General features: G+C 59.3%; 102 protein-coding genes and 2 pseudogenes (2 of these 104 only partly in view). 56 read left to right on the top strand and 48 right to left on the bottom strand.

Features of this window, described 5'->3' with window-relative positions; all coding sequences use genetic code 11:
* The 4 genes from ACF0H7_RS08460 to ACF0H7_RS08445 all read right to left on the bottom strand — a co-directional run.
* Positions 1-1,816, bottom strand: the 5' portion of a protein-coding gene (locus ACF0H7_RS08460; RefSeq protein ID WP_397452310.1) for an acyltransferase family protein. It extends 236 nt beyond the left edge of the window; 1,816 of the gene's 2,052 nt are visible here — the first part of the coding sequence; the start codon lies at positions 1,814-1,816; its stop codon lies off the left edge, out of view.
* Between the two features lie 947 nt (positions 1,817-2,763).
* Entirely contained in the window at positions 2,764-2,994 is a 231-nt protein-coding gene (locus tag ACF0H7_RS08455) for a hypothetical protein (protein ID WP_397452309.1), read from the bottom strand.
* Positions 2,995-3,008: 14 nt separating this feature from the next.
* The gene (locus ACF0H7_RS08450) at positions 3,009-3,413 is read right to left on the bottom strand and encodes a hypothetical protein (protein ID WP_397452308.1); all 405 of its coding nucleotides are present in this window, start codon (positions 3,411-3,413) and stop codon (positions 3,009-3,011) included.
* Between the two features lie 283 nt (positions 3,414-3,696).
* Complete coding sequence (locus ACF0H7_RS08445) at positions 3,697-4,635, bottom strand: LysR substrate-binding domain-containing protein (RefSeq protein WP_397452307.1); 939 nt, start codon at positions 4,633-4,635, stop codon at positions 3,697-3,699.
* 193 nt (positions 4,636-4,828) lie between these two features.
* Between ACF0H7_RS08445 and ACF0H7_RS08440 the strand changes: the two genes are divergently transcribed.
* Entirely contained in the window at positions 4,829-5,731 is a 903-nt protein-coding gene (locus ACF0H7_RS08440) for a LysR family transcriptional regulator (RefSeq protein WP_397452306.1), read from the top strand.
* Here the strand turns inward: ACF0H7_RS08440 and ACF0H7_RS08435 are convergent.
* The 3 genes from ACF0H7_RS08435 to ACF0H7_RS08425 are packed head-to-tail and all read right to left on the bottom strand — an operon-like array spanning position 5,648 to position 8,971.
* Entirely contained in the window at positions 5,648-6,730 is a 1,083-nt protein-coding gene (locus ACF0H7_RS08435) for a carbon-nitrogen hydrolase family protein (protein ID WP_397452305.1), read from the bottom strand. The genes ACF0H7_RS08440 and ACF0H7_RS08435 overlap by 84 nt on opposite strands.
* A 58-nt stretch (positions 6,731-6,788) precedes the next feature.
* A complete protein-coding gene (locus ACF0H7_RS08430) occupies positions 6,789-8,651 on the bottom strand; it encodes a cation acetate symporter (RefSeq protein WP_397452304.1) in 1,863 nt (620 codons plus the stop codon).
* Positions 8,651-8,971: a DUF485 domain-containing protein gene (locus ACF0H7_RS08425; protein WP_397452303.1), complete on the bottom strand. Its 321-nt coding sequence runs from the start codon at positions 8,969-8,971 to the stop codon at positions 8,651-8,653. The genes ACF0H7_RS08430 and ACF0H7_RS08425 overlap by 1 nt, the downstream gene beginning before the upstream one ends.
* Before the next feature lie 405 nt (positions 8,972-9,376).
* On the opposite strand from ACF0H7_RS08425, the gene leuC reads away from it, so the two are divergent.
* On the top strand, positions 9,377-10,804 hold the full coding sequence (gene leuC / locus ACF0H7_RS08420) for a 3-isopropylmalate dehydratase large subunit (protein ID WP_397452302.1): 1,428 nt from the start codon (positions 9,377-9,379) through the stop codon (positions 10,802-10,804).
* On the top strand, positions 10,801-11,415 hold the full coding sequence (gene leuD / locus ACF0H7_RS08415) for a 3-isopropylmalate dehydratase small subunit (RefSeq protein WP_397453861.1): 615 nt from the start codon (positions 10,801-10,803) through the stop codon (positions 11,413-11,415). Before leuC ends, leuD begins: the two co-directional genes overlap by 4 nt.
* 3 nt (positions 11,416-11,418) lie before the next feature.
* On the opposite strand, the gene ACF0H7_RS08410 is transcribed toward leuD, so the two are convergent.
* A complete protein-coding gene (locus tag ACF0H7_RS08410) occupies positions 11,419-12,333 on the bottom strand; it encodes a LysR substrate-binding domain-containing protein (protein WP_397452301.1) in 915 nt (304 codons plus the stop codon).
* 215 nt (positions 12,334-12,548) lie between these two features.
* Between ACF0H7_RS08410 and ssuD the strand changes: the two genes are divergently transcribed.
* From ssuD to ACF0H7_RS08395, 3 genes are all read left to right on the top strand, one after another.
* Positions 12,549-13,694 carry an FMNH2-dependent alkanesulfonate monooxygenase gene (gene ssuD, locus ACF0H7_RS08405; RefSeq protein WP_397452300.1) on the top strand — a complete coding sequence of 382 codons (1,146 nt, stop codon included), beginning with the start codon at positions 12,549-12,551 and terminating at the stop codon, positions 13,692-13,694.
* A 4-nt stretch (positions 13,695-13,698) separates the two neighbouring features.
* The gene (locus tag ACF0H7_RS08400) at positions 13,699-14,799 is read left to right on the top strand and encodes a sigma-54 interaction domain-containing protein (protein ID WP_397452299.1); all 1,101 of its coding nucleotides are present in this window, start codon (positions 13,699-13,701) and stop codon (positions 14,797-14,799) included.
* Positions 14,800-15,067: 268 nt separating this feature from the next.
* Entirely contained in the window at positions 15,068-15,502 is a 435-nt protein-coding gene (locus ACF0H7_RS08395) for a hypothetical protein (protein ID WP_397452298.1), read from the top strand.
* 98 nt (positions 15,503-15,600) lie between these two features.
* Here the strand turns inward: ACF0H7_RS08395 and ACF0H7_RS08390 are convergent, their stop codons facing one another.
* Entirely contained in the window at positions 15,601-17,034 is a 1,434-nt protein-coding gene (locus tag ACF0H7_RS08390) for an FAD/NAD(P)-binding protein (protein WP_397452297.1), read from the bottom strand.
* A 30-nt stretch (positions 17,035-17,064) separates the two neighbouring features.
* The gene (locus tag ACF0H7_RS08385) at positions 17,065-17,628 is read right to left on the bottom strand and encodes a helix-turn-helix domain-containing protein (RefSeq protein WP_397452296.1); all 564 of its coding nucleotides are present in this window, start codon (positions 17,626-17,628) and stop codon (positions 17,065-17,067) included.
* Positions 17,629-17,733: 105 nt separating this feature from the next.
* On the opposite strand from ACF0H7_RS08385, the gene ACF0H7_RS08380 reads away from it, so the two are divergent.
* The 7 genes from ACF0H7_RS08380 to ACF0H7_RS08350 all read left to right on the top strand — a co-directional run bounded on the left by ACF0H7_RS08380 (position 17,734) and on the right by ACF0H7_RS08350 (position 24,972).
* Positions 17,734-18,651 (top strand): DMT family transporter, encoded by a 918-nt coding sequence (locus ACF0H7_RS08380; RefSeq protein ID WP_397452295.1) that lies wholly within the window; start codon positions 17,734-17,736, stop codon positions 18,649-18,651.
* A gap of 221 nt (positions 18,652-18,872) precedes the next feature.
* Positions 18,873-21,797 (top strand): monovalent cation/H+ antiporter subunit A, encoded by a 2,925-nt coding sequence (locus tag ACF0H7_RS08375; protein WP_397452294.1) that lies wholly within the window; start codon positions 18,873-18,875, stop codon positions 21,795-21,797.
* Positions 21,797-22,141: a Na+/H+ antiporter subunit C gene (locus tag ACF0H7_RS08370; protein ID WP_397452293.1), complete on the top strand. Its 345-nt coding sequence runs from the start codon at positions 21,797-21,799 to the stop codon at positions 22,139-22,141. Before ACF0H7_RS08375 ends, ACF0H7_RS08370 begins: the two co-directional genes overlap by 1 nt.
* Positions 22,142-22,164: 23 nt before the next feature.
* Entirely contained in the window at positions 22,165-23,838 is a 1,674-nt protein-coding gene (locus ACF0H7_RS08365) for a monovalent cation/H+ antiporter subunit D (RefSeq protein WP_397453860.1), read from the top strand.
* On the top strand, positions 23,835-24,323 hold the full coding sequence (locus ACF0H7_RS08360) for a Na+/H+ antiporter subunit E (RefSeq protein ID WP_397452292.1): 489 nt from the start codon (positions 23,835-23,837) through the stop codon (positions 24,321-24,323). The genes ACF0H7_RS08365 and ACF0H7_RS08360 overlap by 4 nt, the downstream gene beginning before the upstream one ends.
* The gene (locus tag ACF0H7_RS08355; protein ID WP_397452291.1) at positions 24,320-24,598 is read left to right on the top strand and encodes a K+/H+ antiporter subunit F; all 279 of its coding nucleotides are present in this window, start codon (positions 24,320-24,322) and stop codon (positions 24,596-24,598) included. Before ACF0H7_RS08360 ends, ACF0H7_RS08355 begins: the two co-directional genes overlap by 4 nt.
* Positions 24,595-24,972, top strand: coding sequence for a Na+/H+ antiporter subunit G (locus tag ACF0H7_RS08350; RefSeq protein WP_397452290.1), 378 nt, complete (start codon positions 24,595-24,597; stop codon positions 24,970-24,972). Before ACF0H7_RS08355 ends, ACF0H7_RS08350 begins: the two co-directional genes overlap by 4 nt.
* Here the strand turns inward: ACF0H7_RS08350 and ACF0H7_RS08345 are convergent, their stop codons facing one another.
* The gene (locus ACF0H7_RS08345; protein WP_397452289.1) at positions 24,973-25,443 is read right to left on the bottom strand and encodes a hypothetical protein; all 471 of its coding nucleotides are present in this window, start codon (positions 25,441-25,443) and stop codon (positions 24,973-24,975) included.
* A gap of 537 nt (positions 25,444-25,980) precedes the next feature.
* On the opposite strand from ACF0H7_RS08345, the gene ACF0H7_RS08340 reads away from it, so the two are divergent.
* Together ACF0H7_RS08340 and ACF0H7_RS08335 are read left to right on the top strand one after the other, a co-directional pair.
* Positions 25,981-26,211, top strand: coding sequence for a hypothetical protein (locus ACF0H7_RS08340; RefSeq protein WP_397452288.1), 231 nt, complete (start codon positions 25,981-25,983; stop codon positions 26,209-26,211).
* 140 nt (positions 26,212-26,351) lie between these two features.
* A complete protein-coding gene (locus tag ACF0H7_RS08335; RefSeq protein ID WP_397452287.1) occupies positions 26,352-26,588 on the top strand; it encodes a DUF2789 domain-containing protein in 237 nt (78 codons plus the stop codon).
* Here ACF0H7_RS08335 and ACF0H7_RS08330 read toward each other — a convergent pair.
* The 5 genes from ACF0H7_RS08330 to ACF0H7_RS08310 form a co-directional block, all read right to left on the bottom strand.
* Positions 26,585-28,066 carry a T6SS phospholipase effector Tle1-like catalytic domain-containing protein gene (locus ACF0H7_RS08330; RefSeq protein ID WP_397452286.1) on the bottom strand — a complete coding sequence of 494 codons (1,482 nt, stop codon included), beginning with the start codon at positions 28,064-28,066 and terminating at the stop codon, positions 26,585-26,587. The genes ACF0H7_RS08335 and ACF0H7_RS08330 overlap by 4 nt on opposite strands.
* A gap of 318 nt (positions 28,067-28,384) precedes the next feature.
* On the bottom strand, positions 28,385-29,620 hold the full coding sequence (locus ACF0H7_RS08325) for a methyl-accepting chemotaxis protein (protein WP_397453859.1): 1,236 nt from the start codon (positions 29,618-29,620) through the stop codon (positions 28,385-28,387).
* 628 nt (positions 29,621-30,248) lie between these two features.
* The gene (locus ACF0H7_RS08320; protein WP_397452285.1) at positions 30,249-30,653 is read right to left on the bottom strand and encodes a TraR/DksA family transcriptional regulator; all 405 of its coding nucleotides are present in this window, start codon (positions 30,651-30,653) and stop codon (positions 30,249-30,251) included.
* A 313-nt stretch (positions 30,654-30,966) separates the two neighbouring features.
* A complete protein-coding gene (locus tag ACF0H7_RS08315) occupies positions 30,967-31,986 on the bottom strand; it encodes a Gfo/Idh/MocA family oxidoreductase (RefSeq protein WP_397452284.1) in 1,020 nt (339 codons plus the stop codon).
* 251 nt (positions 31,987-32,237) lie between these two features.
* Entirely contained in the window at positions 32,238-33,155 is a 918-nt protein-coding gene (locus ACF0H7_RS08310; protein WP_397452283.1) for a DUF72 domain-containing protein, read from the bottom strand.
* 233 nt (positions 33,156-33,388) lie between these two features.
* Between ACF0H7_RS08310 and ACF0H7_RS08305 the strand changes: the two genes are divergently transcribed.
* Together ACF0H7_RS08305 and ACF0H7_RS08300 are read left to right on the top strand one after the other, a co-directional pair.
* A complete protein-coding gene (locus tag ACF0H7_RS08305) occupies positions 33,389-33,544 on the top strand; it encodes a general stress protein (RefSeq protein ID WP_397452282.1) in 156 nt (51 codons plus the stop codon).
* Between the two features lie 83 nt (positions 33,545-33,627).
* On the top strand, positions 33,628-34,134 hold the full coding sequence (locus ACF0H7_RS08300; RefSeq protein ID WP_397452281.1) for a DUF4142 domain-containing protein: 507 nt from the start codon (positions 33,628-33,630) through the stop codon (positions 34,132-34,134).
* A 28-nt stretch (positions 34,135-34,162) separates the two neighbouring features.
* On the opposite strand, the gene ACF0H7_RS08295 is transcribed toward ACF0H7_RS08300, so the two are convergent.
* The 8 genes from ACF0H7_RS08295 to ACF0H7_RS08260 form a co-directional block, all read right to left on the bottom strand.
* The gene (locus ACF0H7_RS08295; RefSeq protein WP_397452280.1) at positions 34,163-34,804 is read right to left on the bottom strand and encodes a CGNR zinc finger domain-containing protein; all 642 of its coding nucleotides are present in this window, start codon (positions 34,802-34,804) and stop codon (positions 34,163-34,165) included.
* Positions 34,805-34,947: 143 nt separating this feature from the next.
* On the bottom strand, positions 34,948-36,156 hold the full coding sequence (locus ACF0H7_RS08290) for a nitrate/nitrite transporter (RefSeq protein WP_397452279.1): 1,209 nt from the start codon (positions 36,154-36,156) through the stop codon (positions 34,948-34,950).
* 32 nt (positions 36,157-36,188) lie between these two features.
* Positions 36,189-36,989: a class I SAM-dependent methyltransferase gene (locus ACF0H7_RS08285; RefSeq protein WP_397452278.1), complete on the bottom strand. Its 801-nt coding sequence runs from the start codon at positions 36,987-36,989 to the stop codon at positions 36,189-36,191.
* Positions 36,990-37,034: 45 nt separating this feature from the next.
* Positions 37,035-38,189 (bottom strand): hypothetical protein, encoded by a 1,155-nt coding sequence (locus ACF0H7_RS08280; protein WP_397452277.1) that lies wholly within the window; start codon positions 38,187-38,189, stop codon positions 37,035-37,037.
* A gap of 29 nt (positions 38,190-38,218) precedes the next feature.
* Positions 38,219-38,944 (bottom strand): SDR family NAD(P)-dependent oxidoreductase, encoded by a 726-nt coding sequence (locus tag ACF0H7_RS08275; protein WP_397452276.1) that lies wholly within the window; start codon positions 38,942-38,944, stop codon positions 38,219-38,221.
* Positions 38,937-39,683, bottom strand: a complete 747-nt coding sequence (locus ACF0H7_RS08270) for a sulfotransferase family protein (RefSeq protein ID WP_397452275.1) — start codon at positions 39,681-39,683, stop codon at positions 38,937-38,939. Before ACF0H7_RS08270 ends, ACF0H7_RS08275 begins: the two co-directional genes overlap by 8 nt.
* Positions 39,680-40,927 (bottom strand): transaldolase family protein, encoded by a 1,248-nt coding sequence (locus tag ACF0H7_RS08265; RefSeq protein ID WP_397452274.1) that lies wholly within the window; start codon positions 40,925-40,927, stop codon positions 39,680-39,682. Before ACF0H7_RS08265 ends, ACF0H7_RS08270 begins: the two co-directional genes overlap by 4 nt.
* Before the next feature lie 29 nt (positions 40,928-40,956).
* A complete protein-coding gene (locus ACF0H7_RS08260) occupies positions 40,957-41,679 on the bottom strand; it encodes an HAD family hydrolase (RefSeq protein WP_397452273.1) in 723 nt (240 codons plus the stop codon).
* A gap of 357 nt (positions 41,680-42,036) precedes the next feature.
* On the opposite strand from ACF0H7_RS08260, the gene ACF0H7_RS08255 reads away from it, so the two are divergent.
* From ACF0H7_RS08255 to efeO (ACF0H7_RS08235), 5 genes are all read left to right on the top strand, one after another.
* On the top strand, positions 42,037-42,579 hold the full coding sequence (locus tag ACF0H7_RS08255) for a cytochrome b (RefSeq protein WP_397452272.1): 543 nt from the start codon (positions 42,037-42,039) through the stop codon (positions 42,577-42,579).
* Positions 42,580-42,864: 285 nt separating this feature from the next.
* Positions 42,865-43,728, top strand: a complete 864-nt coding sequence (gene efeU, locus ACF0H7_RS08250) for an iron uptake transporter permease EfeU (RefSeq protein ID WP_397452271.1) — start codon at positions 42,865-42,867, stop codon at positions 43,726-43,728.
* A gap of 8 nt (positions 43,729-43,736) precedes the next feature.
* Positions 43,737-44,942 (top strand): iron uptake system protein EfeO, encoded by a 1,206-nt coding sequence (efeO, locus tag ACF0H7_RS08245; RefSeq protein WP_397452270.1) that lies wholly within the window; start codon positions 43,737-43,739, stop codon positions 44,940-44,942.
* 21 nt (positions 44,943-44,963) lie between these two features.
* Positions 44,964-46,265, top strand: coding sequence for an iron uptake transporter deferrochelatase/peroxidase subunit (efeB, locus tag ACF0H7_RS08240; RefSeq protein ID WP_397452269.1), 1,302 nt, complete (start codon positions 44,964-44,966; stop codon positions 46,263-46,265).
* 30 nt (positions 46,266-46,295) lie between these two features.
* Entirely contained in the window at positions 46,296-47,114 is an 819-nt protein-coding gene (efeO, locus tag ACF0H7_RS08235; protein ID WP_397452268.1) for an iron uptake system protein EfeO, read from the top strand.
* Positions 47,115-47,268: 154 nt separating this feature from the next.
* Here efeO (ACF0H7_RS08235) and ACF0H7_RS08230 read toward each other — a convergent pair whose 3' ends face one another.
* From ACF0H7_RS08230 to ACF0H7_RS08220, 3 genes are all read right to left on the bottom strand, one after another.
* Positions 47,269-48,039, bottom strand: coding sequence for a molybdopterin-dependent oxidoreductase (locus ACF0H7_RS08230; RefSeq protein WP_397452267.1), 771 nt, complete (start codon positions 48,037-48,039; stop codon positions 47,269-47,271).
* A complete protein-coding gene (locus ACF0H7_RS08225) occupies positions 48,032-48,640 on the bottom strand; it encodes a cytochrome b/b6 domain-containing protein (RefSeq protein WP_397452266.1) in 609 nt (202 codons plus the stop codon). The genes ACF0H7_RS08230 and ACF0H7_RS08225 overlap by 8 nt, the downstream gene beginning before the upstream one ends.
* A 125-nt stretch (positions 48,641-48,765) precedes the next feature.
* Positions 48,766-49,368, bottom strand: coding sequence for a hypothetical protein (locus ACF0H7_RS08220; protein ID WP_397452265.1), 603 nt, complete (start codon positions 49,366-49,368; stop codon positions 48,766-48,768).
* Between the two features lie 229 nt (positions 49,369-49,597).
* Here ACF0H7_RS08220 and ACF0H7_RS08215 point away from each other — a divergent pair, with 229 nt between their 5' ends.
* The gene (locus ACF0H7_RS08215) at positions 49,598-50,290 is read left to right on the top strand and encodes a heavy metal response regulator transcription factor (RefSeq protein WP_397452264.1); all 693 of its coding nucleotides are present in this window, start codon (positions 49,598-49,600) and stop codon (positions 50,288-50,290) included.
* The gene (locus ACF0H7_RS08210) at positions 50,266-51,654 is read left to right on the top strand and encodes a heavy metal sensor histidine kinase (RefSeq protein WP_397452263.1); all 1,389 of its coding nucleotides are present in this window, start codon (positions 50,266-50,268) and stop codon (positions 51,652-51,654) included. The genes ACF0H7_RS08215 and ACF0H7_RS08210 overlap by 25 nt, the downstream gene beginning before the upstream one ends.
* Positions 51,655-51,778: 124 nt before the next feature.
* On the opposite strand, the gene ACF0H7_RS08205 is transcribed toward ACF0H7_RS08210, so the two are convergent.
* Entirely contained in the window at positions 51,779-52,351 is a 573-nt protein-coding gene (locus tag ACF0H7_RS08205) for a YbhB/YbcL family Raf kinase inhibitor-like protein (protein WP_397452262.1), read from the bottom strand.
* Positions 52,352-52,536: 185 nt separating this feature from the next.
* Between ACF0H7_RS08205 and ACF0H7_RS08200 the strand changes: the two genes are divergently transcribed.
* From ACF0H7_RS08200 to ACF0H7_RS08155, 10 genes and pseudogenes are all read left to right on the top strand, one after another.
* Complete coding sequence (locus ACF0H7_RS08200) at positions 52,537-52,989, top strand: MarR family winged helix-turn-helix transcriptional regulator (RefSeq protein WP_397452261.1); 453 nt, start codon at positions 52,537-52,539, stop codon at positions 52,987-52,989.
* On the top strand, positions 52,986-55,070 hold the full coding sequence (locus tag ACF0H7_RS08195; RefSeq protein WP_397452260.1) for an FUSC family protein: 2,085 nt from the start codon (positions 52,986-52,988) through the stop codon (positions 55,068-55,070). The genes ACF0H7_RS08200 and ACF0H7_RS08195 overlap by 4 nt, the downstream gene beginning before the upstream one ends.
* On the top strand, positions 55,067-55,276 hold the full coding sequence (locus tag ACF0H7_RS08190; RefSeq protein ID WP_397452259.1) for a DUF1656 domain-containing protein: 210 nt from the start codon (positions 55,067-55,069) through the stop codon (positions 55,274-55,276). The genes ACF0H7_RS08195 and ACF0H7_RS08190 overlap by 4 nt, the downstream gene beginning before the upstream one ends.
* Positions 55,273-56,178, top strand: a complete 906-nt coding sequence (locus ACF0H7_RS08185) for an efflux RND transporter periplasmic adaptor subunit (protein WP_397452258.1) — start codon at positions 55,273-55,275, stop codon at positions 56,176-56,178. Before ACF0H7_RS08190 ends, ACF0H7_RS08185 begins: the two co-directional genes overlap by 4 nt.
* Positions 56,175-57,623: an efflux transporter outer membrane subunit gene (locus ACF0H7_RS08180; RefSeq protein WP_397452257.1), complete on the top strand. Its 1,449-nt coding sequence runs from the start codon at positions 56,175-56,177 to the stop codon at positions 57,621-57,623. The genes ACF0H7_RS08185 and ACF0H7_RS08180 overlap by 4 nt, the downstream gene beginning before the upstream one ends.
* A gap of 259 nt (positions 57,624-57,882) precedes the next feature.
* Positions 57,883-58,704, top strand: coding sequence for an aldo/keto reductase (locus tag ACF0H7_RS08175; protein ID WP_397452256.1), 822 nt, complete (start codon positions 57,883-57,885; stop codon positions 58,702-58,704).
* 178 nt (positions 58,705-58,882) lie between these two features.
* Positions 58,883-59,623: pseudogene (locus ACF0H7_RS08170) on the top strand (HAMP domain-containing protein); the annotation flags it as partial.
* A 171-nt stretch (positions 59,624-59,794) separates the two neighbouring features.
* Complete coding sequence (locus tag ACF0H7_RS08165) at positions 59,795-60,508, top strand: methyl-accepting chemotaxis protein (RefSeq protein WP_397453858.1); 714 nt, start codon at positions 59,795-59,797, stop codon at positions 60,506-60,508.
* A gap of 190 nt (positions 60,509-60,698) precedes the next feature.
* Positions 60,699-61,718 carry a transporter gene (locus tag ACF0H7_RS08160; protein ID WP_397452255.1) on the top strand — a complete coding sequence of 340 codons (1,020 nt, stop codon included), beginning with the start codon at positions 60,699-60,701 and terminating at the stop codon, positions 61,716-61,718.
* A 270-nt stretch (positions 61,719-61,988) separates the two neighbouring features.
* On the top strand, positions 61,989-63,542 hold the full coding sequence (locus ACF0H7_RS08155) for an inorganic phosphate transporter (protein WP_397453857.1): 1,554 nt from the start codon (positions 61,989-61,991) through the stop codon (positions 63,540-63,542).
* Here the strand turns inward: ACF0H7_RS08155 and ACF0H7_RS08150 are convergent.
* Positions 63,526-64,701: an HlyD family secretion protein gene (locus ACF0H7_RS08150; protein ID WP_397452254.1), complete on the bottom strand. Its 1,176-nt coding sequence runs from the start codon at positions 64,699-64,701 to the stop codon at positions 63,526-63,528. The genes ACF0H7_RS08155 and ACF0H7_RS08150 overlap by 17 nt on opposite strands.
* Complete coding sequence (locus ACF0H7_RS08145; RefSeq protein ID WP_397452253.1) at positions 64,698-66,356, bottom strand: MFS transporter; 1,659 nt, start codon at positions 66,354-66,356, stop codon at positions 64,698-64,700. Before ACF0H7_RS08145 ends, ACF0H7_RS08150 begins: the two co-directional genes overlap by 4 nt.
* 239 nt (positions 66,357-66,595) lie before the next feature.
* On the opposite strand from ACF0H7_RS08145, the gene ACF0H7_RS08140 reads away from it, so the two are divergent.
* Entirely contained in the window at positions 66,596-67,177 is a 582-nt protein-coding gene (locus tag ACF0H7_RS08140) for a TetR family transcriptional regulator C-terminal domain-containing protein (protein WP_397452252.1), read from the top strand.
* 7 nt (positions 67,178-67,184) lie between these two features.
* Here the strand turns inward: ACF0H7_RS08140 and ACF0H7_RS08135 are convergent, their stop codons facing one another.
* From ACF0H7_RS08135 to ACF0H7_RS08125, 3 genes are all read right to left on the bottom strand, one after another.
* The gene (locus ACF0H7_RS08135; protein ID WP_397452251.1) at positions 67,185-68,090 is read right to left on the bottom strand and encodes a LysR family transcriptional regulator; all 906 of its coding nucleotides are present in this window, start codon (positions 68,088-68,090) and stop codon (positions 67,185-67,187) included.
* Positions 68,090-69,010, bottom strand: coding sequence for a LysR family transcriptional regulator (locus ACF0H7_RS08130; RefSeq protein WP_397452250.1), 921 nt, complete (start codon positions 69,008-69,010; stop codon positions 68,090-68,092). The genes ACF0H7_RS08135 and ACF0H7_RS08130 overlap by 1 nt, the downstream gene beginning before the upstream one ends.
* A gap of 128 nt (positions 69,011-69,138) precedes the next feature.
* On the bottom strand, positions 69,139-69,684 hold the full coding sequence (locus tag ACF0H7_RS08125) for an isochorismatase family protein (protein WP_397452249.1): 546 nt from the start codon (positions 69,682-69,684) through the stop codon (positions 69,139-69,141).
* Positions 69,685-69,920: 236 nt separating this feature from the next.
* On the opposite strand from ACF0H7_RS08125, the gene ACF0H7_RS08120 reads away from it, so the two are divergent.
* Positions 69,921-72,116, top strand: a complete 2,196-nt coding sequence (locus ACF0H7_RS08120) for a heavy metal translocating P-type ATPase (protein WP_397452248.1) — start codon at positions 69,921-69,923, stop codon at positions 72,114-72,116.
* 267 nt (positions 72,117-72,383) lie between these two features.
* Positions 72,384-72,482, top strand: a pseudogene (locus ACF0H7_RS08115) (SDR family oxidoreductase); the annotation flags it as partial.
* 31 nt (positions 72,483-72,513) lie between these two features.
* Here the strand turns inward: ACF0H7_RS08115 and ACF0H7_RS08110 are convergent.
* Together ACF0H7_RS08110 and cynR are read right to left on the bottom strand one after the other, a co-directional pair.
* On the bottom strand, positions 72,514-74,577 hold the full coding sequence (locus ACF0H7_RS08110; protein WP_397452247.1) for a pyridoxamine 5'-phosphate oxidase family protein: 2,064 nt from the start codon (positions 74,575-74,577) through the stop codon (positions 72,514-72,516).
* Between the two features lie 213 nt (positions 74,578-74,790).
* Complete coding sequence (gene cynR / locus ACF0H7_RS08105) at positions 74,791-75,675, bottom strand: transcriptional regulator CynR (RefSeq protein WP_397452246.1); 885 nt, start codon at positions 75,673-75,675, stop codon at positions 74,791-74,793.
* Between the two features lie 149 nt (positions 75,676-75,824).
* Here cynR and cynS point away from each other — a divergent pair, with 149 nt between their 5' ends.
* Complete coding sequence (gene cynS / locus ACF0H7_RS08100) at positions 75,825-76,295, top strand: cyanase (RefSeq protein WP_397452245.1); 471 nt, start codon at positions 75,825-75,827, stop codon at positions 76,293-76,295.
* A 233-nt stretch (positions 76,296-76,528) separates the two neighbouring features.
* Positions 76,529-76,780 carry a glutaredoxin 3 gene (gene grxC, locus ACF0H7_RS08095; protein ID WP_397452244.1) on the top strand — a complete coding sequence of 84 codons (252 nt, stop codon included), beginning with the start codon at positions 76,529-76,531 and terminating at the stop codon, positions 76,778-76,780.
* 533 nt (positions 76,781-77,313) lie between these two features.
* Here the strand turns inward: grxC and ACF0H7_RS08090 are convergent.
* Both ACF0H7_RS08090 and ACF0H7_RS08085 read right to left on the bottom strand, forming a co-directional pair.
* Positions 77,314-79,377 carry a pyridoxamine 5'-phosphate oxidase family protein gene (locus ACF0H7_RS08090; protein ID WP_397452243.1) on the bottom strand — a complete coding sequence of 688 codons (2,064 nt, stop codon included), beginning with the start codon at positions 79,375-79,377 and terminating at the stop codon, positions 77,314-77,316.
* A gap of 102 nt (positions 79,378-79,479) precedes the next feature.
* Positions 79,480-80,109 (bottom strand): glutathione S-transferase family protein, encoded by a 630-nt coding sequence (locus ACF0H7_RS08085; RefSeq protein WP_397453856.1) that lies wholly within the window; start codon positions 80,107-80,109, stop codon positions 79,480-79,482.
* A 301-nt stretch (positions 80,110-80,410) separates the two neighbouring features.
* Here ACF0H7_RS08085 and ACF0H7_RS08080 point away from each other — a divergent pair, with 301 nt between their 5' ends.
* Positions 80,411-80,773 carry a DUF427 domain-containing protein gene (locus ACF0H7_RS08080; RefSeq protein WP_397452242.1) on the top strand — a complete coding sequence of 121 codons (363 nt, stop codon included), beginning with the start codon at positions 80,411-80,413 and terminating at the stop codon, positions 80,771-80,773.
* Positions 80,774-80,937: 164 nt separating this feature from the next.
* Positions 80,938-83,085 carry an ergothioneine biosynthesis protein EgtB gene (gene egtB / locus ACF0H7_RS08075; RefSeq protein ID WP_397452241.1) on the top strand — a complete coding sequence of 716 codons (2,148 nt, stop codon included), beginning with the start codon at positions 80,938-80,940 and terminating at the stop codon, positions 83,083-83,085.
* A 114-nt stretch (positions 83,086-83,199) separates the two neighbouring features.
* On the opposite strand, the gene ACF0H7_RS08070 is transcribed toward egtB, so the two are convergent.
* From ACF0H7_RS08070 to ACF0H7_RS08060, 3 genes are all read right to left on the bottom strand, one after another.
* Entirely contained in the window at positions 83,200-84,057 is an 858-nt protein-coding gene (locus ACF0H7_RS08070; RefSeq protein WP_397452240.1) for an aldo/keto reductase, read from the bottom strand.
* Positions 84,058-84,092: 35 nt separating this feature from the next.
* Complete coding sequence (locus ACF0H7_RS08065) at positions 84,093-84,230, bottom strand: hypothetical protein (RefSeq protein ID WP_397452239.1); 138 nt, start codon at positions 84,228-84,230, stop codon at positions 84,093-84,095.
* Between the two features lie 102 nt (positions 84,231-84,332).
* Positions 84,333-85,550 (bottom strand): MFS transporter, encoded by a 1,218-nt coding sequence (locus ACF0H7_RS08060; protein ID WP_397452238.1) that lies wholly within the window; start codon positions 85,548-85,550, stop codon positions 84,333-84,335.
* Between the two features lie 127 nt (positions 85,551-85,677).
* Here ACF0H7_RS08060 and ACF0H7_RS08055 point away from each other — a divergent pair, with 127 nt between their 5' ends.
* Positions 85,678-86,577 carry a LysR family transcriptional regulator gene (locus tag ACF0H7_RS08055; protein ID WP_397452237.1) on the top strand — a complete coding sequence of 300 codons (900 nt, stop codon included), beginning with the start codon at positions 85,678-85,680 and terminating at the stop codon, positions 86,575-86,577.
* A gap of 33 nt (positions 86,578-86,610) precedes the next feature.
* Positions 86,611-87,192 (top strand): TetR/AcrR family transcriptional regulator, encoded by a 582-nt coding sequence (locus ACF0H7_RS08050; protein WP_397452236.1) that lies wholly within the window; start codon positions 86,611-86,613, stop codon positions 87,190-87,192.
* Positions 87,193-87,212: 20 nt separating this feature from the next.
* On the opposite strand, the gene ACF0H7_RS08045 is transcribed toward ACF0H7_RS08050, so the two are convergent.
* Positions 87,213-88,226: a helix-turn-helix domain-containing protein gene (locus ACF0H7_RS08045; protein ID WP_397452235.1), complete on the bottom strand. Its 1,014-nt coding sequence runs from the start codon at positions 88,224-88,226 to the stop codon at positions 87,213-87,215.
* Between the two features lie 295 nt (positions 88,227-88,521).
* On the opposite strand from ACF0H7_RS08045, the gene antA reads away from it, so the two are divergent.
* The 5 genes from antA (at position 88,522) to ACF0H7_RS08020 (ending at position 93,941) form a co-directional block, all read left to right on the top strand.
* Positions 88,522-89,910, top strand: a complete 1,389-nt coding sequence (gene antA / locus ACF0H7_RS08040) for an anthranilate 1,2-dioxygenase large subunit (RefSeq protein WP_397452234.1) — start codon at positions 88,522-88,524, stop codon at positions 89,908-89,910.
* A 2-nt stretch (positions 89,911-89,912) separates the two neighbouring features.
* Positions 89,913-90,404, top strand: coding sequence for an anthranilate 1,2-dioxygenase small subunit (antB, locus tag ACF0H7_RS08035; RefSeq protein ID WP_397452233.1), 492 nt, complete (start codon positions 89,913-89,915; stop codon positions 90,402-90,404).
* Positions 90,405-90,422: 18 nt separating this feature from the next.
* A complete protein-coding gene (gene antC / locus ACF0H7_RS08030) occupies positions 90,423-91,448 on the top strand; it encodes an anthranilate 1,2-dioxygenase electron transfer component AntC (protein WP_397452232.1) in 1,026 nt (341 codons plus the stop codon).
* Positions 91,449-91,682: 234 nt separating this feature from the next.
* The gene (locus tag ACF0H7_RS08025) at positions 91,683-92,786 is read left to right on the top strand and encodes an enoyl-CoA hydratase/isomerase family protein (RefSeq protein ID WP_397452231.1); all 1,104 of its coding nucleotides are present in this window, start codon (positions 91,683-91,685) and stop codon (positions 92,784-92,786) included.
* Positions 92,787-92,789: 3 nt separating this feature from the next.
* Positions 92,790-93,941 (top strand): acyl-CoA dehydrogenase family protein, encoded by a 1,152-nt coding sequence (locus ACF0H7_RS08020; RefSeq protein WP_397452230.1) that lies wholly within the window; start codon positions 92,790-92,792, stop codon positions 93,939-93,941.
* Positions 93,942-94,000: 59 nt separating this feature from the next.
* Here the strand turns inward: ACF0H7_RS08020 and ACF0H7_RS08015 are convergent, their stop codons facing one another.
* Both ACF0H7_RS08015 and ACF0H7_RS08010 read right to left on the bottom strand, forming a co-directional pair.
* Positions 94,001-99,292, bottom strand: coding sequence for a hypothetical protein (locus ACF0H7_RS08015; protein WP_397452229.1), 5,292 nt, complete (start codon positions 99,290-99,292; stop codon positions 94,001-94,003).
* Between the two features lie 158 nt (positions 99,293-99,450).
* Positions 99,451-100,014, bottom strand: a complete 564-nt coding sequence (locus ACF0H7_RS08010; RefSeq protein ID WP_397452228.1) for an NADPH-dependent FMN reductase — start codon at positions 100,012-100,014, stop codon at positions 99,451-99,453.
* Between the two features lie 272 nt (positions 100,015-100,286).
* On the opposite strand from ACF0H7_RS08010, the gene ACF0H7_RS08005 reads away from it, so the two are divergent.
* Entirely contained in the window at positions 100,287-100,499 is a 213-nt protein-coding gene (locus ACF0H7_RS08005) for a hypothetical protein (protein WP_397452227.1), read from the top strand.
* An 88-nt stretch (positions 100,500-100,587) separates the two neighbouring features.
* Here ACF0H7_RS08005 and ACF0H7_RS08000 read toward each other — a convergent pair whose 3' ends face one another.
* The 5 genes from ACF0H7_RS08000 to ACF0H7_RS07980 all read right to left on the bottom strand — a co-directional run bounded on the left by ACF0H7_RS08000 (position 100,588) and on the right by ACF0H7_RS07980 (position 104,596).
* Positions 100,588-101,163 carry a GNAT family N-acetyltransferase gene (locus tag ACF0H7_RS08000; protein ID WP_397452226.1) on the bottom strand — a complete coding sequence of 192 codons (576 nt, stop codon included), beginning with the start codon at positions 101,161-101,163 and terminating at the stop codon, positions 100,588-100,590.
* A gap of 27 nt (positions 101,164-101,190) precedes the next feature.
* On the bottom strand, positions 101,191-101,949 hold the full coding sequence (gene dnaQ, locus ACF0H7_RS07995; RefSeq protein WP_397452225.1) for a DNA polymerase III subunit epsilon: 759 nt from the start codon (positions 101,947-101,949) through the stop codon (positions 101,191-101,193).
* 117 nt (positions 101,950-102,066) lie between these two features.
* Positions 102,067-103,083, bottom strand: a complete 1,017-nt coding sequence (locus tag ACF0H7_RS07990; RefSeq protein ID WP_397452224.1) for a zinc-dependent alcohol dehydrogenase family protein — start codon at positions 103,081-103,083, stop codon at positions 102,067-102,069.
* Positions 103,084-103,326: 243 nt separating this feature from the next.
* Complete coding sequence (gene rnhA / locus ACF0H7_RS07985; protein ID WP_397452223.1) at positions 103,327-103,779, bottom strand: ribonuclease HI; 453 nt, start codon at positions 103,777-103,779, stop codon at positions 103,327-103,329.
* Between the two features lie 58 nt (positions 103,780-103,837).
* The gene (locus ACF0H7_RS07980) at positions 103,838-104,596 is read right to left on the bottom strand and encodes a class I SAM-dependent methyltransferase (protein ID WP_397452222.1); all 759 of its coding nucleotides are present in this window, start codon (positions 104,594-104,596) and stop codon (positions 103,838-103,840) included.
* An 84-nt stretch (positions 104,597-104,680) separates the two neighbouring features.
* On the opposite strand from ACF0H7_RS07980, the gene gloB reads away from it, so the two are divergent.
* From gloB to ACF0H7_RS07945, 7 genes are all read left to right on the top strand, one after another.
* Positions 104,681-105,460, top strand: a complete 780-nt coding sequence (gene gloB / locus ACF0H7_RS07975; protein WP_397452221.1) for a hydroxyacylglutathione hydrolase — start codon at positions 104,681-104,683, stop codon at positions 105,458-105,460.
* 99 nt (positions 105,461-105,559) lie between these two features.
* Positions 105,560-107,164 (top strand): LysM peptidoglycan-binding domain-containing protein, encoded by a 1,605-nt coding sequence (locus tag ACF0H7_RS07970; protein WP_397452220.1) that lies wholly within the window; start codon positions 105,560-105,562, stop codon positions 107,162-107,164.
* Positions 107,165-107,299: 135 nt separating this feature from the next.
* On the top strand, positions 107,300-109,129 hold the full coding sequence (locus ACF0H7_RS07965) for an extracellular solute-binding protein (RefSeq protein ID WP_397452219.1): 1,830 nt from the start codon (positions 107,300-107,302) through the stop codon (positions 109,127-109,129).
* The gene (locus ACF0H7_RS07960; protein WP_397452218.1) at positions 109,126-110,997 is read left to right on the top strand and encodes an extracellular solute-binding protein; all 1,872 of its coding nucleotides are present in this window, start codon (positions 109,126-109,128) and stop codon (positions 110,995-110,997) included. Before ACF0H7_RS07965 ends, ACF0H7_RS07960 begins: the two co-directional genes overlap by 4 nt.
* 1 nt (position 110,998) lies before the next feature.
* The gene (locus tag ACF0H7_RS07955) at positions 110,999-112,072 is read left to right on the top strand and encodes a microcin C ABC transporter permease YejB (RefSeq protein WP_397452217.1); all 1,074 of its coding nucleotides are present in this window, start codon (positions 110,999-111,001) and stop codon (positions 112,070-112,072) included.
* A 1-nt stretch (position 112,073) separates the two neighbouring features.
* Positions 112,074-113,093 carry an ABC transporter permease gene (locus ACF0H7_RS07950; protein WP_397452216.1) on the top strand — a complete coding sequence of 340 codons (1,020 nt, stop codon included), beginning with the start codon at positions 112,074-112,076 and terminating at the stop codon, positions 113,091-113,093.
* A gap of 1 nt (position 113,094) precedes the next feature.
* Positions 113,095-114,237, top strand: partial view of an ABC transporter ATP-binding protein gene (locus ACF0H7_RS07945; RefSeq protein WP_397452215.1) — the 5' portion only. 468 nt of this gene lie beyond the right edge of the window; the window shows 1,143 of its 1,611 coding nt (coding positions 1-1,143); it begins with the start codon at positions 113,095-113,097; its stop codon lies off the right edge, out of view.

Here is a 114,237-nt window from a genome sequence, read left to right as displayed (position 1 = left end):
GATCGTGAGCCTGATCCTGAATACTCCAGACAAAGGCATTGCGCGCTCGATAGTCTTCACGGCTGAGGGTGAAATCATGCTGCTTGCCCAACAGCATTTGCTTGCCCACTGCTTCCGGCATTTCAATCTTCATTTCCGGGATCGGGCGCACCAGATAGAGCGGGCGATTTTTGGCGATGGCACACGCACTTTCAACATACAGCCGACCGAACTCCTTTAACGACTCAGGCGTCGCTGCGTCGACAGGCGTATCGGTAAAAGCCTGCGGTTTGCGCTTTTCGGTTTGATCGTCACCGTTATAACCCAGCGGATACATCGACGTCCGATTGATTTCAATCACCGGCACTTGGCTCATTTCGGTGTCCAGCGTTTTCGCTAGTTGCTCTTTCATACGGTTGCAAGGATCGTCCTCACCCTGGTCGGCGTGCTCTCTTTCAGTGATGCCGATAACCGGCAAACAGGCGGGTGCTGCTTGAAAATAAACACCCTGTTCCTGCGACGGCAACTCGCCTTGGGCGACGGTGACCAACACTGCCGCATGACTGTCGCCGATGACCATCAGCTCGATGTCCTTCCCGCCGTAGACACAGGGAGCACCTTTCGCCAGGCGCTCGCCATTGCGCGAGTTGTTACCCACCAACGCGCGCTGTTCCATCTCGAGGAATTGCGCAGGCATGCGTGCCGTCAAACCACCCTTGTTGATCACAACTTGCGCCATGCCCCCCGTGACGATGAGCAATCCCGTCAGGCAAGCGACAGCACGAAAGAGGCTCAACCGCTTTAACCCGAACCGCAATGGCTGCTCAACAAAACGATAAGACAGTTCGCTCATCAACAGAGCCAGCAGAATCGCGGCGGTTATCCACAGACTACTGTTCTGCTGATAGCAATAAAATAACGCGGCCACCAGCGGCCAGTGCCACAGGTACAGCGAGTAGGAGCGCGTCCCCAACCATTCAGTAAGCCGGTTGTGACTCCACCAGGAACTATCGCTCTTGGCCGCCAACACCATGGCTGCGCCGAGGGTCGGGAGCAGTGCCAAATAACCAGGCCAGGCCTGAGACGGGTCCAGACAAAATACCGACGCGACAATCAATAACAGGCCGGCGTATTCAAGGGTCTTTCGAACGCCTTGGGAGAGCTTAAGCTCTGCTCCGACCAGAAAACACAGACCACCGAGCAGCATCTCCCAACTGCGTGCCTGCAGCAGATAAAATGCTTTTTGCGGTGCTGCGTGGGTTAGTTTTACGCAAATAATGAACGAAACAACCAACGCAATCAGGTGCGCCACTGTCATCGCCTTCTTGCCAGGAAACACCTTCCAGACAGCGACCAATACCAAGGGCAGCGCCAGGTAAAATTGCCATTCGACCGACAGCGACCAAGTATGCAGCAGCCATTTACCATGACTCGCGCTGTCAAAGTATCCGGACTCTTTCAGATATCCAATATTGGAAATAAAGAACAAGGACTGACGAACATGCCTGCCGAGCATTTTATAATCGGACGGTGCAAGAAAAAACCAACCCAACACCAGCAACACCACGGCAACGAATACCAGCGCAGGAATAATGCGCTGCGCACGGGCCCAGTAAAATGACAAAACTGAAAAGTTACCCTGCTGCAAACCGTTGGCAATAATGCCCGACATCAAAAAGCCGGAAATGACAAAAAACACATCGACGCCGACGAACCCGCCCGTCACCCCGCCCACATTAAAGTGATAAAGCACCACCGCCGTGACCGCCAAGGCTCTCAGGCCATTGATATCCAGGCGAAATCCACTATTTCCTGCACCCAATTTTCCAATACTCATTGCACTCTGGATTTTCGTCCAGCTCCTTATGACGTCCATCGTTAAATAGCGCGAGCGATACACTCACAGCGACGCGATGCCTGATGTTCAAACCAATGAAGGTCTAGCCTTTGACGGGCGGCGTTATTTTCGACCGGCTGAAGGGTGTTTAAATGAAATTTGAAATATCCGAGGGAACGGTCAGGGCAGGCATTAACGCGACCTGTGAGTCCGGCCACACTCGCTGCACACGGGCCGGGAAGCCGTCCATAGATAGCATTTCAACATCAAATTGCCGGCATCATAGGTTGGCAGCTTTGTGACGTCAATTAAATTACAACAACCCATTTCACAGTGTGAATGTGTCTAGGACGGTGGTTTGGGTGAGAGTGAGGGTAAGCTGACGTTCCCTGCTCCACCACGGGTCAAAGCCCCGATGGTAATCAGGGATTGTCCCGGTTTTTTTGGCCTGATTCGGCACGTCGAGCTGCTTCAATACCAAATCGCCACCAGTGGTAATTTGACATAAATGTGGCGTCAATTTATTTGCGACGAGATGGTTTTTGCAGAGGGAATGAGTGGGTTGTCGTTATGAGTCCGCGAGAGGGGGCAATAAGTAGTGGTTCTCCATTACTGAAAACTGGGGCTGTCTTCCAATGTTCGTACTGACACCTATCCCAAACGAGCGTACCGCTGATCACGCTTCCGTTTTTGCGACATTGCTTTCACACCACGTTCACCTGAATGCGCCCAATCTCTTAGCACTCCTCGTTGATCTGCTTCTAGATGAACCCTAGGCCCGCCGCTGAGCGGGCTTTTTTTTGCCTGTTGATTAGGGGGGCGATCTTCACCTCGCCCTCGCCGCCTTTAATCAAAAACCGGGGTCTGTCCCTGAGTAATCCCCACAAATCTACCCCAACCCAGCCTGCCCCACTCGAGATCGGTGTACGAAGGAAAAAGGAGGGGGGTTACTGGTTTTTTATTACTTCGATATAGAGTTCTTCTGCGCCGACAAACGCAATAAATTGCCGCTGTTCCAGCCGTGAGAGCTGCGCCAGGACATAACCGCTGCCGGCGATTTCCTCACTCGGAAACAGCAAATTGAACCGCTCTTTCGACCAGCGTGTCATCCCCTCGTCGAAGAAGCGTTGCAGCCCTTGGAGCGCGACCTCCCACGCGTGCTTATTGCCTGCGCCCATCAATCACCTCGTCGTCAATGTGTCAAAAACTCAAACCGGACATCTTTGATCACCTGATATTTGCCCCACTGAAAGTTACACACGCGGGCCACTTCGGCGTTGTTCTGACTGATCGGCACACACCCGCCCTTGATCGCCACGCTGGCCCCGCCCTGGTTCGACAATGGGTATTCCACGGCTGGGCCGACAGGAAGGTGGTGCATCAGGTTGATGTCTTCGGCGAAGTCGTCGGTCAGGCTGAAGATTTGCTGGCCGTCGACGCTCAGGCGGTAGATATCGTGCTGGAAGGGGTCACCGGGGAACAGGCACATTTGCGCCGTGTGGCCCTCGACCTTTTGTTCCTGGCATTTGGTGGCGGCGCTGGCGCACGCGGCGGGGGCGAGGCTGAGCAAGACTGCGGCCAGTACGTTTCTGGACATCCGTTGGGTTCCCTGACGGCACGATTAATATCAATATGACATCACATGGTAGATTGACGTTTTTGTGGCGTCAATTTTTATACACGGAGGATTTATTTCGCGTGCGACTCCGCGTTCTCCACCACGCTGGCTCACAGGGATTTGTGGTAGGACAAAAATCCACGGTTGGCCCCCATTTTGTAGGAGCTGCCGAAGGCTGCGATAAGGTCGGAACGACCTTCGCGATGGGTATTGTTCGCAGCCTGCGGCAGCTCCTACAGGATTTTTGCCTTGACGCAATATTTCAGTCCCACCCAAACCCATCAACAAACCGCGCCTTGAGGTAGCCGACAAACGCACTGACGGCGCGCGGCACGTGGGCGGAGTACGGGCGAATCATGTTGATCTCTTCGGGAAACGCGCCGGTCAATCTCCACTTGGGCAACACCTGGACCAGTCGCCCGTCCCTGAGCCCGGCCTGGGCGCTGAAGTCGGGTAGCAGGGCGATGCCAAGGTGGGTCAAGGCGGCGTCGCGCAAGGCTTCGCTGTTGTTGGTGGCAAAAGTGCCCGTGATCGGGATGGTCAGCCGTTCAGTCTGTTTGCGCGCTGGCTTTTCGAAGGTCCAGGCCGGGGCGTCGGCGCCGCGCGGGTAGTACAGGCAGTTGTGGCCGGCGAGGTCTTCCGGACGCTTGGGATTGCCGAAGCGCTCGAGGTATTCGCGGGTGGCCACCAGCACTGAGTGGGTGGCGCAGAGTTTCCAGGCGACGTGGGTGTCGGGCACTTGATGGCTGTGACGGACCGCCAGGTCGTAGCCTTCACTGGTAATCGAGCTGATGTGGTCGGAGACGTCCAGTTGCACGCGCACTTCCGGGAATTCTGCCAGGAAGCCGGCCAGATGCGGCACCAGTTGTTGTCGGGCAAACGCCACCGGGGCGGTCAGACGCAGCAGGCCTCGGGCGACGCCGGCCGAGTCGCGCACGTCGGAGAAGCTGCGGGCGATGTGTTCGTAGGCGCTGCGCACTTCGCGCACCAGGGCTTGCCCGGCATCGGTCAGGCGCACGCTGCGGGTAGTGCGCTGGACCAGGCTCAGGCCAGTGGCTTTTTCCAGCTCGACAATGCGCTGACTGACCGCCGATTTGCTGACCCCCAGGCGCATCGCCGCCGCCGTGTAGGTGCCCTGCTCTTCCAGAATCGACAACCAGTGCACGTGGGTCCAGAGCCCTTCGATCTCGGCTTTTTGCATGATTGATTGTTCACTATTCAAAACAATGAGTTCGATTCTTGCACCCAGTCACGCACAAAGCAAAGGCCCGGGTATCTATGTGTGCGACCGCTTCCCGGTCGATCGCAGCCTTCGACAGCTCCTACAGATTTTGTGTATGCCCTGATGCCTTCATGGCATCCTCTGCACTCGACAAAAGATCGGAAAACACGGCATGCAACTCGAGCAATTGAACTGGGATGACCTGCGGATTTTCCTCGCGGTGGCACGCGCCGGGAATCTGGCCAAGGCGGCGAAGAAGCTGCGGGTCGATCAGTCCACGGTCAGCCGGCGCATTGCGCAACTGGAATACAGCCTGGGCGCCAGCCTGTTCGAGCGCAGTCACGCCGGTCTCAGCCTTAACAGCTTCGGCCAGCACTTGCTGCAATCCGCCGAAGACATGGACAACGGCTTTGCCTCGCTGACCGCCGCCCTCGACCAACAGAACAGTGCCCCTCATGGGCCTGTGCGAATCGGCACCATGGAGGGCATTGCCTCGCTGTACCTGAGCAGTCGCCTGGTGGATTTCAATCGAAGCTTTCCGGGCATCAGCGTCGAGCTGGTGACTTCAGCGCACCAGCTGTATGTGACGCGCCGCGAAGCCGATGTGTTTCTCGGCTTTTTCAAACCCCACGGCAAAGGGCTGGATGCGGAGTTGATGGGCCGTTTCGCCTTGCATTTATATGTGGCTGACAGTTACCTGGAGCGTCACGGCCAGCCGATGTCGGTGGCGGAGCTGGCGCAACACACCTTCGTCGGCTACATCGACGACCTGATCCAGATCGACGCCGTGCGTTGGCTCGAAGATGCGGTCGACCGCCCAAACATCGTCTTTCACTCGTCGAGCATGGTCGCGCAGATGTTCGCGGCGGCGGCGGGCGCCGGCATCGTGCTGTTGCCCGAATTTGCCGACGCCCAACGCTTTGGCCTGCGCCGCTTGCTCGAGGATGACGTGCGCATCACCCGCGAGCTATGGCTCAGCGTGCACCGCGAATTACGCTATGTCCCGCGTGTTAAAGAGGCGGTAAGTTTCCTCCAGCGGCTGCTGCGCAGCGACCCGGGTTTCGCCCAAGTCTGACAGCTGATTGCGCGTTGGCGGCGTATCGTGCCAGTGCGCCGGCTCGTCGCGACGGCGGGTCACGGCGAAGTCGAACACGTCATAGCGGTTGTAGTACCCCACCACGTCATGGAACTGCTTGGGCTCGATGCATTTATTGAGGTCCATGTCGGCGTAAAGAATGCCCTCTTCGTGCTGCAACAGGCCGCCAATCTGGGTGCCGGTCGGGTCGACGAACATCGTTGCGGCGCGCGGCGTGGCGTCGAGGATCTCGGCCACCTGTGGATCGCGATCCACCAGGAAATTACGCATGCTGCTGTCCATGTAGCCGGCACACAGAACGCCGAAGGCTTTGGCCTCGAATGAATGCGCGCCGGCACGAATGCGGTTGGCGGCAACGTTATCGAAGTTGCTGCCACTGTCCGGACGACGAGTCGGCCACAGCGCCGGCCAGCAGGAAATGTGCAGTTGCTCGCCCTGCGCCATCAACGCATAACGCGCCAGCGGGTTAGTGTTTTCGCCACAGATCAACGCACCGATCTTGCCGATACGCGTGTCGTTGACCCGCAGACCCTGGCCATCGCCCGGCGCCCAGATCAGCTTCTCGTAGAAAGTGGGCACCAGTTTGCGGTGGTGGTTGAGCAACGAACCGTCGTCGCCAATCATCAGGTTGGTGTTCCAGATGCAGCCGACGCTGGCCTTGCTGCGCTCACTGATACCCAACGACACGAAGATCCCCAGGCGCTTGGCTTCCGCACTGATGGCGGCGATTTCCGGGCCGTCCATGTACAGACTGTTTTCCACCATCCGTTCGAACAGGTCATGGTTGAGGATCGGTGCCCACAACGCAGCCCACACCGGGAACGCCGGAATGTAGGACTCCGGGAACACCACCAGATCGGCGCCATTGGCCGCGGCTTCGCGCATCAGGTCCAGCGCCTTGGCGGTGGTTGCGGTTTTGTCGAGAAACACCGGTGCAGCGTGGCAGGCGGCGACTTTGATCAGCGGTAAGGTGGCCATTAACGGACTCCCTGGGAATAAAAAGGCGCGGACGTTCGGCATCCGCGCAAAGGAAAAATTAGTGAGCGCTGGCGGCGGCAATGCCGATGCCGGTGTGTTGGCGTACCGACATCTGCGCCCACATCTGCTGCGAACGTGGATCGCGAAACAGCAGCGAAAACAGAATGACCAACACGAAACCGGCGGGGATCGAAATCAGTCCCGGGTTACGCAGCGGCATCAACGGTTCGCGCAGGCCGACCATGCTGGTGGCGTCTGGAGCGATGGCGTCAGCGGTGCTGCGCGCCTGCTTCTGCTGTTCGATCAAAGCGCTGCGTTGCGCGCTTTGATCGCTCGGCAACTGATCGAGCGTTTGCTGCAACTGCCCGACGCTGGTCAACGCGGCCTGACGCACCTGCGCCGGATAAGTCATGTTCGGCGACACCAGCACCAGCGCGATGGCCAGCGTGGTTCCACCGATAACGCCGGCAAGTACGCCGTAGGTGTTGCAGCGTTTCCAGTACAGGGTCAACAACAGCGCCGGCAGGTTCGCCGAGGCCGCCACGGCATACGCCAGACCCGCCAGGCTGGCCACGTTCTGCCCCTTGGCCAACAGGCTGACGGTGATCGCCAACACCCCGACCAATAGCGTGGCGACACGTGCCGCCATCGCTTGCTGACGCTCGGTGGCGTGGCCCTGGCGAATGGCGCCGACATAGATGTCGTGGGCCAGCGACGACGCCGCGGCCAGGGTCAAACCGGCCACCACCGCAACAATCGTGGCAAAGGCCACGGCAGCGGTGAACGCCAGCAGGAAGTTACCCATCCAGCTGTCAGCACCGCCGCCGAGGAACTGCGCCAGTAACGGCGCTGCGAGGTTACCGCCCTTGTCGAAGCTGGAGATGGTCGGCGCGCCAATGTAGTAAGCCGCGGCAAAACCAATGAACACGATGAACACGTGACAGGTGCCAATCCCGAGCATCGCCCACAGCACTGAACTGCGCGCGGTCTTGGCATCGCGCACGGTAAAGAAGCGCATCAGCACGTGAGGCATGGCCGCTGTACCGAGGACCAGCGCCAGGCCCAGCGACAGTTGTTCCATCGGGTTTTTCAGGTATTGACCCGGCTGCAGGAAGTGCCGATTGAGGTCGACCCCGGCCGGCGCTGTTGGATACAGCAGATGCATGTGCGCGCTCAAGGCGTCGCTGAGCAGCAACTGTTGCATGACGTGCGGAACGTTGAAGCCGAACGGCGCCCAGGCAAACATCACCATCAGGAAGCAGCAGCCGATCAGCAATACCGCCTTGATCAGTTGCACCCAGGTGGTCGCGCGCATGCCGCCGAACAACACGTAGACCAGCATCAAGGCGCCGACCAGCAGTACCGAGACTTCGTATTCAATGCCGACCAGCGCCTTGATGATCACCCCGCCACCGACCACTTGCGGGATCAGGTAGAAGATCGCCACGCACACGCTGGACACCGCCCCGGCGGTCTTCGACGAGCGAAAACCATTGCGGAACGCGAGGACGTCGCTGAGGGTGTAGCGCCCAAGGTTGCGGCAAGGTTCGGCGACCAACAGCAGCACCGGAATAAAGCCGACGAAGAAACCAACCACATAGAGAATGCCGTCGAACCCGTACAGCGCGATCAGGCCCGAGACCCCGAGAAACGCAGCGGCCGACAGGTAATCGCCGGAAATCGCCAGGCCGTTTTTCAACCCGGAAATCGCCCCGCCGCCGGTGTAAAAGTCACCGACCGTGGTATTGCGGCGTGCCGCCCACCACGTAATCAGCAGCGTACAGGCGACCAGTGCGCCGAAGACGACGAAGGTCAGGTTGCGGAATTCGGGGCTGACCACGGTGGTCTGCGCCATCGCCGGGAGCATGGTGGTGGCCAGTACCGCGCCGACCGCCAGAGGTAGCCAATGGGCGGTTTTCATCAGCGGATCTCCTGCTGGTACTGGTGCACAACGGCGTCGACCTTGCGATCAATCGAACGCATCTTGATCACGTAGATCCAGGCCAGCAGCCCGCAGAAGGGGTATTGCGAAATCGCAAACACTGTTCCGAAATTCAGTTCGCCACCCAATTGCAGGGTAAACAGCGGTTTCAAGTAGGACGCGCCGAGCAACAGCGCCATGTAGTACACCGCGGCCACCAGCAGCAACAGTAACGACACCCTGGTTTTTTCGCGTTTTATTTCTTTTAGCGCGTCGCTGTCGTTCAGAATCTGCCAAACATTCGGGTCTTGAGATGCCATGAGCATTGCTCCGATCATGTTGATTGCAGCAGCTTTTAAAAAAGCAAAAGCGTTGTTGTTTTTATGAGGTCGGCACCCTTGGCGGTGCTCTGTTTCGCAGCATAACGACTACGGGGAAAGACACTCATAGCCGATTGCGCAAGGGGGGTTGCAGATTTGCAAGGCCGTTGTGATTTTCATTGTGTAGGAGCTGCCGAAGGCTGCGATAAGGTTCGAAGAACCTTCTGAAGCGCGACCGATTCTCGGTCGATCGCAGCCTTCGGAAGCTCCTACAAGTGATGTGCACCCATTGCGACCTGCGATCAAACACGAACCATGTGCCTAGCCATCACTGTCTTGCCATTGATGGCACCACGGCGCTGCCTATGATGGGGGCAGAAGCCAGATCCATCAGTGAGCGCCACGATGAAAACAAGAACCCTCTACGACAAGCACATCGACTCGCATACCGTGTGTACGCTCGATGATCAGGGGCATGTCCTGCTCTATATCGATCGCCAGGTGATCAACGAATACACCAGCCCCCAGGCGTTCAGCGGCTTGCGCGAAGCCGGGCGTGAGGTGTGGCGACCGGGAACGGCACTGGCGGTGGTCGACCATGTGAACCCCACCACGCCCAAGCGCGTGGCGGCGATGGCCGATGCCGGCGGTGCGTTGCAGGTGTCGTACCTCGAACAGAACTGCAAGACATTCGGCATTGAGTTGTTTGATGTACTCGACAAACGTCAGGGCATCGAACACGTGATCGCCCCGGAACAAGGCTTCATTCTGCCGGGCATGGTCATTGCCGCTGGCGATAGCCACACGACGACTTACGGTGCATTGGGTGCCTTTGGTTTCGGCATCGGCACCTCCGAGATCGAACACCTGTTGGCCTCGCAAACGCTGGTCTACAAACGCCTGAAAAGCATGCGCGTCACGGTTGATGGCGACCTTGCCGCCGGCCTGACGTCAAAAGACGTGATCATGGCGCTGATTGGCAAGATCGGCGCCTCCGGTGCCACCGGTTATGCCATCGAGTTCACCGGTTCGACCATCGATGCCTTGAGCGTCGAAGCGCGGATGACCATCTGCAACATGGCGGTGGAAGCCGGCGCGCGCGGCGCGTTCATGGCGCCCGACGACAAAGTCTTCGCCTACCTCAAGGACAAACCCCGCGCGCCGAAAGGTGAATTGTGGGAACGCGCAGTGGCCAGCTGGCGCGAATTGCACAGCGACCCGGGCGCGCAGTTCGACCGCGAAGTGCAGCTCGACTCCCGCGACCTGGCGCCGATGGTCACCTGGGGCACCAGCCCCGATCAGGCCGCAGCCATCGGCTCCACCGTGCCCGATCCGGAGGCCGTCAGCGACCAGATCCTGCGCCAGGACATGCGTCGCGCCCTGAAATACATGGGCCTGGAAGCCGGCATGCCGCTGAATGAAATCGTCATCAGCCATGCCTTCATCGGTTCCTGCACCAACGCCCGGATCGAAGACCTGCGAGACGCCGCCAGTGTGGTGCGCGGTAAACATGTGGCCGATCACGTTCGGGCGATGATCGTTCCGGGTTCCACCGCCGTGCGCGATCAGGCCGAAGCCGAAGGGCTGGCGGCGATTTTCGTCGACGCTGGTTTCGAATGGCGGCAGTCCGGTTGCTCGATGTGCCTGGCGATGAACGACGACGTGCTCGCCCCTGGCGACCGCTGCGCGTCCAGCACCAACCGCAACTTCGAAGGCCGTCAGGGTGCCGGCGCACGCACCCACTTGATGAGCCCGGCGATGGTCGCCGCCGCCGCGATCACCGGCCGGCTGACCGACGTTCGCGACTTCCAGCGTTTCACCACGGGAATCTGAGCATGCAAGCCTTCACCACAATCAGCGGTAAAGCCGCGCCGATGCTGGCCTCCAACATCGACACCGACGTGATTATGCCCAAGCAATTCCTCAAAGGCATCGACCGTAACGGTCTGGATCGCGGGCTGTTTTTCGACCTGCGTTTTCTGGCCAATGGTGAACCCAACCCGGAATTCATCCTCAATCAAGCGCCGTGGCAAGGCGCGCGGTTCATGGTCACCGGGCCGAATTTCGGTTGCGGCTCCAGCCGCGAACACGCGGTGTGGGGGCTCAAGCAAATGGGCATCCGCGCGGTGATCGGCAGCAGCTTCGCCGGGATCTTCTACGACAACTGTCAGCGCAACGGCGTGTTGCTGATAACCCTCGACGACGCCCAGGCTCAGGAATTGGGGCGCACGGTGAGTCAGGCCGAGGGCGCAGAAATTGAAGTGGATCTGGAAGCACAGGAAATTCGCCTGCACGATGGTCGTGTCATGCCATTCCAGATCGACATGTTGCGCAAGCTAGCCTTGTTACTGGGCCTGGACGCCATCGGTACCACCCTGCAACGCAGCGCGCAGATTCGTGAGTTTGAGCAGCGGCATTTGCAAGCCAATCCTTGGCTGAGTTGAACCTCAGAGCGACAACTGCTGAAAATGCTGCTGAAGAAACTCAACACACACCCGCAGCTTGCCGGAGTTGGCCAGCCGCGTCGGGTACACCGCCCAGACGTTGGCGCTCTGGGTGTAATCATGCAGCACTTGCACCAGCCGCCCCTGTTCCAGCAGGGGCCGCACATCCCACGCTGAACGCAGCAATATCCCACGCCCATCCAGCGCCCATTGCAGGGCGATCTCGCCGCTGTTGGACGATAACGGCCCGCTGACCCGCACGCTGTCATGCACGCCGTCGCGTTCCAGGTGCCAGATGCCAAAGGCGTTGTCGCGCTCCTTGATCACCAGGCAATCGTGGTTCTCCAGGTCGCCCAAGAGCTGCGGCGTGCCGCGTCGTTGCAAGTACTCGGGCGCGGCGCAAAGCATCCGCCGGTTGGTCACCAGACGCCGACCGATGTGCTGCCCCGGGATGTCATCGCCGACCCGAATCTCCAGATCAAAGCCTTCATTGACGATGTCCACCACGCGGTCGAACAGGTCGAGGCGAATTTCTAGATCGGGATACAACTCGGCCAGCAGCGACACCGCCGGCGCCACATGTATGCGGCCGAAACCGAAAGTGCTGCACAGGTGCAGGCGACCGCGTGGCGCGCTGTGGGCGTCGGACAATTCATCGTGGAGCAACTGGAAATCTTCAAGAATCCGCACCGCCCAGCGCTGCACGCGCTCGCCATCTTCGGTCAGCGCGACCCGGCGGCTGGTGCGGTGCAGCAAGCGCGTGGCGAGGGTGGTTTCGAGAATCTGGATGCGCTTGCTGACATAAGCGGGCGACAACCCCAGCTCGTCCGCCGCAGCGGCAAAACCGGCCTTGCGAATGACCGTGAGGAACACGTGCAAGTCCTCGGGCAACGGTGCGGCTTCTTTTTTGGCGTTCATACGGCTTCTTTTTAGAGGAGGTCGAAATCAGGCCCGGCAAGAATACCACTGCACGCTCCGTGAACCTCATAGATGTAAACGATCTAAAAATATGGTTTTAGGTTCTTTTACGGAATAAATCGTAACCTTTATAACTAGCCCATCGCTCGACCCACTGTTGCTCCAGCAACTGCATTCCAACAATTCACTGTTGAATTCTGCACAAAGGACAAGTCATGGATGTTTTCTGGTTCCTCCCTACTCACGGCGACGGCCACTACCTCGGCACCACCAAAGGCGCGCGCCCGGTCACCCTTAATTACTTGAAGCAAGTGGCTCAGGCAGCTGACGATTTGGGTTACCACGGTGTGTTGATTCCCACCGGGCGTTCCTGCGAAGACTCATGGGTGATCGCTTCGGCACTGGTGCCACTGACCGAGCGCCTGCGTTACCTGGTGGCGATTCGTCCGGGGATTATCTCGCCGACCGTTTCGGCGCGGATGGCCGCGACCCTCGATCGCCTGTCCGGCGGGCGCTTGCTGATTAACGTGGTGACCGGTGGCGACCCTGACGAAAACCGTGGCGATGGCAGCTTCCTCGACCACAGCGAGCGCTACGAAGTCACCGACGAGTTCCTGCAAATCTGGCGCCGCGTGTTGCAAGGCGAAGCGGTGGATTTCGAAGGTAAACACCTGCGCGTGCAGAACGCCAAGGCGCTGTACCCGCCGATTCAGAAACCTTACCCGCCGCTGTATTTCGGTGGTTCCTCCGATGCCGCCCATGACCTGGCCGCCGAGCAAGTGGACGTCTACCTGACCTGGGGTGAGCCTCCGGCAGCGGTGGCGGCGAAACTGGCCGACGTCCGCGAACGTGCCGCGCGTAAAGGCCGGACCGTAAAATTCGGGATTCGTCTGCACGTGATCGTCCGTGAAACCAGCGAAGAGGCGTGGAAAGCCGCCAGTACCTTGATCGAACACATCAGCGACGAGACCATCGCCGCCGCGCAAAAGTCGTTCTCGCGCTTTGATTCCGAAGGTCAGCGTCGCATGGCGGCCTTGCATGACGGACGCCGCGACAACCTGGAAATCGCCCCCAACCTGTGGGCCGGTGTCGGTCTGGTACGCGGCGGCGCCGGCACAGCGTTGGTGGGCAATCCGCAGGAAGTGGCGGCGCGGATCAAGGAATACGCCGACCTGGGCATCGAGAGTTTCATCTTCTCCGGCTACCCGCATCTGGAAGAGGCCTACCGATTTGCCGAACTGGTGTTCCCGTTGTTGCCAGAACCTTATGCCAGCCTGGCGGGACGCGGCATCACCAACCTGACCGGGCCGTTCGGTGAAATGATCGCCAACGACCTACCGCCGACCCAGAGCAAGGCCTAAGCCCATGCCGCTCCTGACCTTACCGCCCTCGCCGGCGTTGGCGACCTCGATCCGCGCCACGGCCCAGGTGTTCGAAGACCCGACGTCCCGGGCGTTGCTGGCCCATGTGCAACAGGTCGCGCCGAGCGATGCCAGTGTGCTGATCATCGGCGAGACCGGCACCGGCAAAGAGCTGGTGGCACGGCATATCCACAGCCTCAGCGAGCGGCGTGACAAACCCTTTGTGGCGGTCAATTGCGGCGCGTTTGCCGAGTCGCTGGTGGAAGCCGAGCTATTCGGTCACGAAAAAGGCGCCTTCACTGGCGCCGTCGGGGCCAAGGCGGGATGGTTCGAGGAAGCCAATGGCGGCACCTTGTTCCTGGATGAAATCGGTGATCTGCCGATGGCGATTCAGGTCAAATTGCTGCGGGTATTGCAGGAGCGCGAAGTGGTGCGTCTAGGGTCGCGCAAAAGCACGCCCATTGACGTACGCGTGGTGGCGGCGACCAACGTGCTACTGGAAAAAGCCATCAACGCCGGGCACTTTCGCGAGGACCTTTACTACCGCTTGAATGTGGTCAGCCTGGAGTTGCGGCCGCTGCGTGAACGTCCAGGCGATATCTTGCCGCTGACCCGGCACTTTATCGAAACCTACAGCCGACGCCTCGGTTACGGCTCGATCAGCATCAGTGCCGACGCTGAACACAAGCTTCGGTACTACAGCTGGCCAGGCAATATCCGCGAGTTGGAAAACGTCATTCACCACACCCTGCTGATCTGCCGTAACGGCCTGATCCAGCAGGATGATCTGCGCCTGTCGAACTTGCGCATCGAGCGTCAGGATGAACGCTCAAACCGCGACGAGTCTGCCGAAGGCTTGCTGAGCCGGGCGTTTCACGCGCTGTTCGAACAACAGGCCGGTGCGTTGCACGAACAGGTCGAAGATTCACTGCTGCGCGCCGCCTACCGTTTCAGCCACTACAACCAGGTGCACACCGCCAATCTGCTGGGTTTGAGCCGCAACATTACCCGAACCCGGCTGATCAAGATCGGCGAGCTGGCGGTGAATAAACGCCGTCCTGGTGAAGCGGTTCAAGGGGACCGGTTGTTGCAACTGACGGTCTAGCGCCTTAGTTGGAGAGGGTCAGCCGATCCTGATTGCATCGCTGGCCTGGATTCTCCTACAGGAAAAATCCCGGTTGGCTGTGCGCAGACTGACACTGCGAGTCGGGAAAAAGATTAACAAATCTATAACGTCAGAAATTTCCCACGCAAATCAGTGTTAAAGCCGCCAATACCTGAGGATGCGTCTGACAGAATCTTGGATCCACTCCCGATAAGGTTGCGCCCGGCTCATTTGAGCCACGCACTTACCATCAGGAGTCTCCAAAAAAATGAAAAAATTATACCTTGCTGCCGCCGTTACCATGCTGATCGCCACGACCAGTGGTTGCGTGAGCTATAACGCCAGCCAACCGGCAGCACCGCTCTCCGGTTCGGTCAGCGCGGACCTCAAGGCTGATGTGAAAGTGGGCGAGCAGATCAGCGGTGAGTCCTCCACCAACATCCTGTTCGGCTGGCTGAACGTGGGTGGCGATACTCAGTTTGCGGACGGCGTGACCTACGATGGCACCGGCGGCTCGCCTATCGGTTTCCTCGACCCGATCTCCTCGGTAAAAGCCGCAGCCGCTTACAAGGCGGTGAAAAGCTCCGGGGCTGACCTGATTATCGCACCGCGCTATGAGGTGACTGTCGAAGATTACTTCGTATTCAAGAAGGTCAGCGTAAAAGTCACCGGAAACAAAGGCAGTATTGCCAGCATCCGCTAAAGTAAATTACACCACGCCGGATTGAACCCCAGGACGTGGCCAGACGCTGCTCGAATTCATCACTCGAGCGGCGTTTTTTTATGCCCGCTGGTTGGTCTTCAAACCAGGCTCGCCAAACGCTGCGCCAACGCTTTGGCCTGGCTGGCAACATCGGTGACGGCCGTGCTTTCCCACCACACACCGCGCAACGGCGGCCCCATGGCGAACAGCCGCGGCGACGCCTCGCCCTGAGCATCGAGGACCGCGCCATCGGCTCGTGCGGCAATGCCCAAGGCCAAGACGCCCGGCTGTACCAGGCCACGCGCCAGCAGTTGCCGGGGCAATGGCCGATCGACGCGGCGCCAGTCGTACTCGATGCCGGTGGAGTTGATCAGCGCGTCTGCGATCACATAACACGCCTCGGTGTCGCCGCGACGACGGATACAGATTTGTAACTGCTGACCCGGCAAGTGCTCGACGCCCAGCAACGACGCCGCCTGAATGTTCAGACGCCCCTCCTCGACCAGCCGAGCCAGCAACGCCGCACTGGGCGGCGGCGAACGATGGTGATGACTCTCCCACCATGGCCGGACGTGGCGCACGAACTGCCGGCGTTGCACATCGCTGGCCTGGCTCCACAAGCGACCGATGTGGCTGCGCACGGTATCCAGTGGCGCCTGCCAATCGATGCCCTGGGCGATGGCCAACGCGCACTGCTGGCGAACTGTGCGCAGCAACTGACGGGTGCTGCGAATGCTGTGGTCTTGTCCGAGAAAATCCACCCACTCCGGCGGCTGACGGCGAACATGGGGCAACAGCCCGTGACGGGAAAACACCTCGATGGGGCCACGATGCCCGGCCTGTTGAAGCGACACCACGGCGTCCACCATGGTCAGGCCCGAGCCGATGATCAGGACCTTGGACTGCGGGTCGAGCTGACGCATGCGGCGTACGTCCCACGGGTCAACCGCGGCGGCATTCAAGCCACTGGACTGACGTTGCGGCGTGCGGGCCGCCGCAAACATGCCGGTGGCCAGCACGGCAACCGGGCTGTTGAGAACCCGGCCATCGTTGAGCGTGATCGACACGCCATCATCGTTGCTGTGAAGGTCGATGGCTTCGGCCACCAGGTGCTCCAGCGTCGATCCATGTTTCGCCCCTGCCGACTGCGCTTCGGCCAGGCGTTGCTGCACGTAATTACCGAACAGCCCGCGCGGCGGGAACAATTCGGCCACGGGCACGTGCTGCTCGACTGACTCAGGCCAGCCGCCGGCCGCAATGCAGGCGCCGAGCCATTGGCTGAGGTCGTCGGCGTTGTCCGGTTCGACGCTCATCCGCGCGGCATTGCCATTCAGCGTGTGGCCGAGTTCCGTAGCACTGTAAGCTTCCCCACGTCCGAGCTGGTCACGCGTCTCGACGATCAAAATCCGCCGTTTACCTGGCAGCCGCAGCAGTTGCATCGCCAGCAGGCTGCCACTCAGGCCACCGCCGACAATCAACACCTCAGCCATGCGGGCCACGGCACTCGTAGGCCCAGAAAGCGGCTCGGTCATTAACCCAATTCCTTCAACCATTTGACGTGTTCACAACACCACGTTGCGAACGAAGCGCACCGGAACATTGCCATCATTGCGGTAGGTATGCACCTGATTGCTGGGGAACATATAGAACTCGTTGCTTGCGACGCGCTGCACACCCTCCTCCAGGCCGATGCTCAGGCAGCCTTCGAAGACATACACCTGCTCGCTCCAGCCGTCGGGATCGGCCTCCGAGGTGTACACCTCACCCGGCTCCAGGCAAAACTCCCACAACTCCACTTCGCGTTTGGCCGTGGCCTTGGCCAGCAATACCGCCTTGCTGCCGGGTAGCAATCCTGCCCACGCCACTTCGTTGATCCGACTGGGATCACGCCCGTCCGGCGCCTGAATCAAATCACTGAAGGCCACGTCCAGCGCCTCGGCGACCCGATCCAGCGTGGCCAGGCTGACGTTTTTCTCGCCCGCTTCGATCGCCACCAACATGCGCCGGCTCACCCCGGACTTTTCCGCCAGCGCGCTCTGGCTGAGGTCGGCGGCATTACGCAGGCGACGCACGTTCTGGCTGACGTGTTGCAGCACTGGGGCTCTTTGAGAACTGTCTTTGTGCACTATATTGCTCGCTTGATTTCATTTGCGCAGTATACTGCCCACTTTCGACGCCATTGTGCGTCGCTCTACTCGTTGCGCGCAAGCCTATGACACCCGGTGAACCCCATGAAGTCTACCCAGTTGATCCCCCGTATCAGTAAAGCAGAAGTGGTCCTGATCCTGATTACGGTGATTTGGGGCGGAACTTTCCTGCTGGTGCAACATGCGCTGACCTACAGCGGCCCGTTGCTGTTTGTCGGCCTGCGTTTTGCCGCTGCCGCGTCGCTGGTCGCGCTGTTTTCGCGGCCGGTCCTGCGCGACCTGACGTTGCTTGAGCTCAAGGCCGGGGTGCTCATCGGCACCTCGATCATGCTCGGCTATGGCTTGCAAACCATCGGCCTGCAGAGCATTCCCAGCAGCCAGTCGGCGTTCATCACCGCACTATACGTGCCGTTCGTGCCGCTGTTGCAGTGGCTGGTGCTGGGGCGCCGGCCGGGGTTGATGCCCAGCGTGGGCATTGGCTTGGCGTTTGCCGGGCTGATGCTGCTGTCGGGGCCCAATGGTGCTTCGCTGAATTTCAGCTCCGGCGAAATCGCCACCCTGGTCAGTGCCATCGCGATTGCCGGTGAAATCATCCTGATCGGCGCCTATGCCGGCAAGGTCGATGTGCGTCGGGTGACCGTGGTGCAACTGGCGACGGCGTCGGTGTTGTCCTTACTGTTGGTGGTACCGACGGGCGAACCCTTGCCTGACTTTACCTGGTGGCTGGTGATCAGCGCCGTCGGCCTGGGCGCGGCCAGTGCGGTGATTCAACTGGCGATTAACTGGGCGCAACAAACCGTATCGCCGACCCGCGCCACTGTGATCTACGCCGGTGAACCGGTGTGGGCCGGGATCGTCGGGCGCATCGCCGGCGAGCGTCTGCCGGTGGTGGCTTTGCTGGGTGCGGTGTTGATAGTGGCCGGGGTGATCGTCAGTGAGATCAAGGGGCGCAAGAAGGTGGCGGTTGAAGAGAACGCCGGGGTTAATGCAGATCAACTGTAGGAGCGGGCTTGCCCGCGATGGCGGTGTACCTGATACACCGCGTCAAGTTGATCGCGGGCAAGCCCGCTCCTACAGGTTTAAACACCACAAATCTCCCGGAGTACTCAGTCCGAACTAAGCTGTCGCCGACACGTCTTGTAGGAATTTTCGCCCGATGAGTGGTTGGTGTACTCCATCGCGGCACGTATGATTCTCGACTTTTCCCGGCAGATTAGAAGCCTATGTCCCTGATAGTTCTACTGCTTTTGCCCTTTATCGGCAGCTGCCTCGCGGCCCTTTTGCCGCATAACGCACGCAACGCCGAATCGATTCTGGCCGGGGTCCTGAGCCTGGTCGGGGCGATTCAGGTGGCGTTGTGGTACCCGCAGATCGCCGATGGCGGTGTGATTCGTCAGGAGTTTTACTGGCTGCCCAGCCTGGGCTTGAATTTCGTGCTGCGCATGGACGGCTTTGCCTGGCTGTTCTCGATGCTGGTGCTGGGCATCGGCACGCTGGTCTCGCTCTACGCCCGCTATTACATGTCGCCGGACGACCCGGTACCGCGCTTTTTTGCTTTTTTTCTCGCGTTCATGGGCGCTATGCTCGGCCTGGTGCTGTCTGGCAACTTGATCCAGATCGTGTTTTTCTGGGAACTGACCAGCGTCTTTTCCTTCCTGTTGATCGGCTATTGGCACCACCGCGCCGACGCCCGACGCGGCGCGTACATGGCGCTGATGGTCACCGGCGCGGGCGGGCTGGCGCTGTTGTTGGGGATCATGCTGCTTGGCCATATCGCCGGCAGTTACGACCTTGATCGGGTGTTGGCCGCTGGCGAGCAGATCCGCGCCCACGCGCTTTATCCGCTGATGCTGACCCTGGTGTTGATCGGCGCGTTAAGCAAAAGCGCGCAATTCCCCTTCCACTTCTGGTTGCCCCACGCCATGGCCGCGCCGACCCCGGTGTCGGCGTACCTGCACTCCGCGACCATGGTCAAGGCCGGGGTGTTTTTGCTGGCGCGTTTATGGCCGGTGCTGTCGGGCACTGAGCAATGGTTCTGGATCGTTGGCGGCGCCGGCGCCTGCACCTTGTTGATCGGCGCTTACTCGGCGATGTTCCAGACCGACCTCAAGGGCTTGCTGGCGTACTCGACCATCAGCCATCTGGGCCTGATCACCCTGTTGCTGGGCCTGAACAGCCCACTGGCGGCGGTCGCGGCGGTGTTTCACATCCTTAACCACGCCACCTTCAAGGCGTCGCTGTTCATGGCCGCCGGGATCATCGACCACGAAAGTGGCACCCGTGACATCCGCCGCCTCAGCGGGCTGTTTACCTTGATCCCCTACACCGCGACGCTGGCGATGGTGGCCAGTGCGTCGATGGCCGGGGTGCCGCTGTTGAACGGCTTCCTGTCCAAGGAAATGTTCTTCGCCGAAACCGTGTTCATCAGTTCCACCGCGTGGATCGAAATGGCATTGCCGGTGATCGCGACAATTGCCGGGACCTTCAGCGTTGCCTATTCGCTGCGTTTCACCGTGGACGTGTTCTTCGGCCCGAAAGCCACCGACTTGCCGCACACCCCGCACGAACCGCCGCGCTGGATGCGTTTCCCGGTAGAGCTGTTGGTGTTGATCTGCCTGCTGGTAGGGATCTTTCCGGCGCACTCGGTCGGCCCGCTGCTGGCCACCGCCGCCCGTCCGGTGGTCGGCGGCACATTGCCCGAGTACAGCCTGGCGATCTGGCACGGCTGGAACGCACCGATGATCATGAGCCTGCTGGCCATGGCCGGTGGCATCCTGTTGTACCTGTGCCTGCGCAGGCCTTTGAAGCAGGGCCGTTTTACCGGCCCGCCACTCGTTTCGCGCCTGAATGGCAAGCAGCTGTTCGAGCGTGTACTGATCCTGAAGATGCGTTGGGCGCGACGTTTCGAGCGATTGTTCAGCACTCGCCGGCTGCAAGCGCAGCTGTTCTTGCTGGTGTTGATGGCGCTGCTGGCCGGGATGATTCCGCTGTACCACAGCGGCCTGAGCTGGGGCAATCGGCCGAAAATATCCGGGTCGACGGTGTTCGAGGCCTTGTGGCTGATCGCAATTGCCTGCGCCCTTGGCGCCGCGGTGCAAGCCAAGTATCACCGTCTCGCGGCCCTGACCATGGTCAGCGTCTGCGGTTTGATGACCTGCATCACCTTCGTCTGGTTCTCCGCGCCGGACCTGGCCTTGACCCAGTTGGCGGTCGAAGTGGTAACCACGGTGTTGATTCTGCTCGGCCTGCGTTGGTTACCGCGCCGTAACGAAGCCTTTGCGCCAGCGCCGGGCAGTGAGCGTCGCGCGCGGATACGTCGCTCCCGTGACTTCGTGCTGGCCGGGTTGGTCGGCACCGGCATGGCGCTGTTGTCATACGCGATGCTGACTCGCCCCACGCCCAACACCATTTCCTCGTTCTACCTCAGCCGCGCGCTGCCCCAGGGTGGCGGCACCAACGTGGTCAACGTGATGCTGGTGGACTTCCGCGGCTTCGATACCCTCGGCGAAATCACCGTGCTGGTGGCCGTCGCGCTGACCGTGTTTGCCCTGCTGCGACGCTTCCGTCCTCCAAAAGAAAGCATCCCGCTGCCGCCGCAGCAACGTTCGCTGGCACGCGACGTGGTCACCGATCTGGTCAACCCGCGCAGCGCCAGCGACACCGCACTGGGGTTCATGATGGTACCGGCGGTGCTGGTGCGTTTGCTGATGCCGGTGTCCTTCGTGATTTCCATGTACTTGTTCATGCGCGGGCATAATCAGCCGGGCGGTGGTTTTGTCGCGGGATTGGTGATGTCGGTGGCGTTCATCCTTCAGTACATGGTGGCCGGCACCCAGTGGGTCGAAGCGAAGATGAGCCTGCGTCCGTTGCGCTGGATGGGCACCGGCCTGCTGTGTGCGACGCTGACCGGGATCGGCGCCATGGCCCTGGGTTATCCGTTTCTCACCACCCACACCGCACACTTGACCCTGCCAGTACTGGGCGAAATACACGTGGCCAGCGCGCTGTTTTTTGATATCGGCGTGTATGCCGTGGTCGTGGGTTCGACCTTGTTGATCCTCACCGCCATCGCCCACCAATCGGTGCGTAGCCATCGACCTGGGTTGAGTGTGCCGGCAAAAATCGTTGTCAGCGAAGGAGCCGCCTGATGGAAGAAGTCATCGCCATTGCCATCGGAGTACTCGCCGCCTCGGGCGTGTGGTTGATCCTGCGGCCACGGACCTTCCAGGTGGTGATGGGCCTGTGCCTGTTGTCCTACGGCGTCAACCTGTTCATCTTCAGCATGGGCAGCCTGTTCATCGGCAAGGAACCGATCGTCAAGGAAGGCGTGCCCCATGATCTGCTGCACTACACCGACCCATTGCCACAGGCGCTGGTGCTCACCGCCATCGTCATCAGCTTTGCCATGACCGCGCTGTTCCTGGTGTTGCTGCTGGCGTCGCGCGGGCTGACCGGCACCGACCATGTGGACGGCCGGGATTACAAGGAATGACCGCGATGTTTTCAGTACCGCTGATGAATCAACTGATCGTCGCGCCCATTCTGTTGCCGCTGTTGACCGCTGCCCTGATGTTGCTGCTGGGGGAAAAGCATCGAGCGCTCAAGGCACGAATCAACCTGCTCTCGACCCTGATCGGGCTGGGCATTTCGATCTGCTTGCTGAGCTGGGTCCAGCACGATGGCACCACCGGCTCGATCGGCGTGTACCTGCCGGGCAACTGGGAAGCGCCGTTCGGCCTGGTGTTGGTGGTGGATCATCTGTCGGCCTTGATGCTGGTGCTGACCGGCATCGTCGGTGCCTGCGCGCTGCTGTTCGCCATGGCCCGCTGGGATCGCGCCGGCGCCAGTTTTCATGCGTTGTTCCAGATCCAGCTGATGGGTTTGTACGGCGCTTTCCTGACCGCCGACCTGTTCAACCTGTTCGTTTTTTTCGAAGTACTGCTGGCGGCGTCCTACGGCTTGATGCTGCACGGCTCGGGCCGCGCGCGGGTCTCGGCCGGCCTGCATTACATCGCGATCAACCTGGTGGCGTCATCGCTGTTTTTGATTGGCGCGGCGCTGATCTATGGGGTCACGGGCACCCTGAACATGGCCGATCTGGCAATCAAGATCCCGCTGGTGGCAGAGGCTGATCGTGGTTTGCTGCACGCGGGTGCGGCGATTCTGGCCACCGCATTCCTGGCCAAGGCCGGCATGTGGCCGCTAAACTTCTGGCTGGTGCCCTCTTACTCATCGGCCAGTGCGCCGGTGGCGGCATTGTTCGCGATCATGACCAAGGTCGGGGTCTATACCCTGCTGCGCTTGTCGACCTTGCTGTTCTCCGGGCAAGCCGGCGCCTCGGCGTACTTTGGCGGTGACTGGCTGATCTACGGCGGCATGGCGACGATCTTCACCTCGGCGGTGGCGATTCTCGCGGCGCAACGCCTGGAGCGCATGGCCGGCCTGAGCATTCTGGTGTCGGCCGGCATCCTGCTCTCGGCCATCGGCTTCGCCCAACCGAGCCTGACCGCGGGCGCTCTGTTTTACCTGGTCAGTTCAACCCTGACCCTCAGCGCCCTGTTCTTGCTGGCCGAACTGATCGAACGCTCACGTTCGGCCAACGAGCTTTCACTCGAAGACGACGTCGACCAGCTGCCCAAAGCCCTGGAATCACTCAACCCACCGCCCGGCACCAACCTCGACGACGAACAACAGGCCATGGTCGGTCAGGTGATCCCGATGACCATGGCGTTTCTCGGCTTGAGTTTCATCATCTGCGCGCTGTTGCTGATCGGCATGCCGCCGCTGTCCGGCTTCATCGGCAAACTGACTTTGCTCAGCGCCCTGCTCAATCCGTTGGGCCTGGATGTGGCCAAGGATGAGGCCATTTCCGCGCACAGCTGGGGGCTAATCGCCTTGCTGATTTTCTCGGGGCTGACCTCACTGCTGGCGTTTGCGCGGGTCGGAATTTCGCGCTTCTGGAGCCCGCAGGAACGCCCTTCACCCGCACTGCGCAGCTACGAATGCCTGCCCATCATGATCCTGCTGGGCCTGTGCATCGCCCTGACATTCAAGGCCGAAGGCGTGCTGCGCTACACCCAGGACACCGCCCAGGCGTTGCATGACCCGCAACAGTACATCTTGTCGGTAATGGCCACCCGACCGGTGCCCGGCCCGACCGCCGCCCTCAACACGCAGGTACAGCCATGAAGCGTCTGCTCCCCGCTCCCTGGTTGTCGCTGGCGCTATGGCTGTTGTGGCTGTTGCTCAATCAATCGTTGAGTCTCGGTAATCTGCTGCTGGGCGCGCTGCTGGGCTTTATCGCCCCGGTGCTGAGCGCTCCGCTGCGGCCGTTGCCGGTCAAGATCGGTAAACCCTGGGTGATGCTCAAGCTGTTGCTGCGGGTGATGGCCGATTCAGTAATGTCGAACCTTGCCGTGTTCCGTAGCGTCTGGACCAGCCAGCGTCATCCGCCACGTTCGGCGTTCGTCAAAGTGCCGCTGGACCTGCACGATGCCAATGGCCTGGCGGTGCTGTCGATGATCACCACACTGGTGCCCGGCACGGTCTGGTCGGAACTGGCGCTGGACCGCAGCGTGTTGTTAATGCACGTCTTCGATCTGGACGATGAGGCGCGCTTCATCGAGCACTTCAAGCGCAGTTACGAACGCCCGCTGATGGAGATCTTCCAATGAGTACCCTGCTCGCCAACGCAACACTGGCCAGCCTGTGCATTTTTGTCGCGGCGATGGTGCTGACCCTGATTCGCCTGTTCAAAGGCCCGACAGCCCAGGACCGGGTATTGGCGCTGGACTACCTGTACATCATCGGCATGTTGATGATGCTGGTGCTGGGCATCCGCTACGGCAGCGACATGTATTTCGAGGCGGCCTTGCTGATCGCACTGTTCGGCTTCGTCGGCTCGTTCGCCCTGGCCAAGTTCCTGCTGCGTGGCGAGGTGATCGAATGAACACCCCCGATGCACTACCATTTTGGGTCGAGGCCCTGACCGCCGTGCTGTTGCTGGCCAGCAGCCTGTTCGCCCTGACCGGAGCACTCGGCCTGCTACGGATGAAGGATTTCTTTCAGCGCATGCACCCGCCCGCTCTGGCGTCCACCCTGGGGGCCTGGTGTGTGGCGCTGGCGTCGATCATCTACTTCTCGGCACTCAACCGCGAACCGGTACTGCACGCATGGTTGATCCCGGTATTGCTGGCGATCACGGTTCCGGTCACGACCTTGCTGCTGGCCCGAACCGGCCTGTTTCGCAAACGCATGGCCGGCGACGACGTACCGCCTGAAGTCAGCGGTGGTCGCGACGAAGGTGACCCCGGCACACGCTGACTACTTGTCGCTGGCCTTGAAGGTCAGTTCACCCTTGCGCCACTTCGCCGCTTTCGCGGTAACGGCCTTCAAGGTCTTGGTCAGCGTACCTTGCAACTGCTCTTGGGCAGCAAACACGGTGACCACGGTATGGCCTTCCTTGAACACAATGCCGTGGCCTTCGGCCGTATCGACAAAGGCATATTCGCCCAGGCCATAGACTGTCAGCTTGATGTCGCGGAATTTGATTTCGAACTTGCCACCTTCACGGCTGGGCAATACGGCGGCGCGGAAATGATCGCCGACCTTGAGCTCCAGACGCGGTTTGTCGTCCACCACCAGCGCCGATTCGGTATCGATTTCAGCAATGTAAATGCCTTCGGCGGATTGCTCGGTGACATAAACAAAACGGGATTGGAATTGCTTGACCAACTGGGCGCGAAGATCGCCCAGTACGAATAACGCGTGCATATCCAGATTACTTACTGCCAATGAAAAATCCTCAAACTTGAAAATGACCCTGCCAGGGATGCTCCGGGCACCACAGAGAACGGCCCGCAAGGCACTGTTGACAACCTATGGTTACTGAACGAAACGACGGCCTGAAAAAAAACTGAATTCACCCTGCCCCGCACTCTCCGGCCCGTCGAGGAAGATGATGGATTTCCACTACGAGGGTCGGCCTGCGGCCACGCGCAGAAGAGTAGAGGATAACCGTCTCTGCGTCTCGTCATCCTGACTACCAATCTTGCAGGAAATCACCCTTTCAGGTGTCAGAAGAGGCTAAACGATCAATCAATCAGTGAAAACCTGATTCTACCGGCTAGCGAGGTCCCTCGGGTATATACCTTTCGTCCGCTGCATCCGCATGGCCAAGTTGATGCCCGATTTGCCGCCCGTTATTCACGCCTGCGAACAGTAAAGCCAGCCCGCAGTACCTCAACAACTGCCATACTCGCTGACATCACAACAACAGGTGCCGCACCAGCGCGCCATAAGAAGCAACTCGTTATCCATAGGAAGGTAATAGTGACTGAATTTGATATCGGCGAGTTCTTCATCTGGGGTGAGTCCAGGGAGGTCGACGGAGAGTACCAGGCTGTCATCGTAATGCGCGCCAAAGAAGGGAAACGCGCCATCAGCTATCATCAGGTCGAGAAAGACCGCTGGTTCAAAACCGCCGAGGTCGCGGCCACCGCAGCAAAAGAGTCGGCCCAGGAACTGAAAACCGCCGTCGACGCCGGTGCCTTGAACGCCTGACTCAGTGCCACCGATGCCAGGACGCGCACCGTTCAGACATCCCGGCGAACTCTTGCCGAACCAGGGTCTCAGATGCTTTGCCACGGATTGAGCCGTGGCTCGGCTTATAGCACGGGTGGCTCACCCGTCCTGGAGATGACATGGAACCCGGCAACCACACCCTGCACAATTTGTTCGCTCAACTGGGCCTCGGCTCTGACCAGACCAGTATCGACGCGTTTGTCAAAAACCACACCCTGCCTAACGACGTCAAACTCATCGACGCCGAATTCTGGACCCCACAACAAGCACGATTCCTCAAGGAAGAGTTGCGCGAGGACGCCGATTGGGCGCCGGTGGTCGATGAATTGAACGTGCTGCTGCACAGGTCGCGCTAAAACGGGTAACCCGGCTGCCCCCTATTCGGATGACGAGCCCGCCCATCCGCCTGCGGAGCATGGACGAACAGTGCCGTGCTCATGCTGGTCTTGCCACCGATGGCGGCATTCCAGTGGGCAGAGCGATGGATATAGCGTCGGCGCAACAACCGCTGTTCGTGTTCAGTGAGGCTATACGGACCGCCCAGGGCATACGCGATCAGTTTCTGCGCAATCACCTGCAATTCCGGCGTCAGACTCAACACCGCCGTCTCAGGCACCGGCTCCAGCGGTACGCCCTCGGCACAGGCCAGTGCGTGCATCACCCGCAGATGAACCCGCGACAGGTGGCCATAGACCCGCCGCTCCATACTGACCGCTGCCACCACCGCCTTGACCCCGACTTTGCTACTGCCGGCTCGCGGATGGCGTTCATGGCACTCGATCCGCAGCGAGGCATTCAGGTCCAATGGATCAAGCCATTGGCTGCCGTCCATGGCCTGCAACTCCGCTTGAGTCTCCTTCCAGGCTATAGACGCGTGACAGGGCGTATCGTTACTGACAACGCTGCGTCGTGGTCGCGTCAGCAGCACTTTTTCCCGCATCTGCAGGTGGTAGCCCCCACCGATGTCCGAATGGGCACCGGGCAGGACGATTTCCCTGGGCCAGTCGGGCGCCACGCTATTCAAGACGAAATTGCGCCGCTGTTCATCGCCGGCCACCAAATGCAGCACTTGTTGCGCGGCGCCGGGGGGCAGGTACAGATTGATCTGCGGATTGTGCGCATCCCTGACGTTACCCAGGTCTTTAAGCCCGCCAACGGCCGCTACGGTATCGAACAGTCCAATCACTTTGAGCCGGACACTGCCATTATCCCAGGCGAAACCCGACGCCCACGGAATGTGCCGCTGACCTAACACCGGCCCCAGCGCCCCCTTGGCCTGTTTCAGCACTTCATTGGCGAAATGCCGGGCGGCCGCGGCGCCGCGACTGAAACCGAACAGATCGAACTCCAGCGCGTCGATCACACAACCGGGATTGCTCGCGGCAAAACCCAGCAACTCCCGTTCGAGCTTTCTTATCGCACTGGCGACTTTTGCCAGAACCCCGGTACTGCCACGCCCCAGCGTCAGGCCAGCCCACACCGAATCACCTTTGCCCGATGTGGTGCCTACACCGCTGATATAAATAGGCTTGACTACTTGCCAGCCATGGGCAGTTTCTTTGGCCACGGGCCGTTGATAATAAAGCTCATACAATCTGGCAACGTTACTGAAGTCATTGGCATAACTACTGTCGGGATTATTGTGATGCCCGTAACACCCAGGAATATGAGTGTTTTTGTTCGCCGCTAGTTGCGCGCCGCAGTCGGCTGCGATTTGCGTGTTGATTCGATTATTACCTGTTCCGTCGAAGAACAGGCCGAGGCGCATGGTAACGCCGTGCTGTTCAAGGGGCTGGCTGTCAGCCAACCCTGAAGTTTCATGGGGATAGTCCATAATGTTACCGCCTGTAAGGTGCAGCTGAGAGTCAGACTGCTTAAATCAAAAATGTGCGTTGATTTAAAACAGCTTGCTCAGCATCAGGTCGGCGTCAAGAACATCGCAATATTTCAGACTTATCCCACGCGCATTATGGAACTCAGAACCCTCCACTCACTAAGACTCTTGCAAATCCACCGTATTCGGCGCGACGGGCGCGCACTTTATGTCATCCGACAAATAAGCCAGTGACAGACCTGGAACACGCCGATGCTCTTCCCCTGCGGATTACGCCTACACCGCAGAGGAAAATTCACCTAAATTCAAGGAAATGTCTTACATGCGCTTTTGCGCCTGCCCCTCGGGTTTGTAGCCCAGACGCAGCCCACCCCAGTGACGCCCCTTGACCATGATCGGTACTGACAAGTCATGCATCAGCTCACCGGTATCACGGGTATAGGTTTGCAGCAAAACCGGCTGCTGATGGCTGCCACAGCGAATACCGGTGCGGTCGTCGAACTTGCGTTTGGTGCGGTTTTGCACGGTGTCGAGCTTGATGTCGCCGGTCAACGGCTGGCTGAATACCTTGTTATGAGTCGGCACGTAACCTTGCTGAGTACAAGCAATGGCAAACACCAGGCCTTCATGGCGCGCGAGCAAGGGCTCCTGGATCGCCGGCAGCACCTGGTCCGCGTAACGGTCGAAACGCGTCTGATATTTGCTCGGTGAGGTATTGGCAATCATCTGATAACTGCGGTCGAACAAGTCTTCGAGGCTGACCCGGCGCTGTTCGATGTCGATTTCGAACTGCGTCGCAATCTGCCGTGCACCTTCTCGCGCCAGGTCGTAGATCCGCTGGTGATAATCGTCGAGCCCAACCTGTGCCAGACGCTCGCTGATGGTTTCTGCCTGCCCTTCCATCTGCACAGCAGCCTTGGCCAACTGCCGGGTCTGTTCATCGCTGATCGCCAGATCACCGCGCATCTGCTCGACCGCAGTGAACAGGCTGGCCAGTTGCACTTGGTTGGTTTGCGCCCCCGCCGCGATTTCACTGACCTGAGTTTCTACACTGGCTGCCAGGCGGGCGATGTTGTCCAGGTGCTGGCCGGTGTCTTCGACTTGCGCCACGCCACTGTCCAGATCACTGGACAGTTGGCGGATTTGCTCCACCACTTGCCCCGTGCGCTGCTGAATGTCGGCAACCATCTGCCCGACTTCTTCGGTGGCGCTGGCGGTGCGTCCGGCCAAACCACGGACTTCATCGGCGACCACGGCAAAACCACGCCCGTGCTCGCCTGCCCGCGCCGCTTCAATCGCGGCATTCAGCGCCAGCAGGTTGGTCTGGCTGGCAATCGCCTGAATCACCGACGTGACACGCTGGATGTCCGCACTGCGCTGGTTGAGGGCTTCGATCAGCTCACGGCTGTTGATCGCACGCTGACTCAACTGGTGCATACGGCTGATGGACTCGGCCAGCACGCTACGTCCCGCATCGCTGCTCTGCCGCGCTTCACTGGCCGCGCCGAGGGCTTGAACGCTGAGCTGCGAGGTAACCTGTTCGGTGGTGATCATCACATCCGCGCTGCTGACGATCTGCTCGGCGGCATCGAGTTGCGATTGCACTTTGGCCGCCAATTGGCGCACGGAAAACGCCACTGCCGCAGCTGAAAGCGCGTTATGGCTGGTGGTTCGGGACAAATCGCGAGCCAGTGCAGAGATCGCGCTATCGTTGCGCGGGGCGAGTTCCGGCGTTGCCGCCTTCGTCAGGACCTGGGGCAGCCAGACCACCAGCAGCGCCAATGGCAGACAGAGATAAATCGATAGATCGAAGAAAGCCATGGCCAGCAGCAACAGACACACACCCAGGCTTTGCAGGATCGGTCGCAACCAGCGTGACCCTGTGAGGTGTTCGGCATTTGCGGTGTGCGCCTGTGAGCCCAAATCGCCCGCGAGAGTTCCGTCTCCAGCCATGTTCTTTTACCTCAGCATTTATGTTGTTATGCCAGCATTAAACGCCAGACATTCGCCATAAGCCAAGAGTAATTAGTCGTACTTTTTAACGATGACACATCGCGTCAAACCGATCGCGGGCAAGCCCGTTCCTTCAACTCGATATTCCATGCAGGAGCGGGCTTGATCTCAAACGCCAGACACGACTTTACCGGGGCCTCGTTGGAGGCCCCGGTCGCGCAAGCCGATATCAGGCCTGGCGCTGGTGCTTGTCGATCTGCTCGTGACGCTCTTGAGCTTCGATGCAGTACTTGGTGGTCGGGCTGATCAGCAGGCGCTTGAGGCCAATGGGCTCGCCGCTGTCGTCGCACCAGCCAAAACTGTCATCGGCAATGCGTGCCAGGGCCATTTCCAGTTGCGGAAGCATGCGCTGGTCGCGGTCGATGATGTTGACCAACCAGTGGCGCTCTTCTTCGACCGAAGCCGCGTCTGCAGGATCAGCAGGCGTGTCCAGGCTCTCGATAGCAATACGGCTCTGCTCGATGCGCTCGTGGATCTCGACTTTCATGGCTTGCAGCAGCTCGACGAAGAAGGCGTGCTGCTCTGCATTCATGTAGTCATCGGCCGGCATGGCCAGCAACTTATCCTTTGTCATTGATTTCTCTATAAAAAATACGTGCATTAAGGCGAATTAGTGAGCGACTCAGCGTTGCCGCAAAAGCGCCATAGTCTCCAAGCGCCACCTGGCACTCAATTTATGAGGGGCGGCAGTCTAAGGCCGGCTCGTAGTCACAGCAACATAATTGAAGTGGTTTTACGCAACAAGTCGTCTGATTGATCAGACAGAGCGCCTGAAACAGGTCTTTCGCACACGAACCCGCCCCACGTTGATCCGAAATTGGCACAAAAGTTCGCCTCGGCCGGCAGCCCGCCCCATGGGTCGGACCGCCGCGAAGCGTGGAGCTACCCTATAAATGCACCACGCGCCCTTGCTCGGCACTCAATCGCGCCGCATCAAGCACCGTTGCCGAGATCACCGCGTCATGCGGCTCAACCGGATTCCGGCCTTTGCCCTGCACCGCCTCCTGTACCTGGCGATAGAATTCATCCCAGCAACCACGCTCGGAGGCAATACGCTCGCGCTGCTCGCCTTGCTCCAGCCAGCCCCAACGATCCGGCTCCTCGACGCCCCAGCGCTGACCCAGGCTTTTCGGCGACAAACCGGCCATCAACGCCGCTTCCTGGCCGTCCAGCCCATCAACGCTGTAACAGCCGGCGGAACCGCTGACCCTAAATCGCGGCCCCGGCGCATGCTGCAAGCAACTGCCCCACAGGTGCGAGGTCACGCCATTGGCATGGGTCAGTGCCACAAAGAACGCATGATCAAGGGTTGTTTCGGCGCTGACGAAATTCAGCTCGGCGTAGACCCGCGACACCGGCCCGAACAATTGCAGCGCCTGGTCCACCAAATGGCTGCCCAAATCACGCAGCATGCCGCCGCCCGCGACCTTGCCCACTGAACGCGGCGAATAGCGTTCGACGCGGGATTCGAAACGAGTGACATGACCCAGCCTGCCGTCAGCGATCAACTTGCGCACGGTGAGAAAGTCCGAATCCCAACGACGGTTCTGGTACACGCTGAGCAGGACCCCTTTGCGCTCGGCGGCTTCAACCAGTTCGCGGGCCTGTGCGGCATCATTGGCGAAGGGTTTATCGCTGACCACCGCCACGCCCAGTTCGATGGCTTCGAGAATCAGCGCTCGGCGCGAGGCCAGCGGGGTGGAGATCACCACGGTATCGACCCCACTGGCAACCAGGTCAGCGAGCGTGTCGAAAGCGCGCGCGTTCGGGTAGTCCTGGGCCAATTCCTCGCGGCGTTCCGCAGAGCGGGTGACCACCCCGACAAAGTTCGCGCCAGGCAGGCTGGCGATCAACGGCGCGTGAAAATAACGCCCGCCCTTGCCGTATCCCACTAATCCAATGTGCATCGAGCTCTCCCACTTTCATGTAGTCGTTACTGAACGATTTTCTCTTTTAGTGTATGACAAGTCGCGTCATTTTCTGCCGCTCTATTATTAGTTGAGGCGGCCGAGCTGTCGCGTTGCAAACATTGAAACGGACCTCTGTACATTCTGCGGGAGCCAACTTGTTGGCGAAGGCTTTGGTTGGGTTTTGCTGATTTTTTGAGAGGTCGCTTGTTGGGTCGCCGCGCCGCTGCAAAGGCGATTCAATTCTCAATTCATAACTCCAGCCCTCGCAAATCCCCCGGCGCCACCGCCAGGTGTTTATCCAGGCCAAAGCGCTGCAACAGCTTGCGCGCGTCGTAAGGTGCGCGGACTTTGATGTCGTTGTCGAAATAGCAGAACACATCCCGGGACTTGCGGGCACGGCCCGATTTGCCACTGACAAGGTGCGCATCCTCCGGTTGCGAGCCCTGACGCCAGGCGTCGATACGGTCGCCCCAACGTTTCAGTGCGGCCGGCGTGTAGCCGCTTTCGTACAACGCCTTGTCACCATGCAGACGCAGGTAAACGAAATCAGTGGTGAGGTCTTCGACATTTGGCCATTTCCCTGCCGTATCGGCGACGACCACGGCAGTCTTGTACTTGCGCAGCAACGCAATGAAGTCCGGGGTGACAAAGCTTTCATTGCGAATTTCCACAGCGTGACGAACACGGCCCCTGGCAGGAATGTCCAGGTATCCGGACTTCTCCATCCGCCCGTCACAGCCACGTGCGCAGGCTTTAGCCTGTTGGGTGTCATGCGGCAGCAGGGAGAGAAAGTGTTCGAACTTTTGCGCCTCGAATTTGAAGTTGGGCGGGAATTGCCAAAGGATCGGGCCGAGTTTGCGCTTGAGCTGAAAAATGCCCGAGGCAAAAAAGTTTGCCAACGGTGTTTCCACATCGTTCAAACGACGCATATGCGTGATGAACCGCGGCCCTTTGACACTAAACACAAAGTCGTCAGGGGTGTCGGCGCACCAGCGTGAATACAAATCCGGCGATTGCAGCGAATAGAACGAACCATTGATCTCAATGCTGTTGACTGCCCTCGAGGCAAACTTCAGTTCGTTCTTTTGCGTCAGCTTTTGCGGATAGAAATCGCCTCGCCAAGGCACATACCGCCATCCCGAAATACCGATGCGTAGATCGCTCATGTTGATACTCCACGTTCACGTTCAAGACATAGGAAGCCTCTCACCGCCGCGGGTTCCAAACTTAGGCTGAGCACACCAGGCCAGGGGCGTTTATTAAAACGATTCAGCCGATACTCTTTCACCGTTCATCGGCTTTCCGTTCAATTATTTAAACCATTTGTGGCGAATGACTTCACAGTTTTACGAGGCCTGTGCCTCGCATTACTCCTTATGACGCTCGAGGTGAATGGATCATGCCAACTACCAAAAAACCCATGACCGGCGGCAAGCAGTCAGACACCGGTAAAAAAGGAACCGGTGCTGGCGGCAACATGGTCAGTGATCGCGAAAAAGCATCTGATACTGGCAAAAAAGGTGGCGACCACAGCCACACCGGTGGACGCAAGTAAGCGTTCCCCCAGGCGGGAATGGTTATTCCCGCCTGACCACCTTTCACTGTTGAACTGTTTTTGCCGCCACGAGGATTTTGCCCATGAAACTTCCCACTCACTTCCTGGGTGCAACCGGTCTGTTGTTGCTCTTGAGTATCGCCAGTGTCACCGCACAGGCTGCTGCCCCCGCGGTATTTGTCGACGATGCGTCCGCCAAGGGCATAGCAGAAATCCAGACCAGCCAACTGGCCCTGGAAAAAAGCCAGTCAGCCGACATCAAGAGCTTTGCGCAAACCATGATCGAAGACCACACCGCCGCGAACAAGAAACTGGCGTCCATTGCCAATGGCCTGCAAGTGCCAATGGCCAAGGAAACCGAACTCATGGACCGGGCAAAAAAAACGGTGCTGGAGTATCGAGACGGTTCTTTCGACAAGGCCTATGTGAACAATCAGGTGAAAGCTCACGAAGACACCATTGAGCTGTTCAATAATGAAATGAAGACCTCGCAGACCCCGGAGCTGACTGCGTTCGTCAAAGAGGCATTGCCCAAACTGCAACATCATCTGGAAATGGCGAAGCAGTTACAGGCCAAGTACGATAAGTGAAGGCGCCGTCAGCTCATGCTTTCAGGCGCTAATGGTCATGGACCGACAACGCCTTCTTGGCTTTTTCCCGGCTGCCGCAGATATTCATCTGGCACCACCGCCGGCGTCCGTTTTTCGAAGTATCGACAAACAACCAGTCACAGGCCTGGGTTGAACAGATCTTCAGGCGGGCCAAATCCGGGGAGGTCAGCAGCGATGCGGCTTGTACGGTGAGACGACCGATCATGCTCGCCGTCATCTCGTCGATGCTGTTGCAGTGACGCCAACTCCACACCGCCGCATGCCCCACCGACGCCAATTGACGCTGGGGCGCCGTGTCCACCAGCGCGTTATTCAGGAACTGCAGACTGGCAGCCGTCATGCGCCGACCTTCGGCAATCGGGAAAAACAGCTGATAGAGACCTTCGCGAAACGAAATCAACTGCTCGAATGCATGGATATGAGTAGAGGGCCACGTCGGGAGCAATGTCAGAAACTGCGCGAGTTCTTCTGAACTGATTACCTGAGCATGGTGAAACCAGTACACCACGTCTTCGAGGCTCAACAGACTGTCGACTACTTCATCAAGTGTCGTTCCTGGACGTCGCCCATTACAGCTGTTCAGGAAGTCCAACACAGCCACACCACCCACCAAGCGAATCGCATCGATTTTGATCTGGCTAATAGGCATGGGGTCACTCCTGTCATGAGTGGAATAACTAATAATGACAGAGAATAACGCCACGGGATTTTTTTTAGACGACTTACTCTAAAGCTGCAGCGTTCGCAGGTTTCATGTTCATGAATCACCGTCCCTGGTTTAACCGCCCGCCTTCAACGTTGCCGAAGTTGCTCCGGCAGCGTCGCGACCACCAGCAATTGCACCAACAAGAGCAGTGAAATAATCATGTAGATCGGCGCGAACGAACCTTGCAGGTCCTTGCACACGCCGCCCAGGAAATTACCGCAGATACCGCCTAGCCCAATCAACACATTGGCAATGCCAAAGGCCTGGGTCAGGCGGCTGACATCGACGATTTGCCCAAGGTAGGTCGGCACCAGGCCAAACACCGGATAAAACGCCAAGGCAAACAGAAACCCGGCCAGGTAGAAATAGCCGCTGTCGGAGAAGTGATAGACGCATGCGCTGGCCAGGCATGCGCTGGCGAAACACAGAATCAGCGCCCGCCGCACGCCGATCCGGTCGGCGATCCAACCCACCAGAAACCCGGCGGCCATGCCCACGGCACCAATGGTCGACCACACCCAACCGGTGGTGGTCGCCGAAATACCCAGTTCGTCGCGCATGAACGGCGCCAGGTAGGTTTGAAAGGGCAGTAACGTCAGGCCGTTGAGAAAGGCCACCAGCCACATCAAGTACAGTGGGCGACTCAACCACTTTTGTGCGCCGGATTCGGTATTCGATGACACCACCCGCGGCTCGACTGACTGAGGGGTACGGCGCAGCAAGATCCAGGCAACGACGCACAACACCACCGAGATCAGCCCGGCCGTCAGCCAGATGCCGCGCCATCCCTGATGCATCGTCAAGGCACTGACCAGCAGTCCGTTGATGAATACCCCATAGCTGGTGCCGCTGGAAATCAGGCCCATGGTGCGGGCGCGCTTATCGACCGGAAAGTTCTTGGCGACGATTTCCGCCAGCGGAATGTAGACCGACGCAGAACAGCCGCCGAGCAACACCAACAGCATCCCGGACAACAGAACGCTATCACTCACGCACAACCCCAGTAGCGCCAGTGCCGTAACCGCGGTGGAACAGAGGCTGATTTTCCAGCCTTCGACGAATCGACTGATGTAACTGGTGAGAAATGAAAAGCTCAAGAACCCGACCTGCGCACCGCCCGTGATCAACCCCACCGTGGTGTAACCAAAATCCAGGTCACGGCGCATGTCCACCACCAAATTGGCGAACAGGTACACGCCAAAACCATAGGTGCTGGCGACAAAACCGGTGAGTACGATTGCCAGTACCACACCGTTGGCACGTGATGTCGGTACATCCACTGCAAAGGTTGTCATGAGGACTCCTCGTGATGCTGGTTGATCCGCCATCAGCTGACGAAGGCGCTATGGACAATGAAGTCGCTACTCATGACGTCATAAATCGGTTTGAAATCGCCGTACGATCGATGTTGATTGAAACCGGCCAGCTCGATTTCCGAACGCAGTTGTGCCGGCAGGATCGGATACACCCGGAGACTGAACGTGGTCCGATCACTGAAGGTGTAAACGAACTCGCACACCTCATCGCTGACTTCGCCCAACCCGACCTTGGCCGAGGTGCCACAGTAGTAATACCGACCGGATGATTTGAACTTGCCGGCGCGAATCGCCTGAAAGTTGCGTTGATCGACAATCAGCAAACCACCGGGTTTGAGCAGGCTGCGAAAACGCTTGAGCACCTCGTGGCGCGTCTGCTCATCGAACACGTGACACAGCGAACTGCCCAGGCACACCACCGCATCAAAAGTGCCTAGCACACGACTGTCCAGCTCCAGCCAGTCAGACTGGCGAATCGGAATGGAAACACCGTGCTTTTTAAAATTGGCATCGGCGCGCTCGACCATGGTCGGACTGCCGTCGCACGCCACCACATAGAAGCCCGCCTTGCGCAACTGCACGGCGTGGAAGCCACTGCCGGTGGACACATCAATCACCCGCCGGGCGCCGCTCTTGTGCAGCAGATCGACAAAGAACGAGCCCTCGCCCTCTGCCCGTTTTTGCCAATCGATCAACTCGTCCCAATGGTCGACGAAGTCACGGGTGTATTGACGGGAATAATTGGCGTCGCCACCGGTTCTGGCATGAACACTGGTTTCGGCGACATCATTTGAATACAGAACGTTGGACATGGCCTGATTCCTTTCACGGGTAATCGCTGGCGTTGACCGGGGGTGTCAGCGCCATACGGGGTAACCTTGCCGAGCCTTTTCGGCATAGCTTTTATATTTCTGGCCCAATTCGTCGGCCCATTGATGTACATCGTTGAGCCTCATGAAGGGCATATCGAAGCGCAGTTGCGCTTTCATGATCGACGTCTGCTTCGACTCGAACTGCACGCTGCCGTTAGGTTTAATCGACTCGATGCCATCCTGACACTGGCCAAGCTCGTTAAGGGCGATGGCATCTGCCCGGCTGAACCCGTTCGGCAACGCCAGCACTACTAGCCCCATGCCAAGCTTCACGGGATAACCTCCCGGCAAACCGTGTGGACCCGGGGCATGCACCTCTACTTCGTCCATCGAGAAGATATTGCTGATCACCGACACCGCCGAGGCAGCGGTGAGAAATTGGCCGTCGACGCCGCCCAGACGGCGAAACTCGGTACGCACCAGATGAAAAATGTGCGCGTCCTGTAGTTTGCCGGTCCAGTCGTCACCGTTCACTCGATAGGTGAGATTGTAATGCGCCTGGGGCGGAAGCCCGGCGCGCGGTACGTAGTGGCTGAAGTAGTGCTGGGCAACCAGTTTCACCTGCACCTGTTCCGGCAACACCGAGCCCAGTTTGGCTATGGCCATGCGCGTGGCCGGGATCAGGTTGGCGACATTGCCGATACCGATGTCAGGCGCCAGGTTGACTTTACCCAGTACCGCGTTGACGGCATCAGGGAAAGCGGCATTGATGACCGCAACACCAGAGCGCCGCAGACCGGACTTGGCGATCGCCTGCATCAGGTTGTAAGCCGGTGCCAGGTGCATTGGCAGCCAGGGTCCGAACTGCGCTTGATCGAGTGCCTCGAAATGAGCTTTCGGCAATTGAGTAATGATTCGCCATGATTGCAGGGACGCACAATTGACGATCAAGTCGGGTTTGGTCGCAGCCAGAGTTTCAGCGGTGCGGTCAATGTCATCCAGATTAATTTCCAGCGCGGAGATCGAACAGTTCACGCCCAACTGCAACGCGCCCAGTCGGATCAAATTGCACATACGCGTGGTCTTTTCCAGATCTCGACTGCCGACACAGAATTGAAAGGTATTGCGCGGGGCGAGGATTTGCAGGATTTGCAGACACAAGTTGCCAGCACCGATGATCAGTAATTTTTTTCTGTACATGGTCTGCTCCCTCAATCATGTGGACTGAGCTAGCGCGGGTAAGCACCGTTATCCACTGCAATGATTTTTCCGGTCAGATGCCTGCTTTTTTCCGACAGCAAAAACACAATCACATCGGCCACGCCTGATGGGGTAATCGGATCATCCAGGGTTTCCTGACGTTGATACTCGTCTCGCCGGTGATCGGGTATCCGGTCATAGATGGCAGTGTCATGCACCAGTCCCGGCGACACCGCGTTCACCCGAATGTAGGGGGCGAAGTTCCAGGCATTGGCCTTGGTCAAGCCGATGACCCCGGCTTTGGTTGCGCCGTACAGCGCATCGCAACTGCCCACTTCACCCGCGACCGAAGTCACGTTGACGATGCTGCGAAAGGCGTGGTGTTCCATCTCGCGCCTGGCAAAGTCTTTCGATAGATAAATCAGCGCCTTGAGATTGACCGCCCAGACCTCGTCGATCTCTACGTTGCTGTAGCGATAAACGCTTTTGCCGTAATACAGCCCCGCGTTGTTGACCAATGCATACAACGTCTCATGTCGGTCATACAGGTCTGGAATGAACGTCTCAATGGTCGAGAAATCGGAAAAGTCGGCGTAGTGCGTTTCCAGATTTTCCCGCCCCGTTTGCGCAGCGAGACGTTCGAGCCCAGCCATGTCCTTGTCGGCGGCGATGACATAAAACCCTTGCGCCAGGCACGCCATTACAGTGGCTTTGCCGATACCGTTTGCGGCCCCGGTAATTACAACCTTATTCATGCGTTTCCCCTCCATGGGCAAATTGGTTCATGCGCTCATAAAACGGCCGGTGATAGTCGTAATAGGCTTTCATTTGCGGGTATTGCGCGAGCAGTTGCGGGTCAAATGCCTCGTCCGAGGGTGCGCTGATCCGGGTGCTGTCTTCGGCGTCCTTGTGCCAACTTCGCCAAGGCAACCACTGCGGTGGACAGGCTTTGTCCCAGCTCATCGCATGGGGTAAAAACTCCAGTTCAAGGTAGTCGCACAGCCGGTGCACGGTCTCGACCGGATGCCGGGCGAGGTCGTCGGCATTGATCACCCAGGGGATTTTTCCAGTCAGGTGGGAGAGCTGGCAAAACAGCTCGTGTAACGCCTGATGGCCTATGGCGGCGAGAGGCATCTGCGGAAAAATCGCAAAATGCGACAGGATCGAGCGACCCGGTTCACGGATGATAAAAACGTGCTGCTGTTCGAGTAAAAAGTCAGGGTCTGCCTTCAGGTCATCCAGACAGTGATACGCCATGTCCTTATGGAACACGTGCCCATCCTGGCGCGCCAAACGCAGCTTTGTCTTGATGGTTTCGTAGGTGGTGGGCAGCCCGCAATCGAGGTTATCCGAGGGGATCGCCGAGTGTTGGTCAAAGGCCATGTGGGCAAAGAGCTCATGGAATACCAGAAAATCCCCACGCTCGATAAACACCCGCTCCAGCACCGTCGAACGCGAGCGTGGGTGCGCCCACAAGGCGATCATCCGGTTCATGTCGCGGCTCCCGGACGTGCCTGTGGATTGACCGGCGCTGACCGACCCGACCAGTGCGTCAAATGATCGCTGGCCTTACTTGCCAGCCCGCTCACGATAAAATCGCCCAACCGACGGTGGGCCTTGCAGGCTTCGTGGCGCGCACGGATGAAGGCCGGTTGCCGGGCAAAATCCGCTGGCGCAATGGCGCCCTCGAAACAAGACTCGCGAAAGTACGGCAACTGCATCAACTTGCGCATCGTGGTGGACGGAATCGCGTTATCGCGCTCCGGTTGCAGCGGTTTGCCCTCGGCTTCTCGTTGTACGAGAAACTCGATGATCTCGGCGGTCAGGGTGTAGCGGGTCTCGTGTTCGCCGGTTTTTTGCAGATGCCAGCACTGTCGACTGCCATCTGCTGCCTGGTCGACCTTGATGCTGGACAGCAACAGCCTGGCGGGGCTCAGTTGGCGCGCCATAAAGGCCTGGATGGTTTGATAGATCGCGATTTCCGCCCAACGCTTGTCCAGCGGCGTCAGATGAATGCCCTGCTGCTCGGCTTGCCAATCCAGCAACGCCTCACCGCCCCAGCGCCCGATCATGAAGGTGATGACGTAGCGTGACGCGCTCAAGTCCCTGCCATTGCGAAGCGCGATCACTTGCCCACGACGAATGGCTTCAATGCCGGCCGCCACCTGCGACATACTGAAGCAGAAGGTGTTGTTGATCGAGCAGCCTTGCGCCACCAGGCGTTCGATGGCCGCATAACCTGCACCGCTGCCCGGTACTTTGACCAAGACGTTCGGCGCTATCCGCGCCAACAGCAACCCCTCCTGGACCATGCGTTCAGTCGAGTGAACATCGAGCGCATTGACTTGCGCCGACAGCCAGCCTTGCTGATGCCCGCTCTTGTGCCACAACCCTTTGAGCAACCCCGCACCCTGGCCGATCAACTCGGCGTGCAGGCGTTGCTGAATCTGCGCGTTATCATTTTCCCGATGCAACGCATGGATCCGGGGCCACCAGTGTTCCTGATCGTCGATAATGGTCGAGGCCACCAGCCGTGGATTGGTGGTAGCGCCGCTGACGCCCGCCAGGCCTGGGGAAAACCGCTCAGGCAACAGCTCCTCGGTGAAGACTCGGACCTGTGGATAACACATCAATAGCCGTTGCCTCAACGCGGTATAGCCCGTCGGTGAAGCATCCAGCCACACCTCGGAATCGGGGTGCATGTTTTTCAGCAGGCGAACAAAGTCCGTAGCTTCCATGTTAATGATTCCTTTCGTTAGTGAAGTGCTCAGCCAAGCAGGTCGAGCAACTGACTCATCCTGGAGAAGGGCGTCGCGCCGGCGTCTCGCAACTCCGAATGGCGATCGGCGGGTCCGAAACCCAGCACCGGAATGCCCGCAGCCACCGCTGCCTGCACGCCTGGAACGCTGTCTTCGATGACCAGCGCCTGATCAGGTTCGACGTGATAGCGGGCGCAAGCGACCTGAAACACCAGGGGGTCAGGCTTCCATTGGCCCAGCTCATAGCAACTGAACACCTTGCCTTCGAACCAGGGCCATAACCGGGTCAGCTTCAGGCACACCTCGACCTTCGAGCGCGGCGCACTGGAAGCGACACAGATGCGAGTATTGAGGCAGGACAGCACGTCCAGAATGCCCTCGGTCGCTTGTAGATCGGTTTGGTAAACCGCTTGGGCCTGCACCCGCAAGGCCGCTTCGAAATAGAAAGGTAATTCAACACCGTATTCGCGCTGAAGCTCGGCGAGGCACACGCCGAGCTTTCGGCCCCTGAAGCGCTGGATGCAGTCGCGAGGGTTCAAGTGTGCCGGGTGTTGCTGTTCCAGCAGATGCGCATTGAATAGATCGGCCAGTACGCTGAGGGTAATTTCCTCGCTCTGCACCAACACCCCGTCACAATCGAAGATCACTAACGCGGGGCTGCCCCCGAACTCATGACGATCGACAAAACTCTGACGGTGAGTGAATTGATCCGCGTAACCACTGGAAAGCATATCTATTCCTCCCTGAAGTCCTGCAAGGGCACGTCTGTCAGGGGTACAGGTTGGATCCAAATACAAAACCTGTCAAAGCGGTTTCAACGGCTTTGTAAGTACAAATCACGATAAAAAAAAACTGGAAATTTCCTATTGTCAGGTACCGAGGTTAAACCGAGCTATTCAAGCAACAGGACATAGCTCAGGCAATCCGAATGGATTGATGGGCAGTGCTTTGGCCTCTTCAATCGCAAACAACCAAAATGAGACGACCAGGGGTTGAATAATTTCCGGCGTGGAGTGTTCTTACTCCTGAATACGGCAGACATTGGGTTCTGCTGTGCACTGAAAAAAATCATTCTCTGGAATCTCACCGTGAATACGACCTCTTTGACTCAACGCTACAGCGCCAAAGCCCGCTGGCTTCATTGGGTGATGGCTGGCTTGATCGTGCTGGCGTACATCCTGATGCTTAGCCGCACACAATTTGAAAAGGGCACAGACGCTCGAACCCTGGTGATCCAGAGCCATTTTTGGGTCGGCATCCTGGTCTTACTGATGGCGTTTTTCCGTATCGCCGAACGTCGTCGGCATACACCACCCGGCATCACCCCGCCGCTCGAAGGTGCCCTGCACTGGCTGGCCAACGCTTCGCATTACGCGTTGTACGCGTTTCTGTTGGTGCAGCCGTTGTTAGGGGTTTCGACCGTGCTGGCAGGCAACGGCGCACTGCCGATTCCATTGACGCATTGGGCGATTCCCTCACCGTTTGAAGTTTCGAAGCCGATGGCGGAGTCGTTTGCACATCTGCATGTGTGGCTGGCGACGATCTTCTACTACGTGATCGGCCTGCATGTGGTGGCCGCACTGTGGCACCACTTTGTGCGTCGTGACGATACGGTGCGCCGGATAGTTTAAGCCCCAGACTTGCCTGCAAATGAAGCGACGCGATGAGTCGGACAAGCCGCCATCGCCGTCGCTTTTGATCTTCGCGATCCACTCGGCGAAACCCACTATCGCCTAAGCCGAACTGGCCAACACGTTTGCTGAACCCCACCTGAACAGCCAAATAACGACGGAAAATGTTGAAAAACAACTATCCGCATTCAATAATGAGTATCATTATGTTACACATTGCCATCGGCACTGAAGAACGCTTCAAACAACCGTTGGCTTGCCCTACAGAACTGATTTTGGTGAAACATGCTCGTTCCTTTTTTGATCATGCTGCGCGAGGGGATTGAAGCCGCGCTTATCGTCGGCATCATTGCCAGTTACCTGAAACAGACTGGCCGTGGCGAATGGATGCCCGCCGTCTGGATCGGTGTGTTTCTCGCAACAGCCCTGGCGCTGCTGGTCGGTGGCGGCCTGGAAATGGTCAGCGCCGAATTCCCGCAACGTCAGCAAGAACTGTTCGAAGGGATTGTCGGTTTTATCGCCGTCATCATTCTCAGCTCCATGGTGTTCTGGATGCGCAAGGTTGCGCGTTCGATCAAACACGAGCTGCACGCCTCGCTGGAGGCCGCGCTTTCGACCTCGAAAAACCAGGTCTACGCACTGATTGCCATGGTGTTCTTCGCCGTGGCCCGCGAAGGGCTCGAAACGGTGTTCTTCCTGCTCGCCGTATTCCAGCAAAGCGAAGGCCCCGGCGCACCGCTGGGCGCACTGCTCGGCCTGCTGCTGTCGATTGCCCTCGGTTTCGCCCTCTACACCGGCAGCATGCGCCTGAACCTGGCGATGTTTTTCCGCTACACCGGCCTGTTCATCCTGGTGGTCGCGGCCGGCATCTTATCGACCTCGGTTCGCGCCATGCATGAAGCCGGGCTGTGGAATCACTGGCAGGCTGTGGTGTTTGACGTCAGCAACGTCCTGCCAATGGACGGCCCGGTGGGTTCAGTTCTGGCGGGCATGTTCGGCTATCAGGACACCCCGACCGTCAGCACCTTCAGCGTCTACCTGATTTACCTGATTGGCGCCCTGGTTCTGTTTTTCCTGCCACCTCCCAAGGCGGCGAGCGCGCCGGCCAAATCGGCGGCACCTCAATCTTCCTCTGTGTTGAACAAATAAGGGCACCCATGTCGAACTTCCCCTCTGGGCTTCCTGAAAAGGCCAAGCCGCCTCGCGCGCTGCAAATGGCAATGGTTGGCTCCGTGATCGTGATGATCGCGGCCGGTGGACTGTTTTATTACGCGTCGAAAGCTGCCAGCCACAAACGCCAGTTGAACAACAGCGCCGAAACCACCGTCACCATTCACGCCCACAACTGCGAGCCGAATGCGTTGACCGTACCGGCTGGGCGTACCGCGTTTCGTATCGTCAACCTGTCTGACCGTGCCGTTGAATGGGAAATCCTCGACGGCATCATGGTGCTGGAGGAGCGTGAAAACATTGCCCCAGGCCTGAGCGTGGTGATCAACGCCAACCTGCAACCCGGCGACTACAGCATCACCTGCGGCCTGCTGAGCAACCCGCATGGCACGTTGAAAGTCACCCCGACGGCTGAGTCCGAGGCCAATGCCAAAAAACCGCCGATGGTGGCGTTCATTGGCGCGCTGTCGGAATACCGCGTGTACATGAGCACCCAGAGTTCAGCGTTGCTCAAAGCTGTCGCGGCGCTGCAAACCGCAGTCGACGCGGGCGATCTGGCCCAGGCGCAAGCCGCCTACCTCCCCGCCCGTGCCGCCTATCAGCGCCTGGCCCCGGCCGCGCAGCGTTTTGCCGAAATCGATAACGCGATCAACGCCCGCGCCGATTACTACGAGAAACGCGAACAAGACCCTGGTTTCAGCGGTTTCCATCGCATCGAGTACGCGCTGTTTGACCAACGCAAACTCGATGGCCTGAGCCCAGTGGTGCAGCGTTTACAGGCCGACATCACGACCCTCAAGCAGCAACTGCTGGCGCAATCCATGGCCCCTGAGCAACTGATCGGCAACATCAGCCGCACCTTGCACGGCTTGGCCGACGTGCGCACCAACGGCGAAGAAGAACGCTACAGCCACCTTGATCTGAGCGGTTTCGCCAGCAACCTGGAAGGCTCGCGCAAGGTCATCGAGCTGCTGCGTCCGCTGCTGATCAAATCGAATGGCGAGCTGCTGCAACGCATCGACACCGCCACTGCGGCGCTGGACGGCGAGTTGAAGGGCTTGAGCAGCAATGGCGTGTTCCTCCCGTACAACCAGGTCAAGCCTGAACAGCGTCAACACATCGCAGACAAGGCCAAGGTACTGGCCGATGCACTCGACGGAATCGACCCAGCACTTGGCCTTTCCGGCCTGTAATAGAGCGCAGACACAAACATCATGAAAGATTCGAACAACCCGGATTCAATCCAGCGTCGCCGTGTCCTGTTGGGCCTCGGCGCGGCAGGCGCAGCACTCGCGGGCAGCAGCCTGAGCGGTAATGTATTGGCGGCGGCACCGGTGCAAGTCACCGAAGCACCGCACAGTGACGTGACCCAGGACCGCCATGCGTTCCTCGGCCGCTACCAGACCGGCATCGTCACGCCGCGCCCGGCAGCCGGCATGCTGGTGTCGTTCGACGTGTTGGCGGCAGACCGCGAAGACCTCGAACGCCTGTTCCGCACCTTGAACGAACGCATCACGTTCCTGATGACCGGCGGTGTCGTGCCGCAGGTCGATGAGAAGTTTCCGCCAACCGACTCCGGCATCCTCGGCCCGGTGGTGACCCCGGACAACCTGACCATCACCGTTTCGGTCGGCGCCTCATTGTTCGACGAGCGTTTTGGCCTGACCGCGTTCAAGCCCAAGCGCCTGAGCCTGATGGCCAATTTCCCCAACGATGCGCTGGACCCGGCGTCGTGCCATGGCGACCTGAGCATTCAGTTCTGCTCCAACACGCCAGACACCAACATCCACGCCCTGCGTGACATCGTCAAAACCTTCCCGGACCTGCTGTTGGTGCGCTGGAAGCAGGAAGGCACCGTCCCGGCACAAGCCCCGCTGAAGCCAGGACAAGAGCCCGAAAGCGCGCGCAACTTCCTCGGTTTCCGCGACGGCACCGGCAACCCCGATTCCACCAGCCAGAAAGCCATGGACTTGCTGGTCTGGGTACAAGCGGACAGCGACGAACCCGCCTGGACCGCCAACGGTTCTTACCAGGCGGTGCGGATCATCCGCAACTTCGTCGAGCGTTGGGACCGTACCCCGTTGCAAGAACAACAATCGATCTTTGGCCGCCACAAAGCCACCGGCGCACCGATGGACGGCCACAAGGAAAGCGACGTACCGAACTACGCCGCCGACCCGGAAGGCAAGGTCACGGCCAAGGACTCGCACATCCGCCTGGCTAACCCGCGTACCGCAGACACTGAGCGCAACCGCATCCTGCGTCGTCCGTTCAACTACTCCAACGGCGTGAACAAAAACGGCCAACTCGATATGGGCCTGCTGTTCATCTGTTACCAGTCCGACCTGGAAAAAGGTTTTATCACCGTACAGACCCGTCTGAACGGTGAGCCGCTGGAGGAGTACCTCAAGCCGGTTGGCGGCGGTTATTTCTTCACACTGCCCGGTGTCATCAGTGACCAGGATTTCATCGGTCGCTCATTGCTTGACGCTTCAAAACCAAAAAAAATTGCGTGATCCATTAAAAACCTTACCCGGAAACGTCCCATGAAAAAGTCGCCTCTCGCTTTGTTGCTTACCCTTGGCTTGTTCCAGACACCTCTGTTCGCGGCCACTCAGCCGCTGGACCTGGTCGGGCCGGTTTCGGACTACAAGATCTACGTGACTGAACAACTGGACAAACTGGGTACCGAAACCCAGGCGTTCGTTGACGCAATCAAGAAAGGCGACCTGGCTACCGCCAAAAAGCTGTACCCGACCACTCGCGTTCACTACGAGTCGATCGAGCCTATCGCTGAGTTGTTCGCTGACCTGGACGCTTCCATCGACTCCCGCGTCGACGACCACGCAGATGACGTCCACGCCAAGGATTTCACCGGTTTCCACCGCATCGAATACACCCTGTACAGCGAGAAGACCACCAAAGGTCTGGGCGAGCTGGCTGACAAGCTGAACGCTGACGTCAAAGAACTGCAAACCCGCGTTGCCGGCCTGACCTTCCCACCTGAGAAAGTGGTTGGCGGTGCTGCTGCCCTGATCGAAGAAGTGGCCAAGACCAAAATCACCGGTGAAGAAGACCGTTACAGCCACTCTGACCTGTATGACTTCCAGGGCAACGTCGACGGCGCGAAGAAGATCGTAGAGCTGTTCCACCCGCAACTGGCTCAGCAAGACAAAGCCTTTGCTGACAAGGTCAACAAGAACTTCGCCACCGTGGACAAGATCCTGGCCAAGTACAAAACCAAAGATGGCGGTTTTGAAACCTACGACAAAGTCAGCGAAAAAGACCGCAAGGCGCTGATCGGCCCGGTCAACACCCTGGCTGAAGACCTGTCCACCCTGCGTGGCAAGCTGGGTCTGAACTAAGGTTTACCGCTGTAAAAAAGCCCCCGTCTGGCGTGAGCAGACGGGGGCTTTTTTGTCTGTGATATTCCGTTGCCCTGTAGGAGCGGGCTTGCCCGCGATCAGCCTGACGCGGTGTATCAGATGTATGGCCATCGCGGGCAAGCCCGCTCCTACATCAACTCCCGCTAAACCAGTTATACCCCTGGTCTTCCCAATACCCGCCCGGGTAATCATTGGTCACGAACAACTCAACGATGTGCTTGGGATTCTTGAACCCCAGCTTGGTCGGCACCCGCACCCTCAACGGATAACCATAATCCGGCGGCAATGCCACTTCGCCGAAGTCCAGCGCCAGCAGGGTTTGTGGATGCAGGGCGGTGGGCATGTCGAGGCTTGAGTAGTACTTGTCGGCGCATTTGAAGCCGACGTATTTCGCCGTGGTGTCCGCCCCGATGTGTTCGAGGAAAGTCCGCAACGGCACCCCGCCCCACTGACCGATCGCACTCCAGCCCTCGACACAGATCAGCCGGGTGATGTCGGTGCGCTGCGGTAACTTGCGCAAGTTGTCCAGCGTCCACGGCTGTTTGTCCCGCACCCGCCCGGACACCGCCAGGCTGTAGCTCGAGATGTCCAGATCCGGCACGTTGTACTCGGCGTAGAACGCGTTAAACGGGAACGGGTTGGTCAGCTTCGATTTGTCGTAGGTCGGCGCCAGTTTCTGCCCGCTGAACAGCCACGCCTGGACGCGGTCGTTCCAGCGCGACATGGCCCACAAGGTCTTGTCCACAACATCCTCATCGCCTTCCAGATTGCAGCCAGTGAGCATCGACACCGCGCCCAGGGTCAGCCCGGCACGCAACAAGGAACGGCGTTGAATGTTGATCAACTGCGTCTGCTGCGCCGGCTCCAGTTTCAAGCGTGGCGGGCGTTTATTCAGATCACTCATGAGAACTCTCCCGACGACCGCCGGTAATCATCGGCAAGAAGGTGCGCGGCACCAGCAACACCAATAGCAGGTGAACGACGACAAACGCGCCGATCCCGGCCATCGCGGAAAAATGCACGATCCGCGCGAAATCGTAGCCACCAAATACGTTGGTCAGCTCCTGCAACTGGATGGGTTTCCAGATTGCCAAACCGGACAGCACCACCAACACACCCAGGGCCAACACCAACCAGTAGGACAAACGCTGCACGGCGTTGTAGCGGCCATGCTGATGGGCCAGGCGAAAACGCAGGGCATCGAGGAAGTCGCGTTTCACCGCGCTGGCCGAAACCGGCAGCAGGTCACGCTTGAAGTGGCGGCTGAACACGCCATACAGCACATAGAGCAGACCGTTGATCACCAACAGCCACATCACCGCCAGGTGCCAGGCGATGGAACCGCCGAGCCATCCGCCAAGGGTAATCCCCCGGGGAAAGCTGAACGCAAAAATGGGTGAGGCGTTGTAGATCCCCCAACCGCTCATGAACATGCCCACCATGCCGAGCGCATTGAGCCAGTGCGTCAGGCGAACGGGCCAAGGGTGAATGGGACGAGTGCGCATGGTTGCCTCCAAAAGCGTGCCGGACATAAATCAACTGTAGGAGCGGGCTTGCCCGCGATAGCGGAGTGTCACGCATAACGCGTCAAGCCAATCGCGGGCAAGCCCGCTCCTACAAGATGGGCCGTTTACATCGGTGGCGCAAAACCGTTTTTGCCGACTGCAATGCCGCGAGCAGACTTGCCGTCTTCAGCCGGGAACAGCACGATCTTGGCGCCGGCGGTCAACTGGTCACGGCTGCCTGGCTCAACGTAAGCAATTGGCACGTCATCCGGGACGACCAGCTGCTTCTCGCCGCCTTTGTACATCACGGTCAGGGTGTGGCCTTTGGCATTGGACAGTTTGCCCACGGTGCCGTTGGTCATGGTGCCGGTGCTGCCGTCAGCGTTTTCCCAACCGTAGTGACCTTCGCCGCTGCCTTTGAGGCTCGGCTCGAACACCGTGACTTCCAGCGCTTTCAGAGTGCCGTCCGGTTGAACGGTAGCAGCGGAACCGACGAAGCTCTCAGCCTTGATCGAATCAACGCTGGTTTTCGAGATCGAGCGGATCGCGGTTTTGTCAGTCAGGGCAATGCTCTGGTGCTGACCGGCGCGGGTGGTGAAGTTCAACGTGTCAGCCTGGACGCTGTCGATCGTGCCACGCAGAGGCTTGACCACGACATCGGCAGCCTGAGTCATGACGGCAGCGCTGAGCAGCAGCAAGCCGAACGTGGTGGACAGTACATTCTTCATGTCGATACCTGGTGAGGGGATGAATTAGTCATTCATCATCCCCCTCGAACCGGTCCTGTACCATGACTGGCGAATGACATTTTTGTCATTTACCGCCCTGCGCTCGCGCATGACAAAAATGTAACCGACTCGCGCCCGGCACTTGGTTAAACTCCATCCCCAGCGCGGCCTGCGCCCCTTTGCAGGCACGCCGAATACGCCCAACGCCCTCGTTGGAGGGAAGCCCCACGTGCAGATCCTGCTGATCGAAGACGACACCAAAACCGGCGAGTACCTGAAAAAGGGTCTCGGCGAGTCCGGCTATAAAGTCGACTGGACCCAACACGGCGCCGATGGCCTGCACATGGCCCTCGAACAACGTTATGACCTGATCGTGCTCGACGTGATGCTGCCGGGCATCGATGGCTGGCAGATCATCGAAGTGCTGCGTGCCAAGCAGGACGTACCGGTGTTGTTCCTGACTGCCCGCGATCAGTTGCAAGACCGTATTCGTGGCCTGGAGCTGGGTGCCGACGATTATCTGGTCAAACCTTTTTCCTTCACCGAACTGTTGCTGCGCATCCGCACGGTGCTGCGTCGTGGCGTGGTGCGTGAGCCAGACCATTTTCATGTCGCCGACCTGGAACTTGATCTGCTGCGACGGCGCGTGACCCGCCAGCAACAGGTGATCGTGCTGACCAACAAGGAGTTTGCGTTGCTGCATTTGCTGCTGCGCCGCGAGGGCGATGTGTTATCCCGCGCGCAGATCGCCTCGGAGGTGTGGGACATGAATTTCGACAGCGACACCAACGTGGTCGATGTAGCGATCAAACGCCTGCGCAGTAAGGTCGACCTGCCCTACCCGGTGAAACTCATCCATACCGTGCGCGGTATCGGTTACGTGTGCGAGGTTCGACCATGCGGTCCCGACGCCAATCCCTGACCCTGCGCACCACGCTGGCCTTCGCCCTGGTGGCGATGTTTACCGTGGCCGGCGCTGGCGTGTACCTCTACGAATCGATGAAGCAAACCGTGATGTTGCGCAGCGACCACGCGGTGCTGGCGCGCCTCGATCATTTTCGCAAACTGCTGCGCTATGACCTGACGCTGGAAAAACTGGAAAGCAGCCCGCAGTTGTTCGAAAACATGCTCGACAGCGAAGAGGACATTTTCATCATTGGCGAACCGGGCAAGCCGCCGGTGATCTTGGTCAACCCACTGCATTCACCACTGCCGGACCTGCCCGTGGCCAGCCAGGATCGCGCCCTGAATGACGGCGACTTGCGCAGCGGCCTCAGCCTGGAAGGCGTGCCTTTGCGCGCCGCCGCCGCGCAAGCGATGTCCGGCGGCACCGAGGTGCATTTGCAGGCGGCGCATTTGATGGTCAAGGAAATGGCCATGTTGACCAGCTTCCGCCAACGCATCTATGGAGCCGTGGCGCTGGCGTTTCTGATCACCGCCCTGCTCGGCTACGTGTTATTGCGCCGTGGCTTGCAACCGTTGCGGCGCATGGCCGCGCATGCTGCCGATATCACCCCGGCCCGGCTCGACAGCCGACTGGACAGCCGCGACGTGCCGGTGGAGTTGCAGCAATTGAGCGAAGCGTTCAACGCCATGCTCGATCGCCTGGCGGACGGCTACCAACGCCTGACGCAGTTCTCCGCCGACCTCGCCCACGAAATTCGTACTCCGGTGGGCTCGCTGATGGGCCATTGCCAGGTCGCCCTGCGCCAGACCCGCAGCGTCGATGAATACCAGGCGTTGCTGGCCTCGAATCTGGAAGAGCTGGAACGCATCTCGCGGCTGGTGGAGAGCATCCTGTTCCTCGCCCGCGCCGATGAAGCCCAGGCGGTGCTTGAGCGCCAGCCACTGGACCTGGAACAGGAGTCGCAACGGGTGGCCGGCTACTTCGAAGGCCTGGCCGAGGAGCGCGAATTGCAGATCCTCACCCGCGGCAGTGGCACCCTCCACGCCGACCCGATCTTGCTGCGCCGAGCCCTGAGCAACCTGGTGGCCAACGCCATTCGTTACGCCGACGCTGGCAGTGAGATCTTGCTGCACGTAAGCCAATACGAACGCGAATGGCTGATTCAAGTGGAAAACCAGGGCCCCGCACTGACCGCCACCGCCTTGACCCGATTGTTCGACCGCTTCTATCGCGGCGATGCCTCCCGTCACCAGAGCTCGGACTCCAATGGTTTGGGGCTGGCCATCGTGGCAGCGATCATGCATTTGCACGGTGGCCGGGTTGAAGTGACGCAGCCGGCGGAGGGGCGGATTCGGTTTACGTTGGGGTTTCCGGTGTGATGTGTGTTGCCTGACCGCGATCTTCTGTAGGAGCTGCCGAAGGCTGCGATCAATCTAAATCGCGAAGGCCGTGCCGGCCTTATCGCAGCCTTCGGCAGCTCCTACAAAGGGCCAGGCTTCGAGCCTACCGCTGATACTGCCGCACCACGCTGCTCACCCCGAGAATATGCCCTTTGATTTTGCCCAGCAGTGCCTCACGGGTCAGTCCCGGTTCCAGCGCATCCGGGGCAAGGTCCAGCGCGTACAGCTGAATTATGTAGTGATGCGCACTGTCCCCCGGTGGCGGGCAAGGCCCTGAATAGCCGGTGGTGTCATGGGAGTTCTTGCCACTCACGCCAGCCAGCTTCGACTCCCCGCCCACCCCGCTGGCGACCTCCTCGACCGTCGCCGGCAGCCCGTAATGCACCCAATGATCAACACCCAGACCCTTTTGCCCGTCCGGATCGTGCAGGACCAGGGCAAAGCTCTGCGTACCTTTGGGCACATGGCTCCAGTACAGCGCTGGCGATACGTTACTGCCGCCACAACCATTGGTGCTGGCAGCGTTGACAGGGGCGAAAAACGCGTTGTCCTCAGCATCCGGCATGCTCAGCGTGAAGCGCTCGGGTGCGGCCTGGGCCATCATCTGTACGCCGAGCAGCAAAACCCAGCCCAGCAGCCAGACGGGAAAAGGCAGGTGTCGCGAAGATCGTCCCATGCAGGTCACCTTTAAATTGAAAGAGTCCGTTTCAGTGCAACCGTCTACGTGGTATTCGACACACGTGCGCAGACCGAAATTCAATGGCGTACAGCGTAAATACCCGGTTGACGTCACCAGCGAGCTGTTACAGAATATTAATTAGCAAGCTAATAATACATCTGCTAATAAAATCAGGCCTTGCCATGACCCTTGAAACCCTGCAGATGAGCATCAGCCGCGGCATCGTCGCGGCGTCCCGTCACTGGCGACGTATCTGTCAGACCAGGCTGGTCAATTACGGCATCTCGGAAGCCTGTGCCATGCCGCTGTTGATGATCCTGCGTTTGGGCGACGGCGTTCGCCAAGTCACTGTAGCTCAGGCGTCAGGACTGGAAAGTCCATCGCTGGTGCGGCTGCTCGATCAGTTGTGCCGCGCCGATATCGTCTGCCGTACCGAAGACCCGACGGATCGCCGAGCCAAGGCCCTGAGCCTGACCGCAACCGGCCGCGCGCTGGCGTTGTCCATTGAAGAAGAACTGCAACGCCTGCGTCATGGCGTACTGAAAAACATTGAAACCGCCGACCTGGAAGCCACCTTGCGCGTATTGATCGCTTTCGAAGAGGCCGGCCAGCAAGGCGCGGAGTGGTTGTTGTGAACGGGTTTTTCACCGGGCTCCCTCCGGCACGGGACTGGTTCTTCGGGGTGCGCACTTTTGCTGCCTCGATGATCGCGCTGTACATCGCCTTGATCATGGAAATGCCGCGCCCTTACTGGGCGATGGCCACGGTGTTTATCGTCTCCAGCCCCTTTGTCGGTCCCACCAGCTCTAAAGCACTGTATCGGGCGCTGGGCACCTTCTTCGGGGCTGCCGCGGCAGTTTTTTTCGTGCCCTTGTTCGTGCAGACGCCGTTCCTACTGGCGTTGGTTATCGCGCTGTGTACCGGCACCCTGCTGTTCCTTTCCCTGCACCTGCGCACCGCCAACAGTTACGCGTTCATGCTGGCCGGCTACACCCTGCCGTTGATTGCCTTTCCGGTGGTCGATAGCCCTTTGAACGTGTTCGACATCGCCAGCGCACGCACCGAAGAAATCCTGCTCGGTATCGTCTGCGCCGCAGTGGTCGGCGGCATGTTCTGGCCGCGCCGCCTGGCGCCGGTGGTGATGGGCGTGGCGGAAAAATGGTTTGCCGATGCCGGCGTCTACAGCGCCCTGTTTCTGAGCCGTGATCGCGAGTCGAGCGAGATCGGCAAGTTGCGCCTGGCGATGGTCGGCAGCTTCAACTCGCTGGAACTGATGATCGGCCAACTGCCCCACGAAGGCACCCGTCCGCAAAGCGTGCGCAACGCCAAGGAACTGCGTGGCCGTATGATTCACCTGCTGCCGGTGATCGACGCCCTGGACGATGCGCTTTGGGGGCTGGAACGGCGCACGCCCGAACTGCGCGCATGCATTCAACCGGCGCTGGACCAAGCGTTTGCCTGGCTGGAAAGCACCCGTCTGCACGCCCCGGAGGCGCATTGGAGTGCCCTGCGCGCCCACCTGGAACAGATCCAGCCGAGCCCGGCGCAACTCGATGACAAGCACCATTTGCTGCTGTCCAACGCCTTGTTCCGCCTAAGTGAATGGGTCGACCTGTGGCAAGACTGTCGCAGCCTGCAACACGCCCTGAGCAAAGGCGATCAAGCGCCATGGCGTGCGGTGTATCGGCATTGGCGACTGGGCGAACTGCGGCCATTCTTCGACCACGGGGTGATGATGTGGTCGGTGATGTCCGGGGTTACGGCGATTATCGCGGCCTCGGTGCTGTGGATTCTGCTGGGCTGGAACGACGGCGGCGGCGCAGTGATTCTGGCGGCCGTGGCCTGCAGCTTCTTCGCCGCCATGGACGACCCTGCGCCGCAGATCTATCGGTTCTTTTTCTGGACCTGCTTTTCGGTGGTGCTGGCGAGTCTGTACCTGTTCGTGGTGTTGCCGAACCTGAACGATTTCCCGATGCTGGTACTGGCGTTTTCCGTGCCTTTTATCTGTATCGGTACGTTGTCGATCAACCCGCGCTTTGCCCTGGGAATGGTATTGACCCTGGTCAATACCTCGACCTTCATCAGCATCCAGACCGCTTACGACACCGACTTCCAGGCCTTCGTCAACGGCAACCTGGCGGGCCCCATCGGCCTGTTGTTCGCCTTTGTCTGGACCTTGGTGATGCGTCCGTTCGGCGTCGATTTTGCCTCCAAACGCCTGACCCGATTCTGCTGGCACGACATCGTCAAACTCAGCGACTCGGCATCGCTGATGGAGCACCGGCGCCTGGGCCTGTTGATGCTCGATCGCTTCATGCAAAACCTGCCGCGCCTGGCCCTCACCGCCCAGGACACCAGCATCGCCCTGCGCGAATTGCGCGTGGCCCTCATGCTGCTGGACCTGCTGGCCTACATGCGCCGGGTGCATCACATTCCGCAAGGCTTGTTACGTCAGGTGATCGACGAGGTGGGTACACACTATCAGGCTTGCCTCGACGCCCGCGAACGGTTGATACCCCCCAAGGGGCTGTTGATGACCATGGACCGCGCCCGCCGCTCACTGAGTTTCGACTGGATGGGCGACAACCCGACCCGCCTGCACTTGCTGAATGCCCTCAGCGGTCTGCGCCTGGCGTTGTTGCCCGGTGTCGAGATGCTGGTCGCGGGTGAATTCGAGGAACAGCCCCCTTATGGAATCGATGGAGCGCCTTCATGATCGGTGATGTGGATATCAGTGGGATTTTCTTGCCTACGCTTCTGGTGCTGATGGGCATCACCTATGTGCTTTATCTGGGCGTGCATGCACTGCTGACGCGCGTCCAGTTTTACAGCCTGGTCTGGCACCGGGCATTGTTCAACGTAGGTCTATACGCTCTGCTGCTGGGCGCGGTGGATACTCTCAGTCGATACCTGATGAAATGAAAAAACCTTTCCTGACTTTGGGCCGCGTGGTCCTGACCCTGCTGATCGTAACCTTCGCCGCCATCGTCGTCTGGCGCATGGTGATGTACTACATGTTTGCGCCCTGGACCCGCGACGGGCACATCCGCGCCGACGTGGTGCAGATCGCCCCGGACGTTTCCGGGCTGATCCAGCAGGTCGAAGTGCAGGACAACCAAGTCATCACCAAGGGCCAGGTGCTGTTCACCATCGACCAGGACCGTTTCCACCTGGCGTTGCGCCAGGCCCAGGCTACCGTGGCCGAGCGCCAGGAGGCCTATGCCCAGGCCCAACGTGAAAACAAACGTAACCGTGGCCTGGGCAACCTGGTCTCGCGGGAACAACTGGAAGAAAGCCAATCCCGCGAAGCCCGAGCGCTATCGTCGTTAAACGAGGCTCAAGTCGCGGTGGATGCCGCCAAATTGAACCTGGATCGTTCGGTAATCCGCAGCCCGGTGGACGGCTACCTCAACGACCGGGCGCCACGTGCGCAAGAGTTTGTCAGTGCCGGACGCCCGGTGTTATCAGTGGTCGACGGCGCCTCGTTCCACGTCGACGGTTATTTCGAGGAAACCAAACTCTCGGGCATTCACCTTGGCCAGTCGGTGGACATCCGCGTGATCGGCGACAACTCCCGTCTGCGCGGGCATGTGGTGAGCATCGTCGCCGGCATCGAAGACCGTGACCGCAGCAGCGGCAGCAACTTGCTGCCCAACGTCAACCCGGCGTTCAGCTGGGTGCGCCTGGCGCAACGGATTCCGGTGCGGATTGCCTTTGACGAGGTGCCGGAAGACTTCCGCATGATCGCCGGACGCACCGCCACCGTGTCGATCATCGATGATGCCAAGACCGCGACAGGCAAAGACAAGGAAGTCGCGAAATGAACAAGGGCCTGCGTCTGACTGCCGTTAGCCTGGGCTTGCTGCTGTCCGCCTGCCAAGTGGTCGGCCCGGATTACCACCTGCCCAAAGACGCGGCGGTGAATCGCCCGGACCTGCAAGGCGAACTGGCCGGTGAAGGGGTCAACGTGATCTCCGCGCCGGTGCCGGCTGATTGGTGGCGCCTGTACGACGACCCGAAGCTGGATGAACTGGTGCGCCAGGCGTTGGCGTCCAACACTGACTTGCGGGTAGCGGCGGCCAACCTGTCGCGGGCGCGCTTCCAGGTCTCGGAAGCGCAAGCGGCCGGCGGTCTCAGCGGTGGCGCGAAAGCGGGTGTGCAGCGCTTGCAAGAGTCCGGTGAAGCCTTCCTGCTGACCGAAAAAGTGCCGGTGATCAACGCCGGTGATGTCGGCATCAGCACCTCGTACCAGTTCGACCTGTTCGGCACCTTGCAACGCGGGGTCGAAGCCTCGCAGGCCAATGCCGACGCCGTCCAGGCCGCCGCCGACACCGCGCGCATCACGGTGGTGGCCGATGTGGTGCGAGCCTACACCCAGATCTGCGCCGCCAACGAAGAGCGCAACATCGCCCTCGAATCGCTGAAGCTGCAACAACAAAGCCTGAGCCTGACCCAACGGCTGCGCGATGCCGGGCGTGGCGATGAAACCCAAGTCACCCGTTCGCAAACCCAGTTCAAATCGCTGCGCGCCGAGTTGCCGCGCTACACCGCCGCGCAACAGGCCGGGCTGTTTCGCTTGTCGATGCTGCTGGCCAAACCGCTGGATCAACTGCCGACGGGCATCGCCAACTGCGCCGAGTTGCCACACATCGCGCAAGTAATGCCGGTGGGCGATGGCGCCGCGCTGCTCAAGCGTCGACCGGACATTCGCCAGGCTGAACGGCGACTGGCGTCTGCAACGGCGCAAATCGGTGTGGCCACCGGCGCGCTGTACCCGGACATCAGCATCGGCGCCAGCATCAGCACCGTGGGTATTCTCGACGACCTGGGCAAACCGGCGACCAATCGCTGGGGCTTCGGTCCACTGATCAGCTGGAGCGTCCCCACCAACGGTTCGCGCGCCCGAATCCATGAAGCCGAAGCCGGCACCCAGGCGGCGCTGGCGCACTTCGACGGCATTGTGCTCAACGCCATCCGCGAAACCCAGACCGGCCTGGCGCAATACACCGCCCTGCTTGATCGCCGCGACGCCCTGGCCGACGCCGAACTGTCGGCGAAACAGGCCGCCGACCAGACCCACCGTTTCTTCCAGGCTGGCCGAGAGTCCTTCCTCTCCGACCTGCAAGCAACCCGCACCTACACCGACGTCCGCGCACAGTTGGCGGCGGCTAATACTCAGGTGGCGATGGGGCAGATCGATTTGTTTCTGGCGTTGGGTGGGGGTTGGGAAAAGGGGCAGATGGAGGCTAGGGAGACGCCGAAGCGTTGAGGGAATCAGGCACTAATCCTGTAGGAGTTGCCGAAGGTTGCGAAGATGGCAGAACTATCACCGCTTTTTAATGCCAATCGCAGCCTTCGGCAGCTCCTACAAAAAATGAGCGCCACGAAAGAGCTAAGTGAATAATTCTGAGGCCGGGAGAGGCCCTCTAGAAAACCAGCTTAACCGCGCAATCCCCTTGTACGAAATTGAACCTCTACCTAATCTGACTGCCAGTATTCCTATATCACCACCTGTTCCAGGAGGTTGTATGCGGACCCTCGATTTTGCCGGTCTTTCCGCGCCGGTCATTGGCCAAGGCACCTGGCACATGGGTGAAGACCCTGCGCAGCGTCAACACGAGGTCGCCGCCTTGCGCCTCGGCATCGAACTGGGCATGAACCTGATCGACAGCGCCGAGATGTACGCCGATGGCGGTGCCGAGGAAGTGGTCGGCGAAGCGATTGCCGGACAGCGCGACAAAGTGCTGCTGGTGAGCAAAGTGTATCCACACAACGCCAGCAGCAAGGGCATTCCCGCCGCCTGCGAACGCAGTCTGCGACGCCTGGGCACCGACTACATCGATGTCTATCTGCTGCACTGGCCTGGCGAGTACCCACTGGAAGAAACGGTCGACGCCTTCGAACGCTTGCGTGACAGCGGCAAGATCGGCCGCTGGGGCGTGTCCAATTTTGATGTCGCTGATATGGAAGAGCTTCACCCACCGGGCTGCGCGACCAATCAGGTGCTGTACAACCCACAACAACGCGGCATTGAATTCGACCTGTTGCCATGGGCCCACACCGCCGGTATGCCGATCATGGCTTACTGCCCCATCGCCCAAGGCGGCGAGTTACTGAAGCATCCGCTGCTGCTTGACGTCGCGGCCCGGCACCATGCAACGCCGGCGCAGGTGTGCTTGGCCTGGGTGTTGCGCATGAACGACATGATTGCCATCCCCAAAGCCGTCAATCCGATGCACGTTCGCCTCAACGCCGAAGCCGCGCAACTGTCCCTCACCGAAGAAGATTTGAACGCCATCGATAACGCCTGGCCTGCCCCGGCGAAAAAGCGGCATTTGGCCATGATTTGAACCGTCACGATAAACCTTCATACTCGCCGCCGGACGGTCTCAAGAAGCTTAGGCGATTGCCGATTTTGTAAATAAGACTTTCGAACAATAGGGTCCGCCCGACCTCGAAAGACAGGGATGTCACTGCCGCACCTCGTTCCCCCGTGGAATGCCTAATCCCTGGCCATGAGACACCACCATGTTTTTGCAAAAATCCCTTAGAGCCCAGATTCTGGCGTTGCTCGGCGGCAGCCTGCTGGCGATTCTATTGATCGCTTTGGCCTGCTTTCACTTCCTCTCCAACGGCGTGCAACACTACAAAGGCCTGATCGATGGGCCTCTGCGCACCTCGCAACTGGTCGACGAAGCGAACCTGCAATTCAAGATTCAGGTACAGGAATGGAAAGATGTCCTGCTGCGCGGCAAAGACCCGGAAGAGCTGAACAAGCACTGGAGCCAGTTCAATGAACGTCAGCGTCAGGTGCAAGACATTCTCGGCAGTCTGATCACCCAGCCTGGCACCAGCCCCGAACTGAAAAGCAAACTCGAAAGCCTGCTCGACGCGCACCGCACCCTCGGCCTGGCGTACCAGAAAGGTCGCGAAGCGTTCCTCGCCGCCAATGGCGATCCGGTGGTCGGCGATTCGGCCGTCAAAGGAATGGACCGCGCCGCCAGCGGACAGATGAGCGATCTGGTCAGCCAATTACGCGCACAAGGCAAGCAGCAATCCGATGAAATCAGCGCCGATGCCAGCCAGACGATTCTGTTTGGCACCGTGGTGATGCTGATGTCTGGCTTGCTGGTCGGCCTGTTGAGCCTGTGGCTGCTGAACCGCAACCTGATCGACCCGATTCGACGCCTGATCGACTACGTGGCGCAACTCAGCCAAGGAAAATTCGCTCACCGCGCCGATATTACCCGGCAAGACGAGTTGGGCCGTCTGGCTGTTGCCGCCAACACCTTGCGCGACTTCCTCGCCGAAACCTTCAGCAGCCTCAAGCAAAGCGCTACGGGCCTGGACTGCGCGGCGGGTGAGCTGACGGCCATCGCGCAACTGATTGGCCACGGCACTACCGAGCAATTCGATCGCACCGACCAAGTGGCCACAGCGATGAACGAAATGTCTGCCACGGCACAGGAAGTCGCCCGTCATGCCGCCCAAGCTGCCAGCGCCGCCGACGACGCTGACCACAGTGCCCAGCAAGGCGAACAGGTGATGAAGGCCACCATTGCCGCCATTACCCAGATGCGCGGCGAAATCGGCAATACCGCGTCGGTCATTCGCCAGCTGGAAAGCGACAGCGGGCGCATCGGTAAAGTCCTGGAAGTGATTCGCGGGATTGCCGAGCAAACCAACTTGCTGGCGCTCAACGCCGCCATCGAAGCCGCGCGCGCCGGGGATGCGGGGCGTGGTTTTGCCGTGGTCGCCGATGAGGTTCGCAGCCTCGCCCAACGCACTGCGGCGTCCACTGCCGAGATCAATCAGATCATCAGTACGGTACAGACCGGCGCACTGGATGCGGTGAAGGCCATCGAAAACGGTCAGTCACGCAGTGAAGAGAGCGTCGAGCAAGTCACCGAGGCCGGGCACATGCTGCATCGGATCACTGAAGCGGTGGAAGCGATTCGTGACATGAACCGCCAGATCGCCACGGCGGCCGAGGAACAAACCTCAGTAGCCGAGGACATCTCGCGTAACTTGACTGAGATTACCCAGATCGCCAGCACCAACCAGGACAACGTCAAACGCACGGAAACCGCGAGCCGCGATTTGCATGGGTTGTCCGGGCAGTTAAGCCAGGTGACGGCGCGGTTGGGTGACTGACAAATACCTGTAGGAGCGGGCTTGCCCGCGATGGCGGCGTATCAGGCAAACCGCGTCAAGCACATCGCGGGCGAGCCCGCTCCTACATGCTCCCGACACAAACAGTAACAAAACTGTAAGAGCAGCTTGCCATGATGCAACCTTGGCGAGCCTGTGCCCCTGACAGGCGCATTGCGGTCAGCGAGCATCCATGAACCAAAGCATCACGCACACCCGTCAGGACTCAGATCTGTTTGGCCTGATCTATGGCTTTCGTTTTCGTCCGGGCGAAGCCGGTCGGGAAATCGACTCGGCCACCGCGCTGGAATGCCTGAGCAACCCGCAAGACCCTGAAGAGTTCATCTGGCTGCACCTGAACCTGGCCCACGCCGCGTGTCAGCGCTGGATGAAGTCGCACCTGGAACTGCCTGAAGAATTTTTCGAAGCCCTGCACGAAGGCTCGCGCTCCACTCGTATCGAGCATGTCGACTCGTCGCTGTTGGCGGTGGTCAACGACGTGGTGTTCGACTTCGGCATGGTCTCCTCCGATATCTCGACGCTGTGGGTCTGCACCCGCAGCCATCTGATGATCAGCGCGCGCCAGCAACCGCTGCACTCGGTGGACCGCCTGCGGCACTCAGTGAAACGTGGCGAGAGCTTCCGTTCGCCGCTGGAGTTGCTCACTCATTTGCTGCGTGATCAGGGCGAAGTGCTGGAGCAGATCGTGCGCAAGACCACCGTCAGCGTCGACCAGATCGAAGACCAGCTGTTGTCCCTGCGCCTGCGCGACAACCGTGCCGACCTCGGTTCCATGCGTCGGGTGCTGGTGCGCCTGCAACGCCTGCTGGCGCTGGAACCCGGCTCTTTGCTGCGTTTGCTGCATCGCCCCCCACACTGGTTGCAGGATGAAGACGTGCAAGAGCTGCGTCAGGCCACCGACGAAGCGGCGCAGGTGATCGGCGACCTCACTGCACTGGGCGAGCGAATCAAGCTGTTGCAGGAAGAAATCGCCGCCAAGCTCAACGAACAAAGCAACCGCACGCTGTTTACCCTGACCGTGGTCACAGTGCTGGCGCTGCCGATCAACATCATCGCCGGTTTCTTCGGCATGAACGTCGGCGGCATTCCGCTGGCGACCGACCCGGAAGGTTTCTGGGTGCTGGTGGCCTTGGTGGCGACCTTCACCCTGCTGGCCGGGCGCTGGGCGTTTCGCAAGCGTGATGATTATTGATTTGAGCTGACTCAATTCTCTGTAGGAGCTGCCGCAGGTTGCGATCGAGCGGGAACCGCTCGCAGCGGCTCAACCTGACGAAGGTCGTTCCGACCTTATCGCAGCCTTCGGCAGCTCCTACAAATAACGTCACCATACAACCATCACCAGCCTGTCACATTTAGTAATGAAAATGGTGTGAAACCCAATAGAACAGGACTTCATACCATGCCGCCAAGCAACACGCTGGCCCCGGACTCTTTAGTCCAGGCGCCGTCCTCAAGACCTCACATGGGCAAACCCGGTTTGCTCACGTGGATCATCTTCACTGCTGTGCTTGGCTGCGGCCTGTTGTTCACTGCGTATAGCCTCATGTCTGACGTGGACTCCATGGGCACCATCGTCACCACGTGGACGCCGTTCCTGCTGCTCGGTGTCGCGCTGCTGATCGCCCTGGGCTTCGAATTCGTCAACGGTTTCCATGACACCGCCAACGCCGTGGCGACGGTGATCTACACCCACTCGCTGCCGCCGAACTTCGCGGTGGCCTGGTCCGGGATGTTCAACTTCCTCGGCGTGCTGATGTCCAGCGGCGCCGTGGCGTTCGGCATCATCGCGCTGTTGCCGGTGGAGCTGATTCTGCAAGTGGGTTCGTCGTCCGGCTTCGCCATGATCTTCGCCCTGCTGATCGCGGCGATCCTGTGGAACCTCGGCACCTGGTGGTTGGGTCTGCCCGCCTCCTCCTCGCACACCCTGATCGGCTCGATCATCGGTGTCGGCGTGGCCAACGCGCTGATGCATGGCCGTGACGGCACCAGCGGCGTGGACTGGAGCCAGGCGCTGAAAATCGGATACTCGCTGTTGCTGTCGCCGCTGGTCGGCTTTATTTTCGCCGCACTGTTGTTGGTGGCCCTGCGCCTGTTCGTGAAAAACCGCGCGCTGTACAAGGCACCAGAAGGCAACGCGCCGCCGCCGTGGTGGATTCGTGGTTTGCTGATCCTGACCTGCACCGGCGTGTCGTTCGCTCACGGTTCCAACGATGGCCAGAAAGGCATGGGCCTGATTATGTTGATCCTGGTCGGCACCTTGCCGATGGCCTACGCCCTGAACCGCACCATGCCTGCCGATCAGGCCGTGCAGTTCGCCGCCGTGGCCCAAGTCACGCAGCAGGCGCTGGTCAAGAGCGCGCCAACGCTGGCTCCGGCTGATCCGCGAGAGGAACTGTCGACCTACGTGCGGACCAAGACCGAAACCCCCGCGCTGATCCCGGCCCTGGCGGCAATGACCGGCAGAATCGGCACACAGGTAGGCGGTTACGGTTCATTGTCGAAAGTCCCGGCCGAGGCCGTGGCCAACGTACGAAACGACATGTACCTGGCGTCTGAAACCATTCGCCTGATGACCGCGAACAAAGTCGGTAATTTCGATGCCGACACCCAGAGCAAAGTGCAGCTGTTCAAACAACAGATCGACACCTCCACGCGCTTCATCCCGCTGTGGGTGAAAATCGCGGTGGCCATCGCCCTCGGTCTGGGCACCATGGTCGGTTGGAAACGCATCGTGGTGACGGTCGGCGAAAAGATCGGCAAGACGCACTTGACCTACGCCCAGGGTGCTTCGGCCGAGCTGGTGGCGATGCTGACCATCGGCGCAGCGGACATGTACGGCCTGCCGGTTTCCACCACCCACGTACTGTCGTCCGGCGTCGCGGGCAGCATGGTGGCCAATGGTTCCGGCTTGCAGATGCGCACTATCCGAAACCTGGTGATGGCGTGGGTCCTGACCTTGCCAGCGGCCATACTGCTGTCCGGTTCGCTGTACTGGTTGTTCACTCAACTGTTCTGACCGGTACGATTTGCGTCGCATCGCCGTCGGAGGGATCCGGCGGCACGTCGCCACTGCGACGGGTGTCGATGCTGACCACCACCGACATCCCCGGCCGCAGGCGTTTTGCCAGCGGCTGGTCCGGCTCCACGGTGATCCGCACCGGTATCCGCTGGGCAATCTTGACGAAGTTCCCCGTGGCGTTATCCGCTGGCAACAGGCTGAATTCCGAGCCGGTGGCCGGTGAAATGCGCTGCACCCTGCCCTGCATTTTCTGATTATCCAGTGCATCGACGGTAAAGGTCACCGGCTGCCCCAACTGCACGTTGGCCATCTGCGTTTCTTTCATGTTGGCGATGATCCACAGCCGACCCGGCACCAACGCCATCAACTGCGCCCCCGAGTTGACGTACGCTCCCAATCTCACACCAATCTGCCCCAGTTGCCCGTCCCGTGGCGCCGTAACCCGAGTGTTGGACAGGTCGATACGCGCCAGCTCAATCGCTGCTTCGGCATTGGCCACCGACGCTTCCAGCGAACCCCGGTTGACGATCACCGTCTGCAAATCCTGACGCGAAATCTCCAGCGCAGCCTGAGCCTCCGCCACGGCGGCGATGGACTGAGCGTTTTCGGCACGGGTCACGTCCAGGTCGCGTTTGGACACCGAACCATCGGAGATCAACTGTTCGTTGCGTTTGAGGTCCGCCGAGGATTTGTTGCCTTGGGCGATGGCGTTGGCCACGGCGGCCTGACGCTGGACGATGGTGGCGTCGGCACTGCGCCGCTGTTGCTGGTTGTTGGCCAGCGCGGCTTTCTGCACGCCCAACTGCGCCAGCGACTGATCCAGATGCTGTTTATAAATCCGGTCATCGAGCCGCACCAATAAATCGCCGGCTTTGACGAACTGGAAGTCCTGCACCGGGACCTCAAACACATAACCGCTGAGCTCGGGGCTGATGAGGGTCACCTGCCCACGAACCAGCGCATTTTCCGTACTCTCGATGGCACTGCCGAACGGCGGCAGCTGCCAGGCGTACAGCACGATCAGAATGCCGATCAGGGCAATCGAGCCAAACGTCACCGACGACAGGATGCGCACCCGCAGTGAGCTTGGCTGTTCCGTGGGCGATGGCGGCAACGGTGCGGCGGTCGGGGGAGTGGCTGTGTTCGGTTCATTCATGAAGGTTCGGCACCGCTGGGAGGGCTGGGGGACGGCGGGATGGCGCGCGGTTGGGTGCTGATCAGCCAGAGGCTCCGTGCAAAGATCCAGATCATGGTCAGTACCGCCACGACGGCAATCGTCATGAACACATCGTTATAACCCAGAATATTGGCCTCGCGCGTCGCCGCTGCCGAGAGCGCACGAATCCCCAGATTGGCGCGCAGCGCCGGGTCAGCGATGGCCGACGCATAGCTGCCGGTAGCACTGGCGATTCGCGCCTGCACCTGAGGATCGATCAGGGTCAAGTGCTCGACGATATAACTGGAGTGAAACTTCTCGCGCACGGTTTGCAAGGTGCCCATCACCGCCGCGCCGATCAGGCTGCCGAGGTTTTGGGTGATACCGAACAACGTCGAGAAACTGACAATGTTGCGCGGATTGGCCAACACCCCGCTAAAGCCCATCACCACCGTCGGCCCGAGGAAAAACGTGCCGCCGAAGGCCAGCAGAAACTGACTGATATACATGTTTGCCGGACGCGTCAGGTTGTTGGAAAAACTGTCCATCCCCGAGCCGACCGCCATGATCGCCAGGGCAATGATCATCGGTTTGAACAGATGGCCAGGATCAATGGTCAGGGCACTTATTCCCAGCCCCATCGCGCTGCCCAGCAGCATCATCAGGTACAGCGTGTGCATCTGCTGACTGCTCATGTTTAACGCTTGCATAAAGCCGACAGCCCCGGTGGCTTGTTCGGACAACACGATCCGGCTCAGGGTTATCCCCAGCGCCAGGCGGATAATCCGCCCGCTGCCGAGCCAGCGGGTAATCAACAGCGGCCGGGCACGGTTATGCTCGATGGCCAGGCCGGCAAATATCAGCGCGATGGAGGCTGCCGAAGCCACACCGATCCATGGGGCTTCGAGCCACCAGTCGATACGCCCCAATGACAGCACCGCGCAGAGCAAGGCGAAGCCGCTGGCAAGCAGGCCAAACGTCAGAAAATCGAGGGCTTCGAAGGCTTTGGCAATCCGGTCGCCGGGCGGCAGTTTAAGCAACAACACACAGCCCAACGACAACATCGCCATGCCAAGCTCAAACAAATAGAGCCCACGCCACTCGGCGATTTGCAGCAGGTCTTCGGACACCAGGCGCGCCATGGGTGTCGCCAGTTGCGACATGCCCAGCCCGAGCACCAGCGCTTTGGTCCGCCACCGCTGCGGCAACGCCTGGATCATGTAGTACAACCCTAGCGAAGTCAGCGCCGCGCCGACCATGCCATGGGCGGCCCGCACGGCAATCGCCGACGCCCAGTCGTTGACGAACAGATGGCCAAAGGTGACCAGCGCATAGAGCACCAGGAACACTTCGGTGAAGGCGCGCAGACCGAATTGCTGGCGAAACTTCACCAGCAGCAGGTTCATCGAGACGGTGCTCATGAAATAAGCGGCGGGCAGCCAGGCGATTTCTTCGGAGGTCGCGCCTAATGCGCCCTGTAGATAGGGCAAATTGGCCACGACCAGCGCGTTGCCCAGCCCGCCGGTCAAGGCCACGATCACTCCCACAACCGCAAACGCCCAACGCTTGGCCGTCGGGTGCAATGGCGTCGACGGCGAACCGGGCACGCTGGGTCGCTCGTGGGGCGCCCAGTTATGCGTTGTATATGTATTCATCGAGTGGACCTGATTCGCAAATGCGCGAAGGACTGTGTGAATGCAGATCTGGGAGGTGTGATGCTAAGCGTAGTGGGTGAGCGGCGGGTTGTCAGTGGTGGCTTCACACGGTTTCGGACCCGCTAAAACCCCACCAATACGGATGAACGTATTTTATTTATTCAACCTTATCAAACCGCTAAAGACACACACAAAAGGTGGACTTGACGCTTTTAATGTGGACGGTCATATTATTTGTCATGAGTAGACTATCGAATCGCGAAAAAATACTGACTGAAGGCTTGCGCGTCGTTCACGAACGCGGGTTTGCCAATGCCAGTGTTCGGGACATCACCCAGGCCGCCAATGTGCCGAATGGGTCATTCACCAACCATTTTGCCTCCAAGGAAGCGTTCGGGCTGGAGATTCTCGACCTGTCTTTCGAAGAGACGGTGATCGCGATCGAGCAGACCCTCGGCAACCTGGCCCTGACACCGAAAGAACGAATACTGGCCTTCGTTGACGCCAACATCAGCACCCTGGTCAGTCATGGGGTCGAGAACGGCTGCCTGATCGGTAACTTCGGGGTCGAGATCGGCATGCACAGCGACATTATTCGCAAGCGTGTTGCCGAGATTTTCGATGAGGTGCAGGGACATGTCGCGAAATGCCTGACGGCGGCGGTAGCGGCCGGGGAATTGCCTGCCGATGTCGACTGCGTGGACCTCGCTGCGCTGATCATCAGTTCAATGCAAGGCGCGACCATTCTGGCCAAGGCTGACCGTTCGCTGGAGCCCATGAGCAAATTCCGCCGAACTCTGGTTTCGACCATTCTGCGTTAAGCCCGCGTCACGCCTGCGCCAGTGCCGGGTGCTGGCGCAGATACGCCACCGCAAAATCGACAAAACTACGCACCCGCGCCGAGGCCTTGCGCCCGCCGCGATACACCACGTGCACCGGCATTGACGGCAACTCGTAGTCGGTCAACACCCGACGCAGGCGACCGCTCGCGAAATAATCATGCAGTTGATAACTCAGGCAGCGGGTCAGTCCGGCGCCATGCACGGCGGCCTCAATCGCGGTCTGAATGCTGGCGCAGCTCATCCGCGGACGAAAGCGCTGACTGCGCAGCTCGCCCTGCGCCTGGAACGTCCATTCGTTCAAGCCACCCTCAAAGTAGGAATGCACGATGTGATGCCGGGCGATATCCGCAGGTTGTTCGGGCTCGCCGTGGGCCGCCAGATAAGCCGGACTGGCACAGACTGCGTGCCGCACAGTCCCCACTTTAATGGCGATCAGCGCCGAGTTCGGCAGGTCGCCAATCAGCACCGCGACGTCCAGCCCATCTTCGTGCATGTTGGGAAAACGATCATGGTACTGGGCGTAAACCAGCACCTCGGGAAACAGCTTCAGGTAATCGACAAGGATCGGCGCCAGGCCTTCGCGACTGAAGGGCAACGGCATCAACACCGACAGGTGTCCCCGTGGCTGCACATGCATGCCGTTAGCCCGGACCTCTGCGGCGTTGACCTCTTGAATGATCCGCGCGCAGTCGTCGACAAATCGCGTACCGGTTTCAGTCAGCCGGGCACCCCGCGTGCTGCGCGTCAGCAACACCACGCCCAGGCGCGACTCCAGCTCCGCCATGGCGCGCATCACGGTGGGCACTGACAGTTTCAAACGGCGGGCGGCCGCCGCCAGGCTCAGGCTTTCGGCGACAGCCTGAAACACCACCATCTCATGGTAGCGATCCATTAATTCGCGCTTTTGGCGGAGGGGTTCAGGGCACGGTCCTGGCCCATGCGTTCGGCGCAGAAATCGACAAAGGTACGAATCTTCGCGGGCACTCGCGAACCGCCCTGATAAACGATATGGATCGGCAGCGACGGTGGCGCGAAGTCCTGCAAGACGATTTCCAGTTCGCCGGCCGCAACTTTGCTCGCCACCTGATACGACAACACCCGAGTCAGCCCCCAACCGAGGCTTGCCGCATTGATCGCGGCCTGATTGGCGCTGACGACCAAGCGCGGCTCTGGACGCAGTTCCAACACTTTGCCGTTGTCGACAAACTGCCAGTCGCTGAGCAAATGGCTGGCCGATGACATGACCACCCGCGCCTGGCGCAAATCGTCGGGATGCTGCGGTCGACCATGCTCTGAAAAGTACGCTGGCGTACCGCAGATCACCTGGCTTACCTCGCCGACCTTGATCGTCTGCTGACTGCTTTCCGGCAAATTGCCAATGCGGATCGCGACATCAACACCCTCGTCCACCAGGTTGACCAGGCGATCGACGAACAGCGCGTTGATGTTCACCGAGGGAAACAGGTCGAGGTAGCCGGCCAGAATCGGCGTCATGAACAGCTCGCCGAAAATCACCGAGGCGGTGACGGTCAATTGTCCGCGCGGGGTCGTGTAGCTGCCGGACGCCGACTCCTCTGCCTCTTCGAGCTCAGCCAAAATGCGCCGGCAATCTTCCAGGTACAGTTGCCCCGCTTCACTCAGGTGCAGGCTGCGGGTGGTCCGGGCCAGCAATTGAGTGCCGATGCGTTCTTCCAGCGCGGCAATGGCGCGGGTCACGCTGGGCGGCGAAAGATTCAGACGCCGCGCGGCGGCGGCAAATCCCTCCTCGTCGGCGACGGCCATAAAGACCTGCATTTCCTGAAAGCGATCCATAGGGCAGCCTTTCTGAAGGAGTAAGTCGGTTTTTTCAAGAAATCGCGATCATCTGGCCATGGGCGGTCGACCTGTAATAGAACTCGATTCCCGGCGTGGACTCAAGGTTAGAGGTGGACATGGCTCATTCAGCCCAGGAATTCGTCGGTGGACACCACGCTCGCGTATCCGAAGCGCAGCGCAGCCATAAACGCGGCATGCACCTGGGCAGACGGCACCACCACACCATTGAATTCGAGGTCATGGGTGGCGCAGGCGTCGTGGATCACGGTGGCCTTGAAGCCGTAGTCATCCGACGCGCGGGTCACGGCATCGATGCACATGTGGCTCATGTTGCCGATCACTGTCACGTTCTCCACGCCCTTGCTTTCCAGCACGTGCAACAACTCGGTCTCGCGGTACGGGTTCATGTAGTGTTTGACGATCACCAGTTCGCCTGCAATGTTTTTGGCTTTCGCGTGCAATTGCGCACCGACGGAATCCGGAACAAAAAACGGCGCATCGACAGCTGGGGTTTCATGGCGAATGTGAATGACGGTGTCACCGTTTTCGCGTGCTGCAGCGATGATCCGCGCGGCGTTGTCGGCGGCGGCATCAACGCCATTGAGGATCCATTTGCCGCCGGGAAAATAGTCATTTTGAATATCGACGACGATAAGTGCTGTGCGGGTCATGCGGTTCTCCACAAGGGAATAAGTGAGTAACAAGGTTCAACTGTGAAGGCATGGTCGGCTATCAGGCTGGATTGAAGAATGGCCAGATTTGGCAATCCTGCATTTCAATGGACGAAATAAAGCGACGGAAGCAGGCGCATCTGCCTGAAGCAAAAAAACCTGAAAAAACCGGCTTGACCTTGACCTTATGGAAAGGTTGAAGCTGTGGCCATCACACCACTTTCGGAGTTTCAGCGATGATCGTCACCCCCACTCAGCAGCGCCTGGAGCTGGCCATCGAAGGCATGACCTGCGCCTCATGCTCCGGCCGCGTCGAGCGTGCCTTGAATAAAGTCCCCGGGGTCAAGAGCGTCAGCGTCAACCTCGCCAGCGAACGCGCCAATATCGAGTTCATCGGCCAGGCCGACCCTGCCCTGCTGATGGCCGCCGTGAGCAACGCCGGCTACAGCGCGCGTCCCGTCGAAGACCAACAAGCCACGCTCGAACGGCAACATTCGCGGGTCAATAAAGAACGCCTGATGCTGCTATTGGCCATCGTTCTGTCCTTGCCGTTGGTACTGCCGATGCTGCTGCAACCATTTGGCATCCACGCGATGCTCGCGCCATGGCTGCAGTTCGCGCTGGCCACGCCGGTGCAGTTCATCCTCGGGGCGCGGTTCTATATCGCGGCGTGGAAAGCCGTCAGGGCACGCAGTGGCAACATGGACCTGTTGGTCGCGTTGGGCACCAGCGCCGGCTATGGGCTTAGCGTTTACGAGTGGGCTAAAACCTCGGCCGGTGACATGCCGCATCTGTATTTCGAAGCGTCGGCCGTGGTGATCGCGCTGGTGCTGCTCGGCAAATACCTGGAGAGCCGCGCCAAGCGCCAGACCGCCGGAGCCATTCGTGCCCTTGAGGCGCTGCGCCCGGAGCGCGCGACGCAGGTGATCAATGGTCAGGAACTGGACGTCGCCATCACCGCCCTGCGCCTCGACGATTTAGTGTCGGTCAAACCCGGCGAACGCTTTCCGGTGGACGGTGAAGTGGTCGAGGGCCAAAGCCACGCCGATGAAGCGCTGATCAGCGGTGAAAGCATGCCGGTGTTCAAACAGCCGGGAGACAAGGTCACCGGAGGCGCAATCAATGGCGAAGGCCGGTTGCTGGTGAAAACCACGGCCATCGGTGCTGAGTCTGTGCTGTCGCGCATCATTCGATTGGTGGAGGACGCCCAGGCGGCGAAAGCACCGATCCAGAAGCTGGTGGATAAAGTCAGCGCGGTGTTTGTGCCGGTGGTGCTGTTGATTGCCCTGGTAACGCTGGTGGGCTGGTTGTTGACCGGCGCGCCACTGGAGGTCGCCTTGATCAATGCCGTCGCAGTACTGGTGATTGCCTGCCCGTGCGCTTTGGGGCTGGCAACGCCGACGGCAATCATGGCCGGGACCGGTGTCGCTGCTCGTTTCGGCATTCTGATCAAAGATGCCGAAGCCCTGGAACGGGCCCATGAAGTGACCGCCGTGGTGCTGGACAAAACCGGCACCCTGACCGAAGGCAAACCGCGCATCACCCACCTGATTGCGCGGGATGGCAACGACGCGCAACTGCTGCAATGGGCCGGGGCGCTGCAACTGGGCAGCGAACATCCGCTGGCCAAGGCGGTACTGGACCGCTGCAAGGAACGTCAACTGACGCTGGAACCGGTCAGCGCCAGTCAGTCGCTGACCGGGCGCGGCATCAGCGGCACGGTGGGTGGTCGGCAATTGCTGCTAGGCAATCGGCGCATCCTTGAAGAAAACGGCCTCGACACCGCAGGCCTGGCCGTCACGGCCCAGGCATGGGAAAGCGAAGGCTTTACCTTGTCCTGGCTGATCGAAGTCGGCGCACAACCCGTAGTGCTGGGCCTGTTCGCCTTCGGTGACAGCCTCAAGGCCGGCGCCGCGCAAGCCATCGAACAACTGAGCGCACGGCACATCAGCACCCATCTTCTGACCGGCGACAACCGTGGCAGCGCCCAGCGCGTGGCCGAGGCATTGGGGATCAGCGATGTCTACGCCGAAGTGCTGCCGGCGGACAAAGCCGCCACGGTGGTCAAGCTGAAGAAATCCGCAGTAGTGGCGATGGTCGGCGACGGCATCAACGATGCCCCGGCGCTGGCTGCCGCCGACATCGGCATCGCCATGGGTGGCGGCACCGACGTGGCCATGCACACCGCCGGCATCACCCTGATGCGCGGCGATCCACGCCTGATTCCGGCCGCGCTGGACATCAGCCGCAAGACCTACGCGAAGATCCGGCAAAACCTGTTCTGGGCGTTTGTCTTCAACCTGATCGGCATTCCGCTGGCGGCGTTCGGCTTCCTCAACCCGGTGATCGCTGGCGCGGCCATGGCGCTGTCCAGTGTGTCGGTGGTGAGCAACGCGTTGCTGTTGAAGACCTGGCGGCCGAAGGATTTGTAGCCCGCCAACAAGCAAATCCGGTGGGAGATTCTGTGTCTTCAGGCAATACACATGTCCCGTAGGAGCACCGAAGGCTGCGATTGGCATCCAAACGCGGCGAGTGTGCTGGCTTTATCGCAGCCTTCGGCAGCTCCTACAGGATTGGTGTCTGTCACGAGTATTGTTTCAGCCGCAGATCCCCAAGCAGACTGCACAGGTGTTTTAAGGATCAGCCCGTTCTATTGTCCAATAACTCCCCGACACGAGCGTGATTGGCGCTTGGCAAACGCTGAAGAGTCGGCCAACGCTGCGTTGTTCCTGGCGTCGGATGAGAGTTCGTTCGTTAACGGCATCGAGTTGTTTGTCGACGGTGGATCGGCGCAAGTCTCTAGCTCAAGGATGGCGAGCGTCTTCTCTCTCAGATATCCAACACCAACGTCTCGCTGCCTTGAGCCGGTACGGAACAACAGATCAACACCTCACCGTCCTGCAATGGATCGGCAGGCATGTTCAAGTAATGCACCTGGCCACGGGTCATCCGGGTTTTGCAGACGCCGCAGGATCCGCCGCGACAGCTGAACTGCGGGGCCAGACCACGGCTTTCAGCCAGCTCCAGTAACGTGCCATTGCCCGGTTCCCAACGCGCTTCTTTGGCCGACAGGGAGAACAACACTTTCACCGCCTCGCTCGCCGCCGCCACCTGTTCCACGGCGGGCACGGTGGTTTCCAGGTCACGGGTCAGCGTAGAGGGACCAAAGGTTTCCGCGTGGATGCGGTCGTCGTGGATGCGCAAGGCGCGCAGGCCGTCGTAAAGGGTCTGGGTAAAACTGCTGGGACCACAGAGGTAAAAATCGTAATCATTGAAGGGCAACAAGGCTTTGAGCAGTTCGAGGTCGATGCGCCCTGCCAATTCAAAGCCCTCCCCCTCGCGAGCATGGGGTTCCGGCTGGCTGATCAGCCGTGAAACTTTAACGTCCTCACCACCTCGAGTCGCCAGTTCGAAGACTTCGTCTCGAAAACCCAGTTCTGCCTTGCTCCGCGCACTTTGCACAAACCAGGTCGGCCGCATGCGGCGGATGCGCTTACCTTGATAAATGACTTCACGCAGCATGGATAGCAGCGGCGTGACGCCGACCCCTGCCGCGAGCAACACCAGAGGGCGCTGCTCATCAGCGACCACCGTAAAATGCCCTTGCGGCGCACGGGTTTCAACCAGATCGCCGACTTTCACCTTGTCATGCAGATGAGAGGACACCGAACCGTCGCGTTTCACACTGACCCGAAAGAACGCGTCCGACGGTGCGCTGGACAAGCTGTAGGTGCGGATGGCGTGAGATTTCTGCCCGTCGAGCAAAAAACGCATGGGCAAGTGTTGTCCCGCTTCAAAACTCGGCAAACCCGCACCGTCAGTGGGTTCCAGATAGAAAGAACGAATGCTCTGACTTTCGTCAATGATTCCTGTCACCCGCAACTGACGCCAGGTGTCGCGCAACGCATCAGCCTGCAGGCGCGCAGCGGTCTGCTCCCAACTGCCGGTCATTTCACTGTTGGGTGAAAACTCCTGGAATTCCCAACGAGAGATCAACGCCGCCTGTCGCCGCACGCCTTTTTCAACATGCACGCGCCACAGCCGCTCGGCCCCCTGATAGGCCTTGATCGACGGATCATCATTGATCACTTCAGCCCGCCCCGTCAGTTGCAGCACTTCCCCCGTGGCGAAATCAATGAACAGCAACCCGGCAACAGGGTTCAGCAGGAAATTGCCGAGGGTATTGAAGTGCAGATTCCCGGCAAATTCGGGAACGGTCAGACAGTTGCCGTCGACCTGCACAAAGCCCGGCATCCCGCCTCGGTGAGAGACATCGGCCCCTCGCGTGGTCGGATCGCCGTCGATATCGGCATAGCTTGCGACAAAAAAAGTGTCTGCTTTACGGATCATTTCCCTGGCAGCGGCATCAAGGCCGTTCAGCCACTCCGGTTCAGCTGGCGAAGGGCGTTGATTTTCAGGGTTGCGCTCAATCTGACGCAGCTGGATGTACCGCGGACAGACGCCAAACGACATGTCCACTGAGACAGCAAATCCCGATTCGGTTAACGAGCTGATGTGACCATTGATCCGGTTGCGACGCCGCGTGATGAAGTCAATGCCGAGGATGGCCACCGGAGATCCGATCTTGAAGTTCACCAGCGCCGGATCACCCGCATGGGGCAACGCGTCAAATTGAAGCGTTTTCGGATCAGGAGAATGGGCAAAACCGGGAGGGCCTTCGAGTATCGTGACCCAAGGACAGTCCTGCTCATCGACGGTGGTCATGAATAGATAAGGCAGGAGCTGATAATAAGTCCGGTGCTGGTCAGGCATGTAGTCGCGAACGGCCCGACGTGCGTGCGCGTCCATCTGTTGCGAAATACCCAGGAGATTCTGAAAAAACTTTTCCCCGGCATGCCAGATTGAACCGCTGTTATCGCCAGGCTCATTCACAATGGACTCTCCCAATCAGCGACTCAAAGGGTCACGTCAGCCCGAAGGGAGACTCGTCCGAGGTGCCTCCGTCGCTCCAGAGCAATTCCGAGCGGCTCCACCCACCTTGGCCTGGCCCACCAGTACACCGTCGGTTCAACGCTGCCGTTTAAATCGGAGGAAGTAATAGGTATAGCTCGAAACCTCGACTGTATTCACCGTCCGTCAATTTCCTCAGTGGGTTGAAAGCTTCGCCCTCACCTGTTTCTCGAACTCCACCGACGACGTGCTCTGGTAGCTGTTTTTGCGCCGCAGCAACGCGGCCGTCCGTTGTGGCGGTTCCGCGACCAAATCAATTTTTCTCATGGTCCGATCTTCAGTGGCCGACGCCTCCGGCAGAATGGTGGCTACCCCTGCATGGCGAACGATTTCCAGTATCGCGTTCACCGAGTTGGCCTCCATGATCACCGTGGGTTTGATCCCGTGATCGATGCAATAGTCGTCGATACAGGTGCGGGTGATGAAGTTGCCGGTCAACAGCGCCAACGGCACCTGTTCCAGCTCTGCCAGTGTCAGCGGCTCCGTGCGCTCGTACATCGGGTGATCACGACCGACCATCAAGCCCAGTTTCTCCACGAACAATGGCGACCACTCGATATCCGGGTTCCACACCTCGGTGAATGCGATGGCGATGTCCAGCGAGTCGTCGGCCAGCCCGGCCTCGATATCGACCATCGACAGCTCGAAGATTTCGAAGTGAATGTTCGGGTACAACGCGAGGAAATCCCTGACCAGCGGCCCGACCAGATAAGCCATGAAGGTCGGGGTCATGGCCAACCGCAAGGTGCCGCGCGACAGGTCTTTTACGTCATGAATCGCGCGCTTGCCCGCTTCCAGTTCCCGCAGCACTCGCCGTGCGTATTCGATGTACGCCGCGCCGGTGTCGGTGGGCTGCACCGTGCGAGCGCCACGGTCGAGCAGTTCGGTGCCCAGCGAATCTTCCAACTGTTTGATCTGTTGCGAGAGCGTAGGCTGAGACACGTGCAGCGCCTGGGCTGCACGGGTGAAATTGCCGTGGTCGGCGACGGCCAACAAGTAGCGCAAATGGCGAAGCAGCATGGTCGTTTCTCTATAGGCAGTGCTTATAGCCAGCATTGTATATGGGTCTTGGACCTAATACATAAACAGGCTCAATATCGGTTCCACAGCAACCAACCACCCCTACTTTAGTTGCTTGATCTCCCCCCAACTGCACTGGAGTTACCGACATGACCCAATCTCACGCTTACCAAGATCCAAGCCTGGCCCTGACCACTGATATCCTCGCCGCCAAGGCCCGCAAAAACCTGTCCTGGCAGGACCTGACCGACGGCACTGGCCTCGGTCTGGCGTACCTGACCGCCGCCCTGTTGGGTCAACATCGCCTGTCGGAAGAAGTGGCGAAGATCATCGGCGAAAAACTCGACCTGACCGATGAACAAGTCGCCGGCCTGCAAATCATCCCGTTCCGTGGCAGCCTGCCAGGTGGCGTACCGACCGACCCGACCATCTACCGCTTCTACGAAATGATCCAGATCTACGGCACCACCCTGAAAGCCCTGGTCCACGAGCAATTCGGCGACGGCATCATCAGCGCCATCAACTTCAAACTCGACATCAAGAAAGTGTCCGACCCGGATGGCGGTGACCGCGCCGTGATCACCCTCGACGGTAAGTTCCTGCCGCTGAAGCCGTTCTAAGCCACACCCGCAACGCCCAAGTGCCTGAGCCCCCTCAGGCACTTTTTTTTGCCCGCTGAAAAGTGCCGATCTCCGGCCGCACATTTAGACGATCTGTCGCATGCACCAGACTATTTGCCGCCAATTGGATGACACTTCTCTCTAACATGGGAACTGTACCCAAGGCACATCACGCCTTGCCCCCCCTTTGAATCCATCCCTTTTTCAGCTATTCATTTTCAGGAGTGTTCGCCATGACCGAAGTCACCATGTACACCACCAGCACCTGCCCGTACTGCCGCAACGCCAAGGCCCTGCTGGCCAGCAAGAACATCAGCTACAAGGAAATCAACGTCGAGCTCGATATGAGCCGTCGCAAGGAAATGATGGCGTTGAGCGGCCGCCGTACCGTGCCGCAAATCTTCGTCGGCGAGCACCATGTCGGTGGGTTTGATGACTTGGCCAAGCTGGATCGCCAGGGACAGTTGATGGCGTTGTTTGCTTGAAGCTGAAACCAGCGTTTCAACACAAGAACACCACGACCGAAACAGATAAGCCTGATCAGAGTGAACAGGCTTATTTGTTTCGGTCGTGGTGCGTTTCGAAAGTATCCATAAACGCACTGCCTTAGCGTTCAGTGCAAGGCACACATCCCCCGGCACGCCGTGTAAAAACCTCGCACTGTAACCGCTTGAACCAACGGGATATCGCCAACTCACGCTGAGTCACGTGTACCGGCGGTGAAAACTCACCGGTCAATGAGCTCATGGTGTGAGGCAGCAAGAAAGCAACTTCGTATTCTGATTCTGTGTTCATCTCAATGCGCTCCGGATGATTGAATATTCAATACCCGTAGTTTCAGCACAAAGTGTCGAGCAGAGAATAGCCGTGGGGGTTACTGCTTAATTGCAGGAAGTGAAACGGTGGTGTTGCATCAAAACTGTAGGAGCGAACTTGTTCGCGAGGCGGCGAGTCAGGCAGCCCGAGTCGTTCCACTCGCCGACAAGTTGGCTCCTACAAAAGATCGCGCAATCAACTGTCAGATATCCAACACCAACGCCTCGCCGCCCTGCGCCGGCACCGCGCAACAGATCAGCACTTCATCGTCCGGCAACGGATCGGCGGGCATGTTCAGGTAATGCACCCGGCCGCTGATCAAGCGGGTTTTACAGGTGCCACACGAGCCGCCGCGACAGCTGTATTCCGGGTTCAAGCCACGGCTTTCCGCCAGTTCCAGCAAGGTGCCGCCACCCGGTTCCCAACGTGCCTCCTTGGCCGAGGTGGAGAACAACACCTTCACCGGCTCGCTCGCGGCCGGCACTTGCTCCAGCGCTGGCACCATGGTTTGCAGATCGCGGATCAGCATCGACGGGCCGAAGGTTTCGGCATGGATGCGATCATCGTCGATACGCAATGCGCGCAGGCCGTCGTACAGCGTCTGGGTGAAACTGCTGGGGCCACAGAGGTAGAAGTCGTAATCGTTAAGCGGCAACAAGGCCTTGAGCAATTCGATGTCGATACGCCCCGCCAGTTCGAAACCTTCGCCTTCGCGAGCATGGGTTTCCGGTTGGCTGAGCAAGCGCAACGCCCGCACATCGTCGCCGCCACGGGTGGCGAGTTCGATGATTTCGTCATGAAATGCCAATTCGGCCAGGCTTCGCGCGCTTTGCACGAACCAGGTTGGCCGGGTGCGACGGATGCGTTTTCCTTCATACACCACTTCACGCAGCATCGATAAAAGCGGCGTGACGCCCACGCCCGCCGCCAGCAATACCAGTGGGCGCTCCTCATCAGCATCCACCGTGAAATGCCCTTGAGGTGCACGGGCTTCCACCAGGTCACCTACCCGCACGGTGTCGTGCAAGTGGGATGACACCGTGCCGTCGCGTTTCACACTGATGCGAAAGAACGCGTCTGACGGCGCGCTGGATAAACTATAGGTACGGATCGAAGGCGATTTTTGACCTTCCAGCAGGAAGCGTACCGGCAAATGCTGTCCCGCTTCAAAGCGCGGCAGACCGGCGCCGTCAGTCGGTTCGAAATAGAAGGAGCGAATGCTCTGACTTTCCTCAATGATTTCCGTCACCCGAAATGGGCGCCAGGTATCGCGCAACTGTTCGGCCTGCAAGCGCGCAGCGGTCTGCTCCCAACTGCCGGTCATTTCACTGTTGGGCGAAAACGCCTGGAACTGCCAATGCGACGCCAGCGCTGCCGGACGCCGCACCACCTTCTCGACCTGCACCCGCCACAGGCGTTCGGCGCCCTGGAAGGCCTGGATCTGTGGATCGTCAAAAATCACTTCGGCGCGGCCACTGACCTGCAGGACATCGCCGGTAGGGAAATCGATGAACAACAATCCGGCGACCGGGTTGATCAGGAAATTGCCGAGGGTATTGAAATGCAGGTTCCCGGCGAAATCGGGAATCATCAGACAGTCGCCGTCGACTCGCACGAAACCGGCATTGCCGCCGCGGTGGGAAACATCGACACCGCGGGTCGCCGGATCGCCATCGATATCGGCGTAGCTGGCGACGAAAAAAGTGTCTGCCTGGCGAATCATGTCGGTTGCGGCAGCATCGAGATGATCAAGAAATTCCGCGTCAGGCGTCAGGCGATGATCGCCATCAGGCGCCCGCTCGATCTGTCGTAATTGAATGTACTGCGGACAGTTGCCGAACGCTTGATCCACCGAAATCACCAACCCGCTATCCGAGATCGAGGTCACGTGACCATTGAGCCGATTGCGCCGCCGGGTGATCAGGTCGATGCCCAACATGCCCACCGGCGAACCGTTGCGCAGGTGCGCGCCAGCCGGGTCGTTGGCGCCAGGCAATGCCTCGAACTGCAGGGTCTTGGGGTCGGGGGAGTGAGCGAAGCCCGGCGGGCCTTCAAGCAACGTCGCCCAGGGAAAGCCCTGATCATCGACAGTGCCCATGAATACGTAAGGAAGAATTCGATAAAAGTTACGGTGCTGGTCTGGCATGTGGTCGCGAACGACCCTGCGGCCGAACACCTCCATGCTTTCCGATACACCGACCCATTCCTGGCAGTACTTTTCACCGGCATGCCAGGGTGAGCGGCTTTGATCGCCAGGCTCATTCATGATGGCTCTCCATGCAAGGAGGAAGGCACCTCATCGGCCTGCCTTTGGGCGAAGCCGAGAAGGCTCCGCAGCCCGTCGACCACGGGCTGTGGAATCTGCGACTCAGGCGGCTTGCAGGCCAGTCGCTGTGCGTTGCATCGGCACGAAGCCAGAGAGTGCTTCGACACGGGCCAGCCAGGCTCGCACATTCGGGTAGTCAGCCAGTGAGACGTTGCCTTCCGGAGCGTGGGAAATATAGGTATAGCCTGTAACGTCAGCCAGGGTCGGCTCATTACCGACGAGGTAGTCGTGACCTGCCAACTCTTTTTCGACCACTTTCAGCAGGTCATGGGAGCGAGCGATGGCATCAGCCGCGTCGTAGCCGGCACCGAATACCGTGATCAGACGCGCAGTGGCCGGGCCGTTGTTGATTTGACCGGCGGCAACCGACAACCAGCGCACGACTTGCGACAACGCCACTGGTTCGCTCGGCAGCCAGCGGCCGTTACCGTACTTCTGTGCCAAATAGACAATGATCGCGTTGGAGTCAGCAAGGATTGTCCCGTTGTCATCGATAACCGGCACCTGACCGAACGAATTCATGCTGAGGAAATCAGGCTGTTTATGGGCGCCGTTGACCAGGTCAACAAACACCAATTCGACAGGCAGCCCCAGCAAGGACAGCATCAACTCGACACGGTGAGAGTGGCCGGACAGTGGGTGACGGTACAGTTTGATGGCGTTGGACATGATGGACTCCGCAAGATGAGTGACGAGTGGTTCAATGTTGTTTCAGCGACCGCCGGGGGTTGCCGCTGCTGAAGGAGCCATAGTCCTCCCGCTTGCCAAACTGCAGAATCACCAGCTTTGACAATCCAGCATTTCATCCTGCGCAATAAACAGTTGTTGTTGCTTGCCCCCCTTGAAATTCGATCTTGACAGCACAAATACGAGCGTACATATTAAATCACTTGAAATAATATGGTCATCCATATTTTGTCTATTGAAGCGTCTACTCTGTCTCGAGTCTCCCCTCATCGCGCAAGGACTTACTATGAAAACGCCAGGTCCCGATCACCCGATCACCATTACTCCCTTCCAGGGCCGCGTCACCGTGCGCTTCAAAGGCGTGATGGTCGCGCAGTCCGACAAGGCCCTGACCCTCAAGGAATCTTCTTACCCGGAAGTTTTTTATATCCCACGCGCTGATATTCAGATGGAACATTACGCGCGCACCGAACATCAAACTCATTGCCCCTACAAGGGTGACGCCAATTACTTCAGCCTGAACGCTGCGGGTGAAACGGCGGAAAATGCTGTCTGGACCTATGAAGACACCTACCCGGCGGTGGCACAGATCAAGGGGCATGTTGCCTTTTATGCCAATCAGGTGACCTTCGAAACCGAGGCTGCGTAAGACGTTTCACTGTCTATGCCGTCTGTTTTCCCGGCCGGACCAAGGCGTACTCGCGCCTTGGTCCTGTGTGTTCATGAAACTAACGCAATAAGCCCTGCATGCTTTGCACCGCACTACGCATCGGCAGACCAGCTGTTTGACGGATTCACCGGAGAAAAAACCTGATGACCAGTACCTCCAGCGAGTTACGCGACCTCCCCGCCGGTAACGCTCTACTCAAGCGCTATCAGACAACCCGCAGCCGGACCGAGAGCTTGATCGCGCCGCTCAGCCCCGAGGACATGGTCGTCCAGTCGATGCCGGACGCCAGTCCCGCGAAGTGGCATATGGCGCACGTGACCTGGTTCTTCGAGACCTTCCTGCTGACCGGCAATGTGGCGGACTACACGCCGTTCGATCCGACCTTCGGTTACCTGTTCAACTCCTATTACGAAGCGGTCGGACCGCGTCATCCCCGGCCCCAGCGCGGCTTGATGACGCGACCGGGTGTCGATCGGGTGCTGGCGTACCGCAAGTACGTCGATGAACACATGCACGCGCTGCTGCAAGCCACGCTACCGGCAGCTATCAGCGATATGGTGGAGCTGGGCCTGGCCCATGAGGAGCAGCATCAAGAGCTGTTGCTGATGGACATTCTGCATCTGTTCAGCACATCGTCGCTGAAGCCTGCTTACGACCCGCGTTGGCCCAAGCCAGTGTCCGGACGTAGGGGCCGGTTCAAGCCGCTCAAGGGCGGCCTGACCGACATTGGCCACAAGGGCAAAGGTTTTGCCTTCGACAACGAAGGCCCGCGCCACACCACCTATTTGCAGCCGTTCGAGATCAGTGACCGGCTGGTGACCAATGGTGAATGGCTGGCGTTCATTGCGGACGGCGGCTACAGCAAAGCCAACCTGTGGCTGTCAGACGGCTGGGCTACGGTGCAGGCCAACGACTGGTATGCGCCGGTCTACTGGCAGCAGGATGAAAATGGCTGGCAGCAAATGACCCTGCGCGGCCTGGAAGCCATCGACCCCGCATCGCCGGTCACCAACATCAGCTATTACGAAGCGGCGGCTTTTGCCCATTGGGCCGACGCGCGCCTGCCGACCGAAGCCGAGTGGGAAGCTGCGGCGCAAGCCGGCCTGCTGGAACAGGTGGATGACGTCGCGTGGCAGTGGACGCAGACTGCGTACAACGCCTACCCAGGATTCCGTCCGGCCAACAGCGCCGTGGGCGAGTACAACGGCAAGTTCATGATCAATGTCATGGTCTTGCGTGGCGGCGCCAGCATCACCCCGGCGGATCATTCCCGCACCACCTACCGAAACTTCTTCGGCCCGGACAAGCGCTGGATGTGCGCCGGTTTGCGCCTGGCGCGGGATGCCCGTCAACCGGGCGCGGTGAACAATCACGACAGCCAGTTTGGCCGTGATGTGGTGAACGGTCTGTCGGCACCGACGAAAAATCTGTCGCCGAAGTACTTCTACGATGCGGCGGGTTCCGAGCTGTTCGAAGCCATTTGCCAGACCCCCGAGTACTATCCGACCCGAGCTGAAACCGGCCTGTTGATCGATGTGGTCCAGCAGATTGCCAAGACCATTCCTGATGGCGCGGCCTTGGTGGAGTTCGGCAGTGGTTCCAGTGAAAAGACCGGTTTACTGCTGGATGCGGCACCGCAGATTGCCTTGTATGTGCCAATCGATATCAGTGCCAATGCCTTGAAAAAGGCCGCCGCCTTATTGAACAAGCGCTACCCGAAACTGAAGGTTGCACCACAGGTCGACGACTTCAGCCGCGCCTTGCAATTGCCGCCGGAAGTCGCGGGTCATACCTGCGTCGGCTTTTTCCCAGGCTCGACCATCGGTAACTTCAGCCACAAGCAGGCAGTGAAATTCCTGCGTTCGGCCCATGGTCTGCTGGGGGCGGGGGCGCACTTCATTGTCGGCGTGGACATGGTCAAGGAGCCCGAGATTCTGGTTGCGGCGTATGACGATGCCGAGGGCGTTACCGCACGCTTCAACAAGAACCTGCTGACCCGCATCAACCGCGAGCTGGATGGCAACTTCAACGTCGACGCGTTCGATCACCTGGCGCTGTGGAACGACATCGACGAGCGCATGGAGATGCACCTGGTCAGTCGCTGCGAGCAAGTGGTCAAAGTCGCCGGACACACCTTCCACTTCCGCGATGGCGAACGCCTGCACACCGAAAATTCGCACAAGTTCACGGTGGAGTCCTTCACCGCACTGGCGGCGACGGCGGGATGGTCGGTGACTGATTACTGGGTGAGCGAGGCGCCGCAGGTGGGATTGTTTAGCCTGAAGGGATAAGCAACATAGATCCCTTGTAGGAGTTGCCGAAGGCTTCGATGCGGTGTGTCATTAAAACCGCTTCGCAACCTTCGGCAGCTCTTACAGGGACTGTGGTGTGTCAGCGATACCGCATCAAGCCGCGTTCAATGCCTTCATCTCTGCATCGGTCAGCTGAATCTCCAGTGCCGCTATGTTCTCTTCCAGATGCTTGACCTTCGACGTCCCCGGAATCGGCAAGATGATCGGGCTGCGCTGGAGCAACCAGGCCAACGCGATCTGCCCCGCCGTGGCGTTATGCGCCTTGGCGATGGTGTCGACCAACCCACCAGGTTGGGTGAGGTCGCCGGCGGCCAGCGGGAACCATGGGATAAAGCCGATACCTTGCTCTGTGCAGTGATCCAGCACCGCTTCACTGCCACGGTCGATCAGGTTGAAGCGGTTTTGCACCGTCGACACCGTGAACACCTGCGACGCCGCTTTGACGTCGTCCACCGACACTTCACTGAGCCCGACGTGACGCACGATGCCTTGATCGATCAGGTATTTGACCGTCGCGAATTGCTCATCACGCGACACCTTCGGATCGATCCGGTGCAATTGCCACAGATCGATCTGCTCGACGCCCAGACGTTTGCAACTGTCCAACGCCTGCTTGAGCAAGTATTCGCGGTCGCCGCGTGGCGCCCACTGATCGGGACCGCTGCGAGTCAAGCCAGCCTTGGTCGCCACCAGCAGTTTGGCGCCATAGGGATGCAGCGCTTCACAGATCAATTCTTCCGAGACATTCGGACCGTAGGAGTCGGCAGTGTCGATGAAATTCACACCCAACTCCGGCAAACGCCTGAGGGTACGAATCACCTCGTCATGGTCGGCCGGCGGGCCCCAGATACCGCGCCCAGTAATGCGCATCGCACCAAACCCCAGCCGATTGATTTCGAATTCGCCACCGATCTTGAACGTGGCAGGCGATGTTGCGTGAGCTGTGGACATCGTGATCTCCAATGGAAAAGCCAACCCTTCGAAAACTATCGGGCACCAAACGTGTTGTGCTTGAACAAATGACTCTGACCAACGGGAGCAGCACGCCAGTAAGGCGGCACGGCATCGACCGAGGCGCCCGGTTCAGCGGCGGCATACCAGGCCCAGCGAGGATCGTAGAGCATCGCCCGAACCAGCGCGACAACATTGGTTGCCAATGTTCAGGCTACGCAGGGTCGAAGGCGAAAAAAGTGCGCTGTGGGTAGGTGACTTCGGACTGAAGCGGATTAACGGGTCGCCAATGCTTCAGCGAGACGCTTGTTGTTAACGCCGAAACTGGCGATCAGGAACAGGCTGAGCAAGGCCAGTACCGCGCCGGTCCACAGGGTTGCCGGCACACCGACATGATCGACCACCACCCCGCCACCAAACGAACCCAGCGCAATTGCCACCTGAAAGCCCATCACCAACATGGCGGAACCGGCTTCCGGCAGATCAGGCGCGGTCTGTTGCAGCCACAGGCTCAGGCACAACGGAATCGCGCCGTAGGCCACACCCCACGCCAGCACGGCCAAGGTCACACTCGGGGCAGAGCTTTGCAGCAAGGGCATCGCCACTTCGGCCACCATCAGCAGGACCACCATCCAGAACAGCGACGCTTGCAGGTTTTTCGCCGCTGGCCCCGAGATGGCAAAGTTGGCAATCATGCCGACGATGCCGAACCCGAGCAGGATGGCGCTGATCATCGACAAGCTAATGACCCCGCCCTGAGCCAGGAAAGGTGCGATGTAGGTGTAGGACGTGAAGTGCGCCCCAATTACCAGCAACACCAACAGCACGCTTTTACGTGGATTGCTCCGACGCAGCAGTGTGCGTAATCCACTGATACTCACCGAGCCTTTCGACGGCAAAGCCGGCAACAGAATGGCCTGGGCGATCAGGGCGACTGCGGTCAGGATGCCGGTGGCAATGAACGCTGCGCGCCAGGAAAACAGGTTGCTGAGGAAGGTACCAAACGGCACCCCCAGCACTGTAGCGAAGGTGATCCCGCCAAAGATCATGGCCATCGCCTTGGCCGCCCGGCTTTCCTCCACCAGGCGCCCGGAGGCCGCCAGCGCCACGGTCCAGAAACCGCCCAACGCCATGCCGAGCAAGGCCCGACCGATCAGCATCACGGCAAAGCTGGTGGAAAACGCCGAGATCAGGTTCGAGGCCAACAACAGTACTGACAGCGCAAGCAGGATAAAACGGCGGTCGAGGCGGCCAGCGCCGAACATCATCGCTGGCGCGGAGATCGCCGCCAGAATGCCCGGAACGGTCACCATCAAACCGGCGGTGCCGTCCGAAATGTGCAGGTCATTGGCGATCTGCGGCAGCACGCCCACGGGAAGGTATTCAGTGGTGACGAAGGCAAAAGCGCCCACCGCCACCGAGACCACGGACAACCACGAACGCAGGGGTGACAACTGAGTGTCGACAACCGCTGACTGATTTGAGCTAGACATAAGGCGCTCCTTAAAAGTAAGGACGCCAGATTAGGGCTCAGCACTTCAACGAAAAATAGGCTAGTGTTCCGAACATATCGGACATGAAAGTCCGGAGTAGCAGACGACGCGCAGGTGGGGACAGGCATTGGACAGTTTGAGCGGCATCAGTATTTTCGTACAGGTCGCTGAGACCCGCAGCTTCACCGAGGCGGCGAAACTGCTGGATGTGTCGTCATCGGCGGTGGGAAAAAGCATCGCGCGGATGGAGGAACGTCTTGGTGTACGCCTGTTTCACCGCAGCACGCGCAGTATTACCCTGACCGCCGAGGGGGCATTGTTCCTTGAGCGCTGTCGGCGGATTCTGGGTGAAGTCGAAGCGGCGCAGATGGAACTGTCACATCTGTCGGCAGCGCCCCGAGGCAAATTGCATGTAAGCATGCCACTGCTCGGCGAGCTGATGATGCCGGCCATGGCCGGTTTCATGCAGCGCTACCCTGATATCGAGATGGATATCGACCTGTCCGACCGCATGGTGGACGTGATCGAAGAGGGTTTCGATGCCGTGATCCGCACTGGCGAACCTCAGGACTCACGGCTGATGTCGCGGCAGATCGGCAAATTCCGCCTGGTGTTGATCGCCTCACCGGATTACTTGAAACGCCGCGGCGTGCCGCAGCATCCCCGGGATCTGGAGCACCATGCCTGCCTGCTGCACAAGTTTCCGGCCACCGGCAAGATCGAGCACTGGCCGCTGCAGACACCCGACGCGACGCCCATTCCGACCCTGACCAAAACGGCAGTCTGCTCCACCACCGAAGCGCAGCTGTACCTGGCCAAACAAGGCATGGGCATCGCCTGCATTCCGGATTTCGTGGTGCGTAAGGCGCTGGCTAAAGGTGAGTTGCAACTGGTGCTGGACGATTACGTGGTGCACAGCGGTGCACTTTGGATGTTGTGGCCGTCCAGTCGCCACGCATCGCCTAAGCTAAGGGCGCTGATCGATTACCTGAAAGACAACCTGCTGACTCAGATAGCGGACAAATAGACTTTCAATATGTATGGGCATATTATTCCGGCCATGGCTAAACCATCACATCGCGAAAAAATACTGACTGAAGGTCTCAAGGTCGTCCATCAACGTGGCTTCGCCGGCGCCAGCGTGCGCGATATCGTGCAAGCCGCGGGCGTGCCTCAGGGTTCATTTACCAACCACTTCGTTTCCAAGGAAATGTTTGGGCTGGAAATCCTCGACCTTTACTTCGTCAACACCCAACCGACGCTCGACGAGACCTTGCTCAACGAGGCGTTGTCGCCCCTGGCGCGGCTGCGCAGCTACTTCGACTGGCATCAGCAGTACCTTGAGTGCGGCTGCGTCAAGATCGGCTGCCTGTATGGCAACTTTGCCGCCGAAGCCAGCGAACACAGCGACATCATCCGCGCGCGCCTAGTGGAAATCTTTGCCACCTTGCAGGACATCATCAGCCATTGCCTGACAGCAGCGCTTGCTGCGGGTGAAGTGCGCAAGGACCTGGATTGCCAGCAAACCGCGTGCTTTATCGTCGCCTCGCTGCAAGGCGCGATGCTGGTGGGCAAGGCACAACGCACCACCGCATCGATGCAGAGTTTGACCCAGATAGTGTTTGGGACTGTGTTGGCCTAAAGATAAAGCCATGCGGTGTATCAGAACGATTGCATACGCCGTGCTTCATTGCGCTGCAACGTAGCACTTGGGGTTTCGCCGAACAGCTTGCGGTACTCACTGGAGAAACGCCCCAGGTGAGTAAACCCCCAGCCCATGGCGATCACTGAAATATTGCGCGCCGAACGGTCTTCGAGCATTTCCTGACGCACCGCAGTCAGCCGGTACTTCTTCAAGTAAGCCATCGGCGACAGGGCGAAGTACCTTTTGAACTCGTCGAACAGTTTGAAGCGCGACACCCCCGACGCCCGTTCGATATCTTCCAGGTGCACATCTTCCCGCGCATTGGCGTGCAAGTAGGCTTTAGCCCGCAGCAAGTAAGACGGCAGTTTAACGCCCATCAACTGGCGCAACTCTTCGGAGTAGTTGTTCGGTTGGGCAAGGATAAGCCCCTTGATCAAAGCACTTTCAATGTCCCGGCTGAACAACGTCTGATCGTACAGATCATGGCTGTTTTCCAGTTCACCCAGGTGATAACGCGCCAGGCGCCACCAGGACGCCGAGGCACCGTTGACCGCGTCCATCACCGACTCGAAACGCAATGGTGTTTGCAGCGGACGTTGCAGCATGTCTTCGAGGGTCTGACGCATGGCGGTCTGGGTAATCGCCACCTGCACCTTGCGGCAATTGCCGGCGATGGTCAGCTCCTGGCTGTCGTCCGGTGACAGGATCAAGCCGTGCTCGGCATCGGAATACAGCCGATCGCCGCCCAACAGTAACTCCTGCGCGCCCACCATTGGCAGGCTCAAGCTGTAGCAATTGAGGTGCTCGACGTCTTCGACGCTGATGGTCACGTCGGTGCCGTACTCGATCACCCCAAGGGTGGTCGACATTGACTTGAGGACGTTGCCGGTGTGATGAAAATGGATGCGCTCGGGGCTGCTGGTCTTCAGCAAGTGCGGCCCGCAGATCGCGGACATCCACGCGCGCGCGCCCGCCAGGTCATAGCGGTCGACACGAATATCTCCAGACTGGACGCCAGGTTTGCTGTTCATCACGGGCACTCACGGCTTCAGGTGCGTTCTAGCGACGCGTTTTTGAATAATGACAGCAAACCGCGTGCCGCCAAGGGGCAGAATGCCTTGTTGGCTATTTAGTGGATAGGTTTGGCTGATTTTCCGGATAACTGGCGAGAAGTGAGCAGAGGGTCCGCCACATATCAGTGCCTGCCGTGGGTCATTTGGTAGCGCTTCCTACATGGATAGCCATCACCCACTAAGCGGATAGCCCCGTTTTCCCGCAAGCCGTTCAATGACCTCACGGATTCACCGATGCCTGAGGCCTATAACAATGCACAGCGAAAAGAGTGTCACCGACTGGAAAAGCTTCATTGAGGGTTGTCTGGATTTTCGTCCGGTAGAAGGCGTGTTTCGCGTCGCCCGTGACATCTTCACCGAACCTCAGTTGTTCGATCTGGAAATGGAACTGATCTTCGAGAAGAACTGGATCTACGCCTGTCACGAAAGCGAAATCGCCAACAAGCACGACTTCAAGACGATGCGCGCCGGCCGTCAGCCGATGATCATCACCCGCGATGGCGAAGGCCAGCTCAATGCCTTGATCAACGCCTGCCAACACCGTGGCACCACCCTGACCCGGGTCGGCAAGGGCAACCAGTCGACCTTCACCTGCCCCTTCCACGCTTGGTGTTACAAAAGCGACGGCCGTCTGGTCAAGGTCAAGGCGCCTGGTGAATACGATGAAGGCTTCGACAAGGCCACGCGCGGCCTGAAGAAAGCCCGGATCGAAAGCTACAAGGGCTTCGTCTTCATCAGCCTCAACGTTAACGGTACGGACAGCCTGCAAGACTTCCTTGGCGACGCGAAGATTTTCTTCGACATGATGGTCGCGCAATCGGCCACCGGCGAACTGGAAGTGCTGCCCGGCAGCTCCAGCTACACCTACGACGGCAACTGGAAACTGCAGAACGAAAACGGCCTGGACGGTTATCACGTCAGCACCGTGCACTACAACTACGTGGCCACGGTGCAGCACCGCCAGCAGGTCAATACCGAGAAAGGCACCAGCAGCGGCGACACCCTGGACTACAGCAAACTCGGCGCCGGCGATGCCAATACCGACGACGGCTGGTTCTCCTTCAACAACGGTCACAGCCTGCTGTTCAGCGACATGCCCAACCCGGCCGTGCGCTCCGGCTACACCACCATCATGCCGCGCCTGATCGAAGAATATGGCCAGGACAAGGCTGAGTGGATGATGCACCGCCTACGCAACCTGAACATCTACCCGAGCCTGTTCTTCCTCGATCAGATCAGCTCACAGCTGCGCATTATTCGCCCGGTGGCGTGGAACAAGACCGAGATCATCAGCCAGTGCATCGGGGTGAAAAACGAATCGGACAAGGACCGGGAAAACCGTATCCGCCAGTTCGAAGATTTCTTCAACGTCTCCGGCCTCGGCACCCCCGATGACCTGGTGGAATTCCGTGAAGCCCAGCGGGGTTTTCAGGGCCGCCTTGAGCGTTGGAGCGACATCTCGCGCGGCAGCCACAAATGGGTCGAAGGTCCTACACCGAACAGCGAAACCCTGGGCATCCGTCCGACCTTGACCGGCACTGAATTCACTCATGAAGGGCTTTACGTCAACCAGCACAGCCACTGGAAAAAATTCCTGATCAAAGGCCTGGAAGCGAAATCCCTGACACTGCGTGAGGTGTGAAGATGAATCTTGAATTGCAGTATCAGATCGAACAATTGCTCTACCGTAAATCCGAACTGTGCGACGCCCAGGACTGGGATGCCTACATCGCACTGTTCGACGAAAACAGTGAGTTCCACCTGCCGCAGTGGGAGTCCGAGCACGTCCACACCACCGACCCGAAGCGCGAAATGTCGTTGATCTACTACGCCAACCGATCGGGCCTGGAAGATCGCGTGTTCCGCCTGCGCACCGGCAAGTCGGCCTCGTCAACGCCAATGCCGCGCACCCTACACATGATCAACAACGTGCGCATCGCGCCACTGGACGACGGGCACCTACAGATCAAGGTCAACTGGAACACGTTGTACTATCGCCTGGCCACCGCCGAGCAGTTCTTCGGCCGCGCCACCTATCACCTCAAGCCCGCTGGCGACAGTTGGAAGATCACCCGCAAGCACGTGGTGCTGCTCAACGACACCATCAATTCGGTGCTCGACTTCTACCACCTTTGACTCGCGGGACACTGGACCATGACACACAAGGTCGCGTTTAACTTCGCTGATGGCAAAACCCTGTTTTTTGCCGTGCAGCCCAATGAAATCCTGCTCGATGCCGCGTTGCGCAGCGGCATCAACATCCCGCTGGATTGCCGCGAAGGGGTATGCGGCACCTGCCAGGGGCGTTGCGAATCAGGCGATTACACCCAGGAATATGTCGACGACGAAGCACTGTCGGCGCTGGACCTGGCGCAACGCAAAATGCTCAGTTGCCAGACCCGGGTGCAGTCCGATGCCTCGTTCTATTTCGACTTCGCTTCCAGCCTGTGCAGCGCCGTGGGTCCTGCCCTGCAACGCGGACGGGTCAGCGCGGTCGAGCAGGTGTCGCCCAGCACCGCGATCCTGCATGTGGACGCCAGCGCTGATGGGCAGCGTCTGGACTACCTGCCGGGGCAGTACGCGCGCTTGCAGATTCCGGGCAGTGAATCAAAGCGCTCCTACTCGTTTGCCAACCAGCCCAACGCCACCAATCAGTTGCAGTTTCTGATTCGTCTATTGCCAGACGGGGTGATGAGCAACTACATCCGCGAGCGTTGTCAGGTCGGCGACGAGATCAGTTTCGAAGCACCGCTGGGGGCGTTTTATCTGCGACACGTGAATAAGCCGCTGCTGCTGGTGGCGGGCGGCACCGGATTATCGGCGTTGCTGGGCATGCTCGACGACATCGCCGACCGTGGCGGCTGCGGCCAGCCGGTGCATTTGTACTATGGCGTGCGCAATGCCGAAGACCTGTGCGAAACCGCGCGGATCGAAGCCTACGCCGAACGCATTCCGGGCTTCCGTTACACGCCGGTGATCAGCGACGCCAGCCCTGGCTGGGAAGGCAAGCGCGGCTACATCACCGAGCATTTCGACAGCGCTGAACTGCACGACAGCCCGTGTGACATCTACGTCTGTGGACCGCCGCCGATGGTGGAGTCGATCAAGGTCTGGCTGCAGGACCAGACGCTGGACAGCACCCGGCTGTATTTCGAAAAATTCGCGGAAAGTAATACCTGATACATCCAGCCCTCTGTAGGAGCTGCCGCAGGCTGCGACAAGGTCCGAAGGGCCTTCATACGGCTGCTGCGCAGCCGATCGCAGCCTTCGGCAGCTCCTACCCCCAAGCAAAAACGCAAACCCTCCCTGCAGGATTCCTGATTGTCTTTTGCAAATTCCCGCTGTTAGCATCCAAAGTGACATTTCTCGCGCAAGCCCGAGAAAGCAGAACAATAAAGAATCAGGGAGATAGCCATGAGCAGTCAGATTTTATCCCCCCGCCATCAGGACGCCGACGGTAACGACATGCCCGATGCCGTTCTGGCCACGGTGCGCAATCACGTCGGGCATTTGACCCTTAATCGCGCGATGGGCCTGAATGCGCTGACCCTGGACATGGTCCGTGCCCTGCAAGAACAGTTAGACGCCTGGGCGGTGGATGACGAGGTTTACGCCGTCGTCCTGCGCAGTAACAGCGAAAAAGCCTTCTGCGCCGGCGGCGATATCCGCTCGCTGTACGACAGCCACAAGAACGGCCAGACCGTGCACCTGGACTTTTTCTTCGAAGAATATGCCCTCGACCTGACGATTCATCGCTACCGCAAACCGGTCATGGCATTGATGAACGGCTATGTGCTCGGCGGTGGCATGGGCCTGGCACAAGGCGCCGACCTGCGGGTGGTCACCGAACGTAGCCGGCTGGGCATGCCGGAAGTTGGCATCGGCTATTTCCCTGACGTAGGCGGCAGTTATTTTTTGCCGCGAATACCCGGTGAAGTGGGGATTTACCTGGGCGTGACCGGCGTGCAAATCGGCGCCGCGGATGCCTTGTATTGCGGCCTGGCGGACTGGCATTTGAACAGCACGTTGCTGCCGCAACTGGACAAGGACCTGGACCATCTGACCTGGAACGGCAACGCCCTGCACGATCTGCAAAGCTTGTTGGCGAAGCACGGTGTTCAGCAATTACCGAACGCACCACTGCAAACGCTGCGCCCGGTCATCGACCACTTCTTTGCTTTGCCGGACGTGAAGAGCATCGTTGAACAACTGCGCGCCGTGAGCATCGCCAACAGCCACGAATGGGCGCTGATTACCGCTGACCTGATGGATACCCGCTCGCCACTGGCCATGTCCGTCACCCTGGAAATGCTCCGACGCGGACGTCATCTGCCGCTGGAAGCCTGCTTCGAACTGGAGCTGCACCTGGACCGGCAATGGTTCGAACGCGGCGACTTGATCGAAGGCGTGCGCGCCCTACTCATCGACAAGGACAGAAACCCCCAGTGGAGTCCACCGACCTTGCGGGCACTCAGCCCTGAATACGTCGCCAGTTTCTTCATCGGCCATGAGGTGTAAGCCATGCACGACCTTGAACTGACCGAAGAACAGGTGATGATTCGCGACATGGCCCGCGACTTCGCCCGCCATGAAATCGCGCCCCACGCTGCTGCCTGGGAGAAAGCCGGCTGGATCGATGATGCGCTGGTGGCCAAGATGGGCGAGCTGGGTTTGCTCGGCATGGTGGTCCCCGAGGAATGGGGTGGCACCTATGTCGACTACGTGGCCTACGCGCTGGCCGTTGAGGAAATCTCCGCGGGTGATGGCGCTACCGGCGCGTTGATGAGCATCCACAACTCAGTGGGCTGCGGCCCGGTGATGAACTACGGCACCGAAGCGCAAAAACAAACCTGGCTGGCAGAGCTGGCCAGCGGCAAGGCCATTGGCTGCTTTTGCCTGACCGAACCCCAGGCCGGCTCCGAAGCGCATAACCTGCGCACCCGCGCCGAACTCAAGGACGGTGAATGGGTGATCAACGGCGCCAAACAATTCGTCAGCAACGGCAAACGCGCCAAGCTGGCGATTGTGTTTGCGGTGACGGATCCGGAGCTGGGCAAAAAAGGCTTGTCGGCGTTCCTGGTGCCCACCGATACGCCGGGCTTCGTGGTCGATCGCACGGAACACAAGATGGGCATTCGTGCGTCAGACACCTGTGCGGTGACGTTGAGCAACTGTCGTATTCCCCAGGCCAACCTGTTGGGTGAGCGCGGCAAAGGCCTGGCCATTGCCCTGTCCAACCTCGAAGGCGGGCGCATCGGCATTGCTGCACAAGCCTTGGGCATCGCCCGCGCCGCCTTTGAAGCGGCGTTGACTTACGCCCGGGAACGGGTGCAGTTCGACAAGCCGATCATCGAGCACCAAAGCGTCTCGAACATGCTGGCCGACATGCATATGCAACTGAACGCCGCGCGCCTGTTGATCCTGCACGCCGCGCGTCTGCGCAGCGCTGGCAAACCCTGTTTGTCGGAAGCCTCGCAGGCCAAGCTGTTCGCGTCGGAAATGGCGGAAAAGGTCTGCTCCAAGGCCATGCAGATTCACGGCGGTTACGGTTATCTGGAAGATTATCCGGTGGAGCGTTACTACCGGGATGCGCGGATCACCCAAATCTACGAAGGCTCCAGCGAAATTCAGCGACTGTTGATTGCCCGGGAGTTGCGCCACTACACAGTCTGATTGCCGAAAGGCTGTGGTCCGAGTTGTGCAACGTTCAGCTCGAACCACAGCCACTCCCGCTATACCGCGGTCGAGCGAGAGACCGACAAGAAGCTTTCGCGTCCCAACAACAGAATCAGCAATGTCAGCGAGTCGGCGTTACTCAAGATAACGTCACTGCGCTTGGCACCGTCGCTTAGAAAAACCCGCCGTGCATCGTCCAGATCGCGCTCACCGGTCAAGCGCAACACGGCCTGTTTGGCTGACCCATCCTCATCTTTCAGGTCTCGCCAGTTGTTATCTTCAAAGGTCTGGAACAGCGCGTCGGGTTGGGTCCGATGCGACAGCGTGCGTTGTTGCAGGCGTTCGATTTCCTGTTTTATACGGACATGGTGCGGTGACTGATCAGCCAGCAGGTCGAGATACGGAGACGAGGATTCTACGTAGGCGATGTCATGGGTATCGCAGGCCAGATGGGATACCTCGTGAATCAGCGTCGCAGCCCGATAGTGAACTTCTTCGTTGAAAACGGCTTGCCCCGGAGCGGGAGCCTTGAGCCTGTAAGCGGGCATCCGGAAGAAGCGCTCGGACAGGTAAATTCGCTGCAAGGGATCGCCTTTGACCACCAACGCCGTGGTGTCCTGATACCCGCTTCGATTAGTGCCCACGACAAAACGCGACGACGACCAGGGTGAAAGGCTTGGGTCAGTCATCGCGGCAAACAGTGTTCTGAGCAACTGCTGAATCTTGCCGATTAGCGCTGCGCTTGGTGTTTGCACGCCGAAGAACTCGGCGATGATTCGCGTTGCCTCGGCGTTCAGTGCAACGTCTGACTGTCCGGTGTTCAGGTTATCCATCGCCGTTTCCAGATAACGTTTGGCTTGCAGGTGTGCCTGACCGATTCGACGCGCCTTGTTGATGTAGTTCAGGCGGATCTCATGCATGCCCTCGGCCTCCACAATAAACTCGAGTTCGATCTGAGCACTGCTGGCGGCGGTACTGACGCGGGTGAGTGCACCGCCACCGCCGCGAAGCCTGATATCCAGTGCCCATTGCTGAGTGTCTTGTTTTAACTTGATCCAGGGCCCCTTCGACTGGCCCCTGATAATTCTCAGCCTGGGGCCGGCCTGATCCACCTGATAAACCTTTCCATCGACAGCGGCGTAGCGCCGCAGCGTGCGAGGGTCGCGATAGACATTGAACAACTCATCGCGCTGCAGATCGCTCAAGGCAAGATCGTCTACTTCGAACTGTTGCAGCCGAGTCTGGAGTTCAGGGAGCAGTTCCCCAAGGCGCAGCGTGAACTGGCTTTCAGGTTGCTCCTCTGTGGCTTGCGCGGTTTCGGTTTCGGTTTCGTTGTCGTGCTCGATGGCGTCTTCCGCCACTCTGGAGGCAGCCAGGACGCCGAGTGCCGCAGAAAACTCCGACACGGCCTTGCCCCAACGATGATTGGCGGCGGCCGTGAGCGCCTCCCGGACCAGCGTCTGGCTTTGCCAGGCCGCAACCGCCATTCCAAGCTTGCCCGGAAGAAACGACAAGGCCTGTTCCGCGAACAATGTCATGACATAGCGAAAGGAGCTTTGGTTCGCTTCCCTGGAACTCATCGTGTATTGCTTGATCAAGTCCTGAAAGACTTTCACGGTATCGGTAAAAAAATGATGCAACGCGTTTCCCTGCAACAGTGTTGCAGTGTCTAACGTCACCGGCCCCGGGACGGAGCCAGGCAGCCAGGCCGAAACACTTGGCAGTACCTGTGAAAACCAGGACAAATGCACGCTGGAAAATCCACCACTGGCGTAACGCGCGCGTACACCAGGCTCAACACGTTGCAACACAAGCGTTTGAAGGATTTCTGACTCGCGAAGGTCCTTGAGCAACGCGTCCTGATCGGCGTATTCCTTAAGGCTGAAACCCTCATGCAAAATGGCGTACAAGATCTGCGGCCCCGCCTTCGCATCGCTCGGGCCGATTAAATAAAGACCGGAAACGCTATCGGGCACCATGTCCGGGCTGGCAATCAGTTGCAATGGACGTAGGACAATGTCCTGATCGTCGATGGGCAAACGGGCAATGTTGTCGGGCATATCCGCGACGCGTTCGACGAAACGATAGGCTGTGGCTGTCAGCTCTTTGGTGAGTTTCATCGCAAAGGCCTTCAGAAGCAGCAGCGCCGGCGCCTGTCGAATGAAGTCGTTGCGTCGAGTCATAAATCCCGGATCGGCAGGGTCGAACTTCTGTGCCAACAAGCGCCGAAACGCTTCGCCGATATCGAGTTGACGGACCACCGTTATCACGTACTGCGAGGTTAATCCGGCCGGCATGGACGGCTTATCCAAGGTCGACACACTGAGCACAACGTCCTGAACATCGAAAAAGCGATTGATCGCATAATCGGTCAGGCTTTCGCTGTAGGTAATCGTTGCCGCCGCAGTCATAGAAGGTGTCTGACCCAAAGCGCCCGGAAGCGTGGAGGCCGACGTGGAGGTAATGTAGCGTTTGAAGGTGATTTGAATGTTGTCCGGATCCAGAGATTCACTGGGGAACGCTTTGCTCAACTCCGCCAACAGGCAATCGCGGGAGTAGGCATGCAGGCTCGGGATACCGACCATAAAGTCGTGGGTGGGGTCGTTGGTCAAATAGAAGCGCTGAAAAATCGCTTTGAATGTCAGCAGGTCCCAGGTTGAAGCCAGTCGTAACCAGTCTGGAATCAGCACTTTGAACAGCTCGTTCTGAATCCTCAAGGACAGCCCGGACAACGCTTGACTGATGCAATCATCGGCCTCGGCCTCACCCAGCAGGTTGGCAAAGGAGGTGGCATCGAGCCGATGCCGTGTCGCAAATTGACCGGCCTGCTCAATGCCCCGGTATTGTCGAGTCCACTCCATTTGCTGCAGATGCCGGATAAAATGCCCGTCTACACGTTGCGTGGCGATTTGGATCTGACGCTGCCCCCCCGCCTTTAGCCAGACGCGCAGCCGATGCTGATCGCTCACTTGGAAAAGACCCAGCCACGACGCCTGACGCACCGATTGCGTCAACCTTTGACCGACAGCGTATTCGAGCTGACTGCGCGTATCGAACACTTGTAACGCCTGCAGCGGCGACCAGAACAACCACTTGCTCGCGAACTGTGCAGGCCGATTAAGGATGAACGCATTGCTCATCCGCACTGCCGGCTGCAAGGGGTCATAGATCACCGACACCTGGTAAACCTCTGCGGCCAGAGTGCCCAAAGAACGGCGTAAACTGCGCTCCGGCAGGTTCAGCACCTCCTCCAGCATATCCAGGGCATTGCTGTCGACCTTTCCCAAACGCCGTTGCAGCGACAGCTCCAGACGCAGCAAGTCCTCACGGATAAAACTGGATAACGCCCCGGCATCTAACTGGGTGTCGACGTCGCGAAAGGGTCGGGTGTAGAAGCGTTGTACGTGAGTGCCATAGGTCGCAGTGAACCGGTCGCGAATCCGCGGCACGATGAGGTTGAGTAGTGCCGGCGTCAGCTGTGCGATGGGGCTTGCGACACTGTCGGCCGGTAACTTTAAGAGCGCTCGGCTGGCGTCAGCCAAGGACCCGGTGCGACGGCCGCTGATCAACTCCAGCGTCAGGTCGATCAGGTCGACCACTTCCGGCATCGGGCTTTCCATAGCCGGTATTTCGCTACCGTCGAGCAGCTGGACCTGCACATACCTGACGTCCAAGGGCGTTGCGCAGATCACGGCCAGGTATCGATTCAGTTCGTCCCTCACCCACGCAGCGACACCCGGATGCGCACCGCGGACCCACTGATTGTATTTATCCAGCGAATCCGCTTGGTCCATCCACGACAGAGGAACCGATACACGCCTATCCGCCGCGGTTTCGCCTTGTTCCGACGGGGTGTACGGCGTCAACCAGACCTTGTCGAATGCGACGCGCTCTTCGCTCCAGCGCCCGCCTCCGGCAGTGCGCAACAACCGGTGATCCAGCAACGGGCGAATATCCAGAGCGTCATCAATCATGACGGTCATACGGGTGCGGTCTTGGCGCGGCTGCTTCAGGGCAAATGCCAGATTGCGTTTTTGCAGCGCAATAACTGAGTCGGCGCGATCAACGAACAGCTCACGCTCGATCGCGTCGAAGCGCACGTGCAAGGCCCCGCCGCTGCGCAGCATCGCGTGATCATTCAATGAAGAATGATCCAGCAGCTCAGCACTCCCGGCCGCAGACTTGAAAAACCCATCCAGCGCGTCCCGCCCCGTCAACCGGCTCAACCCATTGATCGATGAGTACAGCAAGGGAGTAGACGTCGTATCGCCAAGGAAACTAATCAGAAACATGCCGGCAAGCTTGACCGGCTCCTGACCATCGATCTCGACAGACAGTTTTTCGACACGCAGGCGAACAAGACGGTGCTCGCTAGCCAGATACTGCAACGAGCGCAGGCGTCGAAACTCTTCGACCGTGAGCATCTTGCTCTGAAATTGTGTGAGCAGTTGCAGGCGGAAGGCCTGCGCCAGCCATTCTGTTGCGTACTCACGCCGACTACGGCCATCGCTAAGCGACGCATCCCAATAAACGGCAAGCTGTTCTTCATACGTCAGTGACAGCGCCTGGACTGCGCTGGACAAGGCTTGTCGATAACGTAATGACTGTTCACTATCCAACACCAGGCCTTGAGTGCTGAGGAAGTAGCGCCCCAAACGAGCATCCAGCGTTTCCCCGGAACATTCATCCAGAGCGGCGTCGAGCAGCGTTTGCAAGCCTACGACCGCAGGTACTTCGGTGGCCGCCAACGAAGCGGGCGGGATCTGTACGATCTGCAGTAACCGGGTCTGAGGATCGGTAGAGGTACCTGCCGTCAACGCATCAAGTCGTGGTTTTAGCGCATGGCAGAGCGTGGCCTGCAACGAAGGCAGTAGCAGTAACTGCCGGGAGAGCTGCAACAGATGCCCGGCCTGCTGATCGATGATCGCGGCTCGGCATTGTATGAACGGATCGCCATCGATTTTTTCATATTCAAGGGACGTGCTTTGACGTGATATCGAGTCGTAGCGCTCCACCAGACATTCCAGCAACTGCTCACGGTCGTCGAATTGCTCCACGCCGAAAGACAACGTGCTGAGATACACCCGCTTATCGTCGGCGACCGTATGGCTGATCAGCAGCGCCGTAGCCACCTCGGCGTCGAGCTGCAGCGGGTCAGCAATCAACAGCCTGTCGACACGCGGTGCATCGCTGGAGTCCGTCGCAGTGGCCGACGTGTCGAGCAAGGTCCGCAGCCACTGGCTTTCCTGGTCATTGATAGCTTCGGCGCGAACCGCGTCCTTAAGGTCATCGTCGAAGCGCTGACGAAGAGATTCGAGGTGAAAGTACGGTTGTTGGGCGGATGACATGGCAAGCTTCCTTTTGCGCTGAAAATCCTGCATGTACATAACCCGTACACGCAGGATCGAGAGTGAAAAGGCAGCTTAGCGACAGGTCTTGCCGAGCCTGCGCTACATAAATCAACCGCGAGCGGGAGGTCCCGGCGGGGCTGACGACTGATCGGTTATCACGCCGTCCTTTGCTGTTCGACCCACGCCGCATAAGCGGTGATGAAGGTCTGCAGGAACGGCTTGGTCTGCTCGGACAAGGTGCCCGCCGCATCGAAGAACGTGCCAAAGTTGCCCATATAGGCTTCCGGCTGCTGCATGCACGGTACGTTGAGGAAGACCATGGACTGACGCAAATTGTGGTTGGCCCCAAAACCGCCCACCGCCCCCGGCGACGCACTGACCACCGCGGCAGGCTTGCCACCGCCCCAGGCACTTTTGCCATAGGGGCGAGATCCCACGTCGATTGCATTTTTCAGCACCCCCGGCACCGAGCGGTTGTATTCCGGGGTCACGAACAAGAACGCGTCGCTGGCGATCAACTGCTGACGGAAAGTGGTGTAGGCCGCTGGCGGCGCATCCTTGTCGATGTCTTCGTTATAGAGCGGAAGATCGCCGATTTCGACGATTTTCAGCTCCAGGTTACTGGGTGCCAGCGTCGCCAGTGCCAGCGCGATTTTCCGGTTGACCGAGTCTTTTCTCAGGCTGCCAACGACCACTGCAATCTTATAGACCTGGCTCATGAAGGTATCCGCTTAGTGATGAGAGAGGTTTCAGTTATAGATGACCGGGACCCACTTTGTGCGCGATTGTCCACGGAACATGCAGGAAACAGCGGCCTAGACTATTTTTTCGACAGCGGCAAACTCGCCTCGCAAACCACGGTCTGAGACACAGGAAGGCTGATTCGACCTCCGTTCGTCCAGACTTACCTTACGAGCGGGCGTAGACTGTCGCCGCGCAGTGTTAGCATGTCAGCGCAAATGAGCGGTTATCTTCAGAGGTTACAAAGCAAATGGCTTCAGTTCTCGTTGGACAGTTTCATGCAAGAGATGCGGAAGGCCGTGTCTACTCGGTGCATGAATTCCAGGAATCAGAGCCGGATGCGGCTACCGGCACGGAACGTGTTTCCACCTATCGTCTGGCCATTGGTGACCGAGTCAACCATTTGGGCGGCGACGACTTCGAACTGCTGCAGTCCGGCGTCAAGATGACCCGTACTCCCTGATTCAGGGAGCGGGTTACCTCGCTACACGTCCTGTACGCCGCTTGAACGTCAGATTGCCTTGACGGCAGGCGGTGAATACAGCTGTTTTTTATTCAGGCTGATGGCTTTCTGCCTGATCAAAGATCAGATACCAGAAAATCGCCATTTCCCGGCTACCGGGATCAATCGCGCGATAGAGCAAGTGATCGACTCCGCCTACCACATAACCGCAGCGTTCATAGAGTTTGCACGCGGCCAGGTTATTGTTCTGTGTTTCGAGCATGATCCCGGGCAGGTTGCGCTTGCGACTCCAGAATTGCGCGACCTCCAGTAACGAGCGGGCCACCCCGCTACGTCGTGCCGAGGCGTCGACCGCCAGCTCATCGACATGGGCAAAGCCATTCCAGTGGGTGCTCAAGATGATGTGGCCGACGGCGCGCTCATCCAGCCAGGCCACCAGCACCGCGCTGTCGGCGCCTTGGCGATAGTGGCTGAACTCCTGAGCGTCGATGCCATAGTTTTTGCTGTAGGGCTCGACCCGCTCCACCGGCCACTGCGCGACACGCTGCCCGACCTGCGCCTGGGCGTAGCCACTGACCGTGAAGCTGAATTCGCTGTTGAGGATGTAGTCTTCGAAACACTCGTCCGCGACGCGAATGGAGAGTGCCGGGTCTGGTCGCGTCATGGCACCCCCTTGGCTGGACAGATCGGGTTATTGAGCTGTCTGTGCTTCCAGCAACTGCACCCATAACGCAGGCGCGCCGGCGGCTTTGGCAATGGCTGCCATGCGCCCATCGTGCTCGGCCATTTCGCTGTCAGTGGCGAGGATGACCGGCGCCGGTTTGCGGCCGGCCGGCAAGCGGCGGATCTCCGAGGCGGTGTTGCCCGAACCTTCGCCCGAACCATTGCCGTCGCTGGCGTTGCCGGCCAGGGACAGGCTGGTCTGCCCGCCGGTCATGGTCAGGTAAACGTCGGCGAGAATCTCGGAGTCGAGCAGTGCGCCGTGCAGCTCACGGCCGGAGTTATCCACGCCGTAGCGTTTGCACAAGGCATCGAGGCTGTTGCGCTGGCCGGGGTGACGCTCACGAGCCATCGCCAGGGTGTCGAGGATGCTGCAGTGCTGCGTGATGTCGGCCTTGTCGTGCTGCCCCATCAACGCGAACTCGTTGTTGATGAAGCCAACGTCGAACGCCGCGTTATGGATGATCAGCTGCGCGCCGTTGATGAACTCGAAGAACTCGTCCGCGACTTCACTGAAACGGGGCTTGCCGACCAGGAATTCATTGGTGATGCCGTGGACGCCGATAGCGCCCTCGTCGCTTTCGCGGTCCGGCTGCAGGTACACGTGAAAATGCCGCCCGGTGAGGCGACGGCCGATCAACTCGACGCAACCGATCTCGACGATCCGGTGGCCGTCGGTGACGGGCATACCGGTGGTTTCGGTATCGAGTACTACAGATCTCTGGACCATAAGCTGTGAATTCTCAACGCTTGAACACTGCACAAGCGCAGAATTTTAGCATACCCCGGCGGGCAAAATCGTCCTCGTGAGACAACCCCCGGTCGCTGCCGGTTTCGCAGGGGGTGTTTACGAAACCTGCAACACGACGCGGCCGATCATCGAAAATTCATCGATGTAGCGTTGCGCGAACGACGCTTTTTCATACGGGAATACCTTGTCGACACGCGACGTCAGCGCACCCTCGAGGGTCAGCTGGTTGATCACGTCCAGCCCACGTTGCAACGCTTCGTGGTTTTGCTCGATGCCCAAATCCGCCCTGCCGGTGAAGTTACTCAGGCAGTGAATGTAAAACTTGATGTTCTTCTGGAACGCTTCCTGGGCCGGGAACGGCGTCTTTTCACCCTCTTTCAGGCCATAGAGCACCATGCTGCCGCAGGGCGCGAGGGCATCTACCAGCAGATTCATCTGCGAACCGCCGAGGCCGTCGAAAATGGCGTTCACGCCTTTACCGTCGGTCAGCTTGTTGACGCGTTGAATCAGGTCCTGTTCTTCAGTCACTACCACCGACTGCGCACCCAGGTCGAGCAAGCGTTGCCGGTCATCGCTGTCTTTGGTGGCGGCGATGATGTTGAACCCCAAGGCTTTGCCCATCTGGATAAACGCAGGGCCGGCACACTGACTGGCATCGGTCACCAGAACGGTCGCGCCGGCCTTGGTTTTGGCCAGATCGACGTAGGCAAAATACGCCAACAGCATCGACGTGTAATGCACGCTGGCCTGGGCCGCGCTCAGCACGTGTGGATAAGTCGTCAGCGCCGAGCGCGGCAACACGATGTGCTCGCCGTACAGCACGTACTGATAAGAATCTTCGCTGGAAAAACTGGCGACTTTATCGCCCGGCGCAAGGTCGGTGACCGCATCGCCAATAGCGACTACGACACCGGCGATTTCCTGGCCCATGCCTGTCGGCAGCCGGGTTTTCGCAGTGATCGGGCTCAACCGCCACAGCTCGTCGTAAGCGCTGATACCGATCGACGCGACACGGACCAACACCTCATGGGCGGACGGTTTGCGGACGGAAGCGTCCAGGGCTACGACGGCTCCTGCGTGGTCGATGGGTTGTTTACGAATAGAGCCTGACATTGGGCACCTCATGGCGTTAGCTATGGGTAAGACTCTATCCAGCACCGTCGATCACAGCCATTGACGCGTATCAATAGTCTCAATGCCTGTTGTTGATGGGGATTTGCGGAACTTCGAAGATTTCTGTAGGAGCGGGCTTGCCCGCGATCAGCTTGACGCGGTGTATCTGACAGACCGCCATCGCGGGCAAGCCCGCTCCTACAGTTTTAGCACGGCCATAAATCGTTAGATGACCAACGATGATCAGCCGTGGCGATTGGCCCGAACGTCATCCACGCCGCGGTTGGCCAACTGATCGGCACGCTCGTTGCCATGATGCCCGGTGTGGCCACGGACCCATTGCCAGGTCACGGTGTGGCGATTGACTTGCTCATCGAGCTGCTGCCACAAATCGGCATTTTTCACCGGTTGCTTGGCGGCGGTTTTCCAGCCGCGTTTCTTCCAGTTGACCAGCCACTCCTTCATGCCTTTCATGACATATTCGGAGTCGGTCACCAGCAAGACCTCACACGGACGCTTGAGCTCTTCGAGGCCACGAATGGCAGCAGTCAGCTCCATGCGGTTGTTGGTGGTATTGGCTTCGCCACCCCAGAGTTCTTTTTCAACCCCCTTGCACACCAACAATGCGCCCCAGCCGCCGGGGCCAGGGTTGCCCTTGCAGGCGCCGTCAGTGAAGATTTCAACGCTTTCGCTCATTACAACCTGTTCCATCAAACTTCCCATCATCGAAAACAGCTGCGTAGCGCGTGACGCCCTACGGTTGTGAATTGCGCCGGTTGACCTTGGCCATCGGCAGCGGAATCAGCTTGCCCATCGGCTCGCGTCGCACCTGTCGCACCGGGCGCAGGCCGACCACGATCTTGCGCGCCACTAATAAATAGAAGCCGCCACCCGGGCTTTGCCAACTGTCGCCGAGGCGTTCCAGGCCAGCCAGTCGGGCCTGCCAGGCGGCCGAAGCCAGCGGCGGACGATAGCACCCGAAGCGGCGTTTCTCCAGCGCGAAGCCCAACAGGTTCAGCCAGTCCGCGACCCGCGAAGGCGAGATGCAGCGCGCCTTGCGCAAGGCATCGTGGGCGAAAAAATGCCTCAGCCCCCAAGTGCTCCACGGGTTAATGCCAATAATGATCAAATGGCCACCAGGGCGAACGCTGGCGGCGGCTTCACGCAGCAGACCATGGGGCGACAGGCAGAAATCCAGCCCGTGTTGCATGACCACCACATCCGCCGCGTGCTCGCTCAAGGGCCAGGCCTGCTCTTCGCAGACGATCTCGACGCCCGGCAACGGCGCGCCCAGACGCACATTGCGCTGCACCTGTTTTGCCACCGGGGGCGCCTCGGCAGAGGGTCCGTAATGCACCAGATAGCCTCCGAAATAGCGGCCAAGCTCGTCTTCGAGCACCCGCCGCTCCTCCTCCAGCAACAATTGTCCCAAGGGGCCGGACAACCATTCCCGGGCCGAGCTGATCAGCGCAAGCCATTCAGGATCAGCCTGGGCAAAAGCTTCATCGGTCATTTTGGATCTCCATGAGGTTCCATTGGCCTGGAACCTCGCCAGACTCTAAGATGCACCATTGTTCTCCGCTTAGCGAACTGAGCCATGATACAGATCGACGCCCTGCCCGCTTTCACTGACAACTACATCTGGTTGTTACAAGACGCTGCCAGCAAACGCTGTGCGGTGGTCGATCCCGGCGATGCCGCGCCGGTGCTTGCCTGGCTGGAGCAAAATCCGGGCTGGCAACTCAGCGACATCCTGGTCACCCACCATCACCATGACCACGTCGGCGGTGTCGAACAGCTGAAAAACGTCAGCGGCGCCCGAGTCCTGGGCCCGGCGGCGGAAAATATTCCGGCGCGCGACATCGCCCTCGGCGATAACGACTCGGTCAACGTGCTGGGCCTGGACTTTGTGATCCACGCCGTGCCGGGCCACACCCTGGGTCATATCGCCTACTACCACGCCGATCCGCAAACCCCGTTGCTGTTCTGTGGCGACACCCTGTTCGCCGCCGGTTGCGGGCGCCTGTTCGAGGGCACGCCGGAACAAATGCATCACTCCTTGAGCCGCCTCGCTTCGCTGCCGGACAGCACCTTGGTCTACTGTACTCACGAATACACCCTGAGTAACCTGCGCTTCGCCCAGGCGGTGGAACCCGGCAACATCGACATCGCCGAACGTTTTGTCCAGGTCAGTCAATGGCGCAGCGAAGAGCGCATCAGCCTGCCGTCCAATTTAGCGCTGGAACGCAAGACCAACCCGTTTATCCGAGTTGACGAAACATCCGTTAAAGAAAAAGCGGACGAACGGACCGGCACCGACAATCAGTCGCCAAGTGCGATTTTTGCTGCCTTGCGCGCATGGAAAGATAAGTTCTAAGACGTGCCACTATTCGCCTAAAAATTCTGAAAGGTTGACCGTTGGGGGGCTGGTTCCTAGAATCGCCCGACATTTTCGCTTGGATACACCCCCCAGCCAATGCCGTCATCCATACGCAAGGCCATCAATTCGGACGCATTTACGCGGTTGGCGCAGGCCATCGCTGTGGCTGCGAGCGTCGTGCTGGCAGGCTGTCAGACCTCTAACCACGTGGACTCGGGGGCCTCCCACCGCGCGCCTAACCTGGCTGAAGGCTACAAACAGAAACCGATCTTCCTCGCGGACAAACCGACCCCGCTGGCCCCCCAGGATGTCTGGGAACGGATGCGTCAGGGTTTCCAGTTGCAGGAAGGTAACGGTCTGAACCCGCGCATTGACCAGCAACGCCTGTGGTTCGCCAACAACCCGGCGTTCCTCCAGGGTGCCGGTGAACGCGGCAGCCTCTACATGCACTACATCGTGGAGCGCCTCGAAGAACGCAACATGCCGCTGGAGCTGGCCTTGCTCCCGGTGATCGAAAGCGCCTACAACCCGATGGCTTACTCGCGCAGCGATGCGGTGGGCCTGTGGCAGTTCATTCCCTCGACCGGGCGTTATTTCAACCTGCGTCAAACCAGTTTCTATGATGGCCGGCGCGATATCACCGCGTCGACCATCGCCGCGCTCGACTACCTGACCCGCCTGCACGACATGTTCAACGGCGACTGGCTGTTGGCGCTGGCCGCGTATAACGCAGGCGAGGGCACGGTCAGCCGGGCGATCGAGCGCAACCAGAAGCTCAACCTGCCGACTGACTACTGGAACCTGTCGCTGCCGCAGGAAACCATGGACTACGTGCCAAAGTTCCTGGCCTTGTCGCAAGTGGTCATGGCGCCTGAAGCCTACGGCATCAACCTGAACCACATTCCCAACCAGCCGTATTTCGAAGTGGTCGAACTCAATCAGCGCGTGGACCTGACCAAGGTGGCCGCCATGGCCAACATTGATCAGGACGAACTGACCCAGCTCAACCCCGCGTTCAAGATGAAGACCACGATCGACGGCCCGCAGCATTTGCTGGTGCCGACGTCCAAGGTCCAACTCCTGACCGCCAACCTGTCGAACATGAAGCCTGACGAGCTGGTCGACTGGCAGCGCTATCGCGTGCGGCGTGGCGACACCCTGGCCAGCCTCGCCAGTCGTTATCGCGTATCGGTCGCCACCCTCAAGGACGTGAACAAGCTGTCGTCCAAGGGCGTGCACCCAGGGCAAACGCTGAGCATTCCGAGCCAGCCGGGCATGACGCCGTCCGCGCCGGTGTTCGAGGAAGTGGCCAGCAACGAAAAACCTCGTAACGCCCGCAGTTACACGGTGAAGAAAGGCGACAGCCTGGCGAGCATCGCCCGCACGCACAAAGTCGACGTCAAAGACCTGCAGCACTGGAACAAATTATCCGGGCAGCACCTGAAGATCGGTGAGTCCCTGGTCATGCAGGACACCAGTAAAGCCAGCGCAAAAGCAAACGTTGTCGCCAAGGCCAGCGGCAAGGCCGGCAACAAGCCTGAAGAGAAAAAGTCGACCCAATACACGATTCGCAAAGGCGACTCGTTTTATCTGGTCGCCAAACGTTTCAACGTCGAGATGCAGCACCTCAAGCGCTGGAATCCACGCAGCGGCGAAGCCCTTAAACCGGGCGAAACGCTGACCGTGTACGAATCCAATTGACCCCTGCAGGCTGCCATCTGGAATAACGTCCGGACCCGGACCAGCGCAGTGTCCGGGACGCAGCCTTTTTCCACTGGATACAAGCTGTTACTGTACCGCCCCAGAAGCCCAAGCCGCCTGGATCGGAACCGTGACGTGATACGTCCTCTCCTGCTCGTCATCAGCCTGGTCTTGAGCTTTTCCGCCACCGCGGCCATCAGCGAAAGCCATGGCTACGCGCAGTTTGGCGCCCTCAAGTACCCGGCCAGTTTCACTCATTTCGACTGGGTCAACCCCGAGGCGCCGAAGGGTGGCACCTTGCGGATTATGGCCTTTGGCACCTTCGACACCCTCAACCCCTACACGCTCAAGGGCACCAGCCCGATCTCGACACCGAATTTCCTGCAGTACGGGGTCAACGAGCTCAACGAACCCTTGATGGTCGGCACGGGCCTTTACGATCCCTCCGGCGACGAACCCACGTCCAGCTATGGCTTGATCGCGCAAAGTGTCGAGTACAGCGAAGACCGCAGTTGGGTGGTGTTCAATCTGCGCCCCCAGGCGCGCTTCAATGACGGCAAACCGATCACCGCCTATGACGTGGCGTTCTCCTATCGCTTGCTGCTGCGCGAGGGTCATCCGCAATACCGTACCGCGTTGCAAGAGGTCGAGCGGGTCGACATCCTCAATCGCCACCGCATCCGCTTCGTCTTCAAGCGCGCTGGTAATCCGCTGCTGATCCTGCGACTCGGCGAACTGCCGGTGTTGCCACAGCACTACTGGAAGCACCGCGATTTCAAAGCCACCACCTTCGAGCCACCAGTGACCAGCGGCCCATACCGCATCACCCACGTACTGCCGGGGCGACAGCTGGTGTTCGAACGGGTCAAGGACTGGTGGGGCAAGGATCTGCCGGTGAATCGCGGCAAATACAATTTCGATAAGGTCCAGGTCGATTTTTACCGCGACAGTGAAGTGGCGTTCGAAGCCTTCAAGGCCGGCGAATTCGATATCTACATCGAGCACCAGGCGAAGAACTGGGCCTACGGATATCAGTTCCCGGCGGTCGATCGCGGCGAGGTGATCAAGGCGCAGATTGCGCACAAGATTCCGACCCAGACTCAAGGGTTGTTCATGAACACCCGACGCGCCATGTTCGCCGACGTCAATGTGCGCGAAGCGCTGAGCCTGATGTTCAATTTCGAGTGGACCAACCGAACCCTGTTCAGCAACGCCTACACTCGCTCCATGAGTTACTACCCCAACAGCGAGTTTTCCGCCTCGGGCCTGCCCACAGGTCGCGAACACCAGCTGCTGGCCGCCTGGCGCGAACAATTGCCGCCGGCGCTGTTCAACCAGCCGTTCAGCATGAGCAAAACCGACGGCGGAGGAGTTCCCCGAGAAGTCTTGCGTCAGGCCCTGAAGCTGTTGGCGCAGGCAGGCTGGAAACTGTCTGATCAACACATGCTCAATCGCAATGGTCAGCCTTTGAGTTTCGAAATATTGCTGGTCAATCCAGGCCTCGAACGGATCCTTCAACCTTATGTCGAAGATCTCGCGCGATTGGGTATCGACGCCCACTTGCGAACCGTGGACCCTGCCCAGTACAAACAGCGCCTGGACCCATTCGATTTCGACATGATTCTAATGACCCTGAACCAGACCCTCAGTCCGGGCCTTGAGCAGTGGCAATATTTCCACTCCAGCCAGGCCAGCATCAAAGGCAGCAAGAACTACGCGGGGGTTGCCAGCCCGGTGGTCGACAGCCTGCTCGAGCAATTGCTCGCCGCACAGACCCACGACGAACAACTCGCCGCGACCCGTGCCCTGGATCGGGTGTTGCTGTGGCAGTACTACAGCATCCCCAACTGGTACCTCGACTATCATCGCCTGGCTTATCGCAACCGGTTTGCCATGGTCACCACCCCGCCCTACACCCTGGGGCTGCGTGCGTGGTGGCTCAAGCCTTCGGAGAAGACTCAATGATTGCTCTGCGCTCCCTGCTGATGCAGGCCAGCGGCGTCCTGATGATCAGCGTGAGCTGCGCCGCCCAGGCCGCGCCGGAACACGCCGTGACCCTGTACAACGAACCACCGAAATACCCGGCTGACTTCAAGCACTTCGACTACGTCAATCCGGACGCGCCCAAGGGCGGGACCTTTCGCGAAGCGGGCTTTGGCGGTTTCGACAGCCTTAACCCGTTTATCAACAAGGGCGTGGCCGCCGACAACATCGGCATGATCTACGACACCCTGGCCCGTCAGGGACTGGATGAGCCGTTCACCGAATATGGCTTGATTGCTGGCAAGATCGAAAAAGCCCCGGACAACAGTTGGGTACGCTTTTACCTGCGACCTGAAGCGCGCTTCCAGGACGGTCATCCGGTGCGCGCGGAAGACGTGGTGTTCAGCTTCGAGACCCTGCTCAAGAGCGGCGCGCCGATGTTTCGCGGCTATTACGCCGACGTCGACCAGGTGATCGCCGAAGACCCGCTGCGGGTACTGTTCAAGTTCAAGCACAACAACAACCGCGAATTGCCGCTGATCCTCGGCCAGATCCCGGTGCTGCCCAAACACTGGTGGGCCACTCGCGACTTCACCAAAAGCAACCTGGAAATCCCGTTGGGCAGCGGCCCGTACCGCGTGACCGAGGTCAAGGCCGGGCGCTCGGTTCGCTATGAGCGGGTCAAGGATTACTGGGGCAAGGACCTGCCGGTCAACCGTGGTTTCTACAACTTCGACGTCATGACCACCGATTACTACCGGGACAACACTGTCGCCCTGGAAGCGCTCAAGGCCGGGCAGTTCGATTACTGGCTGGAGACCAGCGCGAAGAACTGGGCCACCGCCTACAACATCCCGGCGGTGGCTGCCGGGCGTTTGATCAAGGAAGAAATCCCCAACGGCAGCCCCACCGGCATGCAGGGTTTTGTGTTCAACATGCGCCGCCCGGTGTTCAAGGACATCCGCGTGCGTGAAGCGCTGAGCCTGCTGCTGGACTTCGAATGGACCAACAAGCAGTTGTTCAACGGGGCCTACACCCGCACCGACAGTTATTTCGACAACTCCGACATGGCCTCCAGCGGGCTGCCCTCCAGGGATGAACTGAGCGTGCTGGAACCCCTGCGCGGGAAAATCCCGGACCGGGTGTTTACCAGCGAATTCAAACTGCCGGTCACCGATGGCAGCGGCATGATTCGCCCGCAACAGCGCCAGGCGTTCCAACTGCTGCAAGACGCTGGCTGGCGGATCGTCGACGACAAGATGGTCGATACCACCGGCAAGCCGGTGCAGATCGAATTTCTCATTGCCCAGACCGAATTCGAACGCGTGCTATTGCCATTCAAGCGCAACCTCAGCGACCTGGGGATCGAGCTGGTGCTACGTCGGGTCGACGTCTCGCAATACGTGAATCGCCTGCGCTCGCGTGACTTCGACATGATCGTCAGCAGCTTCCCGCAGTCCAGCTCTCCGGGTAATGAACAGCGCGAATATTGGGCCTCTTCCAGCGCCGATAAACCGGGCAGCCGCAACTTCATCGGCCTGAAAGACCCGTCCATCGACACGCTGGTCGAAGGACTGATCAATTCCGACTCGCGACAAAACCTGATCACTTATGCCCGGGCACTGGACCGCACGCTGTTGTGGGGCTATTACATGATCCCCAATTGGCATATCAACACCTGGCGCGTGGCCTATTGGGACCATATCGCCCACCCTGTGCACACGGCGCCGTTCGACGTCGCCACCGCGACCTGGTGGGCAAAACCCGACGCCGTCCCGGCGATTTCCGCGCCAGCCCCGGCCGCCGGCCAAACACCTGAACCGGCCAAACCGGTGAGCGGAGAGCAATAAGATGCTGATGTACATTCTTCGGCGGTTATTGCTGATCATCCCCACGCTGTTCGGGATTTTGCTGATCAATTTCGTGATCATCCAGGCCGCCCCCGGTGGCCCGGTGGAACAGATGATTGCCAAAATCGAAGGTTTCGACGGCGCCACCAGTCGTATTGCGGGTGGTGGCGCGGAGGTCTCGGTGGCCGGCTCGCATTATCGGGGCGCTCAAGGCCTGGACCCGGCGCTGGTGAAGGAGATCGAACACCTCTACGGTTTCGACAAATCCGCGCCGGAACGTTTGTGGATCATGGTCAAGAACTACGCGACCCTGGATTTCGGCGACAGCTTTTTCCGCGACGCGAAAGTGGTCGACCTGATTGCCGAGAAAATGCCGGTGTCCATTTCCCTCGGGTTGTGGAGCACGCTGATCATGTACCTGGTGTCGATCCCGTTGGGCATCGCCAAGGCCACCCGGCACGGCAGCCACTTCGACATCTGGACCAGTTCGTTGATCATCGTCGGTTATGCGATCCCGGCGTTCCTGTTCGCGATCCTGCTGATTGTGGTCTTCTCCGGTGGCAGCTATTTCCACTGGTTCCCGCTGCGTGGCCTGACCTCCAATGACTTCGACCAGTTGAGCTGGGGCGGCAAGATCCTCGATTACTTCTGGCACCTGGCGCTGCCGATCACCGCCCTGGTAATCGGCAACTTCGCGACCATGACCTTCCTCACCAAAAACAGCTTCCTTGATGAAATCGGCAAGCAGTATGTGATCACCGCCAAGGCCAAGGGTTTGAGCCAGCGCAAGGTGCTGTACGGCCATGTGTTCCGTAATGCCATGCTGTTGGTGATCGCTGGTTTTCCGTCGGCGTTCATCGGGATTTTCTTCACCGGCTCGTTGCTGGTGGAGGTGATTTTTTCCCTCGACGGTCTGGGCCTGATGAGTTTCGAGGCGGCGATCAACCGCGACTATCCCGTGGTGTTCGGCACGCTGTTTATCTTTACCCTGATGGGGCTGGTGGTGAAATTGATCAGTGACCTTACCTATACGCTGATCGATCCGCGTATCGACTTCGAAAACAGGGAGCATTGATATGACGCTCTCCCCTCTCAATCGCCGACGCTTCGAACGTTTCAAGGCCAACAAGCGTGGCTGGTGGTCGCTGTGGCTGTTTCTGATCCTGTTCGGCGTCAGCCTCGGCGCGGAACTGATCGCCAACGACAAACCGCTGGCCGTGCGCTACGACGGCGAGTGGTATTTCCCGGTGTTCAAGCGCTACGCGGAAACCACCTTCGGTGGCGAGTTCCCGCTGGAAGCCAATTACAAGAGCCCGTACATCAAGGAACTGCTCAAAGCCAAAGACGGCTGGACCCTGTGGGCGCCGATCCCCTTCAGCTACCAGAGCATCAACTACGACCTGAAAGTGCCGGCACCGGCTCCGCCGTCGAGGGAGAACTGGTTCGGCACCGACGACCAAGGCCGTGACGTGTTCGCGCGGGTGATTTACGGCTTCCGCATCTCGGTGTTGTTTGCCCTGACCCTGACCGTCCTCAGCTCCATCATCGGCGTGATCGCCGGGGCATTGCAGGGCTTTTATGGCGGCTGGGTCGATCTGGTGGGCCAGCGCTTCCTGGAAATCTGGTCCGGGTTGCCGGTGCTGTACCTGTTGATCATTCTCGCCAGTTTCGTTCAGCCCAACTTCTGGTGGCTGCTGGGTATCATGCTGCTGTTTTCCTGGATGAGCCTGGTGGACGTGGTGCGCGCCGAATTCCTGCGTGGGCGTAATCTCGAATACGTGCGTGCCGCGCGCGCGCTGGGGATGGAGAATATCTCGATCATGTTTCGGCATATTCTGCCCAATGCGATGGTCTCGACCATGACCTTCATGCCCTTCATCCTCACCGGCGCCATCGGCACCCTGACCGCGCTGGACTTCCTTGGCTTCGGCTTGCCGGCCGGCGCACCGTCGCTGGGCGAACTGGTGGCCCAGGGCAAATCCAATCTGCAAGCGCCATGGCTCGGGATCAGCGCGTTCGCCGTGCTGGCCCTGATGCTCAGCCTGCTGGTGTTCATCGGCGAATCCGCCCGCGACGCGTTCGACCCAAGGAAATGAGATGAACAAGGACAATTTGATCGAAGTCCGCGATCTCGCCGTCGAGTTCGTCGCGGGTGACCAGACGCAACGGGTGGTCGAAGGCATCAACTTCGACATCCGTCGTGGCGAAACCCTGGCCCTGGTGGGCGAAAGCGGATCAGGCAAGTCAGTCATCGCGCACTCTATTTTGCGCCTGCTGCCCTACCCGCTGGCCCGTCACCCCAGTGGGACGATTCAGTACGCCGGGCATGATTTGTTGAAGCTCAGCGAAAGAAAGCTGCGCACCATTCGTGGCAACCGCATCGCCATGATCTTCCAGGAACCGATGACCTCGCTGAACCCGCTGCACAACATTGAAAAACAAATCAATGAAGTGCTCGGGCTGCATAAAGGACTGCAAGGCAAGGCGGCCACTCAGCGCACGCTGGAGCTGCTTGAACTGGTAGGCATCTCTGAGCCACGCAAGCGCCTCAAAGCCCTGCCACACGAGCTCTCAGGCGGCCAGCGGCAGCGTGTGATGATTGCCATGGCCCTGGCTAACGAACCTGAGCTGCTGATCGCCGACGAACCGACTACCGCACTGGACGTCACGGTACAACTCAAAATTCTTGAATTACTCAAGGAATTGCAGGCCCGGCTGGGCATGGCGCTGCTGCTGATCAGTCACGATTTGAACCTGGTTAAGCAAATTGCGCATCGGGTATGTGTCATGCAGCGCGGAAGCATCGTCGAACAAGCGTCGTGTGAAGAGCTGTTCCGTTCACCGCAGCATCCGTACACGCAAATATTGCTCGGGGCCGAGCCTCGCGGGGGCCCGGCGGACAACACGCCCGGCGATCCGGTGCTGGAAGTCGAGGACCTGCGCGTCTGGTTCCCGATCAAGAAAGGCCTGTTCAAACACACCGTGGACCATGTCAAAGCGGTGGACGGCATCAACTTCAGCCTGCCGAGAGGCCAGACGCTGGGGATTGTCGGTGAAAGCGGTTCAGGCAAGTCGACCATGGGTCTGGCGATCCTGCGGCTGATTGCCAGTCAGGGCACTATTCGCTTTCAGGGCGACACCCTGGACTGTCTGACGCAGCAGCAGATTCGGCCGTTGCGGCGACAAATGCAGGTGGTGTTTCAGGACCCGTTCGGCAGCCTGAGCCCACGTATGTGTGTC

The organism is Pseudomonas sp. NA-150, assembly GCF_044336365.1.
In the GTDB taxonomy this organism is placed as follows: domain Bacteria; phylum Pseudomonadota; class Gammaproteobacteria; order Pseudomonadales; family Pseudomonadaceae; genus Aquipseudomonas.
Note: the sequence above shows the minus strand (reverse complement) of the source record. Positions and strands in the feature narration are given on the sequence as shown.

Excerpts from the sequence above, each read along its gene's own strand:
- ACF0H7_RS08455 (WP_397452309.1), bottom strand. The coding sequence starts at position 2,994 with ATGGGCGCAGGCAATAAGCACGCGTGGGAGGTCGCGCTCCAAGGGCTG.
- ACF0H7_RS08450 (WP_397452308.1), bottom strand. The coding sequence starts at position 3,413 with ATGTCCAGAAACGTACTGGCCGCAGTCTTGCTCAGCCTCGCCCCCGCC.
- ACF0H7_RS08445 (WP_397452307.1), bottom strand. The coding sequence starts at position 4,635 with ATGCAAAAAGCCGAGATCGAAGGGCTCTGGACCCACGTGCACTGGTTG.
- ACF0H7_RS08440 (WP_397452306.1), top strand. The coding sequence starts at position 4,829 with ATGCAACTCGAGCAATTGAACTGGGATGACCTGCGGATTTTCCTCGCG.
- ACF0H7_RS08435 (WP_397452305.1), bottom strand. The coding sequence starts at position 6,730 with ATGGCCACCTTACCGCTGATCAAAGTCGCCGCCTGCCACGCTGCACCG.
- ACF0H7_RS08430 (WP_397452304.1), bottom strand. The coding sequence starts at position 8,651 with ATGAAAACCGCCCATTGGCTACCTCTGGCGGTCGGCGCGGTACTGGCC.
- ACF0H7_RS08425 (WP_397452303.1), bottom strand. The coding sequence starts at position 8,971 with ATGGCATCTCAAGACCCGAATGTTTGGCAGATTCTGAACGACAGCGAC.
- leuC (WP_397452302.1), top strand. The coding sequence starts at position 9,377 with ATGAAAACAAGAACCCTCTACGACAAGCACATCGACTCGCATACCGTG.
- ACF0H7_RS08410 (WP_397452301.1), bottom strand. The coding sequence starts at position 12,333 with ATGAACGCCAAAAAAGAAGCCGCACCGTTGCCCGAGGACTTGCACGTG.
- ssuD (WP_397452300.1), top strand. The coding sequence starts at position 12,549 with ATGGATGTTTTCTGGTTCCTCCCTACTCACGGCGACGGCCACTACCTC.
- ACF0H7_RS08400 (WP_397452299.1), top strand. The coding sequence starts at position 13,699 with ATGCCGCTCCTGACCTTACCGCCCTCGCCGGCGTTGGCGACCTCGATC.
- ACF0H7_RS08395 (WP_397452298.1), top strand. The coding sequence starts at position 15,068 with ATGAAAAAATTATACCTTGCTGCCGCCGTTACCATGCTGATCGCCACG.
- ACF0H7_RS08390 (WP_397452297.1), bottom strand. The coding sequence starts at position 17,034 with ATGACCGAGCCGCTTTCTGGGCCTACGAGTGCCGTGGCCCGCATGGCT.
- ACF0H7_RS08380 (WP_397452295.1), top strand. The coding sequence starts at position 17,734 with ATGAAGTCTACCCAGTTGATCCCCCGTATCAGTAAAGCAGAAGTGGTC.
- ACF0H7_RS08375 (WP_397452294.1), top strand. The coding sequence starts at position 18,873 with ATGTCCCTGATAGTTCTACTGCTTTTGCCCTTTATCGGCAGCTGCCTC.
- ACF0H7_RS08370 (WP_397452293.1), top strand. The coding sequence starts at position 21,797 with ATGGAAGAAGTCATCGCCATTGCCATCGGAGTACTCGCCGCCTCGGGC.
- ACF0H7_RS08365 (WP_397453860.1), top strand. The coding sequence starts at position 22,165 with ATGAATCAACTGATCGTCGCGCCCATTCTGTTGCCGCTGTTGACCGCT.
- ACF0H7_RS08360 (WP_397452292.1), top strand. The coding sequence starts at position 23,835 with ATGAAGCGTCTGCTCCCCGCTCCCTGGTTGTCGCTGGCGCTATGGCTG.
- ACF0H7_RS08355 (WP_397452291.1), top strand. The coding sequence starts at position 24,320 with ATGAGTACCCTGCTCGCCAACGCAACACTGGCCAGCCTGTGCATTTTT.
- ACF0H7_RS08350 (WP_397452290.1), top strand. The coding sequence starts at position 24,595 with ATGAACACCCCCGATGCACTACCATTTTGGGTCGAGGCCCTGACCGCC.
- ACF0H7_RS08335 (WP_397452287.1), top strand. The coding sequence starts at position 26,352 with ATGGAACCCGGCAACCACACCCTGCACAATTTGTTCGCTCAACTGGGC.
- ACF0H7_RS08330 (WP_397452286.1), bottom strand. The coding sequence starts at position 28,066 with ATGGACTATCCCCATGAAACTTCAGGGTTGGCTGACAGCCAGCCCCTT.
- ACF0H7_RS08325 (WP_397453859.1), bottom strand. The coding sequence starts at position 29,620 with ATGATCACCACCGAACAGGTTACCTCGCAGCTCAGCGTTCAAGCCCTC.
- ACF0H7_RS08320 (WP_397452285.1), bottom strand. The coding sequence starts at position 30,653 with ATGACAAAGGATAAGTTGCTGGCCATGCCGGCCGATGACTACATGAAT.
- ACF0H7_RS08315 (WP_397452284.1), bottom strand. The coding sequence starts at position 31,986 with ATGCACATTGGATTAGTGGGATACGGCAAGGGCGGGCGTTATTTTCAC.
- ACF0H7_RS08310 (WP_397452283.1), bottom strand. The coding sequence starts at position 33,155 with ATGAGCGATCTACGCATCGGTATTTCGGGATGGCGGTATGTGCCTTGG.
- ACF0H7_RS08305 (WP_397452282.1), top strand. The coding sequence starts at position 33,389 with ATGCCAACTACCAAAAAACCCATGACCGGCGGCAAGCAGTCAGACACC.
- ACF0H7_RS08300 (WP_397452281.1), top strand. The coding sequence starts at position 33,628 with ATGAAACTTCCCACTCACTTCCTGGGTGCAACCGGTCTGTTGTTGCTC.
- ACF0H7_RS08295 (WP_397452280.1), bottom strand. The coding sequence starts at position 34,804 with ATGCCTATTAGCCAGATCAAAATCGATGCGATTCGCTTGGTGGGTGGT.
- ACF0H7_RS08290 (WP_397452279.1), bottom strand. The coding sequence starts at position 36,156 with ATGACAACCTTTGCAGTGGATGTACCGACATCACGTGCCAACGGTGTG.
- ACF0H7_RS08285 (WP_397452278.1), bottom strand. The coding sequence starts at position 36,989 with ATGTCCAACGTTCTGTATTCAAATGATGTCGCCGAAACCAGTGTTCAT.
- ACF0H7_RS08280 (WP_397452277.1), bottom strand. The coding sequence starts at position 38,189 with ATGTACAGAAAAAAATTACTGATCATCGGTGCTGGCAACTTGTGTCTG.
- ACF0H7_RS08275 (WP_397452276.1), bottom strand. The coding sequence starts at position 38,944 with ATGAATAAGGTTGTAATTACCGGGGCCGCAAACGGTATCGGCAAAGCC.
- ACF0H7_RS08270 (WP_397452275.1), bottom strand. The coding sequence starts at position 39,683 with ATGAACCGGATGATCGCCTTGTGGGCGCACCCACGCTCGCGTTCGACG.
- ACF0H7_RS08265 (WP_397452274.1), bottom strand. The coding sequence starts at position 40,927 with ATGGAAGCTACGGACTTTGTTCGCCTGCTGAAAAACATGCACCCCGAT.
- ACF0H7_RS08260 (WP_397452273.1), bottom strand. The coding sequence starts at position 41,679 with ATGCTTTCCAGTGGTTACGCGGATCAATTCACTCACCGTCAGAGTTTT.
- efeU (WP_397452271.1), top strand. The coding sequence starts at position 42,865 with ATGCTCGTTCCTTTTTTGATCATGCTGCGCGAGGGGATTGAAGCCGCG.
- efeO (WP_397452270.1), top strand. The coding sequence starts at position 43,737 with ATGTCGAACTTCCCCTCTGGGCTTCCTGAAAAGGCCAAGCCGCCTCGC.
- efeB (WP_397452269.1), top strand. The coding sequence starts at position 44,964 with ATGAAAGATTCGAACAACCCGGATTCAATCCAGCGTCGCCGTGTCCTG.
- efeO (WP_397452268.1), top strand. The coding sequence starts at position 46,296 with ATGAAAAAGTCGCCTCTCGCTTTGTTGCTTACCCTTGGCTTGTTCCAG.
- ACF0H7_RS08230 (WP_397452267.1), bottom strand. The coding sequence starts at position 48,039 with ATGAGTGATCTGAATAAACGCCCGCCACGCTTGAAACTGGAGCCGGCG.
- ACF0H7_RS08225 (WP_397452266.1), bottom strand. The coding sequence starts at position 48,640 with ATGCGCACTCGTCCCATTCACCCTTGGCCCGTTCGCCTGACGCACTGG.
- ACF0H7_RS08220 (WP_397452265.1), bottom strand. The coding sequence starts at position 49,368 with ATGAAGAATGTACTGTCCACCACGTTCGGCTTGCTGCTGCTCAGCGCT.
- ACF0H7_RS08210 (WP_397452263.1), top strand. The coding sequence starts at position 50,266 with ATGCGGTCCCGACGCCAATCCCTGACCCTGCGCACCACGCTGGCCTTC.
- ACF0H7_RS08205 (WP_397452262.1), bottom strand. The coding sequence starts at position 52,351 with ATGGGACGATCTTCGCGACACCTGCCTTTTCCCGTCTGGCTGCTGGGC.
- ACF0H7_RS08200 (WP_397452261.1), top strand. The coding sequence starts at position 52,537 with ATGACCCTTGAAACCCTGCAGATGAGCATCAGCCGCGGCATCGTCGCG.
- ACF0H7_RS08190 (WP_397452259.1), top strand. The coding sequence starts at position 55,067 with ATGATCGGTGATGTGGATATCAGTGGGATTTTCTTGCCTACGCTTCTG.
- ACF0H7_RS08185 (WP_397452258.1), top strand. The coding sequence starts at position 55,273 with ATGAAAAAACCTTTCCTGACTTTGGGCCGCGTGGTCCTGACCCTGCTG.
- ACF0H7_RS08180 (WP_397452257.1), top strand. The coding sequence starts at position 56,175 with ATGAACAAGGGCCTGCGTCTGACTGCCGTTAGCCTGGGCTTGCTGCTG.
- ACF0H7_RS08175 (WP_397452256.1), top strand. The coding sequence starts at position 57,883 with ATGCGGACCCTCGATTTTGCCGGTCTTTCCGCGCCGGTCATTGGCCAA.
- ACF0H7_RS08165 (WP_397453858.1), top strand. The coding sequence starts at position 59,795 with ATGAACGAAATGTCTGCCACGGCACAGGAAGTCGCCCGTCATGCCGCC.
- ACF0H7_RS08160 (WP_397452255.1), top strand. The coding sequence starts at position 60,699 with ATGAACCAAAGCATCACGCACACCCGTCAGGACTCAGATCTGTTTGGC.
- ACF0H7_RS08155 (WP_397453857.1), top strand. The coding sequence starts at position 61,989 with ATGGGCAAACCCGGTTTGCTCACGTGGATCATCTTCACTGCTGTGCTT.
- ACF0H7_RS08150 (WP_397452254.1), bottom strand. The coding sequence starts at position 64,701 with ATGAATGAACCGAACACAGCCACTCCCCCGACCGCCGCACCGTTGCCG.
- ACF0H7_RS08145 (WP_397452253.1), bottom strand. The coding sequence starts at position 66,356 with ATGAATACATATACAACGCATAACTGGGCGCCCCACGAGCGACCCAGC.
- ACF0H7_RS08140 (WP_397452252.1), top strand. The coding sequence starts at position 66,596 with ATGAGTAGACTATCGAATCGCGAAAAAATACTGACTGAAGGCTTGCGC.
- ACF0H7_RS08135 (WP_397452251.1), bottom strand. The coding sequence starts at position 68,090 with ATGGATCGCTACCATGAGATGGTGGTGTTTCAGGCTGTCGCCGAAAGC.
- ACF0H7_RS08130 (WP_397452250.1), bottom strand. The coding sequence starts at position 69,010 with ATGGATCGCTTTCAGGAAATGCAGGTCTTTATGGCCGTCGCCGACGAG.
- ACF0H7_RS08125 (WP_397452249.1), bottom strand. The coding sequence starts at position 69,684 with ATGACCCGCACAGCACTTATCGTCGTCGATATTCAAAATGACTATTTT.
- ACF0H7_RS08120 (WP_397452248.1), top strand. The coding sequence starts at position 69,921 with ATGATCGTCACCCCCACTCAGCAGCGCCTGGAGCTGGCCATCGAAGGC.
- cynR (WP_397452246.1), bottom strand. The coding sequence starts at position 75,675 with ATGCTGCTTCGCCATTTGCGCTACTTGTTGGCCGTCGCCGACCACGGC.
- cynS (WP_397452245.1), top strand. The coding sequence starts at position 75,825 with ATGACCCAATCTCACGCTTACCAAGATCCAAGCCTGGCCCTGACCACT.
- grxC (WP_397452244.1), top strand. The coding sequence starts at position 76,529 with ATGACCGAAGTCACCATGTACACCACCAGCACCTGCCCGTACTGCCGC.
- ACF0H7_RS08090 (WP_397452243.1), bottom strand. The coding sequence starts at position 79,377 with ATGAATGAGCCTGGCGATCAAAGCCGCTCACCCTGGCATGCCGGTGAA.
- ACF0H7_RS08080 (WP_397452242.1), top strand. The coding sequence starts at position 80,411 with ATGAAAACGCCAGGTCCCGATCACCCGATCACCATTACTCCCTTCCAG.
- egtB (WP_397452241.1), top strand. The coding sequence starts at position 80,938 with ATGACCAGTACCTCCAGCGAGTTACGCGACCTCCCCGCCGGTAACGCT.
- ACF0H7_RS08070 (WP_397452240.1), bottom strand. The coding sequence starts at position 84,057 with ATGTCCACAGCTCACGCAACATCGCCTGCCACGTTCAAGATCGGTGGC.
- ACF0H7_RS08065 (WP_397452239.1), bottom strand. The coding sequence starts at position 84,230 with ATGCTCTACGATCCTCGCTGGGCCTGGTATGCCGCCGCTGAACCGGGC.
- ACF0H7_RS08060 (WP_397452238.1), bottom strand. The coding sequence starts at position 85,550 with ATGTCTAGCTCAAATCAGTCAGCGGTTGTCGACACTCAGTTGTCACCC.
- ACF0H7_RS08050 (WP_397452236.1), top strand. The coding sequence starts at position 86,611 with ATGGCTAAACCATCACATCGCGAAAAAATACTGACTGAAGGTCTCAAG.
- ACF0H7_RS08045 (WP_397452235.1), bottom strand. The coding sequence starts at position 88,226 with ATGAACAGCAAACCTGGCGTCCAGTCTGGAGATATTCGTGTCGACCGC.
- antA (WP_397452234.1), top strand. The coding sequence starts at position 88,522 with ATGCACAGCGAAAAGAGTGTCACCGACTGGAAAAGCTTCATTGAGGGT.
- antB (WP_397452233.1), top strand. The coding sequence starts at position 89,913 with ATGAATCTTGAATTGCAGTATCAGATCGAACAATTGCTCTACCGTAAA.
- antC (WP_397452232.1), top strand. The coding sequence starts at position 90,423 with ATGACACACAAGGTCGCGTTTAACTTCGCTGATGGCAAAACCCTGTTT.
- ACF0H7_RS08025 (WP_397452231.1), top strand. The coding sequence starts at position 91,683 with ATGAGCAGTCAGATTTTATCCCCCCGCCATCAGGACGCCGACGGTAAC.
- ACF0H7_RS08020 (WP_397452230.1), top strand. The coding sequence starts at position 92,790 with ATGCACGACCTTGAACTGACCGAAGAACAGGTGATGATTCGCGACATG.
- ACF0H7_RS08015 (WP_397452229.1), bottom strand. The coding sequence starts at position 99,292 with ATGTCATCCGCCCAACAACCGTACTTTCACCTCGAATCTCTTCGTCAG.
- ACF0H7_RS08010 (WP_397452228.1), bottom strand. The coding sequence starts at position 100,014 with ATGAGCCAGGTCTATAAGATTGCAGTGGTCGTTGGCAGCCTGAGAAAA.
- ACF0H7_RS08005 (WP_397452227.1), top strand. The coding sequence starts at position 100,287 with ATGGCTTCAGTTCTCGTTGGACAGTTTCATGCAAGAGATGCGGAAGGC.
- ACF0H7_RS08000 (WP_397452226.1), bottom strand. The coding sequence starts at position 101,163 with ATGACGCGACCAGACCCGGCACTCTCCATTCGCGTCGCGGACGAGTGT.
- dnaQ (WP_397452225.1), bottom strand. The coding sequence starts at position 101,949 with ATGGTCCAGAGATCTGTAGTACTCGATACCGAAACCACCGGTATGCCC.
- ACF0H7_RS07990 (WP_397452224.1), bottom strand. The coding sequence starts at position 103,083 with ATGTCAGGCTCTATTCGTAAACAACCCATCGACCACGCAGGAGCCGTC.
- rnhA (WP_397452223.1), bottom strand. The coding sequence starts at position 103,779 with ATGAGCGAAAGCGTTGAAATCTTCACTGACGGCGCCTGCAAGGGCAAC.
- ACF0H7_RS07980 (WP_397452222.1), bottom strand. The coding sequence starts at position 104,596 with ATGACCGATGAAGCTTTTGCCCAGGCTGATCCTGAATGGCTTGCGCTG.
- gloB (WP_397452221.1), top strand. The coding sequence starts at position 104,681 with ATGATACAGATCGACGCCCTGCCCGCTTTCACTGACAACTACATCTGG.
- ACF0H7_RS07970 (WP_397452220.1), top strand. The coding sequence starts at position 105,560 with ATGCCGTCATCCATACGCAAGGCCATCAATTCGGACGCATTTACGCGG.
- ACF0H7_RS07960 (WP_397452218.1), top strand. The coding sequence starts at position 109,126 with ATGATTGCTCTGCGCTCCCTGCTGATGCAGGCCAGCGGCGTCCTGATG.
- ACF0H7_RS07955 (WP_397452217.1), top strand. The coding sequence starts at position 110,999 with ATGCTGATGTACATTCTTCGGCGGTTATTGCTGATCATCCCCACGCTG.
- ACF0H7_RS07950 (WP_397452216.1), top strand. The coding sequence starts at position 112,074 with ATGACGCTCTCCCCTCTCAATCGCCGACGCTTCGAACGTTTCAAGGCC.